At 40.2% G+C, this 113,988-nt stretch carries 91 protein-coding genes and 6 pseudogenes; 43 read left to right on the top strand and 54 right to left on the bottom strand.

Going from position 1 to position 113,988, the window contains the following annotated elements; all coding sequences use genetic code 11:
- The first annotated feature begins 288 nt into the window (after positions 1 to 288).
- A complete protein-coding gene (locus tag V7K84_RS10160) occupies positions 289 to 1,161 on the top strand; it encodes a 6-carboxytetrahydropterin synthase (RefSeq protein ID WP_334837778.1) in 873 nt (290 codons plus the stop codon).
- Between the two features lie 60 nt (positions 1,162 to 1,221).
- Here the strand turns inward: V7K84_RS10160 and V7K84_RS10155 are convergent.
- From V7K84_RS10155 to V7K84_RS10145, 3 genes and pseudogenes are all read right to left on the bottom strand, one after another.
- Positions 1,222 to 1,808 (bottom strand): annotated as a pseudogene (locus tag V7K84_RS10155) (Uma2 family endonuclease).
- A gap of 47 nt (positions 1,809 to 1,855) precedes the next feature.
- Positions 1,856 to 2,851 (bottom strand): PrsW family intramembrane metalloprotease, encoded by a 996-nt coding sequence (locus V7K84_RS10150; RefSeq protein ID WP_334837776.1) that lies wholly within the window; start codon positions 2,849 to 2,851, stop codon positions 1,856 to 1,858.
- Positions 2,844 to 3,767, bottom strand: a complete 924-nt coding sequence (locus tag V7K84_RS10145; RefSeq protein ID WP_334837774.1) for a class I SAM-dependent methyltransferase — start codon at positions 3,765 to 3,767, stop codon at positions 2,844 to 2,846. Before V7K84_RS10145 ends, V7K84_RS10150 begins: the two co-directional genes overlap by 8 nt.
- 324 nt (positions 3,768 to 4,091) lie before the next feature.
- On the opposite strand from V7K84_RS10145, the gene mscL reads away from it, so the two are divergent.
- Positions 4,092 to 4,523, top strand: coding sequence for a large conductance mechanosensitive channel protein MscL (gene mscL / locus V7K84_RS10140; protein ID WP_334837772.1), 432 nt, complete (start codon positions 4,092 to 4,094; stop codon positions 4,521 to 4,523).
- 202 nt (positions 4,524 to 4,725) lie between these two features.
- Here mscL and V7K84_RS10135 read toward each other — a convergent pair whose 3' ends face one another.
- Positions 4,726 to 6,402: a DUF3352 domain-containing protein gene (locus V7K84_RS10135; RefSeq protein WP_334837771.1), complete on the bottom strand. Its 1,677-nt coding sequence runs from the start codon at positions 6,400 to 6,402 to the stop codon at positions 4,726 to 4,728.
- Between the two features lie 1,153 nt (positions 6,403 to 7,555).
- Here V7K84_RS10135 and V7K84_RS10130 point away from each other — a divergent pair.
- The 3 genes from V7K84_RS10130 to V7K84_RS10120 all read left to right on the top strand — a co-directional run bounded on the left by V7K84_RS10130 (position 7,556) and on the right by V7K84_RS10120 (position 12,805).
- A complete protein-coding gene (locus V7K84_RS10130; RefSeq protein WP_334837769.1) occupies positions 7,556 to 10,177 on the top strand; it encodes a M1 family metallopeptidase in 2,622 nt (873 codons plus the stop codon).
- Positions 10,178 to 10,676: 499 nt separating this feature from the next.
- Entirely contained in the window at positions 10,677 to 12,401 is a 1,725-nt protein-coding gene (locus tag V7K84_RS10125; protein ID WP_334837767.1) for an ABC1 kinase family protein, read from the top strand.
- 29 nt (positions 12,402 to 12,430) lie between these two features.
- Complete coding sequence (locus V7K84_RS10120; protein WP_094352162.1) at positions 12,431 to 12,805, top strand: hypothetical protein; 375 nt, start codon at positions 12,431 to 12,433, stop codon at positions 12,803 to 12,805.
- Positions 12,806 to 12,862: 57 nt separating this feature from the next.
- Here V7K84_RS10120 and V7K84_RS10115 read toward each other — a convergent pair whose 3' ends face one another.
- The 8 genes from V7K84_RS10115 to V7K84_RS10080 form a co-directional block, all read right to left on the bottom strand.
- Entirely contained in the window at positions 12,863 to 13,891 is a 1,029-nt protein-coding gene (locus tag V7K84_RS10115) for an Npun_R2821/Npun_R2822 family protein (RefSeq protein ID WP_334837766.1), read from the bottom strand.
- Positions 13,892 to 13,907: 16 nt separating this feature from the next.
- The gene (locus V7K84_RS10110) at positions 13,908 to 14,798 is read right to left on the bottom strand and encodes an Npun_R2821/Npun_R2822 family protein (RefSeq protein WP_334837764.1); all 891 of its coding nucleotides are present in this window, start codon (positions 14,796 to 14,798) and stop codon (positions 13,908 to 13,910) included.
- Between the two features lie 3 nt (positions 14,799 to 14,801).
- Positions 14,802 to 15,782, bottom strand: a complete 981-nt coding sequence (locus tag V7K84_RS10105; RefSeq protein ID WP_334837762.1) for an Npun_R2821/Npun_R2822 family protein — start codon at positions 15,780 to 15,782, stop codon at positions 14,802 to 14,804.
- 3 nt (positions 15,783 to 15,785) lie between these two features.
- On the bottom strand, positions 15,786 to 16,745 hold the full coding sequence (locus tag V7K84_RS10100; RefSeq protein ID WP_334837760.1) for a glycosyltransferase family 10 domain-containing protein: 960 nt from the start codon (positions 16,743 to 16,745) through the stop codon (positions 15,786 to 15,788).
- A 31-nt stretch (positions 16,746 to 16,776) separates the two neighbouring features.
- Positions 16,777 to 17,994, bottom strand: coding sequence for a glycosyltransferase family 4 protein (locus V7K84_RS10095; RefSeq protein WP_334837758.1), 1,218 nt, complete (start codon positions 17,992 to 17,994; stop codon positions 16,777 to 16,779).
- A gap of 68 nt (positions 17,995 to 18,062) precedes the next feature.
- Positions 18,063 to 20,303, bottom strand: a complete 2,241-nt coding sequence (locus V7K84_RS10090) for an ATP-binding cassette domain-containing protein (protein WP_334837757.1) — start codon at positions 20,301 to 20,303, stop codon at positions 18,063 to 18,065.
- A gap of 41 nt (positions 20,304 to 20,344) precedes the next feature.
- Positions 20,345 to 21,508, bottom strand: coding sequence for a glycosyltransferase family 4 protein (locus V7K84_RS10085; protein WP_334837756.1), 1,164 nt, complete (start codon positions 21,506 to 21,508; stop codon positions 20,345 to 20,347).
- A gap of 127 nt (positions 21,509 to 21,635) precedes the next feature.
- Positions 21,636 to 23,000 (bottom strand): glycosyltransferase, encoded by a 1,365-nt coding sequence (locus V7K84_RS10080; RefSeq protein WP_334837754.1) that lies wholly within the window; start codon positions 22,998 to 23,000, stop codon positions 21,636 to 21,638.
- 427 nt (positions 23,001 to 23,427) lie between these two features.
- Here V7K84_RS10080 and gloB point away from each other — a divergent pair, with 427 nt between their 5' ends.
- The 4 genes from gloB to V7K84_RS10060 all read left to right on the top strand — a co-directional run bounded on the left by gloB (position 23,428) and on the right by V7K84_RS10060 (position 27,177).
- Entirely contained in the window at positions 23,428 to 24,201 is a 774-nt protein-coding gene (gloB, locus tag V7K84_RS10075) for a hydroxyacylglutathione hydrolase (protein WP_334837752.1), read from the top strand.
- 440 nt (positions 24,202 to 24,641) lie between these two features.
- A complete protein-coding gene (gene rplI, locus V7K84_RS10070; protein ID WP_094352304.1) occupies positions 24,642 to 25,100 on the top strand; it encodes a 50S ribosomal protein L9 in 459 nt (152 codons plus the stop codon).
- A gap of 172 nt (positions 25,101 to 25,272) precedes the next feature.
- Positions 25,273 to 26,634 (top strand): replicative DNA helicase, encoded by a 1,362-nt coding sequence (gene dnaB / locus V7K84_RS10065; protein ID WP_334837750.1) that lies wholly within the window; start codon positions 25,273 to 25,275, stop codon positions 26,632 to 26,634.
- 24 nt (positions 26,635 to 26,658) lie between these two features.
- Complete coding sequence (locus V7K84_RS10060) at positions 26,659 to 27,177, top strand: alpha-ketoglutarate-dependent dioxygenase AlkB (protein ID WP_334716744.1); 519 nt, start codon at positions 26,659 to 26,661, stop codon at positions 27,175 to 27,177.
- 185 nt (positions 27,178 to 27,362) lie between these two features.
- Here V7K84_RS10060 and V7K84_RS10055 read toward each other — a convergent pair whose 3' ends face one another.
- The 3 genes from V7K84_RS10055 to V7K84_RS10045 all read right to left on the bottom strand — a co-directional run bounded on the left by V7K84_RS10055 (position 27,363) and on the right by V7K84_RS10045 (position 29,037).
- Positions 27,363 to 27,884, bottom strand: a complete 522-nt coding sequence (locus V7K84_RS10055; protein ID WP_334837748.1) for an FKBP-type peptidyl-prolyl cis-trans isomerase — start codon at positions 27,882 to 27,884, stop codon at positions 27,363 to 27,365.
- Between the two features lie 78 nt (positions 27,885 to 27,962).
- Complete coding sequence (locus V7K84_RS10050; protein ID WP_094352173.1) at positions 27,963 to 28,286, bottom strand: phasin family protein; 324 nt, start codon at positions 28,284 to 28,286, stop codon at positions 27,963 to 27,965.
- 340 nt (positions 28,287 to 28,626) lie between these two features.
- Positions 28,627 to 29,037 carry a 2TM domain-containing protein gene (locus V7K84_RS10045; RefSeq protein ID WP_334837746.1) on the bottom strand — a complete coding sequence of 137 codons (411 nt, stop codon included), beginning with the start codon at positions 29,035 to 29,037 and terminating at the stop codon, positions 28,627 to 28,629.
- Positions 29,038 to 29,555: 518 nt separating this feature from the next.
- On the opposite strand from V7K84_RS10045, the gene V7K84_RS10040 reads away from it, so the two are divergent.
- On the top strand, positions 29,556 to 30,440 hold the full coding sequence (locus V7K84_RS10040; protein ID WP_334837744.1) for a ParA family protein: 885 nt from the start codon (positions 29,556 to 29,558) through the stop codon (positions 30,438 to 30,440).
- 432 nt (positions 30,441 to 30,872) lie between these two features.
- Positions 30,873 to 34,256: an amino acid permease gene (locus V7K84_RS10035; protein ID WP_334837743.1), complete on the top strand. Its 3,384-nt coding sequence runs from the start codon at positions 30,873 to 30,875 to the stop codon at positions 34,254 to 34,256.
- Between the two features lie 74 nt (positions 34,257 to 34,330).
- On the opposite strand, the gene V7K84_RS10030 is transcribed toward V7K84_RS10035, so the two are convergent.
- The 3 genes and pseudogenes from V7K84_RS10030 to V7K84_RS10025 form a co-directional block, all read right to left on the bottom strand.
- Positions 34,331 to 35,482 carry a histidine decarboxylase gene (locus V7K84_RS10030; protein WP_334837742.1) on the bottom strand — a complete coding sequence of 384 codons (1,152 nt, stop codon included), beginning with the start codon at positions 35,480 to 35,482 and terminating at the stop codon, positions 34,331 to 34,333.
- An 882-nt stretch (positions 35,483 to 36,364) separates the two neighbouring features.
- A pseudogene (locus tag V7K84_RS34245) lies at positions 36,365 to 36,472 on the bottom strand (IS982 family transposase); the annotation flags it as partial.
- Positions 36,473 to 36,831: 359 nt separating this feature from the next.
- Positions 36,832 to 37,515, bottom strand: coding sequence for a class I SAM-dependent methyltransferase family protein (locus V7K84_RS10025; protein ID WP_334837740.1), 684 nt, complete (start codon positions 37,513 to 37,515; stop codon positions 36,832 to 36,834).
- 520 nt (positions 37,516 to 38,035) lie between these two features.
- Here V7K84_RS10025 and fldA point away from each other — a divergent pair.
- Both fldA and V7K84_RS10015 read left to right on the top strand, forming a co-directional pair.
- The gene (gene fldA / locus V7K84_RS10020) at positions 38,036 to 38,548 is read left to right on the top strand and encodes a flavodoxin FldA (protein WP_094352179.1); all 513 of its coding nucleotides are present in this window, start codon (positions 38,036 to 38,038) and stop codon (positions 38,546 to 38,548) included.
- A gap of 67 nt (positions 38,549 to 38,615) precedes the next feature.
- Positions 38,616 to 39,368 carry an alpha/beta fold hydrolase gene (locus tag V7K84_RS10015; protein ID WP_334837737.1) on the top strand — a complete coding sequence of 251 codons (753 nt, stop codon included), beginning with the start codon at positions 38,616 to 38,618 and terminating at the stop codon, positions 39,366 to 39,368.
- Between the two features lie 73 nt (positions 39,369 to 39,441).
- Here V7K84_RS10015 and V7K84_RS10010 read toward each other — a convergent pair whose 3' ends face one another.
- On the bottom strand, positions 39,442 to 41,313 hold the full coding sequence (locus V7K84_RS10010) for an AAA-like domain-containing protein (RefSeq protein WP_334837736.1): 1,872 nt from the start codon (positions 41,311 to 41,313) through the stop codon (positions 39,442 to 39,444).
- Positions 41,314 to 41,353: 40 nt separating this feature from the next.
- Here V7K84_RS10010 and V7K84_RS10005 point away from each other — a divergent pair, with 40 nt between their 5' ends.
- The gene (locus V7K84_RS10005) at positions 41,354 to 41,797 is read left to right on the top strand and encodes a transposase (RefSeq protein WP_334837735.1); all 444 of its coding nucleotides are present in this window, start codon (positions 41,354 to 41,356) and stop codon (positions 41,795 to 41,797) included.
- A gap of 30 nt (positions 41,798 to 41,827) precedes the next feature.
- Here the strand turns inward: V7K84_RS10005 and V7K84_RS10000 are convergent, their stop codons facing one another.
- Positions 41,828 to 44,449 (bottom strand): AAA-like domain-containing protein, encoded by a 2,622-nt coding sequence (locus V7K84_RS10000; RefSeq protein ID WP_334837734.1) that lies wholly within the window; start codon positions 44,447 to 44,449, stop codon positions 41,828 to 41,830.
- Between the two features lie 30 nt (positions 44,450 to 44,479).
- The gene (locus tag V7K84_RS09995) at positions 44,480 to 44,764 is read right to left on the bottom strand and encodes a hypothetical protein (RefSeq protein WP_334837732.1); all 285 of its coding nucleotides are present in this window, start codon (positions 44,762 to 44,764) and stop codon (positions 44,480 to 44,482) included.
- 143 nt (positions 44,765 to 44,907) lie between these two features.
- On the opposite strand from V7K84_RS09995, the gene V7K84_RS09990 reads away from it, so the two are divergent.
- Together V7K84_RS09990 and cydB are read left to right on the top strand one after the other, a co-directional pair.
- On the top strand, positions 44,908 to 46,350 hold the full coding sequence (locus tag V7K84_RS09990; RefSeq protein WP_334837730.1) for a cytochrome ubiquinol oxidase subunit I: 1,443 nt from the start codon (positions 44,908 to 44,910) through the stop codon (positions 46,348 to 46,350).
- A 272-nt stretch (positions 46,351 to 46,622) separates the two neighbouring features.
- Positions 46,623 to 47,636, top strand: a complete 1,014-nt coding sequence (gene cydB, locus V7K84_RS09985; protein ID WP_334837728.1) for a cytochrome d ubiquinol oxidase subunit II — start codon at positions 46,623 to 46,625, stop codon at positions 47,634 to 47,636.
- Positions 47,637 to 47,679: 43 nt separating this feature from the next.
- Here the strand turns inward: cydB and V7K84_RS09980 are convergent, their stop codons facing one another.
- Entirely contained in the window at positions 47,680 to 48,990 is a 1,311-nt protein-coding gene (locus V7K84_RS09980; RefSeq protein WP_334837726.1) for an ABC transporter ATP-binding protein, read from the bottom strand.
- A 262-nt stretch (positions 48,991 to 49,252) separates the two neighbouring features.
- Here V7K84_RS09980 and V7K84_RS09975 point away from each other — a divergent pair, with 262 nt between their 5' ends.
- Together V7K84_RS09975 and V7K84_RS09970 are read left to right on the top strand one after the other, a co-directional pair.
- Complete coding sequence (locus V7K84_RS09975; protein WP_334837724.1) at positions 49,253 to 50,509, top strand: FAD-dependent oxidoreductase; 1,257 nt, start codon at positions 49,253 to 49,255, stop codon at positions 50,507 to 50,509.
- 295 nt (positions 50,510 to 50,804) lie between these two features.
- Entirely contained in the window at positions 50,805 to 51,350 is a 546-nt protein-coding gene (locus V7K84_RS09970; RefSeq protein WP_334837722.1) for a single-stranded DNA-binding protein, read from the top strand.
- A gap of 219 nt (positions 51,351 to 51,569) precedes the next feature.
- On the opposite strand, the gene V7K84_RS09965 is transcribed toward V7K84_RS09970, so the two are convergent.
- Together V7K84_RS09965 and V7K84_RS09960 are read right to left on the bottom strand one after the other, a co-directional pair.
- Positions 51,570 to 51,851: a type II toxin-antitoxin system RelE/ParE family toxin gene (locus tag V7K84_RS09965; RefSeq protein WP_114085402.1), complete on the bottom strand. Its 282-nt coding sequence runs from the start codon at positions 51,849 to 51,851 to the stop codon at positions 51,570 to 51,572.
- A complete protein-coding gene (locus V7K84_RS09960; RefSeq protein ID WP_334837719.1) occupies positions 51,832 to 52,062 on the bottom strand; it encodes a hypothetical protein in 231 nt (76 codons plus the stop codon). Before V7K84_RS09960 ends, V7K84_RS09965 begins: the two co-directional genes overlap by 20 nt.
- Before the next feature lie 289 nt (positions 52,063 to 52,351).
- On the opposite strand from V7K84_RS09960, the gene V7K84_RS09955 reads away from it, so the two are divergent.
- Positions 52,352 to 54,217 (top strand): ABC transporter ATP-binding protein, encoded by a 1,866-nt coding sequence (locus V7K84_RS09955; protein WP_334837717.1) that lies wholly within the window; start codon positions 52,352 to 52,354, stop codon positions 54,215 to 54,217.
- Positions 54,218 to 54,282: 65 nt separating this feature from the next.
- Here V7K84_RS09955 and ureG read toward each other — a convergent pair whose 3' ends face one another.
- The 3 genes from ureG to ureE are packed head-to-tail and all read right to left on the bottom strand — an operon-like array spanning position 54,283 to position 56,005.
- Complete coding sequence (gene ureG, locus V7K84_RS09950; protein ID WP_334705728.1) at positions 54,283 to 54,879, bottom strand: urease accessory protein UreG; 597 nt, start codon at positions 54,877 to 54,879, stop codon at positions 54,283 to 54,285.
- Between the two features lie 12 nt (positions 54,880 to 54,891).
- Positions 54,892 to 55,569, bottom strand: a complete 678-nt coding sequence (locus V7K84_RS09945) for an urease accessory protein UreF (RefSeq protein WP_442940938.1) — start codon at positions 55,567 to 55,569, stop codon at positions 54,892 to 54,894.
- Positions 55,559 to 56,005, bottom strand: coding sequence for an urease accessory protein UreE (gene ureE / locus V7K84_RS09940; protein ID WP_334837713.1), 447 nt, complete (start codon positions 56,003 to 56,005; stop codon positions 55,559 to 55,561). Before ureE ends, V7K84_RS09945 begins: the two co-directional genes overlap by 11 nt.
- Positions 56,006 to 56,206: 201 nt before the next feature.
- Here ureE and V7K84_RS09935 point away from each other — a divergent pair, with 201 nt between their 5' ends.
- Positions 56,207 to 56,371, top strand: a complete 165-nt coding sequence (locus V7K84_RS09935) for a hypothetical protein (RefSeq protein WP_334837712.1) — start codon at positions 56,207 to 56,209, stop codon at positions 56,369 to 56,371.
- A 3-nt stretch (positions 56,372 to 56,374) separates the two neighbouring features.
- Here the strand turns inward: V7K84_RS09935 and V7K84_RS09930 are convergent, their stop codons facing one another.
- The 3 genes from V7K84_RS09930 to V7K84_RS09920 all read right to left on the bottom strand — a co-directional run bounded on the left by V7K84_RS09930 (position 56,375) and on the right by V7K84_RS09920 (position 60,954).
- Entirely contained in the window at positions 56,375 to 58,138 is a 1,764-nt protein-coding gene (locus tag V7K84_RS09930; RefSeq protein ID WP_334837711.1) for a PAS domain-containing sensor histidine kinase, read from the bottom strand.
- 63 nt (positions 58,139 to 58,201) lie between these two features.
- Positions 58,202 to 60,817, bottom strand: coding sequence for a sensor histidine kinase (locus tag V7K84_RS09925; protein WP_334837710.1), 2,616 nt, complete (start codon positions 60,815 to 60,817; stop codon positions 58,202 to 58,204).
- Positions 60,808 to 60,954, bottom strand: a complete 147-nt coding sequence (locus V7K84_RS09920; RefSeq protein WP_190241006.1) for a hypothetical protein — start codon at positions 60,952 to 60,954, stop codon at positions 60,808 to 60,810. The genes V7K84_RS09925 and V7K84_RS09920 overlap by 10 nt, the downstream gene beginning before the upstream one ends.
- Positions 60,955 to 61,024: 70 nt before the next feature.
- On the opposite strand from V7K84_RS09920, the pseudogene V7K84_RS09915 reads away from it, so the two are divergent.
- The 4 genes and pseudogenes from V7K84_RS09915 to V7K84_RS09900 form a co-directional block, all read left to right on the top strand.
- Positions 61,025 to 61,198: pseudogene (locus V7K84_RS09915) on the top strand (Uma2 family endonuclease); the annotation flags it as partial.
- A 417-nt stretch (positions 61,199 to 61,615) separates the two neighbouring features.
- Positions 61,616 to 62,695, top strand: coding sequence for a bifunctional DNA-binding transcriptional regulator/O6-methylguanine-DNA methyltransferase Ada (gene ada / locus V7K84_RS09910; RefSeq protein ID WP_334837706.1), 1,080 nt, complete (start codon positions 61,616 to 61,618; stop codon positions 62,693 to 62,695).
- Complete coding sequence (locus V7K84_RS09905) at positions 62,679 to 63,317, top strand: DNA-3-methyladenine glycosylase family protein (RefSeq protein ID WP_334837704.1); 639 nt, start codon at positions 62,679 to 62,681, stop codon at positions 63,315 to 63,317. The genes ada and V7K84_RS09905 overlap by 17 nt, the downstream gene beginning before the upstream one ends.
- A 62-nt stretch (positions 63,318 to 63,379) precedes the next feature.
- Complete coding sequence (locus tag V7K84_RS09900) at positions 63,380 to 64,396, top strand: DMT family transporter (protein WP_334837703.1); 1,017 nt, start codon at positions 63,380 to 63,382, stop codon at positions 64,394 to 64,396.
- 169 nt (positions 64,397 to 64,565) lie between these two features.
- Here V7K84_RS09900 and dapF read toward each other — a convergent pair whose 3' ends face one another.
- On the bottom strand, positions 64,566 to 65,405 hold the full coding sequence (gene dapF, locus V7K84_RS09895) for a diaminopimelate epimerase (RefSeq protein WP_334837701.1): 840 nt from the start codon (positions 65,403 to 65,405) through the stop codon (positions 64,566 to 64,568).
- Positions 65,406 to 65,474: 69 nt separating this feature from the next.
- On the opposite strand from dapF, the gene V7K84_RS09890 reads away from it, so the two are divergent.
- Positions 65,475 to 65,693 (top strand): Hfq-related RNA-binding protein, encoded by a 219-nt coding sequence (locus tag V7K84_RS09890; RefSeq protein WP_334837700.1) that lies wholly within the window; start codon positions 65,475 to 65,477, stop codon positions 65,691 to 65,693.
- Between the two features lie 237 nt (positions 65,694 to 65,930).
- Here the strand turns inward: V7K84_RS09890 and V7K84_RS09885 are convergent, their stop codons facing one another.
- From V7K84_RS09885 to V7K84_RS09865, 5 genes are all read right to left on the bottom strand, one after another.
- Complete coding sequence (locus V7K84_RS09885) at positions 65,931 to 67,715, bottom strand: diguanylate cyclase domain-containing protein (protein ID WP_334837698.1); 1,785 nt, start codon at positions 67,713 to 67,715, stop codon at positions 65,931 to 65,933.
- A gap of 511 nt (positions 67,716 to 68,226) precedes the next feature.
- Positions 68,227 to 70,566: a cation:proton antiporter domain-containing protein gene (locus V7K84_RS09880; protein WP_334837696.1), complete on the bottom strand. Its 2,340-nt coding sequence runs from the start codon at positions 70,564 to 70,566 to the stop codon at positions 68,227 to 68,229.
- Positions 70,567 to 70,659: 93 nt separating this feature from the next.
- A complete protein-coding gene (locus V7K84_RS09875; protein ID WP_334837694.1) occupies positions 70,660 to 71,160 on the bottom strand; it encodes a hypothetical protein in 501 nt (166 codons plus the stop codon).
- 57 nt (positions 71,161 to 71,217) lie between these two features.
- Positions 71,218 to 72,195 carry an SDR family NAD(P)-dependent oxidoreductase gene (locus V7K84_RS09870; RefSeq protein ID WP_334837692.1) on the bottom strand — a complete coding sequence of 326 codons (978 nt, stop codon included), beginning with the start codon at positions 72,193 to 72,195 and terminating at the stop codon, positions 71,218 to 71,220.
- A 12-nt stretch (positions 72,196 to 72,207) separates the two neighbouring features.
- Complete coding sequence (locus V7K84_RS09865) at positions 72,208 to 73,101, bottom strand: hypothetical protein (RefSeq protein WP_334837690.1); 894 nt, start codon at positions 73,099 to 73,101, stop codon at positions 72,208 to 72,210.
- A 1,136-nt stretch (positions 73,102 to 74,237) separates the two neighbouring features.
- Here V7K84_RS09865 and V7K84_RS09860 point away from each other — a divergent pair.
- Positions 74,238 to 76,823, top strand: a complete 2,586-nt coding sequence (locus V7K84_RS09860; RefSeq protein WP_334837688.1) for a GAF domain-containing protein — start codon at positions 74,238 to 74,240, stop codon at positions 76,821 to 76,823.
- Positions 76,824 to 77,326: 503 nt separating this feature from the next.
- On the opposite strand, the gene V7K84_RS09855 is transcribed toward V7K84_RS09860, so the two are convergent.
- The 3 genes from V7K84_RS09855 to V7K84_RS09845 form a co-directional block, all read right to left on the bottom strand.
- Positions 77,327 to 78,409, bottom strand: a complete 1,083-nt coding sequence (locus V7K84_RS09855) for a response regulator (protein ID WP_334837685.1) — start codon at positions 78,407 to 78,409, stop codon at positions 77,327 to 77,329.
- A 1,406-nt stretch (positions 78,410 to 79,815) separates the two neighbouring features.
- Positions 79,816 to 80,307, bottom strand: a complete 492-nt coding sequence (locus V7K84_RS09850) for a hypothetical protein (RefSeq protein WP_334837684.1) — start codon at positions 80,305 to 80,307, stop codon at positions 79,816 to 79,818.
- Between the two features lie 218 nt (positions 80,308 to 80,525).
- Positions 80,526 to 80,636 (bottom strand): pentapeptide repeat-containing protein, encoded by a 111-nt coding sequence (locus V7K84_RS09845; protein ID WP_334837682.1) that lies wholly within the window; start codon positions 80,634 to 80,636, stop codon positions 80,526 to 80,528.
- A gap of 1,670 nt (positions 80,637 to 82,306) precedes the next feature.
- Here V7K84_RS09845 and V7K84_RS09840 point away from each other — a divergent pair.
- From V7K84_RS09840 to V7K84_RS09820, 5 genes are all read left to right on the top strand, one after another.
- The gene (locus tag V7K84_RS09840) at positions 82,307 to 83,536 is read left to right on the top strand and encodes a sedoheptulose 7-phosphate cyclase (RefSeq protein WP_334837680.1); all 1,230 of its coding nucleotides are present in this window, start codon (positions 82,307 to 82,309) and stop codon (positions 83,534 to 83,536) included.
- A 4-nt stretch (positions 83,537 to 83,540) separates the two neighbouring features.
- Positions 83,541 to 84,374 (top strand): O-methyltransferase, encoded by an 834-nt coding sequence (locus V7K84_RS09835; protein WP_334837679.1) that lies wholly within the window; start codon positions 83,541 to 83,543, stop codon positions 84,372 to 84,374.
- 158 nt (positions 84,375 to 84,532) lie between these two features.
- On the top strand, positions 84,533 to 85,561 hold the full coding sequence (locus V7K84_RS09830) for a D-alanine--D-alanine ligase family protein (RefSeq protein ID WP_334837678.1): 1,029 nt from the start codon (positions 84,533 to 84,535) through the stop codon (positions 85,559 to 85,561).
- Between the two features lie 131 nt (positions 85,562 to 85,692).
- Entirely contained in the window at positions 85,693 to 87,072 is a 1,380-nt protein-coding gene (locus V7K84_RS09825; RefSeq protein WP_334837677.1) for an ATP-grasp enzyme, read from the top strand.
- Between the two features lie 147 nt (positions 87,073 to 87,219).
- Positions 87,220 to 88,548, top strand: coding sequence for an ATP-grasp domain-containing protein (locus V7K84_RS09820; protein ID WP_334837676.1), 1,329 nt, complete (start codon positions 87,220 to 87,222; stop codon positions 88,546 to 88,548).
- 131 nt (positions 88,549 to 88,679) lie between these two features.
- Here the strand turns inward: V7K84_RS09820 and V7K84_RS09815 are convergent, their stop codons facing one another.
- A complete protein-coding gene (locus tag V7K84_RS09815; RefSeq protein ID WP_334837674.1) occupies positions 88,680 to 89,540 on the bottom strand; it encodes an alpha/beta fold hydrolase in 861 nt (286 codons plus the stop codon).
- A 94-nt stretch (positions 89,541 to 89,634) separates the two neighbouring features.
- Positions 89,635 to 90,450, bottom strand: coding sequence for a molybdate ABC transporter substrate-binding protein (gene modA, locus V7K84_RS09810; protein WP_334837672.1), 816 nt, complete (start codon positions 90,448 to 90,450; stop codon positions 89,635 to 89,637).
- A gap of 271 nt (positions 90,451 to 90,721) precedes the next feature.
- On the opposite strand from modA, the gene V7K84_RS09805 reads away from it, so the two are divergent.
- Both V7K84_RS09805 and V7K84_RS09800 read left to right on the top strand, forming a co-directional pair.
- Positions 90,722 to 92,566, top strand: coding sequence for an iron uptake porin (locus tag V7K84_RS09805; protein ID WP_334837671.1), 1,845 nt, complete (start codon positions 90,722 to 90,724; stop codon positions 92,564 to 92,566).
- Positions 92,567 to 93,111: 545 nt separating this feature from the next.
- Positions 93,112 to 93,321 (top strand): TOBE domain-containing protein, encoded by a 210-nt coding sequence (locus V7K84_RS09800; RefSeq protein WP_179076568.1) that lies wholly within the window; start codon positions 93,112 to 93,114, stop codon positions 93,319 to 93,321.
- Positions 93,322 to 93,520: 199 nt separating this feature from the next.
- On the opposite strand, the pseudogene V7K84_RS09795 reads toward V7K84_RS09800, so the two are convergent.
- Positions 93,521 to 93,670: pseudogene (locus V7K84_RS09795) on the bottom strand (substrate-binding domain-containing protein); the annotation flags it as partial.
- Positions 93,671 to 94,145: 475 nt separating this feature from the next.
- Between V7K84_RS09795 and V7K84_RS09790 the strand changes: the two are divergent.
- Entirely contained in the window at positions 94,146 to 94,904 is a 759-nt protein-coding gene (locus V7K84_RS09790) for a HesA/MoeB/ThiF family protein (protein WP_334837668.1), read from the top strand.
- 65 nt (positions 94,905 to 94,969) lie between these two features.
- Here V7K84_RS09790 and V7K84_RS09785 read toward each other — a convergent pair whose 3' ends face one another.
- The 5 genes from V7K84_RS09785 to V7K84_RS09765 form a co-directional block, all read right to left on the bottom strand.
- A complete protein-coding gene (locus V7K84_RS09785) occupies positions 94,970 to 95,179 on the bottom strand; it encodes a TOBE domain-containing protein (protein WP_334837666.1) in 210 nt (69 codons plus the stop codon).
- 175 nt (positions 95,180 to 95,354) lie between these two features.
- Entirely contained in the window at positions 95,355 to 96,032 is a 678-nt protein-coding gene (locus V7K84_RS09780; protein WP_334837664.1) for a hypothetical protein, read from the bottom strand.
- An 814-nt stretch (positions 96,033 to 96,846) separates the two neighbouring features.
- Positions 96,847 to 97,698, bottom strand: coding sequence for a ModD protein (modD, locus tag V7K84_RS09775; RefSeq protein ID WP_334837662.1), 852 nt, complete (start codon positions 97,696 to 97,698; stop codon positions 96,847 to 96,849).
- 302 nt (positions 97,699 to 98,000) lie between these two features.
- Complete coding sequence (locus V7K84_RS09770; RefSeq protein WP_334837660.1) at positions 98,001 to 98,186, bottom strand: hypothetical protein; 186 nt, start codon at positions 98,184 to 98,186, stop codon at positions 98,001 to 98,003.
- An 84-nt stretch (positions 98,187 to 98,270) separates the two neighbouring features.
- Positions 98,271 to 98,525 (bottom strand): hypothetical protein, encoded by a 255-nt coding sequence (locus V7K84_RS09765; protein ID WP_334837658.1) that lies wholly within the window; start codon positions 98,523 to 98,525, stop codon positions 98,271 to 98,273.
- Positions 98,526 to 99,717: 1,192 nt separating this feature from the next.
- Here V7K84_RS09765 and cas10 point away from each other — a divergent pair.
- The 9 genes from cas10 to V7K84_RS09720 all read left to right on the top strand — a co-directional run bounded on the left by cas10 (position 99,718) and on the right by V7K84_RS09720 (position 108,603).
- Positions 99,718 to 102,021 carry a type III-B CRISPR-associated protein Cas10/Cmr2 gene (gene cas10, locus V7K84_RS09760; protein ID WP_334837656.1) on the top strand — a complete coding sequence of 768 codons (2,304 nt, stop codon included), beginning with the start codon at positions 99,718 to 99,720 and terminating at the stop codon, positions 102,019 to 102,021.
- Complete coding sequence (locus V7K84_RS09755; RefSeq protein ID WP_334837654.1) at positions 102,018 to 102,731, top strand: RAMP superfamily CRISPR-associated protein; 714 nt, start codon at positions 102,018 to 102,020, stop codon at positions 102,729 to 102,731. Before cas10 ends, V7K84_RS09755 begins: the two co-directional genes overlap by 4 nt.
- Positions 102,728 to 104,005 (top strand): type III-D CRISPR-associated RAMP protein Csx10, encoded by a 1,278-nt coding sequence (csx10, locus tag V7K84_RS09750; protein WP_334837653.1) that lies wholly within the window; start codon positions 102,728 to 102,730, stop codon positions 104,003 to 104,005. The genes V7K84_RS09755 and csx10 overlap by 4 nt, the downstream gene beginning before the upstream one ends.
- Positions 104,002 to 104,484: a hypothetical protein gene (locus V7K84_RS09745; RefSeq protein ID WP_334837652.1), complete on the top strand. Its 483-nt coding sequence runs from the start codon at positions 104,002 to 104,004 to the stop codon at positions 104,482 to 104,484. The genes csx10 and V7K84_RS09745 overlap by 4 nt, the downstream gene beginning before the upstream one ends.
- Positions 104,485 to 104,489: 5 nt before the next feature.
- The gene (gene csx7, locus V7K84_RS09740) at positions 104,490 to 105,350 is read left to right on the top strand and encodes a type III CRISPR-associated RAMP protein Csx7 (protein WP_334837650.1); all 861 of its coding nucleotides are present in this window, start codon (positions 104,490 to 104,492) and stop codon (positions 105,348 to 105,350) included.
- An 8-nt stretch (positions 105,351 to 105,358) separates the two neighbouring features.
- Positions 105,359 to 106,336: an RAMP superfamily CRISPR-associated protein gene (locus V7K84_RS09735; RefSeq protein WP_334837648.1), complete on the top strand. Its 978-nt coding sequence runs from the start codon at positions 105,359 to 105,361 to the stop codon at positions 106,334 to 106,336.
- Entirely contained in the window at positions 106,333 to 106,788 is a 456-nt protein-coding gene (locus V7K84_RS09730; RefSeq protein ID WP_334837647.1) for a hypothetical protein, read from the top strand. Before V7K84_RS09735 ends, V7K84_RS09730 begins: the two co-directional genes overlap by 4 nt.
- 22 nt (positions 106,789 to 106,810) lie before the next feature.
- On the top strand, positions 106,811 to 107,887 hold the full coding sequence (locus V7K84_RS09725) for an RAMP superfamily CRISPR-associated protein (protein WP_334837645.1): 1,077 nt from the start codon (positions 106,811 to 106,813) through the stop codon (positions 107,885 to 107,887).
- Between the two features lie 71 nt (positions 107,888 to 107,958).
- Complete coding sequence (locus V7K84_RS09720) at positions 107,959 to 108,603, top strand: hypothetical protein (protein WP_334837643.1); 645 nt, start codon at positions 107,959 to 107,961, stop codon at positions 108,601 to 108,603.
- Positions 108,604 to 108,618: 15 nt separating this feature from the next.
- Here V7K84_RS09720 and V7K84_RS09715 read toward each other — a convergent pair whose 3' ends face one another.
- The 7 genes and pseudogenes from V7K84_RS09715 to V7K84_RS09685 form a co-directional block, all read right to left on the bottom strand.
- Complete coding sequence (locus tag V7K84_RS09715; protein WP_334837642.1) at positions 108,619 to 109,437, bottom strand: hypothetical protein; 819 nt, start codon at positions 109,435 to 109,437, stop codon at positions 108,619 to 108,621.
- 601 nt (positions 109,438 to 110,038) lie between these two features.
- Positions 110,039 to 111,151 carry a CRISPR-associated endoribonuclease Cas6 gene (gene cas6, locus V7K84_RS09710; RefSeq protein WP_334837640.1) on the bottom strand — a complete coding sequence of 371 codons (1,113 nt, stop codon included), beginning with the start codon at positions 111,149 to 111,151 and terminating at the stop codon, positions 110,039 to 110,041.
- A 303-nt stretch (positions 111,152 to 111,454) separates the two neighbouring features.
- The gene (locus V7K84_RS09705) at positions 111,455 to 111,694 is read right to left on the bottom strand and encodes a hypothetical protein (RefSeq protein WP_334837639.1); all 240 of its coding nucleotides are present in this window, start codon (positions 111,692 to 111,694) and stop codon (positions 111,455 to 111,457) included.
- Between the two features lie 136 nt (positions 111,695 to 111,830).
- On the bottom strand, positions 111,831 to 112,136 hold the full coding sequence (locus V7K84_RS09700) for a hypothetical protein (RefSeq protein WP_334837637.1): 306 nt from the start codon (positions 112,134 to 112,136) through the stop codon (positions 111,831 to 111,833).
- 50 nt (positions 112,137 to 112,186) lie between these two features.
- Positions 112,187 to 112,801 (bottom strand): CRISPR-associated endonuclease Cas1, encoded by a 615-nt coding sequence (cas1, locus tag V7K84_RS09695; RefSeq protein WP_334837635.1) that lies wholly within the window; start codon positions 112,799 to 112,801, stop codon positions 112,187 to 112,189.
- Between the two features lie 214 nt (positions 112,802 to 113,015).
- Positions 113,016 to 113,132 (bottom strand): annotated as a pseudogene (locus V7K84_RS09690) (DUF4351 domain-containing protein); the annotation flags it as partial.
- 543 nt (positions 113,133 to 113,675) lie between these two features.
- Positions 113,676 to 113,900, bottom strand: a pseudogene (locus V7K84_RS09685) (transposase); the annotation flags it as partial.
- Positions 113,901 to 113,988 lie beyond the last annotated feature (88 nt).

Genomic DNA, 113,988 nt, shown 5'->3' with positions numbered 1-113,988 from the left:
TTTTTACTTCTGCTTCATCATAATTCCTTTGCCATTTTTATGGGATGTTTGGTTTCACCCTCTTTTAATTCGCCAACAGTCTCATTCTATTCGCCCAATACTTTTAAAACATCCTCTAAGCTAACTTTGAAAAAATGCGTCGTTTTTGCCAGAGAATACCCTGTAAGGCTTTCGGTATCGTTCTAAATTGTCCGAAGTATTGATTCCCATAACCACTGACAAAGAAATTAGTTTATGCTGGAAGCAGAAAAAGATTAAGAAATTTTAAATTCTGCTCATAGTGTACTCATGCAATGCATTGTTAATCGCCGCGCCCAGTTTGCAGCAAGTCATCGTTATTGGTTGCCAGAACTGAGTGAAGCCGAGAATATTGAGAAATTTGGTGCTGGTTCTAGATTTCCAGGACACGGGCATAACTATGTCTTATTTATCTCCCTAGCCGGGGAATTGGATGAATATGGTATGGTGCTGAACTTGTCTGATGTGAAACAGGTAATTAAACGGGAAGTTACCAGTCAATTGGACTTCTCTTATCTCAATGATGTGTGGGCAGAATTTCAACAAACTCTGCCTACCACTGAGAATATTGCACGGATTATCTGGCAGCGGCTAGCACCTCATTTGCCTCTAGTCCGCGTGCAGTTATTTGAACATCCTGAACTTTGGGCAGATTATATGGGAAACGCAATGGAAGCCTACCTCAACATCAGTACTCACTTTAGCGCCGCCCATCGGCTAGCTCATCCTAAACTCAGTAACGAAGAAAACACGCTTGTTTATGGTAAGTGCGCTCGTCCCAACGGTCACGGACACAACTACCATCTAGAAGTCACTGTCAAAGGAAAAATTGACCCGCGTACTGGCATGATTATTGATTTAGGTGCCCTGAATCAAGTGGTAGAAGATTATGTGTTAGAGCCATTCGATCACACATTTTTAAACAAAGATATTCCCTACTTTGCCGAAGTTGTGCCCACTGCTGAAAATATCGCACTTTACATTAGTAATTTACTGCGATCGCCTATTGAGGAATTGGGAGCTAAACTTTACAAGGTAAAACTGATTGAAAGTCCTAATAACTCCTGCGAAATCTACTGTACGGAATCAGAATCGGATTCAGTCAACGCATCCGCGAATCAGCCAGTACTAGCACAAGTTTAGCTAATTGCAAATTAGGCATAGGACATAGGGAATTTAGATCGTCCCCATGCCCATGCCCAGCTAAAAAAGTTTACTTACTAAGCAATTAAAACCAGGTAGCAAAGGACTTGTCAGTTCATCTTGATTGAATAAAGTAGCTGCTAACTTTAATGCAGCCTGTTCGCGTCGATAAATCTCAACTTTCTTTTGTACAGAATCGCAAATCCAATATTCTTGAACCCCTTGCACCGAGTACAGCTTTAGCTTTGTTTCCTTGTCGCGTTTTTCGTTTTTTTCGGCGGGTGATAAAACTTCTATTACTAACTCTGGTGCGCCGTGAGATGTCCAGCCTCATCTAACAAGTGTTTTAACCGTTCATGACTTGCCTATACCACATCAGGGATCGCATTGTCAGAATCTGAAAAAATAATTCCAGGTGCGATGTCTACGACGGGCTACGCCTACGCAGCTTTACCTAGACCAGTTTCATCAGACCAAATCTTTAGAACTGTAGCAATATTGACGCAGCTCGTCTGATGATCCCAGTTAGGCGCTTTAGTCACAAATAGTTCTCCATCAATAATCTCATAGCGATTTCTGCGTTCACGAAGTGTCTCGGAACGAGAATCGCCAGCAAATAGCTCTAGGTCAGCAGTCGTCCAACGCACTGGAGTTGTTTATATAGAAACCCCCTAGCCTTTTCCTAAATCATATTTTAAAAATACCGACGACGGGCGGAATGTCGCAAATAGCGATAAATGCCCCACGCTAAAACTCCAAAAAAGAGATTTAGTAAAAAACGACTAAATATAAACCACAATATATAAGTGTCAAAAAGCTTTGACGGACTCAAAGGACTAACAGTCCTGACTAAGAGAAACAGCCCAAAAATAGCATTTCCACCCAGCACAAGGGCAAACAGCACTAAACTCCTCTGCCAGTAACGGCGCTGGATTGTACGATCTGAAATTAGGGTAATTACAGGTTTACCTTGCACTTTTCGCAGTAATTGTTCCAGCCGCCAAAACATCCACAACAGAAACGGAAATAAACCATAACTCAGGAAACGTAGGGGTAATGAGTAACCCCAAGCACTAGATAGGACATTCACTAGGGCATGACAGATTACAGAATTTAGCCAAGCCCTAAAAATAAACTTTTTGTCTCGATTTAAGCGATTTTTAGAAGAAATATAGATTCCTAATGCATATCCCCAAGGTGCAGAGAACATCGCATGGACTGGCGTGCCGATAGTACGTTCAAAAACTGATGCTGTACCGTGGAAAAAGTAAATCCAGTTCTCTTCAGCAGTGAATCCAAGGGAAACAGCGATCGCGAAGAGGAAAACCGTAGAGTGAAGTAATCGATACTTGCGTTGCAGATAGTAAGTTGGGATAATAACCGCAGCCAACTTGCAGCCTTCTTCAATTGGGCCTATTTCCACAAGCTGCCGCAAGGCTGTACCAAGAAGCGTAGACGCGAAGCGGCTTGTCGCCAGACATCGCTTAATCTGATGGCAGCCTACAAAAGAGTTCGCTACATTTTCAAAATCCCATTCCAGTCTAAGGGCTAAAAAACCAGATATTGCCCCAATGATAAAGAACATCAGTAACTTTAACAGAGGTGGGGCAAATGGTATCCGACAGTAATAGTAGCCTAGCAACAGTAAGGGTGGTATTGCTGCCCACAACAGTAGAGATAAATCAACCACTCACCTGAGCAATTACTGTACGGTGACGGTGGGTATTGTTGGTGATAGTGGGAGTCTGGAAACCCGCTTCAACAATAGCTTGCTCGATGTCCAAAGCAAAATATTCATCTAAATACGGTTCAGTACTTTTGAGCAAAGTCAAAATGTAGGCTGGCATTTTCTTGTAAACTTCAGATTTGGGATTCATATCCATGATGGCCAAGTAGCCACCCGGACGCAACACGCGCCGCATTTCAGCTAAAATCTGTCGGGTTGCTGATTGGGGTAATTCGTGGCACATCAGGAAAATGGAAACTAAATCAAACGAGGCATCAGGTAGCCCGGTAGATTCAGCTTGGGCATGAAGCCAGTTAATTTTAGCTTGACGTTGCCCAGCGCGGTAATTGGCAACGGCTAAAAAGTAGGGAGATAAGTCTAAGCCTGTAATTTTGGTATGAGGATAAATTTCTTGTAGGGTAAAACTACTCAAGCCCACACTACATCCTACATCCAAGATGTCTTGCGGCTCATTAGGAATTTGACTCTTCAGGATATTGTGGTAACTTTGGCGCAGCATCGGATCGCCTTTCGCTTCTTCAGCGCCCTGCCAAATCTTAGCGTGGACAGCGTAAGCAGCAGGTTCTACCTCAAAAGCGGCTTGCCAACTGAGATTTCCGGTTTCGTAAGCATGGAATGAGGTGACGTAGTAATCGGGGTAGGAAAGCTGAGGATTTTGTACTTGAGCGAGATCGTCCTTCCAATCACGCGCTTGTAGTGTTTCGACTTCTTGCGTCCAAGGCACACCAATTCTCTCGGCACGTTTAATCATCATTTGTCTAGCTTGATGCTTGGCTAGGTTAGCTAAAGGCTGAATTGCCAGTATGCCATTTACCAAGCGGGAAGCTAAACCAGGATTAGTGTTTACAGCAGCAGTCATAAATCAGTTTGCATTTAACAGCCTTTTCTACTTATGACATAGTTGCTGGACGGCAGTCTAGAAATGAATTGAATTGTATAACGGCAGTCCGCCTCCTTTGGCTTGCCCCATGCAACAAATATTATAGAAGGTTGACATTTGCAGAGTAGCAAAGTTCTGAGAAGATTTGAATGATGCTGGGTTACATTTTATATTTATCAGAGAATTTTATTGAAGACTGGTAAAATTTTCATACTTAGCAATATTTGTCTCAACAAGAATGGCAAAAAACTGAGTGTCATTTATAAACAAAAGTACAGTAAGTTCAGCTTATTGGAGTCAAATATGGCCAGAGCAAGAAGAAGAGCAAGTGGCTTTTTAAAAGATTTTCAAGAATTTGCCCTTAAAGGCAATGTAGTTGACTTGGCGATCGCTGTGATCGTTGGTGGTGCTTTTGGCAAGATTATCACTTCCTTTGTTGAAGATGTAATCATGCCATTGATTAATCCCTTGGTTAGTTTTGCTGGCAAAGACTGGAGAACAATCGCCATTGGCCCGGGAATCAAGATTGGTCACTTTCTTGGCGCAATAGTTGACTTTGTAATCATTGCCTTAGTTTTATTTGTCGCAATTCGAGCCTTACAAAAATTTAAGAGACAAGAAGAAGTAGCCGATGAACCCTTGCCAGATCCTAACCTTGTAGCCCAAGAAAGATTGACTGGCGCCTTAGATAGGCTGAACCAAAACTTGGAATCTCGGAATAATCAAGTTTTGTGAGTAGGGAGGGGAGATGAAGGATAAATCAATTAAAAATTAAAAATTAAAAATTTTACCTTTACAGGGAAGCAAGCTACGCGCAGCGTCTCGTAGAGAATAAAAAGGCTGAGGGAGATGTAGGTTTAACTTCCCGTAGGGTGGGAGATGAGGAAGTGAGGGAGAAATATTCAATCCCCATACCCCATACTCCATGCCCAATGCCCTACTTTGTACTAGGCTTAAGAGCTAACAACATCTCTAATTCACTGGTGGATTTATCAGGGCTAATAGCGGTAAAACCAACACCGCGAATGGAATTCAAAATGGTGATGGTATCGGCGTTAGATGATACAAAACTATTGATCAGGGGCACAGTTTTAGTTTTATCCATATCGAGGTAGAAATAGCCGCCGTTGGGCTTTTGCAAAGAACCAGTCACGGCTTTGAAAGCGTCGCTAGTGTCGAGAGATGGATTTTTGCGATCGCTAACTGCGTCAGCAATGGGGCCACCAATAGCTACAAATACAGTATCTCGATCTAGCCAACCATGTGCCAATAAAGCTCCTTGTTGGGGAATTTGCCATTCAGTTACGTCTTTACCACCGATATTTCTGTTGGCGACGTTGATTTTTTGGGTTTTGGCAAGGGTATCCAATTTTGTCAAGGTGGCTTCGGCAGTTTTGCGATCGCTAGTATCAAATACTAAAGCACCTCCAAAACCAACACTCGCTAATACTCCTTGATTTGATGGAATCGCACCAAAGGCGAATTCTCCATTCATCCAGCCAAAAATATCTTTATCTAAGTCTAGATTGGCGAATTTCAGTTGTCCTCGCGCTTGTTCCAGAGCTTGCTTCATTTCTGGATAATCTTTTGACTGCTCTACCAGCACTTCCCAACCACGGCTGATGCCATTTCCGCTAATCAGAGCAAAGGTATCAGCAGGAAATTGCCCGACTATATTCCCAGGACTTGATTGATACTGAAATTTATTTAATTGCGGATCTAAATTAGCGATCGCTTTTACCCTCACTCCCGCATCATCAACACCAACACCTGCTACCACAGATTTTATCTGCTTCAGTTGCGTCAGGGTTTGTGGTGGTAACTGCTTTGCCTGCGGATTTCCAGCGGTTAATTGCTGTATCATCCCGGCATAGTCTGGTACGTAAATTTGGGCGAGGCTGTTTTTAACATCCACTCCTTTAAGAATGCTACTAGCACCTTCTTTGCTGGCAAAAGAAGACTGTCCCTTAAAGGTGTCAATTGCTTTTTCTACAGCTTGCTTTTCAGGGGCTAATACCAACTGACTATCATTTAAAACTACGCTATACGTCGGCTTGCCATTTTGTGTAGTTTCGACAATTTTTTGACCTTGATAGTCAGATTCCTGTAATTTTACTCCTTTTTGTGACTTCAATTTGTTAGCAAAATTCAAGGCGCTGAGTTTGTCCTTGATTCCCACCACTATCAGGATATTTGATTCCTGCTGTAAATTTGTTGGTACATTAGATGCCCCAGAGGGTACGTTTAACTGTGCTGGTTTTACAGGGTTTGGTGGCAATACAGCAATCATCACACCACCAGCCCAAGGCTTTATGTCTTTTTCATAAGAAATGTTACTGTCACTGAACATTTGCTTATTAAAATCTTCCAGACCTTTTGCTACTAACTTTTGTGCTTCTGGAGTGCCAAACTGCTTTAATTTTGCCCAGGCTTCAGAGTCATTAGTAATATAAGTTGCCATCAGTGCTGTTGAAGGCACTACTTTAGCATTGCCTAGAGCGTCTGAACTACCTCCTGGTGAGCCTTTAAAGTACGTGTAAGCCGCTATACTTCCTGCGACAACGACGGCAGCACCAACGGCAGGAATGAGAAATTTTGATTTACTTTCAGGCATTTTGTTATCCTCTTTTGCTCAGATTGTCACCGAGATTTATACAAGTGTCACTGTAGAGTTTTCGGATTTATAATAATTTCCGCTAATCCATCGCTAGACTAACCCATGACAAAAGGATTCAGCAGCACGCTCATTGACAAGCTGCACATCTACCTCCTACTTGCAGAAAATTATTGCTTTTGACATCCATTATTAATTGGATATTAATCATAAAGATTCTCACTTAAATCTCATGTCTCAATCAGCAAACATCCAACTTAAAAGTGATTGTTTACTACAAATGGGTTTTTGCAAATTAAATACATAGCAATCCTATCTGATTTGTAAAAATTGCAAGGGTAAGATTCCCGACAACTCTTATGAAGTTGAGAATCTCATTGTTTACGAATGATTTTAGATTGCTATAGCACTTGGATCTCGCAGTCCATCTATGCAGCAAACAAGCTAGCGATGTCTACGACGGTCACTGAGCGCAGCCGTACCACTTCGTGCAAGCAAGCTACGCGCAGCGTCTCTACGCCTACGCCGATTTGTTAAAGAAGTGAAGAGGATTTGACAAGTGCAACGTCAATCTACAAGCATTACCTCGGAGCGACTTTTACAGGCACTCGCCAGTATGGGAGTTTTTACGGAGACAGAAATTTGTTATTGTACTCTCACCCAACTGGTATCCTACATTTAGTTTCAACTCCAGTTGGTATTTACTGATAAAATTAGTAATCCTACAAATTAGCGGTCTAAAATTACTCTCAAAAATACTTCAACCAGATGAGGAGCGAATCTGCAAATGATATGCTGTTCATTTTAAACAAAATAGCGTGTTCAGGAGCAAGCTATCCTAAAGTTATAAAAATAATTAGGAGTATTTGTACTTAATGAGAATCTATCGAGGTGCAAGAGACTCTTGACTCAATGCCAAAAAAGTGCAGAACATCAGCAAAAGTAAATGCAGCAGGTATATGGAAAAAATCCCAGGATCGGTAGCCGATCTTCGGAAGTTCGGATGAGATTAATTTCAATCCCCCAATCCCAAAGGAGAGTTCTCACCTCCATAATGCCCTGTTGATTTGGTAAATACATCAAACACCGCTATTTTACTTAACTACATCCAACCAAGCCAGACTTTTCAGGATTACAAGGTCAGTAAGCATCAATGTCGCAGTCTTATTTTGATACAGATAATAACGGACACAAACCTTTTGAGTTACCGGGAGCAAGACCACACTACAACCCCGATCGCCCCGGACAGGTAGAGCATATTTTTCTCGATCTCAGCTTGGATATTCCCAAGCAAAGCTATCAGGGCAGTTGTAGCATTCGCCTCTTGCCAATCCGTAATGGTATTGATCGTTTGACTTTGGATGCTGTCAACCTAAATATCGAGTCTGTGCAGGTGGACGAAGTGCCACAAAATTTTGACTATGACGGCGAACAGCTTTCCATCCAACTTTCTCAGGCAACCCAGATTGGTAAACGCTTGCTGATTGCGATCGCCTACTCAGTGGCAAAACCGCAACGCGGTATTTATTTTATTCAACCAGATAAGCACTACCCAAACAAGCCTACTCAAGTTTGGACTCAAGGCGAAGACGAAGACTCTCGCTTTTGGTTCCCCTGCTTTGACTATCCAGGACAACTATCTACTTCGGAAATTCGCGTCCGCGTTCCTAACCCTCTTGTAGCAATTTCCAATGGCGAATTAATTGACACCACAGAAGATGGTGATTACAAAGTCTATCATTGGTTACAGCAACAAGTTCATCCTACCTACTTGATGACTTTAGCAGTAGGTGATTTTGCTGAAATTCGAGATGAGTGGAACGGTAAAGCTGTCACCTACTATGTAGAAAAGGGACGGGAGGAAGATGCTAAACGCAGCATGGACAAAACTCCCAGAATGATCGAATTTTTGAGCCAAAAGTATGGTTATCCATACCCTTTTCCGAAATACGCCCAAGTTTGCGTCGATGACTTCATCTTTGGCGGCATGGAAAACACCTCCACAACACTGTTAACAGACAGATGTTTGCTGGATGAACGCGCTGCCTTAGATAACCGCAACACTGAAAGTTTAGTTGTCCACGAACTCGCGCACCAGTGGTTTGGTGATTTGGTGGTGATTAAGCATTGGTCTCATGCTTGGATTAAAGAAGGGATGGCTTCTTACTCTGAGGTGATGTGGACAGAACAGGAATATAGTCTAGAAGAAGCAGCTTACTATCGTTTATTGGAAGCTCGTCGTTACTTAAGTGAAGATAGCAGTCGTTATCGCCGTCCAATGGTAACGCACGTTTACCGAGAAGCTATTGAACTTTACGATCGCCACATCTACGAAAAAGGATCTTGTGTCTATCACATGATTCGGGCCCAATTGGGAGATGAGTTGTTTTGGCAGGCAATTCAAACATTTGTCCGAGATAATGCCCACAAAACTGTAGAAACAGTAGACTTACTCAGGGCGATTGAAAAGGCAACCGGACGCAATCTTTTGTTCCTGTTTGACCAATACGTTTATCGTGGTGGTCATCCCGATTTTAAAGTAGCTTGCTCTTGGGATGGAGATGCTAATTTAGCAAAAATTACAGTCACTCAAACCCAAGCTGATGAAGGTAAAAATGGCACTAAGGATTTGTTTGATTTAAAAATACCTATTGGTTTTGGCTATACGCAACAAGAAGAAGTGAGAAGTAACGGAAAACTCAGCACTTCATTCTCAGCACTCAAAACTTTCACCGTCCGCGTGAATGAACGCGAACAAAGCTTCTACTTTCCCCTAGAAAATAAGCCCCAATTTATTAGCTTTGATGTTGGAAATAATTACCTAAAAACAGTAACTTTAGAATATCCAATTGCGGAGTTAAAAGCACAGTTAGAATTCGATCCCGACCCGATTTCGCGTAGTTATGCAGCAGCAGCTTTGGCGAAAAAAGGTGGGTTAGAAGCAATCATTGCACTGTCTGCATCGCTAAAAAATGACCCGTTGTGGGGTGTGCGTGTGGAAGTGGCGAAACAACTAGCCCAAATCAATTTAGATCAAGCCTTTGATGGCTTAGTTCCTGGGTTAAAAGATAAAAATGCTTATGTGCGACGAGCTGTAGTGGAAGCACTGACTCAATTCAAAACTGCTGAAAGCTATAAAGTTGTCAGAGGGTTAGTGCAAAAAGGCGATCCCAGCTACTACGTGGAAGCAGCAGCTTCTCGTGTAATCGGGGCGATCGCCTCATCAAACTTGGAAGAAAAACCCAAGGAAGACAAGGTATTAAAGCTGCTGAAATCCGTTTTAGAAGAAAAGGCGGGTTGGAATGAAGTTGTGCGGAGTGGTGCGATCGCCGGTTTAGCTGAATTCAAAACCTCAGAAGCAGCTTTAAATCTGCTGCTAGAATACACCAAACTCGGTGTGCCACAACCCCTACGTTTAGCCACAATTCGCGCTTTAGGAAAGATTTCTGTAGGTCAAAGTCCGGTTAATTTGGAACGGATTTTAGAAAAATTAACAGAACTAGCCAAAGAAAGCTTCTTTTTAACGCAAGTCTCGGTAGCAGCAGCATTAGGACAAATGGAAACACCTAAAGCAGTGGGAATTTTGCGATCGCTAGCTGAACAAACAGCTGATGGGCGTGTACGTCGCTCTGCTGAAGAAGAAATTTCCAAGGTGCAAAAGAACATTGGTTCAGAAAAAACCCTACGTCAACTGCGTGAAGATTTCGACCAACTCAAACAACAAAATCAGGAATTGAGAAGCCGTTTAGAAAACTTGGAGGCTAAATCTAAATAGCATTACATGATAATTAAAAGTCGGTAATTGGTAATTGTGGCAAAGCTATTAACAATTACCAAGGTTTTAGTTGATACTGTAATTTTATTGTGGACACATAAAATATTTTATTTTCCACTTAAATCACAGGTATAAATAAACATAGTACCAAGATCCCCGACTTCTAACATAAGTCGGGGATCTTTATGTTGTAAGCAGTTACTGAGTTTCAATTTGCATATATAGATACATATTTATATTTATATAAATTAAAGTTAAGAAAAGATAAAATCATCTAAAAGTTGGATAAGTAGTTGTAGTTTTATAAAGTATAATTAAGAAAAAGATAAACAAATCTAGGCAGTAACAGATGCTAAAATCGCCTCGAACGCTATCCCAAAGGGTAGAGTTCTAGTTGTTTTAGATAAAAAACTACCGCCATCCTGAACTTGCAACTAACTTGTGGGTTAGGAGAAAAACAATCATTGTAAATTTTTCAGTTGAAGAGGCAAAAAAAGGCGTGGGTCAGTATCAACCTGCTCAACTAAAACTCTATAATCCAGATGCGATCGCTCGCTACTATAGTTACCGTCCTTGGCTAGCCTGGGGACGAGTGCTGAGAATTATCTCCTCCTTTGCAGGATTTATATTCAGTCTGAAGTGGGACGAGTGGCAAGATAAAGTTGAGCAAAACAAGGGTAAACGAGCTATCCAGTTGCGAGAACTGCTCACCCGCCTCGGCCCGACTTTTATTAAAGTTGGTCAAGCCCTCTCCACCAGGCCCGACCTGATACGCAAAGATTTCTTAGAAGAACTGATAAAGTTACAAGACCAGTTACCACCTTTCGATAATGCGATCGCTTACCAGATTATCGAAAGTGAACTAGGCCGTCCAATTCACGAAAGTTTTAGCGAACTGTCACCTCACCCAGTCGCAGCTGCTAGCTTGGGTCAAGTGTACCGGGGTCGTTTGATTAGCGGCGAAGAAGTCGCCGTGAAGGTGCAACGCCCCAACTTACACCCGGTAATTACACGCGACCTATATCTAATGCGTTGGGCAGCAGGTTGGCTAGCTCCTTGGTTGCCTTTAAATCTCGGTCACGACCTCACTTTAATTGTGGACGAGTTTGGCACGAAGTTATTTGAGGAAATTGACTATATTAATGAAGGCCGCAACGCCGAGAAATTTGCTAGCAACTTCCACAATGACCCACAAGTAAAAGTTCCAGGCATTTATTGGCGTTATACCAATACCCACGTTTTAACCCTGGAGTGGATTGACGGTTTCAAGCTGACGGATACTCAACGCATCCGCGAAGCAGGTGTAGACCCAGAAGCAATCATCCAAATTGGTGTAACATCGGGATTGCAACAGCTTTTAGAATATGGCTTCTTCCATGCTGACCCTCATCCCGGCAATTTGTTTGCTGTACCAGATGGTCGTATGGCTTATATTGACTTCGGTATGATGGATCAGTTGGAAGAAAGCACCAAAGAAACACTGGTAGATGCGCTAGTGCATTTGGTGAATAAAGACTATACCGACTTAGCCGAAGACTTTGTAAAATTAGGGTTTCTGACTCCAGATACGAATATTTGCCCGATAGTGCCAGCATTAGAAGCAGTGCTAGGAAACGCTATTGGTAAAAATGTCAAGGATTTTAACTTCAAAACTATTACCGATGAATTTTCGGAACTGATGTATGAATATCCTTTCCGAGTTCCGGCAAAGTTTGCTTTGATTATTCGTTCTCTAGTTACCCAAGAAGGTATTGCCCTTAGCCTCAACCCCGATTTCAAAATTGTTGAAGTGGGTTATCCCTATATAGCGCGGCGGTTGCTGACAGGAGAATCGCCGGAATTACGGCGACGATTATTGAATGTGTTGTTCAAAGATGGTAAATTTCAGTGGCAGCGGTTAGAGAATTTGATTGCGATCGCTCGTAGTGATAACAACTTTGATGTATTGCCCACAGCGCAGATGGGGTTCCAATACTTAATGTCGGAAGAAGGCAAGTTTCTTCGGCGACAGTTGGTGCTTGCTCTCACCGAAGATGACCGCCTGCACACAGAAGATGTCCAACGCCTGTGGAACCTAGTTAAAGATGACTTAAAACCGGATCGTTTATTAAATGTAGCGATCGGGATTTTAACAGAGTTATCCAGAGAAGGGGCAGCCGCTATCTTGCCAAAAGCGACATTACTTGGGTCTTTTGCTGAGAACCAGTCAACAAATAAAAAGTAAAAAATCTTTAATATAAATTAGGAGTTTTCATGTATTATTTTCCTGAGCAACCGCCTTACTTTCTCCTACTTGTTGGCTTTTTGATAGCATTAACATCTGGTTTGGCATTATCTGGTACTTTGAAAGTAATTGTGCAGAACTGGCCAAGCGAACGAGCAGAAAATACTCAGCCACGTTCCTCACTGAAACAATTACTTATACCATTTATCGGCATAACAGGCGGTACTTGTCTATTTATGTCTTCAGGTTTAGAGATATTTGGCTTTCCATCATCCTTGGCTTTAGGAGTCGGTCTACCAATTAGTCTGTTTACTTGTTTGCTAGTTTGGTTGCAGTTGGGAAGTATGATGACTTTTATAGAACGCGAAGGGATGCAATCTTTAGATTTAGATTCTTTTTCTTAGAAAAGGTAGGAAATTAATAATTTAAAATTAAAGAGAGTTTAAGACTCTCTTTAATTTTTATTGAGCAATTCTATGCTTGAAGTTGCGATACTTTAGCTTAATATTGTTTATTCTTTGCTGAATAAAGCTACTAGTGGACTTTTGCAGAAGTGTTAGCTTGCTTGGGCGCTTAAAGCTTTGAGGACGTTTTTCAGGTGATTTTAAATAGCGATAATATAAGAAAACATCGCGGTAAGCAATATCAACATCTTCACCCCCACAAAGCCTCGTAAAAGCTGAAGAAGATACACTCATATAGTGTAAGTATGTCAATTTCTGCCCTTGATCGTAAAGAATATTATCTACAACATCAAATTTAGAAGTCCAATGGCAACCAGTCGCTTTACCGTGATAGGCGTAATTGTAGTAAGAAATTCCACTACGTAAAACTAAATAGTTGAGAACTGTTTGATCGGAATCTGCCCATGCCAGTGCATCAGCTTCACCTGCTTCTAAGTTTGCTCGTAAATTTGCTAACTTAGCATCGTCAAAAACACCTTTTTTAGAAGCAAACCAACCAGAACAAAAAATTTGATTCCTAATATCTTCTATAGGAAAAATCTCACCTAGCTTATCTTCTGTCCAGTTGAAAATATAATTTAAATCGGATCTATATTGAAAGTCATTTGTAATCCAATCATATTCATCCAACTTTTGATAAACATCATCGAGTGATTTCATCAACAAGGTATCTCCATCAAAGAAGATATACTTGTCAAATGGGCCATCTAGACAGCAGAGTTTTCGATGTCTTTCTATGCGATAATTATCTGGCAAACCATATTCTCGCCATAGCTTTAACGCCCTTGGGTGAGCTTTCCAAATCCGAGAGCCAAAGTCCTCCCAGTAGGCTATGGAATCAGAATTTTCAAATAAAGTAACATTATCTCTAGATGCAATTTCTGCCTTTACTTTCTCTAGCTGGTCATTATATGGAATTACACAAACAGGAATTTTTCTACCAGCATTAGCTTCTATGCTGTTGAGCAAAGCAACTAGTTGGTCATAGACAACATCATTCGCTAAGGTGTAAATACCATCAATCATGGGGATACTCCTAATATTAAGTACGCGCAGAAACAAAGGGAAATAAACGGCGAGTCAGTTTGGGAATGAAGGCAAATTTACCCTCATGAAGATAGCGATAGTGTTCCCACAATTGCCAATAGGGACTACCAGTTTTCATCCGCGTACCAGCCCAGTGGAGATATTTTAGTCGTTGTCCTCGATCGTAGAGGGCGTAATCTTGCTGTTGAAAATTTTGCGAACCTGCCCAACTACCAGGCCCTCCCCCAGGAATTTTAACGAGATTTCCACGTTTAGAAATTAGTTTGAGAACAAGATAATTTAAAATTGGTTGGTCTGTAACTCCTTCAGAAAAATCGAAATATTCGCGATGTGCTGCACACTCGCGCAAAGCTTCATCCATTTGTTGTTCGGTAATAACTCCTTTTCTCGAAGCCCAAAAACCACTGTTGAAAACATCTTGAAGTTGGGCATCGGAAAAAATGTGCCGTTCTTTCACAAATGGGGAAAAAATATTTCGCAGCTTTTCATTAGCATGATGGTAATCACAGCAGAAGAAATCGACTTCTGAAAGTTTGTCTAAATTGTCAGCAATTTTTTCAAAAACGACAATATCCGTATCAATATAAATAAATTCATCTAAAGGCCCAAACCACGCCACCAATTTACGCATTTTGTTAGGTAAGGCGAGGAAATCTCGGTCAAAAATTTCTCCAATGCGTTTGGTAAATGTTTCAATAAGTTCTAAATCTGGGAAAATTTGGACGTTGTGTAAGGTAGCAAGCTGTTCTGCTACCTTGTGATAATTGTCATTAAAAGGTATGAGATAAATGGTAACTTCTGGGTCATAGTAACGAATGCTATTGAGTAAAGCAATAGCATTATCGATAACGCGGTCATTGGCAACTATATAAATGCCCCTACTCATAAATTATCCTTGGTTAATTAACTTAAGTTTTTGCAAAGCTCTGGTAAGTAAATTTGGTGCTGGAGCGTCATTATAATTTTTCGGAGGATTGTTAAAGACTGGACGCTTTTCTGGTTCGTGTAAGTAACGATAATGGAGAAATAAATCTCGATAGGGAAACTGAATATTTTCTCCAGCACAGACTGCTTGATTGATATTAGGAGGAATCCCAATGTAATGGAGATAAGTTAGTTGATTACCGCGATCGTAAAGAAGATGTTCTCGTTCCTCGAAGTGTTTGGAGCTAGCAGAACATCCTGTTTTTTGATTATCTGGTAGTTGGCGAGCAAAGTTATAAATAGAAAGATTAGACCTCATTACCATGTAGTTGATTAATGGTTGTTCGCCAGCACCGCCATACAAAATTTCTGACTCGCCATTTTGTAAATGTGATATTAGCCAATCTCTTTTTTCTGAGTCAAATAGCCCTTGTTTTGCGCCATAAAATCCTGAGCAAAATATTTCAGAATCAATGCGTTTTTGCTCAAAAACTTTTAGTAATTTGGGAGAATTAACATTATATATTTTACTAACGTCTGTAAATTGGAAATCGTAGACCACAAAATCATAACTATCTAGCTTTTCAAACACTCCTGCGAGTGAGTTCATCACCAAGGTGTCTGCATCTAAATAGATAAACTTATCGAATGGCCCATCAAAAGCGCAAAAACGACGGTGAGCGCCATAAAGACGAGATTTACTCCGATTCAATCGTTCTGGGGCTGCTGCCAGCATAAATTGATCCCAGCGGTCGATTGATTCTCGATCGTCGTAAAGAAACACATTAGGGCGTTTAGCTATTTCGTCAGCAATCCGTTGTGTGCGATCGTCGAAAGGATAGATACAAACGGGAGTTTCTGGCCCTAAGATAACATCAATACTGTTGAGCAAAGCCACCAGTTGATCGAAAACATAATCATTGCCAAGGGTACAAATACCATTCATAATTTATGAGTGTTGATCGACAAAGTTTGATAACCAGTTAAGCAAGTTTAATTTGTGTAAAATGATTTGACGTGCTTCTGCGATCGCATCTTTGGCAGCATACCAAGCATCAGGTGTAGCTGTCACTTCTTGGATGTAAGCAATGCCTTTTTCATCTAAACTGGGCAACCGCAAAAAACTACCCGGTGGCAATAACTTATCAGCAGCCGGACCACCATAGTAAATTGGTAAACACCAAGCAAGTAAACTATCCCAAAGTTTCTCACTCACATACCAATTATTATCAGCATAGTTTTCAATTGCCAAATTGTAATAGTATGGTGCCATGCCATACCATTTGTTACCTAGTTCTCCTGAACTGTTCGCCCATTCTGGTAAGTTACGCCCATACAAATCAAATTTCATCCCACTAGATTGCAAAGATTGTAAAAAATCTAAACGCTGGCGATGGTTGGCTGTGCGGCTAATTCCCGAAGTAATCCAACTACATGGGGCAACTTTTGGGGGCGGTGGCATTTCATTTAAATCTTGAAATGAATTTGAGTGATACCAAATAGCAGGCATATAGTCAGGAATGGGAGCAAAATCATCGGGGCCAGAAACGTAGCCGCAATACTTCTGGGCTTCTTGATAATTATGATTAGTTATTTTTACAACCTCATCTAAAGGCGGTTCTCTGAGCAAATAAATAATTCGCTCTTTGTTGACACCACGCAGTAGAGATTCAACATTTACTACTGGTTTTTGCTGCTGTTTGCGAAAATTATCTAACCAAGATTTTTGCGGCGGTGCTTGGGGAAAATCAAATTGATATAGCAACATAAAATCTGGCTTTTGTGCCATTTTCAACATTTGCATATTCTTCCAAACACCAAAGTAGTGCGGAGTTTGTTGCCATAACCAATCTTTGTTTTTAGCAAGACCTGAATAGCTGCTAATCATGCCAACAGTTTTAATAGTCATAAATCGTATTTATTCGCTTATTTTTGTACCGTTACCCTAAAATTGGTGGACGCCGATCTTCTTCTACATAGCTTAATATTTTGGTAATTCTATTCTCCCAAGAAAATTGCTGGGCAAAATCTATACTAGCTGCATAACCCTCTATTTTTCTCGGATAAGTTTCTAAAGTATGTTGAATAGATTGGGCAAGTTTATGCGGGTTATCTGGTGTACACCAACTGGCAATCAAAGGCGATGTTTTGAATTCCATTAAAGGTGGAATCTCAGTTGCAACTATAGGAGTGCCAGCAGCCATGTACTGAAAAAACTTAACTGGATTCGTGAAATCTGCTGATTTTCCAGCGCAGTGAGGATGAACCAAAATATCAGCTGCTTGAAACAAGCTGACTAATCGTTCTCGTGGAAGTATCCAGCCTAAGAATTTAACGTTTTCGACATTTTTATCTCTGGCTATTTGTTGATATGCTTGTACTTGTGCTTCTGTTCCTCCTGTGATGATAAACTGAATTTCTGGCAATTCTTTAGCAGAATCAATTAAGAGATCGACTCCTTTGAAAGGATACAAAGCGCCTGAATAGACAGCTAAATGCTTACGTCCATTTATAAGCAATTCTTGCCGCCACCTTTCGGCTTCTTGGGGCTGTCTGATTGAAAATGATTGATTGAATCCGTTATGTAGCCAAACTACTTTTTCCGGTGGCATTCCATTTTCTATTAGGCTTTGCCGGATCGGTTCTGACTGAGTTATGGCTATTTTAAAATAGGGACTGTGGATGATGTCTTGCTCAAATTTTCGGTCTTGAAAGTAGTGACGTTCATAGATTGTAGGAACTTTATTTTTGACTGCGGCTTTCACAAAGTTCCAATCTCGCGTATGGACAACTTTAGTATGAGGTAGGATATGAACTGGTAAATAATATTTGGTTACTACTGTACTGGAGTTAGTAAATTTACCACCGATTCGATCGATAGGCCAAGGCATTGGCAATGCTGCAACTTTGAGCTTTTCTTGCACATCGTAAAATTCGATAAATTCTCTTCCAGGTTTTTTGGGTTGATAAGGATAAATTAACGATAGTAGATTAATAGAAGAATTTTTTTTATCTTGATAAATTAAAACTGATGAGTAGCCTAAGTTAGCTGCGGCGTTGGCACAAAGAACATCATGAATTTCGTGGGCTGTATCCGGCTTTAATGATAGCTCTCCTGTGTAAAAAATATATTGATTTTTCTTTGAAGAATTTATCATTTTTTTTGGGGATGATAGGTTTTTAAAGATTGTGGTATAAGTATTTTTGTTCCTGACATTAACTAAAATTAAATTTTATTTTCAAAAAGTTTTAATATATCTAATAGGTAAATAGCAGATTGATAAGATTCTGCAATTAATAGATTTTGTTTTTGGGGTTCGGATTCTAATTTATCGACTAGCAAGTGCAGAGAGCTAATCAGAGGATAGAGACGCGTGCGAAACTCATCTGAGATATGACTAAAGTTTTGATACTGGTTATGTTCATCTTGATTTTGGTCTATATCTGACGATAACTGCCAGTTAATTTTCAGGTTAACTACATCGCTGAAGAGATCGATGGCATTGAGAACTCTTAAAGCTGAGTTGTATGATTGGTCAATTAATTCCTGGCGCTCTTGGGAATTGTCTACTAAATCGTCAACTAATAGTCCTAAAAAACCAATCATTGAATTAAGCCTTGTACGCAGTTCGTGAGAAATGCGGTTAAAGCTAGGATTAGTTTTGGTGGAAACTTCAGTCTGATCGGCAAATTGCATTGAGTAGAGGCGCGAGTAGTAACCACCTTTTTGTAAAAGTGTTTCATGGGTTCCCACTTCTACCACCTGTCCTTGATCTAAAACGGCAATTTGATCGGCTTTTTGGACTGTGGAAAGGCGGTGAGCAATTACCAGGGTTGTGCGATCGCGACTCAGATCGTCGAGTGCAGCTTGTACTAAGCGTTCGGAAACGGTATCTAAAGCGCTGGTGGCTTCATCTAAAATCAAAATTTCTGGATTTTGCAGCAGGGCGCGAGCGATCGCTAATCTTTGCCTTTGTCCACCAGATAACATGACGCCGCGATCGCCAATTTGGCTGTCTAATCCTTGAGGTAATTTATCAATAAATTCATAAGCATTTGCTCGTTTGGCTGCTGAGATAATTTCATCTTCTGTAGCTTCAGGTCTTCCATAAGCAATGTTATTTCGCACCGAGTCATTAAAGAGAAATGTATCTTGACTGACAATTCCCATGTGTGTTCTGAGAGATTTGATATCAAAATCACGCAGGTCTGTGCCATCGATAGAGATACTGCCAGATGTCGGATCGTAAAATCTGGGTAAGAGGTCAGCCAAGGTGGATTTACCAGCACCAGAACCACCTACCAAAGCGAGAGTTGTAGCACGGGGTAAAAATAAACTTACATCTTTCAGTACTAACTTTTCATGACTAGGGTAGGCAAAGGTAAGTGAATTGAAACGTATTCCTTCTTTTAATTCTGTGTATATAATATTACCGTTTTTCATAAACGGCTTGCGATCGCGACTTAAAAAATCACTCACTATTTCTACGCTAGTAGCACTATTGGCAAAGCTACTACGAAGACTATTTAACTGAGAGACCAAAGGCAGCAGTCGCAGTAATACTAATAAATATGTCAGCAATACTGTTGAAATGAAAGAAACCTGGTTGGCAAAAAAAGTTTTACTCAAGAATACAATTAGAAGTAAGGCTACTACTCCCATTACCTCACTTATCGGCCCGATCGCTTGTGAGTTTACCTGAGATTGAAAATCTGCTTTTTCGCGATCGCGAATTAATTTTGTAATCTTTTGATATTCTCTGTCTTCATTAGCAGTTGACTTTACCAAACGAATTCCATTCAATGTTTCTAAAACACTGATGGAATAAGATGTAGACATTTCTGATAGTTGTTGACCAAATTTTTTCGCTCTACTAATTGTGTATTGATTGATTAATGTTATAAAACCCAATAAAATTGTTGCTGCGATTGTTAGCTGCCAAGAAATTGCTAATAATAAACCAACGAAAACTAAAATTGTAATTATTAAAATAATTAAATTGATAATACTCCCGATAGCGCTAGAAGTACGGGCAGTTTCCGAACCAAGGCGATTAATAATATCGCCTACTTTCGTTTTTGAATAATAGTCTATATCAATATCTAGCAATAACTCTAAGCTAGCTTCGCGAATATCCGCATTTAATCTCCGAGTGAAAATACTCGATGTTAAAATACTAAAATAACTAGATAAGTTTTTTAATAAAATTATAAATATAATTGTTCCAGCCATTCCCAAATTCCGATAATTTTCGGGAAGATTATCAAATGGGAACATCACAGCTTTCAGAATCGGAGGAAAACCAGTTAAATCTACTGGTTGTCCAACAATTCTCAAAATTACTGGCACAATCAAAGTCACACCGACACCATTAAATAAAGCACCAGAAAATCCCAACAGCATTGTTAGGACAATTAAACCTGGATAGGGTTTGGCGAATCTTAGTATTAGTTTTCTGGTAGACATTGGGTATTTTTATGCCAATTTAACTTAATTATTAATATTATTCACAACTGAGCAATTACTGACTTGAGCGTAGAAGCCATAGCCTCGATGCTATAGTGTTCTACACATCTTTCTCTTGCCTTGATACCTTTCTGGCTTGCTGACTCTAAATTCTGAAAAATCAATTGAATTTGTTCAGCAATTTGCTCAGGACAACCAGGCTCGACTAAATAACCAGTATCACCTAAAAGTTGAGGAATATCTCCAACACGTGTTGATAATACAGGTTTAGCCATTGCCATCCCATCTGTCAACTTCAAGGGAAATTGAGCGCGAGTTTCTGGAGTATCTCGCTGAGGAACAACTACAATGTGAGCAGCTGCTACCAAGTCAGGCATAACGTCGGCTGGATACTTAGGTAATTTGATAATCCAACGTCCCCACTTTTGTTGAAGTTGTTTATCATAATCATCATAAGGACTACCACCTACAATTACTAGTCTCAAGTCTGGTTGATTAAGTTTATCGAGCGCGATGAGAACATCTTCTAAACCTTTATAAGGTCTTGGCGCACCGGGAAACATTAAAATCCGATATTCAGATAAACCATAACGATTTCTACTGGACTCAGCATCATATTTAGCGGGATCGAATAAGGAAACATCTTTGCCATTCGGAACAAATGTACCACCAAAACGCTGCTGCAAGAATTTAGTATGCACTGTCACAGCATCAGCGTGACTTACCAAATCTTCCATCCATTTCACATATAAAGTATGATGAGGATTTTTGAGTGCGCCCTGTGGTTTCAATAAGTCCCTAGCTAATTCTTTGGGTGTAGGATGATAATGCCAGTTATCACCGCCATGCCAGCTGAGTTCCCAATCATCTATGTCTAAAATTAATGGCTTTCTAGTGAATATTTTCCTTAATAGTCCAACTCCAAAACTTGCTATTTGTGGTTTGATAGCATAAATTATATCGCCATTTATTTTTGGTAAAAATTTTTGAATTTCTCCAAAAAACTCTGGAAAGTCTTTGCCTGGTAAGTTATAAACGTTGAATTCAGATGGTAAATTTAAATAGAAGTTCTTTCCAAATAAAAAACCCATAATTTCAACTTCATATCCTAACTGATTGAGAGCTTTTGCTATCAAGTATGCACGCAGAATCGCTGCACTTGATAAATCTGAAACCAATAAGGATATTTTAGAAAATTTTCTCACTATTTTTATACTTATTTTTATTTAATTTTCCCAGGATTTGTCAGCTGTTGCTAAATCTGCAAATCAAATATTAATTTAATTTGTTTTGTCGGAGTTGAAGCAACTAAAGAAATTAGGTGTCAATCCATCAAGATACAAAATTTTTCTGAGGAATTTTTAAGATTTCATGGTAAAGTGCTAACATCTCTGAGGCAACAGTATCCATTGTACGTACTGGCTGGATACCTTGACGTAATTTAGCTAGTAAATCGGCGTCTTTGGCTAAAGTTGCGATCGCTTCAGCCCATGCTTGGACATCTTTGGCTGGAACCAACCAACCATCAATGCCGTGACGGACTAACTCAGCAATCCCTCCTAAATTTGAACCAAGTACGGGAATGCCCATAGCTTGCGCTTCTAAAGCAACTATGGGGCCAGTTTCTAACCACTGCGACGGTATTGCTAGTATATCGAAACCTGCTAATGCATCTGGTACTGCTTCGCGTGAAAGTGGTTCAGCAATCCGAATCCGGCGATCGCGAGCAGCGATCGCCATAACTTTTTCCCGATTGGCAGCACCGTATTTTCCCGGATGAGTAGCATGAAGAATTAACTCTACAGGTAGATCGTTCGGTAGACTATGTACCGCTTCTACTAAAACTTGTACCCCTTTAGTTTCTTGCCAGCGGCCTAAAAAGCCGATTTTTAATGTAGAGTTTTGTAGTTTATTTGGTATTACTTCACGTTTGAAAGTGTTAGCAACACCTTGTCGAGAGACAGTAAGTTTTTCGGCAGGAACATTGTTTGCAACAAAAGCATTGTATTGCCAATTACTCGTTACAACAATGCGATCGGCTAGTTTTGCTAGTTGCATCAAATTGCGTCTATGTTGAGACACTAGGGTAGGAATACCAAGAGTTTTACCAAGTAGACGCAGCTTGAAACTTTTAGAGGTAAGTAATTTTGTTTCTGCTGCTATGCCAACATCTAAGGGAACTTGACCTAAAGCCTTGAGCATCCAAGGCGATACTTGCTTTGCTACTCCCAAACATTGACTACAATTAACAGAGTCAATCAGCCCATTGCAAGGTTCTTCACCCCAGCGCATCATCGTACCACGCAGACATATAGGCTCAGGTATGTGGACGGTGACTACAGTAGCCATCCCTAACTGGCGGGCGAGAGCCAGATGATGTAAACCGCAGTCAAATCGCCATGAATGTTGATGGTATACATCGGCTCGATTGTTTTCTAGCCAATTAGTAAAAGTTTCAAAGCCGCCGTGGGGTAGCTGCTTGTGTACCTGTATCTTGCTGGGGTTAGGGAAAACAGGATAACGATAAACTGAGATGCCATTGTATTCATAGCTATCTTCTTCTGTACCTTGTTTAGGAGCAGCAACAATACTTTCTAGTCCATGTACTCGTAAGCCATGCAGTAGTGAATCTAAGTATACTTCGGCACCGGCTGATGTATCTGGAAAATACCAGCTAGTTGTATGGATTAGCTTCATTTATGAACCTGCAAAGAAAAAATTGGAAAACTCATCTTTTTTTACCACAATCGATTGCTCTATTTAATCGTTATTAACATCTATCTTTTATAAAGAACCCAAAGTGAATCTATAAGATTCCGTATTATCCGTATTAATAGTTAGTATGTACAAATAAAAAATTTTCGATGACTGATTTGGTGTTTTTGAGTAAAAAAGACAATTTAGGACAAAAAGAACAGAATAAATCTAACTTAGCTTTTACACTTCTTCCCAGAGAAATTTTACTGATATACCCAAATCATAATTTATAGTTACTTATCATATTTTTAAGTATTATTACGGTTGTGTACTATCATAGTATTTATGGACTTTCTCAACCTTTTCTCACTGAGATATTTAAGATTGCTGATAAATTCCAAAGTACTTACTTGAAAGGGAGATATTAATGCAAGTAATCAGGCTTGAGGCACTCTCAGATAATTACATATTTTTGCTAGTAGATCGCCAGCAACAAATTGCTGCGGTTGTCGATCCAGCAGAGGCTGAACCAGTACTAAAGCAACTTGCACAGTTAAAAGTTGAGTTGGTAGCGATTTTCAACACACACCACCACAATGACCATGTAGGTGGCAATCAGCAATTAATAGAACACTTCCCGCAACTAACAGTCTACGGTGGCGTCGAAGATCGCGGGCGAATTCCCGGACAGCAGGTGTTTTTGGAACAAGGCGATCGCGTCCAGTTTGCAGATCGCATAGCTGAAGTTATTTTTGTTCCCGGACATACTCGCGCTCACATCGCTTACTACTTTCCCCCCGAAAAAGCTGGTGAGACAGGCGATTTATTTTGCGGCGATACCTTATTTTCTGGCGGTTGCGGTCGCTTATTTGAAGGAACACCAACTCAAATGGTTGATTCTTTAAGCAAACTGCGCTCTTTACCAGATGATACACGTATCTGGTGTGCCCACGAATACACTTTAGGAAATCTGCAATTTGCCCTTACTGTGGATGGCGACAATGCCGACTTACAAAAACGCTTCAATGAAGTGAAAACTTTTCGTAGTCGAGGAGAAGCTACCATACCCTCATTGCTGGGAATGGAGAAGCGAACCAATCCCTTTTTACGTTGGGATCAGCCATCATTACAATCAACCGTTAAAGGTAGTGATGGAGTGCAAACCTTTGCGCGGATACGGGAAATGAAAAATAACTTTTAGATATTGGGCATTGGGCATTGATTATTCTCCCCTGCTCCCTTGGTCACTGAGCGTAGCCGTACCACTTCGTGGAAGCAAGCTACGCGTAGCGTCTCGTAGAGAAGTGCTGCTCCCCTGCTCCCCTGCTCCCCTGCTCCCCTGCTCCCCTGCTCCTCCAACTTTCTAGCGCTAATAGTTGCGATCGCACCCTTCCTTTCGCTAGGATCTGTAAGCTTTAAGGTATGGGCAAAGCTACTTGGGAAAATATACTCATTTCAGGAGTTCTAAGTTCTGAAAAAACACTCGTTATTCAGGACTCTTTACTCAGCACTAGCTCAACGCCCTGCTACAGCTAACAGCACTGGCTCAACGCCCCGCTACAGCTAACAGCACTGTTTTAGTGAGCTATGCTGCTCAAACCCACCCAAATTAATCAGATTTTACAGGAAAAACGAAAAACGATGGCGAAACGCGTGCAGTTAGTTTTAAATCAGGATATCAGCAAGCTGGGAAAATCTGGCGATTTAGTGGAAGTAGCTCCTGGCTACGCTCGTAACTATCTGATTCCCCAGAAATTGGCAACCAATGCCACTCCTGGTATTCTCAAGCAAGTAGAACGCCGTCGCGAACAAGAGCGTCAACGGCAATTAGAACTCAGACAACAAGCTCTTGAGCAAAAAGAATCTTTAGAAAAAGTTGGCAGCTTGACAATTGCCAAGCCAGTTGGTGAAAACGAAGCAATTTTCGGTACTATCACCACCCAAGATGTTGTAGATGCAATTAAGGCAGCCACCGGTCAGGAAATCGATCGGCGTGGAATTACCATCCCCGATATTAACCACCTTGGTACTTATCAAGCCGAAATTAAGCTGCATTCGGAAGTAGCGGCGCAAGTCGATATTCAAGTAGTCGCTAGCTAACTCAGCAGAGGGACAAAGGGACGTAAAGATGTAGGGGATGAGGATGAGGGAGCAAGGTAAGTAAAAGTGAATAACTCCTAACTCTTGTACAGACGCGATTAATCGCGTCTCTAATCCTACACAGACGCGATTAATCGCGTCTGTAGCAAAATCTTCAAAACTAAAATCGTTTATGGCTGAAGAATTGAGTTTTCAAGGCGATGATAGCGATGCCTATGGCGGTAAGCTACGCCTCCCACCACAAAATATTGAGGCGGAAGAAGCGATTTTGGGGGGTATCTTGCTAGATCCAGAAGCGATTAGTCGAGTTAGCGATCGCCTTCTTCCTGAAGCTTTCTACATTAGCGCTCACAAAGATATTTATCAAGCCGCTGTGAGGCTCCACACCCAAGGTAAAGCCACAGACTTGCTCTCAGTAACAAGTTGGCTGACTGACAATGAAATGCTTGCCCGCATTGGTGGGAGAAATAAATTAGCAACTCTGGTAGACCGCACAGTGTCAGCCGTGAACATCGATGCCTTAGCAGGGTTAGTCATGGACAAATACCTGCGGCGACAGTTAATTAAAGCTGGGAATGAAATTGTACATCTTGGTTACGAGACAGAAACCGAGTTACCACAGGTTTTAGATCGGGCAGAACAGAAAGTATTCGGCGTTACTCAAGAACGTCCCCAATCGGGTTTAGTTCACATTTCTGATACTCTAATTAATAATTTCCAGGATATTGAAGATAGAAACCAAGGCATCGCCTTACCTGGAATTCCCTGCGGATTTTACGATTTAGATGCCATGACCAGCGGCTTTCAGCGTTCTGATTTGATTATTGTTGCTGGCAGGCCATCAATGGGAAAAACGGCCTTTTGCTTAAACCTTGCTCATAATATCGCCGCTTCTTATAAATTACCAGTTGCTTTTTTCAGCTTAGAAATGTCAAAAGAGCAACTGACGCAACGTTTATTAGCTAGTGAAGCGCAAATTGAAAGTAGTTATTTGCGAACTGGTCGCCTGAGTCAAACGCAGTGGGAACCTTTAAGCCGCGCTATTGGTATCCTTTCGGATATGCCAATTTATATTGACGACACGCCGAATATTACAGTTACACAAATGCGTAGTCAGGCAAGAAGACTGCAAGCGGAAGTTGGAACTGAATTAGGATTAATTGTAATAGATTACTTGCAATTGATGGAAGGAGCAGGCGATAATCGCGTACAAGAATTATCAAAAATTACGCGTCAACTCAAAGGTTTAGCGCGGGAATTATCTGTACCAGTTATTGCTTTATCTCAGTTGAGTCGAGGGGTGGAAGCACGTACTAATAAGCGTCCGATGTTGTCAGATTTGAGAGAATCGGGTTCGATTGAACAGGACGCGGATTTAGTAATAATGTTGTACCGTGATGAATATTACTCTCCCGATACTCCCGATCGCGGCATTGCAGAAGTAATTATAGCTAAACATCGCAACGGCCCTACAGGTACTGCAAAACTTTTGTTTAATCCACAATTTACAAAGTTTCAAAATTTAAAAATTTAGTCAGACCAAGTAATTATTTGAGCAATGAATGAGCCTGATTTACTCATTAATGATGTATTTTTGCCAAATAGTCATTCTCTATTTGATAGTCTTATATCCATAATTAACTGGGATGAGCGTATACGGGCACGAAAAACAGCTAGCTTTGGTTCACCATATAATTACTCAAACATTTCTTACGACTCATGCCCGATGCTGAATGAGTTACTTCCTATTATTGATAGGCTTGAAAAAAACTTTGGGTTTCGACCAAACAATTGTTTAGTCAATTACTACACAAATGGTAACTCAACAATGGGATTTCACTCCGACTCAATTGATGAACTAATGGACGATACTGGTATCTCTATTATTTCGTTAGGGGCTGAAAGAATAATTACATTTCAGAATAAACAAGACAAAAGCATTGAACATAGTTACTTACTCAAAAGTGGTTCTCTACTTTTTATGCCTCAAAAGACGCAGCAATACTGGAAGCATGGAATTCTTAAGCAACCAGAAACATTCGGACGTATCAGTTTGACTTTTAGATTGTTGGTATAGTCGCGGCAATCCGATCAAAGTTACAGATACTTTTTCTCATATTTTCTAGCTATACTTCTGCCCCATCTATCCTCTTAAATACCTAATTTATCTGATAGGGCATTGGGCATTCAGAACAGAGAGAATAGAAACTTATTTTAATAATTCCCCCTTGTCCCCAGTACCCAATCCCCAGTCCCTAATCCCTACTTAACTCCCAGCAATTCCACTTCAAAAACTAGAGTTGCATTGGGTGGAATCACGCCACCAGCACCACGAGCGCCATAGCCTAATTCAGATGGGATGATTAACTTACGAAGGCCACCTACTTTCATGGTGCTAAGTCCTTCATCCCAACCTTTGATTACCTGTCCAGCACCGATTTTAAAGCTGAAGGGTTGACCGCGATCGCGCGAACTATCAAACTGAGTACCATCTTCTAGAGTGCCGACATAGTGAACTTCAACCGTTTGTCCCGGTTTAGGAGTCGCCCCAGTCCCCTCTTTTAACTCCACATACTTTAATCCAGAGGGAGTGGTTACGGCATTAGCATCAGACATAGTATTACTCGCAATTAAGATATTGTTTTCAGTTACAGTTGTGGATACTGGCGGCGTTTGGGTTAACTCGGCAGCAATGGCAGTATTCTGTTTACTGCTTACTTGTCCTACAACCAAAAGCACAACACACACCAGCATGAAGGCCACGCTGAGGAAAATTGGTTTCAAAATCAGTTCTCCTTACTTAGGTATCCTGGCAAAAAGATTACCAACAGGACACATTTAGTTTAAATCACAAAGGACATTCTAACGCCAAAGCTTATTTTCTAAATCGCGCAATTGCCGCTCTAAACGGTCAATTCTACCCCTCAACTCGTCCACTTCTGACTGGCGAGCCACCCCCAAATCCTGCATCATATTTCGCATTTGCCGTTGCATTTGCACATCGAAGTTTCCCTGTTCCGACTTTAACTGTTGGGCAATATCATCTATTACCGCCTTGGCTTGCTCAGGATTGAGCTTACCGTCTTTGACTAAATCATCGCTGACTTGCCGCAGTTTTTCTGCGACTATAGACGTTGTACCAAGGCCTACCATCATTAGCTGTTGCAACCAGTTGTTGTTGTCCATACTCTCTTCCTTTTATCTTATTAACCAGCCGACCCTTGCTCCTGAGTTTAGGCAATCAAGCTTCTTAAAGCGTAGTTATTCTAGCCTACAGCTCTATTTTGGCAAATTGGCAAGCACAAGGATAAGGATCGAAGGTCGTGATTATACAACTCCTCAAGTTTAAGGTTGCCCAAATTTACCTAATTTGCGATGTTATAGGCAATTCCCTATAAATTACAAAGCTCACACTCACCCCTGGCAGTGAATGTGAGTAGTTTATGGGAAGATTTTATCTAGAAGGAGGCACAAATTTAGACAACAGCGATCGCTGAATATCTAAGATCGATCGTTAAAGAAGAAGTTAAATTTGTGTACGCCATTTTTGAAAAGCGATTTCGTAATCCTCTGATTTACTCTGATAAACACTCCACCAATGAAAAAATAATCCTAACCCCCATCCTAATATTGGAAAAATAGCCCAAAAATAACTAGGACTAGTGATTAAATTTAAGAGAATGAGGAATAAATTCACTGCTAGGAAAGAAACAAAGTGTGTCCAAAAGGCTCTGCGTCGGAAAGTATTAAATCTGTGTCGTAAACGTTCCTCTTCTTGTTGAGCCAACCACTTTTGTTCAGTTGCTTCCAAAATGTTAGAAGAAATACCTAACTCAGATGCCATTTCTAAAAGCTGTTCTCGTGAAAATTCACCTTTGTCTTTACGACTGAGTGCTTTTTGCAGGATTTGTTCTACATCTTCTGAATCGTAAGTCATTTTAATTACCTTATAAGTTTGTGTGTAAATGCGCCTTTGATTTCACGAAATTATCAATCCGCTTCGTTCAATTCAATTAGCAAATGCATCCACATTTTGCACCCAATACTTAGTGATATTCACAACACTATTATTTTCTCACAATTGATTTAGGGCTACTGTATTTGTCAATACCTCTATAATTGCTTTGATAAGAGCGATCGCTTTACGGCATTAAGCCAAACATTGTCATTATGGAGCAAAGGATTCTGGTAAAACAATTCCAGGTAAAAACCCAACTACATTTTGCTGCCTCAATCGAGTAAACATCGCTGAAATCAATATTTTGAATTTCCAAAAATATTAAATTTAATGGAAGATTTAAGATATCAGCAGGGGTGTACGCTACCTAGTAGTCTGTCAAGTTTGATTTGCTCGGTTCGTAGTTTGTGCTTTAGCGCTAACTACCAACAATCCACACCCTCAATTATTTCTTGACAGACTAGTAGATGGGAATGCGTCAATAGAGGACTCAATCAATGGGATATGTAATTGCTACTGCCAATATGAAAGGTGGTGTAGGTAAAACCACCCTCACGGTCAACTTAGCTACCTGTTTAGCTAAAAATTATGGCAAGCGGGTGCTGGTTCTTGATTTAGACAGCCAAATTAGCGCCACACTCAGTTTGATGTCGCCTTTAGATTTTGCCAAGCTTCGTAAACAAAGTAAGACATTTAGGTATCTGATAGACGAAGTTATCAATCCAGATCCACAAGCAAAATTCACAATTCAGGATATTGTTCAATCCCAGGTTTGTAATCTTCCTGGACTAGATTTATTACCAGGAGATATCGATTTATATGATGAATTTGTTGTTTCAGAAATGCTGCATCAGCAAGCAACTGCTTTAGGCGAACAGGACTTTGAAACTATTTGGAATCGCTTTGAAAGGGTCTTAATTAATAACATCTTAAAACCAGTACGTCAAGAATATGATTTTATCCTTCTCGATTGCGCCCCTGGCTATAATCTCTTGACTCGTAGTGCTTTAGCCGCCAGCGATTTCTACATACTTCCTGCTAAACCCGAACCATTATCTGTAGTGGGTATTCAATTGCTAGAAAGACGGATTGCCCAATTAAAAGACAGTCACGGACATGAAACTAAGATAGATATAAAAATGCTGGGAATTGTATTTAGTATGTCCAGCGCTAACCTGCTCACTGGTAGATACTATAAACAAGTAATGCACCGCGTTGTCGAAGATTTTGGTGTCGATAAAATTTGTAAGGTACAAATACCGGTTGATGTCAATGTTGCTAAAGCTGTTGATAGTTTTATGCCAGCTGTTTTAAATGCTCCTCAATCAGCAGGTTCAAAAGCTTTCTTGCAATTAACTCAGGAGTTGTTGCAAAAGCTATAGCTCCAGTTAATCATTGATGAACAACATGATTTCTGATTTATGAAATTAGAGATATGAATGTCAAGACGTAGCAGTGCTACGTCTTGACAAGGATTTGAGGCAATAAATAATTAATTTCTGGAGCTGTCTATTAAATTAGGTCGGAAATCTGAACCTTTCCATTTTCACAAAGGTCTGAAGAAAGAGAATTTCTATTTACTCCTCAATAAACAAGCTACGTGGAACAAATCTCAAATCCCAAAGTTAAAATTCTTTCTTGAAGAAAAATACTTTAGGTATGGAGTAAATCTAAAATCTAAAATCTAAAATCTAAAATTCCCAATTCAGTGACAAATGAGTTATCCTTTTCTAAAGTTCAGCAGTTATACGGAAGCTATAATCGGTGAGATTCAGCTATTGAGTGAAAAAATCAGTAAATCTCACTAAGAAATAATGGTTAGTAACGATTCTGCACGGGCGGACAACAATCAGCATTTGCTAATGCGCCTACCACGGACTCTAAGTTATCTCGAAACCTGGGGCTTTGGATTAACTGGTCATGTTGGATGGATTGGTACTGCCCCAATCATTCATGCAGCGTTAGGGCCGAAAGCTATCTTAGTTTGGTTTTTTGGCACGATTATTTCCTTTTTGCTTAACTTGCAGGTACAAAGTCTAGGTAGGCATTGGTCAGATGTTGCTGGAGGAACACCAAACTATACCACAAGGCTATTAAAGAACTTCCCTGCCTTAGGGCGTTACGTAGCATTAGGATACTTTTTTAGCTGGGCAGCAGCACCAGCACTGTATGCAATTATTCTCACCAACCTAATTAAAGTCAATTTTGAAACATTAGGTATTTCTTGTCCAGAAACTTTCTTAAAAGTCTTATTTACAGCGATTCCATTTATTTTAGCCTTCAGTGGCACCCGTGCTTTGGCGCTTCTACATTTATTTTTTGTATTCCCAGCGATTTTATTACTGTTATTGTTTTGTGTTCAAGGCGTATTATGGTTAGCCTTCTCATCTCCTAGTTTTCAATTTCTCCCAACTAGCACACATAGCCTGAGCTTTCAAGAATGGGCAAAATGGTTTTTTCTAGCTAGCTATTCAATTTACGCTTGTGAAACCACTTCTTCTTTTGTTGCTGATAGTCGCCATCCATATAAAACTTTAAAGTTTTTAACCGTAGCTGCTTGGTTAATTCCTCCGGTGTTTCTAGGTGGTTCTTGGGTATTAATGTGTTCGGCTCCCAATCCCAGAATAGGTGACGATGCGTTCTTAAATCTAGTAGCAGCTTCTAAGCCTTTTTGGGGTGAATTTGCCCCCTTTCTAGTAACACTTCTAATTACTATATCTTGCCTTCTAAGTTCTGCTACAGCAGTTTCTAACTCTCCTCGGATATTATACCAGCTTGCCTTAGACAGACAGCTTTCTCCTATATTTGCATTAGTTTCCCGTCAAGGTGTCCTTGTACCTGCTATTTTAGTTACCTTTCTACTCAGTTTGCTTTGTCTAAATTTGGGAAATATATCTCAACTTGTCACAGTAGCAGGCACCTGTTATCTCATGTCTATTATGGGTCTACATCTGGGATTATGGATATGTCGTAGCAAAGCATACGTGTTATGGCCTTGGTGGTCACTTAGTTTTTTCTTGGTAGAGACGGTAGTTCTAATAGTGGGAGGTTTAGCTTGGAACTGGAGAGATTTCTTAGTGGGATTATTATTACCCATTATTTTGATGAGTGGAGATTTAGTGCTACGTCGCTTAAGATTTGCGCCATTACACCCAAATTGGTGGACACAGCGTTACGATACTAAGTCTATTAGAAATAATCCAGATTTTGTAGTATTACAAGTGATTGTGTTAGTATCATTGATTTGTATTACTGCCACAATCAGTTGGGTTATTCGCGATTTTTTAGATAGACTTTCTAATCATCCTCAAAATTCTTTCCTAGCGATTTTATTAGTGACGCTTTCTTTTACAGGGGTTGCGATCGCTTGCTGGACAACTTTACCACAAATTATTGCTATTGATGAAGCACGCAAACAAGCAAGAAACCTATTTATCACTACTCTAGATACTGTTCCAGATACTGTTTTAGTATTAGATGAAGACGGAAAAATTTCTCAGACAAATGCCGCTGCTGAAGAATTATTTCAAACAAGTATTCAGGAGTTGCTTGGGCAAAACTTGAATCAACTTCTAATATGCTATTGCGGCAAACCGGAGCAATGGTCTACTAGAAGTGAGCAAAGCTTGAAAATTAACCAAGGTTTGCGAATTGTTGAATCGACGATTTCCCAGCCATTTAATTCTCTGCTACGAGAATATATTGTTATTGTTCGTGACATCACTAAGCGGAAGATAGCAGAAGAAGAATTGGTCCAGTATCGTTATCAACTTGAGCAGTTAGTTTTAGAACGCACTATTGAACTGATTAGAGTTAATCAACAACTTCAACAAGACATTGTTAAACGTCAAGAAGCACAAGAACAATTACTGCACAATAGTCTTCATGATGGGCTAACTGGATTACCTAATCAACAATTATTTATGGAGCGGGTGCAGCAGGCAATAGAACAGTCTAAACAGCAAAATAATTATTTATTTGCTGTACTATTCTTAGACCTAGATCGCTTTAAAGTTGTTAATGACAGCCTGGGACATCTACTAGGAAATCAACTTTTGATTTCAATTTCTCATCGGCTCAAGTCAGTTCTGCGAGGCAGAGATATAGTAGCTCGTTTTGGTGGAGATGAGTTCACAATTTTAATTGAGGAAATTGAGGATATCAATACCGCAATACAGGTAGCCGAACGAATTAAAAAGGTGCTAGCTTTACCATTTCAATTAAATGAGCATCGGGTGTTTACTAATGTTAGTATTGGCATTGCTTTAAGTAGAGCAGATTATGAACAAGCAGCGCAGATTTTACGCGATGCTGATGTGGCAATGTATTGTGCCAAATCACTTGGTAAGGCACGTTATGAGGTTTTTGATCCAAAAATGCACAAGGGTGCAGCTTTGCTCTTAGAGTTAGAAACTGCTCTGCGAAATGCACTGCTCAAGCAAGAAGAATTTCGTCTTGATTACCAGCCAATTGTTTCACTAACAACTGGCAAAATTATTGGATTTGAGGCACTGATACGTTGGTATCATCCAGAACGAGGACTTATTTCCCCTCAAGATTTTATTCCTTTGGCTGAGGAAACTGGAATGATTATTAGTATTGGTCAATGGGTGCTTTATGAAGCCTGTCACCAAATGCAAAAATGGCATAAACAATTTCCTACCTCACAACCTCTGACGATTAGCGTAAATTTTTCTGGTAAACAAATTACGCAACCTGATGTGTTTAAACAGGTTAAACATATTTTGCAGCAAACTGGACTGGAGCCATGCTGTTTGAAATTGGAGATTACTGAAAGCTTGTTGATGGATAATTTTGAATTAGCTACCACTGTGCTTTCTCAGTTAACAGCACTGAATGTTGAAATGCACATGGATGATTTTGGAACTGGCTATTCATCCTTGAGTTATCTACATCGCCTACCAATCAAAACCATTAAGATTGACCGCTCTTTTGTCACCAGTATAGGTAGTCGAGGAGAAAACTTAGAAATTATTCGAGCGATTGTGACATTAGCCCATAATTTAAATATGTCTGTAACAGCAGAAGGCATAGAAACTGTAGACCAATTAGCACAATTGAAGGCTTTACAATGTGATTATGGGCAAGGGTATTTTTTCTTACCACCTATGGAACAGGCAGAAGTGGAAATACTACTTGCTGCTAATTTGTGCGGAAAAAACTTTTTAAAAAGATAAAATCTTGGGAGCAAATTCTGTTTAGAGAAACACTTTGTCAAACTGGGCAATAAATTTCACTTGACAATCTATTCTTAGTGTCGCGCTGATTGTAGTTGGAAATTGTCTACGTTACCCTGCAACCCTTCTTCTAACAAAAGTTCGTTAACAAAAGTATCAATTTTTTGCCGATCGATATTTTGCATGACTACAATGTGTACCCAATTTTCATAAATCGCTAACTGCCACTTTTTAATTAACCTTTGAGAAGGTTTTTGAAACACTACGGTATTAGAAAATTTATTGAGCATACATGGATATTCTCTGATTTTAAGTTGTTGGAAAAGATATTGGGCATTAGCTATACAAGTCTTTGCTTCTTTGGCTAATCCATCATAACCTCTTGTTTTCATTGCATACCAGAGAATCAGAGGGGTATGACCGTTTCTAGATCCGAGAATTGTTGTATCTGACGATCCAATATATTCAATTTCTGTTTCAACTTTTTCTACCCATTTTTTCTTGGTTAAAACTACACCGCAAGGCAAGGGTGAACCAATGAATTTAGCAGAAATAGCTATACTATCTATGGGTTTTTGAAAGTTAACTTGTGGAGCGCCATCTAGAAAGGGTAATATTAATCCTGAAAGGGCGGCATCACAATGAATGTAGTAATCTTTAATCTGATTGCGTTCTAAGATTTTGAGAACTTTGTCTAAGTTATCAATTGCGCCTTTGACAGTAGTCCCAATATTCAAATTGACGATCGCAGGATAATTGCGATTTTCGCTAATGAGTTGTTCAAAATGTTCATAATTCATCTCTCCATTAATTTGTGAGTTAACAACATTATGTTGAATGCGGAATAGTTTTGCTGCTTTTGGTATGGAGTAATGAGAGTCTTGTGATGAGTAAAGAATACCATCGGGATAGATTTCTCTTGCTAAGAATATTCCATATAAATTACCTTCAGTTCCGCCAGCAGTAACATAACCCCAAAACTCATTTTCTGGAATTTTATAGAGTTGGGCAAAAAAAGATAATACTTCTTGCTCAAACTTACGAGAATGGAGACCAAAATCTGGTTCAATATATGGATCTCCAGCATTATTTAACAGAAGATTGAAAAATTTAGCGATCGCACTGTAATCACAACTTAAATTATATGGATAGCCTGCATGAAGCTGCGATCGCTGTTCTATTTGCAGCAGAAAATCAGCCAATTCCTTAGCGACTTTATTTGACATATCTTTGTATCTCTTAAATTTTGATTGAGTTAATGGATGTTTTAAACGACATTCTACGTATTAATCCATACCTTTAGATTTTCTTAATAATCTATTGTTTTGGCTCTTTAATTGAATATAATACAGTGAAAATACTGATAAATATTCAGTGATAATACCCAATTTTTTTCTATAAAAGTATATTACACTTAGAACTTCTGCATAATACGAAAGAACCATAATGCGTATTACTTAAAATATTTTTCAGTCGCTGACTGCAACCTGATTTAATCACATATTTAACTTTGTGCCAGTCGCGTAATTTCTGGGAATGACTAGGCTATACAAGCGAAGTCCGCATAAGCGGACTTCATCAAGCTAAAAAGACATTTACAGAAATTAAATATGCGTTATACAGAACCCTAATAGAGACTTAGCACTCCTCGTCTCTATATTCTTTTTCACTTTAAGGTTGATACAAATAGAGCAGCAAGAGAGCAGGCTTGCCGTGACTTGTGCCGTGCATCTCGACTTACTTCGACTACGCCCTTCTCTGCGAGAGGCTGCGCCCTTCGGTTACGCCCTTCGGTTACGCTCAGGACAAGCTCAGGACAAGCTCAGTACAAGTCGCTCGATGGAACCGGAGCCGAGGTAGCATAGCCGAACAGGGGCAGGGAGAAAGAGTTAGAGATAAATTATTTGTATTAAGCATTTCGTGAAATGGTATTACATCTGTTTTCAAGTAAATAAGGTACAAAATACAGGATTCGCCCATCAAAGATAAAAAGTTTCTACTTCTTTGTTCCTGCCTCAAAACCTGTAGCTTTGTACTTCATATAAAACAAAACTGCTGTAAGGGACTTCTAAATAAAAAAATACTCAACTACTTAACCTGAGTTCGGGTTAAAAATAAGTAAGTAAAAGCCACTCTAGTTGAAGACTAGGTTTATTAGGTTGATGACAATAAGCGATTAATCCACAAAGAACGTTAACGCAAAAATTAACGGGACTAAACAAAGCATCTAAACTAAACATAGGACAGGTTACTGAATTTATTGTTATTTTCAGCTTACTACCTGTCCTTTTCCTTATCTCGAACTCAGGTTACTGAATTTCTTTAATTACGAACTATGAATTAACAATTATGAATTATATTGAGGGGGGTTCCAAATTATCATTGAGAACATTCTGCTAAATTTTTCTTAGCGTAATTACAATCAAAATAAATTAAAGCTTCTCTACTGGTGAGGATATCGTAAGACGCGATTTATCGCGTCTCTACAAGCGTCATCGATCGCACTATTTATCAATTTTCTTGATTAAATAGCTGAAAACTGCTGTCAGCAAATTCTTCTAGAAAAGAGTCTGATTCATTCTCCAGAGGTTTGAAAAACTGGCTGTGCTGCTCTATTTGGGGTGCCGGAAAACACGAATAACTGTTGATTCTCTGGTAAAGCTGAACCTTCACCGAGATAACGATGAAGTCCTACTGCCATATCTCCTGTAGGAGTGAGTTTAAAACTAACTTCTTCAAATTCAGCTTCACGCAAAAGTTTGCGGACAGTATCAGAATGGCGAATACCCTTAGTGTCTCCACGAGTCCAAACGATTGAGGAACCTTTTTTACTTAATAAACTTAGGTTCCGAAGTAAGCGATTGAGTTCAGCTTCGTCAGCTAGATTGCCGAATATACCACACACAATCACAATGTCTGCTGGCACTGCTCCTGCATAGTTGGAGGAATTTGTTGCATCGCCATTAATATACTCAATTTGCTTTGCCAAACCAGCTGATTCTATAGCTAGTTTTCCACGTTCAACTAACTTCGGGTCTAGTTCAACGAGTCGTGCGTACACATCTTTTGCACGGGAGTGCTTTGATAGCGTTCTCAATAAATCCCTCCCATCACCCGCGCAAACACTGACTACACGAATGATTCCCGGTAAAGATACATCCAAACTATGAGAAATATATTCCCGAACAATTTGCAATCGCTGCTGCAATTTCGGTTCACTATTGTAGAGATCGTGCCATTCAAACCAGTCTTTTGGCATAAGGGGCAATTTCCGTTTAATTTAAACTATCCTCTTGCAGAGTGCGTTGTTCACTCTTAATATAAAAATACGGTAATTTGACGTATTTACCGTATTTTTATCAGCCAAAAGACATTATCACATAATTCTTCCAAGTTCAAGTCTCGGTTTATTCCGGGGGCTTTACGCATCACGACTCGTAAGTGCGAGGTTTCTGACCAATTAAGGTACGAAAATTCTTGCTGCCTCCTCTAGTTTTCGGTTTTTTTGCTGAAATACTTAACAAAACTTTACTGGTATAAATGAAAAAGACTCTCAATAAGTCTGGTACTATATCTTCAGAGCTATTGAGACTAATACTCATTAAGTAAGCCATGTATTTCAGCTATTTGCAAACTTTCTGAAAAGATAAGGCTTTTGACTTGCGTGGCTGTTCAAACACTGGAGTCGATGCCTTGATGGGCAGGGAACGCTGGATTAACCAACCTCTCAGGGCGACTTTTGAGTAGAGCACACAACTATTTATTTATCAGGTGTCAATATGTCAAAAAAAATTGGTTTGTTTTACGGTACTCAAACTGGCAACACTGAATCTGATGCTGAAAAAATTCGGGATGAGTTTGGTGATGATATTGTGACATTACATCCCATTTACGAGGCGGATAGTAGCACTTTTGATGAGTATGACTTGCTGATTATTGGCTCTCCTACTTGGGATATTGGTCAACTTCAGAGCGATTGGGAAGGCTTTTTCTCCGATCTAGATGAAATAGATTTTAGTGGTAAGCTGGTTGCCTATTTTGGTGATGGAGACCAATATGGCTATGCCGATAACTTCCAAGATGCAATGGGAATTCTGGAAGAAAAAATTTCCCAACGAGGCGGTAAAACTGTTGGCTACTGGCCAACTGAGGGATATGACTTTGAGAATTCTAGAGCTTTGAAAAATGGCAAGTTTGTTGGATTAGCACTTGATGAAGGTAGTCAATCCGATTTAACAGATGAGCGAATTAAAACTTGGGTTGCTCAGTTGAAGACAGAATTTGGTTTGTAGAGATTTGGGGCGCACAGCTAGCTGTGCGCCTTTATTGAAGTTGATAATTTAGAAGTTATAGGTATTTATGTCTGATTCATTTGATATTTTATGGTTAAGTGCCAGTCCTGTTTTGCAGCGTTTTGATAAACCATTACTTGAATATTTATCTAGGTATATAAATGTCGCCCAGTGGGAATACCAGCAAACCAAAGATGAAGCCAGTTCCATAGATCAAGCTGTGGAGTTGCTATATGAGTTTTTAGAATGGCGCGATCGCCCCGTGCATTTAGCCGGTCATGGGATGGGTGGTGCGATCGCTTTAACCTTTGCGCGGCGATTTCCCCAAAAAGTGCGATCGCTCACCTTACTGGCTGTAGCAGCTCAACCTGCAAACAATTGGCAAGCTCACTATTACTTTCAACGACAACTTTTTAGCATCAGCCGTGAGCTAGTTTTGGCAAGCAGCGTTCGCAGTCTTTTTGGAAATCAACCACCTCATACTACTAAAAAGTTAGTAGCTGCCTTAGATAAAGATTTAGAACAATCTCCCACGTCACACTCTTTATTTAAGTTGGTTTATTTACCCAAGGGTGGAGTTTCTATGCCAATGATGGTATGTGGTAGCAAGAGCGATCCGGTAGTCAACTCAACTGTATTGCATGATTGGTTAAATTGGTTGAAGCCAGAAGATAAGCTCTGGGAATGCCCAGAAGGATATCATTTTTTTCACTACTTCTATCCTCAACAGGTTGGCGAACAGATTTTGAGTTTTTGGCAACACCACCATCCGCATCTGCTGGAAGCATCTGCACTATCTTTTAGTACTTCTACAAATTAGTAACTTTGAGAGTGCGATCGCTAATCATTTTACCACTCATTATTGATGGTTCATCCTCTCAAGCTGGGTGTAATCATTCGGATAGGCGTTCTCGAAAATAAAGGCGATATAAATTACAAAGGCATTGAACTTTATTTTCTTTAAATTCAATTAAGCCCAGGCTGCGTAATCTAAAACTTTGTGCAGAGTCTAATTTAACAGGAATATCACTCTCAATCACTTTTTTCATCGCTGTTTTTAACAATTTGTCTTCTTCCAGCAATGAAAGATAGGGATGTAAAAAGCCTCTAAATAATCCCTCGTCAGTCGGAGCAACTTTCAAGAACTGTTCTAAAGTTAAATTACCTGTGGCAATTTGATATAGAGCAGTCCTTAATAAATAAGGATGACCATCAATCATTCCCCTTAATTCTCCGATTTCTGTATCTGACCAATTTAATTTATGTCGTTGGACTAATTCTTTTATTTGTGTGGCGTTGAATTCTCCTATTTCAACAGATAAACCCACATTAAAAGGCGATTGATTGACATTTAGAGAAACATATACTTCTTGAGAATGTGCAATTACTAAACGCAACTTTTGCCAGATTTCTTCGTTTTTACCGTTTTCATGCCAAGCTCGGAGCAAAGCAAAAAATTCTTGAGCAATTTCGGGATAAGGAAAAATTTTATCAATATCATCTAAGCCTAACACTAGAGGAGTATTAATATTTTTTAATAAATAGTCTTTTAAATAGTTAGTACAGTTAACTTGGCTGCTTAAGCGTTTTTTCCAATATTTATCTATTTGTTCTTCTAGCCCTAATTCATCACTCAGAGTTGCACAGAATGCCTGTAAAAAATTACTGAGATCGGTAAGATTTTCTTTACTCCATAAATTAAGAGAAACTGTGCGATAACCTTTTTGTTTACTATAGTCAAGAATGCGACTCATTAAAGAAGTTTTACCCATCTTTTGCGGCGCTTTGATGCGGATTAACGCCCCTGGTTGCAGGATGGATTCATAACATTTAATTTCCACCTCTGGACGCTCGATATAAAAGGGGGAATTAAGAGGAACTTGACCATCAGGATTTTCATAAGTCACTGAGGAGTTGTTCTCTTTTACCTTTGATGTTGATTGTTCAATAATGCCTAGATTAATTAGCAATTGTTGCTTAATAAACTGACTCACTCCCTTGTAGACTAAATTATCTGTTGATTTTGGCTTGGTGATAGAAAGATGGTCGTCATCTGTAGCGGTAGGTTGGACATCTTTAATGCCTGGATTAGCGCTATCTGGGTCTACAACTAAAAAACCTTGAGTAGACTTGGTTTCAAAATAAACTTTTGTAGTAATTTCCAATGAATCAACATTTTGCCGATACCACTCGTTAAGTTGACGCAGTTGGGGAATATGTGCTTTCAATTCATTAACACTAACAGTGGTTCGTGCCAAAATACCAATTTTATCGACTAAGTTGGCGAGATGGGAACCAGTGTGAGGAGTGGATAGAAATACAATGCCTTTTGTCTGTTGAATAACTACTTTTTTTTGAAATGTCTGAGCATTACGCAGCATTTCTTTAATTAATAATCCACCCATACTATGAGCAATAAAAATTATTGGGTATTTTCCAATATCATAAACTTCTAAATATTCTTGTAAGTTACTAGCTCTATCAAAGAGTGGCATTGTTGAACCTCTCCACTCAAAGGGTTCAGCTTTGTAGCCAAAAGACCAAATACCTAAATCTGGTCTTTCTTGTGCAAGCCACGTTAACCAGAAATTATCATCGTTGCGTAGTTCTTGTGGATGCCAAGTTCCTCGTGCGTGACCACCTAACCCGTGAACAAAAATCACATCTCCGCACCGCTTAGGGTTGTCACATCCCGATATTTTAATTAAACCAGTCATCTCTGCGGGTTCAGGTTTTGGGGGTTTAGAAAAAATGTTAAAGGGCATAGATATTATGGAGAGAATTAGAGTATGGCAAATTCTTCTTATGCCACGGCCACAGCGCGACTTAAAACTAGGATACAGCTATCACGTCACTACTCGGTGCAATAACCGCGAGTTTAAATTAACGCGTCACGAATGCCGTCAGGTGTTTCTCTATGCTCTCAAAAAGGCATTGGCTAAGTTTCAATTTAAACTTTATGCCCTATGTATTATGTCTAACCATGTCCACTACCTTCTAGAGCCAGCACAACCGAACGATTTACCCAAAATCATGCACTGGATAAATTGGTATACGGCAATGTGTTTTAACCGAATGTTGAACCGTACAGGACATTTTTGGGAAAAACGTTATCACAGCACAGGATTTGACAAAAGTGACTATCAACGGGCATTGAATACGCTGCGATACATTCACGCCACATTGCCTAGTGCCAGGTATCGAATCTCCCAAAGCCTTATTACTGCGTGGAAAATATCCCATAAATAAATCTTTACAATTCCCTGAAAGCCTTATCTGCTACAATTTACAAGTCTTTGCAAGAAGAAAGAAGTACAAACGCGGCACTTCACCAGCAAACGGGAGTTCACCCGACCGGAGTTCCCCCCAAAACGGGAGTTCACCCCTCATAGATACAAATCTATCTGCACCCCTCAGGTTCATGGGTAATTCTTCATATCTTCTCCACTCCCCATCCTGTCCTCTCCATCCCACATTTTTTGTAAAATTATTATACCCTTTCTCGTTCCAATTTTTCCGTTTTCCCTTCTCCCAATCAAAATCGAGAGAATTGCCAGTAGCCAAATATATTTTTTTCTGGACACTATAACCAAAATACCCCTTAGAGTTATTTACCCAAAGTGTATCTAGTTGTTTTAAATCCTTACAATTAAAGTTTGTGACATCAATAATATCTAAATAGGGTTGTTCTTCCTTTCCTGCCGAATAGAGAATAAACTGCAAATTTTTTAAATCTGCTTCCCTCCATCTTTGTTGATTCATTAAATAGTCTAATTCATTTAATAAATGTTCCTTTAAAGATTTAGCATAAACTGGATTTGAACTATCCAGTTTTTTAAGTTTCCGATAAAGCGAAGCTACAATATCAGCATTGCCATTGTAGAGAATATTTAAATCTAAAGTAAATAAATCAAGATGAGACTTAAACTGAGATTTAAAACTACTGATAGAATCAAATGCTTTCTTATAATCTGCTAGAGCCTTAGATTGATTTGAGCGTTCCTCTAATTTTCCTTTAACGTAGTTAATATAAATTAAAGTAGCTAAATTATCGGGAGTTTTATTAATTTGATTTTCTATTATTGGTAATTGTTCCAGGCTTTTAGTAAAATTTATTTCAGCCTTTTCTAAATCTAAATCTTTTTTGGGATTTTGATCGCTTTCAGCATCAGCTAGATATTGATGCCCTAAAACCAGCGAACTATTTAATAAAGCCTCTTTTAGCTGAAAATTATTAATTTTCTTCTGCAAAACTAAACCTGCAATATTCAAAAACTGATTGGCTTCGTTTGTTTTTCCCTTTTGTTGCAGTTGAGAAGCCACTGCTGATAATTTTCTAATTTTATCAATAGATTGGTTGAGTTCATTTGTATTTTTGTGAGCAGTTTGCAACTGGATAAATGCACCTATACCTAACAAACCTGTAATCCCTAAAGTCACAGATAAAACCACCACTCCAAAACGCATTCTTTTCCTAGCAGTTACCAATTGCCTTTCTGCTTCTTGTTTTGCTTCCGCTTCAACTTGTCTAGCTCTTTCTGCGGCTTCCTTTTCTTTCTTTTCTCTTTCTAATTCTGCCTGTCTTACTGTTTCTGCTAGTTCTTCTTTTTGCTGTAGTGTGCGACTAGCGGCTAAAAATTCTCCATCTTGAAAACTTAAACTTTTACCTTTTGCCCAATTTTCTGCTTCTACTAAAGCTTGACCTCGCAATAAACGAGACTCATCCTCTTTTTTTGATAATATCCACTGACGATAATTCTCTGCATAAGGACGCAAACTGGCTAAAGTTTTCTCAATCCATAAGCTGTCAAAAATGGTTTGATAAATCCTATTGTAAACTTTTAATTTTTCCCCCTTGTTAACAACGATTCCCGCTAACTGTAAATCACTCTGTTCAATACTACTATCAATATCAATTCCGTCTGAGTGCCATACTTGTTGATATAAATCTAATAAGTATGCTGCTTTCTGTTCATCCCTTTTTAAAATTCTATCCCGAATCGTTCTAAAGTGTTCCGGTTCATCTTGAGATTCCCAATTCTGAATCACTCTATCTCTGACTAAATTTTCTACAAAAGGAGCTTCTTCACCTGGGGGAATTACAGTTGCAGATTTACGGACAAATTCACAGACTTTCTGAGTCAAAAATGGCTGTCCTCCAGTCAAGTCTAAAATTGCTTTTAGTACGGCTTTTGGGTTGCTAGTTTGTCCAGAGAATCCATTGATTAAAGGTAAAGCTTCTGCAAATTCAAATCCGGTTAATTCAATTCCTTTGCCAATATTAAAAGGAGTGCGTTTTTTATCTTGAATTAACTCAGAAGGGGTGGCGACTCCCAAAAGCACAAAAGTAATGCGTTGATATTCAGGATTATCAACTCTTTGATTAAACAAAGCTCGAATTAAAGCAAAAAAATCATCAACCGGAAATTTTAAACTGAGAATACTATCAATTTCATCTATAAAAATAACAATCTGTGTGGAAACTAATTTGAGTAATTTGTCAATAAATTTACCAAAAATCTGCACATCAGAAAATCGGGAATTTTCTTCCCATAACTCATCTATATCAAACTGCTCACCTAACTTTAAACTTTTAGAACCAGCAATAGTATCAATAATCCCAGAATACCATTGTTCAGACTTTAGCCCAGATGTGCCAATTGCGGTTAAATCAATAGATACACAAGCAATTCCTTCACGCTGTAACCTTTGCATTGTGCGGACACGCAAACTAGATTTACCCATTTGTCGAGAGTTCAAAACAAAACAAAACTCTCCAGCTTTCACAGCCTGATACAAATCTGCATCAGCTTGGCGTGTGACGTAGGTAGGTGCATTAGCAGGAAGACTACCACCAAATTGATATTGATAATCTTCAGGATCAGGCGAATTTGTAGTCATACTTTATATGGCTAATAGTTTAAATTATACCTAGAAATCGTGTTGAGGTACTCCAAAGTCGTGTTGAGGTACTCCAAAGTCGTGTTGAGGTACTCCAAAGTCGTTTTGAAGTACTCCAAAGTCGTTTTGAAGTACTTCAAAGTCGTTTTGAGGTACTCCAAAGTCGTTTTGAGGTACTTCAAAGTCGTTTTGAGGTACTCCAAAGTCGTTTTGAGGTACTCCAAAGTCGTTTTGAGGTACTTCAAAGTCGTGTTGAGGTACTCCAAAGTCGTTTTGAGGTACTTCAAACTTTGTCGCACCGCGATCGAGTACCACAAAATGCTCGTGTAGGCAGACTCAGTTACAACGGACAAAATTTTCGTACTCCTCTTGTGTTCCCAGTGGTATCTTTAATGCATTCGGCTATAACCCAAAGATGCTGTGCAAGTAAAGATTTAAACGAATTCAGAGGTTAGTTCATGGATTTTCTCTCGGACACCGTTGCCCTCTCACGGATGCAGTTTGCACTGACGGCGATCTTTCACATGCTATGGCCTGTTCTCACCACTGGGATGGGGATTTATTTAGTCATTGTCGAAGGAATGTGGCTCAAAACACGCAATCCCGATTACTACCACCATGCTCGTTTCTGGGCAAAACTATATGTGTTGAATTTCGGCATTGGTGTAGCATCCGGTTTGCCGATGGAGTTTCAATTTGGCACAAACTGGGCACCGTTTTCTGAAGCCGTGGGTGACTTTTTTGGCAGCATTTTAGGCTTTGAGGCTTCGATGGCATTCATGCTAGAAGCCGGATTTTTGGGGATTATGCTGTTTGGCTGGGAACGGGTAAACCCAGTTATTCACTATTTTGCCACGATTATGGTTGCCTTTGGCGCAAACCTATCTACCTTCTGGATTTTAGCAGCAAACTCTTGGTTACAGACCCCAGCAGGTGGGGAAATGGTGAACGGGAAGTTTGTTGTCGATGATTACTTTCAGGCAATCTTAAATCCCTTCATGCTCAACAGCGTCTCGCATATGTTTTTGGCGACGCTGGAAACTTCTCTGTTTGTGATTGGGGGAATTAGCGCCTGGTATATTCTCAACAACCGTCATCAGGCTTTTTTTGCGCGATCGCTCAAAATTGTCTTAGCAACTGCGATCGCAGTCACCCCATTACAAATCTATATCGGACACCTCAGCGCCGAGCAAGTGGCTGATTATCAGCCTACCAAACTCGCCGCGATGGAAGCCAAGTGGGAAACTAGTCCAGCCGGTCAACCCGCACCCTGGAGTGTGGTGGCATTACCCAATAATCAGACTGAGAAAAATGATTGGGAAATCTCAATTCCCAACGGCTTAGGCTACATTTTGGAATTCAAACAGAACCTCTCTAAACCCGTTCTCGGACTGAAACATTGGAAGCCTGAAGATCGCCCCCGGATGGTGGGTTTGATTTATTATTCCTTCCGTATTATGAGCGGCATTGGCTTCTTCTTAGCTGGATTGATGGGACTCAGTGTGATTCAGTGGTTGCGGGGCAAACTCTCAGCAGAAGCGATCGCTCAACAGAAATGGCTACTGCGAATCTGGATTTTGGCGGCTCCACTGGCCTACATTGCTGTCGAATCAGGCTGGATTGTGCGTTGTGTTGGGCGGCAACCTTGGGTACTTTATGGGCAAATTCGCACGGCAGATGGAGTTTCCCACCTACCTGCTAGTGAGGTTTTAACATCTCTGGTGATTTTTGCTGGAGTTTATACAGCCCTGTTTATTTGTGCTTTATTCTTTGGTAGTCGAATCATTCGTCAAGGCCCCAATCTGGAACTTCCGGTTCCAGGCATTGACACCGAACCTGCCGCAGAAACTACTCCAGCTGAATTTGTTCCAGATCAACGTCCTGTCGAAGCAGAGCAATAGATAAGAAGGCAGGAGGCAGGAGGCAGGAGGCAGGAGGCAGGAGGCAGGAGGCAGAAGGTAGAAGGTAAACCCCATAAATAAATTTCGGGGTTTGAAACAAGAATACCTTTTTTATTACACTGAGTGTCTTGAAAAAAATCTGCTGTCACTCTCTTCATAAATAAATTTAGGGGCTTTAAAAGAAAGTGGCAGAGGGCAAAAAATATATTTTCTTCCTCCTGCCTCCTGCCTCCTGCCCTCTGCCTTTCTTGGGTAAATCAATAGGTAACTATATGGAGAATCTAGAACACTTTTTAGCACAAGTTTGGTTTGTTATCTTGGCTCTGTTTTTATTTCTCTACGTCATGTTAGACGGGTTTGATCTAGGCGTAGGTATCCTATCGCTAACCAGTTCCAATGACGACCGACGCGACATCTTAATGACGAGTTTGGGTAATATTTGGGATGCCAATGAAACCTGGTTGGTGTTGATGGGGGGTGCATTGTTTGGGGCATTTCCTCTTGCTTATGGCACCATTTTGAATGCGCTCTACATTCCCATTTTTGGCATGATCTTTGGCTTGATTTTTCGGGCTGTGGCCTTTGAATTTCGAGAGCATTCTACAAACAAAGTGTTTTGGAATGTGGCGTTTGGAGTCGGTAGTTTCATGGCGGCGCTATTTCAAGGATTCGCCTTGGGCACCATTTTAGAAGGCATTAAGGTGGATGAAGCGGGTCACTTTATCGGCAGTATGTGGGATTGGCTCGATTGGCGATCGCTCTTAGTTGCCTTGACATTGATCCAGGGTTATGTATTGATTGGCTCTACCTATCTCATCTTAAAAACTGAGGGAGAACTGCAAACATCCCATTACCGCACAGCAAAAATCGCTGCCTGGACAACGCTTTTAGGTGCAATCTTAATCACGATCGCCACTCCTGTTGTGTATGAAAATGCCAGGGCAAAGTTATTTCATCAGCCAGAAGTGTATCTATTTTCAATCATTCCCGTGTTAGGTGTGCTGCTGATTTGGTTATTGATTCAAAGCCTAAACCGTAAAGCAGAAACTACTCCCCTCGTTTGGACAGTGTTGCTTTTTCTACTTACCTTTGTGGGCTTAGGATTAGTTGTTTTTCCCTATATTATTCCCCCAGGTATCACCATTTATCAGGCAGCCGCAGCACCTAGTGCATTAGTGTTCATGATTATCTTCATTGGATTTCTGATTCCCATTATGTTGTTCTACAACATCTACAATTACATTGTGTTTCGAGGGAAAGTGGCAGGCACACATTATGGGGAATAAATGACACAATTTTGGATTTTAGATTTTAGATTTTAGATTGATTCTAGGGAAATATCGCTAACTCAGTTTCCGGGTCAAAAAAGTGAATTTTTTCTGGAGTTAGCGATAACCAAAGTTGCTCGCCAGGTTGTACAAATCGGTCTGGTGGTATTCGCACTTGTAGGTAATTGGCTGTAGTATTAGGTTGAGATCCTGGTTCGGCAATCTTAACGGCGAGAAAGGAATCGTTACCGAGATTCTCTACCAAATCTACTTGTACTGGTAAATTTTTAGTAGCAGGCATACTCAAGTTTAAGTGTTCTGGACGAATGCCTAAAATTAGAGTTTTCCCATCATATTTTTGTAAAGCTTTTCCCCAAACTTCTGGTAGGGTGAAACGCAACTGGGAATGAGTAATCAATAGAGGGGCATGAAATTCTACAGGAATAAAATTCATCGGTGGGGAACCAATGAATTCTGCTACAAAAAGGTTGGCAGGACGGTTGTAAAGTTCTAGGGGAGAAGCAACTTGCTGAATTTTACCCTCAGACATAATTGCAATGCGATCGCCCATTGTCATCGCTTCGGTTTGATCGTGGGTAACGTAAATCGTCGTTGTCCCCAGTTGGCGCTGCAATTTGACAATTTGAGCGCGGGTTTCCGCCCGCAGTTTGGCATCTAAGTTAGAAAGTGGTTCATCCATTAAGAATACTTGGGGGTCACGGGCGATCGCTCGTCCCAATGCAACCCGTTGTCTTTGTCCCCCAGATAGCTGTTTGGGTAAGCGATTCAGCAATGTTTCGATTTGCAACAATTGAGCAACACTACGCACCTGCTGATCCACCGCCCGTTCTTTGTCTGAAATGTAGCGCAATCCTTTAGGTAACTTTCTGGTTGCCCCCACAAAAAGATTTTCCGCCCACCCCCGAAAATAAGGAGACGAGGGAGTAATTTCTCCTCTGCTCCTCTGCTCCTCTGCTCCCCTGCTTCCGCGGCGGCGTAACCCAAAGGCGATGTTGTCATACACCGTCATGTGCGGATAGAGGGCGTAATTTTGAAACACCATTGCGATGTCGCGTTCCTTGGGTGGTAGGTCATTGATCAAGCGATCGCCTATCCAGATATTACCGCCAGTCATTACTTCCAACCCGGCGATTAACCGCAGCAGAGTGCTTTTACCACAACCAGAAGGGCCCACCAGCACCATAAACTCGCCATCTGCGATCGTCAGGTTAATCCGCCGCAAGACGTTGACACTTCCCGACTGCTCTTGCGCTGCATCAGTTGTGAGAGGAGATTGGGTTTGTGAGTTAACACTTTCCCCTTTACGCGAGGAAAAACTTTTATAAACGTTTTCTAAAATAACTTGGGACACAACTGTTAATTATTGTCATGGGGTATTGGGCATTGGGGAGCCAGTGCGTTGCGGAGGTTCCCGACGCTCGAGTACTCGCTAACGCTGCGCTATCCGTTGAAGCAACTGGCGTCATTGGACAATATGACTAATGACTAATGACCAATGACAGTTTAGCGCCCATCATAATACACGTTCTATGTAAATACGAAAAGTTAAAAAAACAGTTTTTACCATAAAAAGCAAACTATTCTAAATTTTAGGGCTGTCAGGAGGTGTTGTGATGACTACCGATGTACCTAAAAATCTTTCCCAAGATCCAAGCGTTAACCCTATCCATGACATTGTAGACGCACAAACCACAGATTGTTGCATTGTGGGTGGGGGGCCAGCAGGAGCAGTATTAGCGCTGTTGTTAGCGCGTCAAGGCATTTCTGTGATGCTGCTGGAAGCACACAAAGACTTCGATCGCGACTTTCGCGGCGATACGATTCATCCATCGGTGATGGAAATTATGGAGGAATTGGGACTTAGCGATCGCTTGTTACAACTTCCCCATACCAAAATGCGCCAAATTAGTATTCAAACTGCTCAAGATACTGTCACATTCGCAGATTTTAGTCATCTAAAAACCCACTACCCCTACATTACAATGCTTCCCCAGGTGAAATTTCTAGAGTTCATCACCCAAGAAGCACAAAAATATCCTAGTTTCCATCTGGTGATGGGTGCGAATGTACAGGAATTAATTACCGAAAATGGCGTAATTCAAGGTGTACGCTATCGAGGAGGCGGTGGCTGGCATGAAATTCGGGCAATACTGACAGTTGGTGCAGACGGTCGCCACTCACGTTTACGCCACTTGGGTGAGTTTGAGTCCATCGAAACCTCGCCACCAATGGATGTCCTCTGGTTTCGCCTACCGCGCCAGCCAGAAGACCCAGAGGGGGGAATGGGGCGCTTTGGTCAAGGTAATATCATTGCCATGCTTGACCGTGGTGATGAGTGGCAACTTGCTTATGTCATCCCTAAAGGAGGCTATCAACAACTGCGGGCTGCGGGTTTGGAGGAATTAAAAAAATCTTTTGTGGAAGTAGTGCCAGAATTCCAGCAACGCATTCAAAATTTACATGATTGGTCACAAGTAGCTTTTCTCTCAGTGGAGTCCAGCCTTGTCAAACGCTGGTATCGTCCAGGGCTGCTACTCATCGGTGATGCCGCTCATATAATGTCCCCCGTTGGTGGAGTTGGGATTAACTACGCGATTCAAGATGCTGTCGTCGCGGCGAATTTACTTAGCAAACCGCTCAAAAACCGAGAAGTACAACTTAGCGACTTAGCAAAAGTACAGCGTCAACGCGAGTTGCCTATACGTATCATTCAGGCGTTTCAAACTTTTATCCAAAAGCGGGTATTTGTCCCGGTTCTCACCTCAAATCGTACCTTTGTACCACCTGCGTTTTTGCGCTTACCCATCTTGCGCGATCTTCCCGCTAGGTTGATCGCCTTGGGTGTTTTTCCGGTTCACCTCAAGACTTAATTTTTGCCAATAATTTTTTCTATTTCTTAAATGGGTGGTACAATTATACTACTCATGCAGAATTGAATGCTCAATTTAGTCAAGCGAAGGTGGCGAACGGTATACTCAATGCTGTTCAAAGCGATCGCTTGGCTTTTATGCTAGAAATAACTAAAAACTCAGAGTGGATGTAGAAAATTTGTTCAAATATTATTAAAAAATGCAAACAATTAAACCTATCTAGATATTAATTGGCACTACATAGAAAAACCCCCTCTTTTTCAATCAGTACTTTTTGCAGTCAGGAGTAATTTTAATGAACAGCTGCGTTTTGATGGCGGAAATTATTAACGAGCCGCAACTCCGCTATACAGCGGATAATCTGGGAGTCACGGAAATGCTGGTGCAGTTTCCCAATTCTCAGAAACCAGAAGATCCGCCAGCCACGCTGAAAGTTGTTGGCTGGGGGAATTTAGCGACAGAAATTCAGCAAAACTACCACCAAGGCGATCGCGTCATCTTGGTAGGACGTTTAACTATGAATACTGTTGCGATGGAAGGTTTTAAAGAAAAACGTGCTGAATTGACAGTGCAACAAATTCAATCTGTTGGAGGTAGTTTTGATACCGATCCATTGCCCTCAGCAACTGCAACTCCATCATTCACTGAAACTGCTCCACGACAAACACCTTCAGCACCTCGTCCTCCACAGAAGGATGTTCCCACTTACGAGTCAGCAGCACGTCCAGCACCTACCCCAGCGCCAAGTTACGAACCCGTACCCCAACCCACAAATTATGAGCGAACCACTTATCCAGCGGTGAAAGAGCAAGAACCAGATCCAGATGACATTCCGTTCTAAAGTTGTTAGTTGAGCGTGTATTCAATTTGCTCATATACTTGGCAAAAAGCATTAGGATTAAATAATTTCTACAAATAGCCATCCTTGAGGATGTGCTATTTTTTTATCTGCGTTGACGCTTTGCGTCTTGTCGTGAGATATCGCTTAGTTTAGCTATCGAGCAGTTAGGGATAGAGAATTTTCTATCTAAATCCCAAGCTTCAGCCTTTATTTTACAATTTAATAAACTTCATCATGACTACCAATATCAATCAATAAAATAACCATTTCTAGCAACTTCTCATCCTCAGAGAAATTAAAGATAATTCTACAATCATAAGCAACAGAACAAGACCACAAACCCGCTAAATTTCCTGTTAACTTATGAGATTTCAAAGACGGTGTAAATGGATCATCTGCCAAAAGCCTTAATACATTAACAATTTGATTCTTTAATTGCGGGTTTTTCTTTGTAATCTTCCTAAAAGAGCGCTTAAATCCACTACTCCAGACAACTTCCATCATCATCTCCGAGTAAATCAGCGATCAAATCATCAACGCTTCCTCTCTTGGCTGTCCCATCCTTAAAAGCCTGCATTACTTCCTGAGCATTAGCCAAAATTTCAACCCGCCGATTCTCAATTCGTTGCTGGCGAAGAAACTCAAATAAATACTCTCTATCTTCTGTGGGCAAACTTTCAATAGAATTAATAATTTCTTGTAAAGTCATCATAGAACTTCCTAATCAAGTAAATTCTACCTTTGCTAACTCTATTTTAATCTCTATTTCCATTGCCTCAGCTTCTTACATTTGACCAATTTCGGCAAAAATATGATAGGATACCAAGCTCAGTGGCGGCAAATGTTTCTGGAAGGTAGAAGCAGGGATTAGCGTAGGCGTAGCCCGCCGCAAGCATGGCTAGGGCATTAACCAGAGTGTAAAAACCAAATTTACTTACATATATATCAAAACTATTGTTAAAATCCAAATAATTTTAAGTTAGAATTCCTACCCAACTCCTATGAGAGAAACTGTCCTAGAGGTTCGCAATTTACAAGTTGAATTTCCCGGTGATGGCAACATTAACAGAGCTTTGGATGGTATTTCCTTTAGCCTACATCGAGGTGAAACTCTAGGAATAGTAGGAGAATCGGGGAGTGGTAAATCGGTGACAGCCCTAGCTGTGATGGGCTTGTTACAAACTCCCGGTATAGTTACTGGCGGTGAAATCTGGTTTCGTCCGCAGGAGAATGGCAAAGCAATCGATTTGGTAAAATTGCCTTCTGAGCAAATGCAGTTACACCGGGGTGGCGACATTGCCATGATTTTTCAAGAACCGATGAGTTCGCTCAATCCAGTTTATGACATTGGGTTTCAGCTCACAGAAGCGATTGTGCGACATCAAAATGTGTCAGCAGCCCAAGCAAGACAAATTGCGATCGCAGGTCTACAAGAAGTAAAACTCCTACCTAGCGATGAGGAGATCCAACAGCAGTATACCGAAACTTCATCGAAACTAGAACCATCAAAGTTGTCACAGTTGGTTAAAGAACACAAAGAAGCCATGCTAGAACGCTACCCTCATGAACTTTCTGGGGGTCAGTTGCAACGGGTGATGATTGCAATGGCAATTTCTTGTAACCCGTTAATCCTAATTGCTGATGAACCAACTACAGCCTTAGATGTGACGGTGCAAGCCACAATTTTGGACTTGTTGCGAGAATTGCAGCAAAGCCGTGATATGGCAATGATTTTCATCACCCACGACTTGGGGCTAATTTCGGAAATTGCTGACGAAGTAGCAGTGATGTATAGAGGCAAAGTTGTCGAATCCGGTACTTCTCGGCAAATTTTTAGCAGTCCCCAGCATCCATATACTAAAGGTTTGATCGCTTGTCGCCCCACGCTCAACCGCCGTCCCCAAAAATTACTCACTGTTTCTGACTACATGAGTGCAGAAAAGACAGCAACGGGACAAGTAGTAATTCAAGCGAAAGAACCCGCACAACCCATAGAAGTCACCACCGAAGAGATTGCCGCGAGATTGGCAAACTTTAATGAATTGGAACCCCTGCTGCAAATCCGCAACCTGAAAGTTGGTTTTCCAGTGCGCGGGGTGTTTGGTGGGACAAAACGCTACAATATGGCAGTTAATGGCGTTTCCTTTGATGTCAAACCAGGGGAAACACTAGGTTTGGTGGGAGAATCTGGTTGCGGCAAAACCACCCTTGGCAGAACTTTGCTGCGATTAATTGAGCCGATGAGTGGTCAGATTATCTTTGAGAAACAAGATATTACCAGTCTCAAAGGAGAACCGTTGCAAAAACTGCGGCGAGAAATGCAAATAGTTTTCCAAAATCCTTTTAGTTCCCTCGATCCCCGGATGAAGGTTGGCGATGCGGTGATGGAACCTTTGGTAATTCACGCCGTTGGGAAAAGCAAGCAACAACGACGCCAGCGAGTAGTAGAACTTTTAGAACGGGTGGGGTTGAGTGCAGATGCGATTAACCGCTATCCGCATCAGTTTTCTGGCGGTCAACGCCAACGGATTTGCATAGCCCGTTCTTTGGCGTTAAATCCTAAGTTTATCATCTGCGATGAATCAGTTTCAGCGCTGGATGTTTCAGTACAGGCGCAGGTATTAAATCTTCTCAAAGAATTACAGTCAGACTTTCAGCTTACTTATATCTTTATTTCTCACGATTTAAGTGTAGTGAAATTTATGAGCGATCGCATTTTAGTCATGAATCGCGGTCAAATTGTTGAAGAAGGCACAGCCGAAAGCATCTACCAAGAACCCAAAGAAGAATACACGCAAAAATTAATTGCTGCGATTCCTACTGGTAGTGCTGAACGCGTGCGAAGTCGGCATCTGAGGGCTTTATAGAAAGGGCGGTTAGAAACCCTGTCTACACGAGACTTTACCCACCTCCGTGGGTTATAAAATTATTTTTAACAGATATTTGTGCAAACAAAGTTAATTACATCTGCAAGTCCAGACTGAGTTTTCAAATTAGTAAAAATAAAGGGTTTATCACCACGCATTTTTTTAGCATCTCGTTCCATCACATTTAAATCTGCACCAACATAAGGCGCAAGGTCAGTTTTGTTAATCACCAACAAGTCAGATTTAGTAATACCGGGGCCACCCTTGCGGGGAATTTTATCACCTGCTGCAACGTCAATGACGTAAATCGTTAAATCCACTAATTCTGGACTAAAAGTAGCAGCCAAATTATCACCGCCACTTTCCAAAAACACCAAATCCAAATTGAGAAAACGTTCTTCTAACTGTTCAATTGCCGCCAAATTCATCGAAGCATCTTCGCGGATAGCAGTGTGAGGACAACCACCAGTCTCTACACCCAAAATGCGATCGCTAGCCAAAGCCTGAGAACGCACTAAAAACTGAGCATCCTCCTGAGTATAAATGTCATTTGTCACTACCGCAATCTGATACTGCTCGCGCAACCCCTTACACAAACCATCCACCAAAGCCGTCTTTCCCGAACCCACCGGGCCAGCAACTCCCACTCGAAATGCATTCATTATTCCTAACTCCTAACTCCTAAACAACCTTGTATATTGCGTTTCATGCTGCATACTTGCCAGCGACAAACCCCAACTACAACAGGCGAGTTGATCGTCCTCTAACCCTAGAATTTCTAATGCCGCAGCACTGAGTAATGGTTGCAAATCTAGCAATAACCGTTGTCCTGCTGTTTGTCCAAGGGGGATAAGTTTTACACCAGCAGTAATCAAATTACTTGCCCAACTGTGCAGATATCCCAGTAATGCGGCTTTGATATTAATTTCCCAATGGGCAACGGCAATACCAAAAGCGATCGCATAATTGCAAGGATTACCAACAGCATTGGCAATAGGTACAATCTGCGGTTCTAGTTTACCAAGTAATTGGATGAGCGATCGCCCCATCTGCCAACTAGAGGCGCGTAATTCTTCAGTTTCCCTAGCTGCGGATAGCCACAGATTCCAACGGCATAGGGACTCAACATCAGCAATTTTTGCGGCTTGCTGCGATCGTACCATCACCGCCGCCTCTAACCGAATTGCCCCGTAGAGCAACTCAGCTTCTAGCCAATGTTTGAGATGTGTGTGGTTAGCGATCGTACCATTTTCTACCAGCATTTCCAAACCTTCAGAATAACTATATGCTCCCACAGGTAAAGCGGGGCTAGCCAACTGTAAAATACTCAAAAGATGACTATCAGTGAGCATGATGCTGTTGTCCATAAGCTCCTAATTCTGGCTGAAATGGTAAAACTTCTTCTTTAACTTCTAACCCCAATTGTTCCAACATCGCACGTAAAACCGAATCTGAAGACAAGCGTAAATAAGTCGGAGTAATTTCTACAGGTACATGGCGATTTCCCAGATGGTATGCTGCCCGTAATAATAAAAGTGGTGTTTGGGCAAAAGCAGTTAACACTAGTTCGGGTTTGGCAGTAATTCTAATTAAATTACTATGGGTTTCTTCTTGCAAAATGTCGCCATCATGTAAAACAGTTCCTCTAGGTAAATGTAAAAACACAACCTTACCATCTTCAGTTTCAAAACGATGACGACTGCGGGTGCGTTCTTCTGCTGTCAGTGCCAGAGTAAAAGTAACCGCAGCATCGCCATTAGGTGGTTTAAGTTGGGTAAATGTCAGCATACAGAGTCTCGCCCGATCTTCCGCTTTTCGTTATGGTTCTAATTTAAACACCATAGCTTTACCCGGATATGATATAAAACTGGGTTTGGAGCTTGATTCTCTAACATGATGGCTAAAATCATCTCTTTGAAATGAAAGTCTTTTATAGCAAGAATTATTGTTTTATTCTCTGGTGATAGTGATTAAAGAGCGATAAGTTAATTGTTGCAGGTCGATGCAATAAAGGTGCAGGTCGATGCAATAAAGGTGCAGGTCAATGCAACAAAGGTGCAGGTCAATGTAATAAAGGTGCAAGTCAATGCAATAAATGTGCAGGTCAATGCAACAAAGGTGCAGGTCAATGCAACAAAGGTGCAGGTTGACTAATAGTTAGTTAATAGGTAATGTAAACCAGAAAGTTGCCCCTGCATTCAATGCACTGTTTACGCCAATTTCACCACCGTGAGCATGGATGATTTGCTTACACAGATACAAACCTAATCCCAAACTTACAGAATTGCCGATACTTGCACCCCGAAAGTAAAGGTCAAAAAGCCGATCGCTTTGTTGTTGACTAATTCCTACGCCATTATCAGTAACAGTACAATAAATCATGTCATCCTGACAGGTAGCATTGATTGTCAAAAGCAATTCCGGTGGATTATGTTTCAGAGCATTGACGATTAAGTTAGAAAAAACTCGCCATAGTTGCATGGGATTTGCACTCACTAATGGCAAATCTGCGGATACCAAATTTGTGAGCTTGGCTTTATTTTGTGCTAATAATGGCTCTAAATCTGCGATCGCAGCTTCGACAACTGCCAGTAATTGTACGGGTTGGCGTTGTAAAACTACACCTTGCACCTCGCTGATATGAGTTTCCATCAACGAATTAATTAAGTTCAGTTGGCGATCGCTACTTTGAATCATCCGCTCTAAAATTGAGCGGGAAATCGAAATATTATCTTCTGGACGTGCCAGCAAATTCTTCAGCACCATTAAAGTTCCCAATACTGGGTTGCGTAAGTCGTGAGAAACTGCATGGAAAAATACTCGTAGTTCTTCTTCAGTTTGCTTGCGCTGGGTAATGTCTTCAATCAAACCTTCGTAGTAAAGCAGTTTTCCCTGTTCGTCACGGACTGCGTAGGCTTTTTCGGAAATCCAGACAATACTCCCGTCTTGGCGATAAATTTGAGACTCGAACTCGGAAACGCTGCCGTACTTTTCCATCAAGCGCACAAATTCTGCCCGACGGTTCGGGTCAACGTACAATTGTTCAATAGCAGTAAAATTTGCTGTCACCTCCTGCGCTAAGGAGTAGCCATAAATCCTGGCTAAAGCAGGATTTGCCGTAATGTAACGTCCATTGGGACTGCTTTGAAAAATCCCTTCAACAGCGTTTTCAAAAATGCTGCGATATTTAGCTTCGGCAACCTTGAGTTTTTGGTAGGCAGATTCTAGTTCTTGGCGAGCGAAAAATTCAGAACGTTGCAGGCGATCGTACAGATAAACACCGATATCACATATAGTACAAAACCAAAAAATGTATAAAACGAACGTTACATTATATATTTCTGGATGGTCGGGGATTGGTGTTTTTAGTCCAAGTGCGGTATTCACACCAAAGTAGTAAATCAGCACACTCACTTGAGTCAGCAAGTGAAGAATCCAGCAGACGGGCATCAACACAGCTTGGCTTAAGAACAACAGCGACCAGCCGATGGTATCGGGTAGTGCAAAACCTCTGATGGTTGCAAACAACTGCGACGCTAAACTAAGTGACCAAGAAGACCCTAAAAATAATAAATCTGGACGATGACGACCTAATTTAGTTTTATGTAAAGCAAAGCAAATAATTATACTTGCAAGCATTGCAACATTAATTACTAGGCGTTGAGTTCTAAGTACTTCTGGCAGCGGTTGCAACTCTGCAAAAGGAAAAAACAGTCCGTAAATGTCTCGCAAAGTAAAAGACAACAGACAGATCAGCGCCAGCCATAACCATAAACGTAATCTCTGCCACAAAAAACGGTTACGCCAAGCTCTGTAAAGAGTAGTGATTTCATCTGTTGTTGGTGCAGAAAAACCTTTTCTGCACCAGCTTTGCACTGTTGTAAATGGAGTAGCCATTAGCATCCGAGCAACTTTGCCCATACCTTGAGGGTGTTTCCTTTACTCAACATTGCCATAAATAACACCCTCTCATTTTTTGGTGATTTATGGGCGATTTGTTGCGGATGAAGTTGCCAAAGGTAGTGTAAACCAGAAAGTTAACCCACGTTTGCGGTTACTCATAACCCCGATTTCGCCGCCATGCGCCTTAATAACTTTCCGACAAAGATACATTTTTAAGCCAATGCTTGTAGAGCAGCAATCTTGAGGATCGCGGACATGGAGATCGAAAAGGCGATCGCACTCTACTTTACTCATTCCCACACCGTCATCTTGAATCTGAGTGCGAATCATTCCCCCCTCAACGGTGGCACTCAGGGTAAAATTTAATCCTGGTGGATTATTGTGCAAGCTATGTGCGATCAAATTTACCAAAACTTTCTGCAATCGAGTCCCATCTGCCATTACTAACGGCAAATCTGCGGGAACCAAGTTCTTCAGAGTCGCTTGATTTTGTATCAGCATGGGTTCCAACTGGGAAAATGTGCCTCCCAGTAGGGTGCTAAATTGCACAGGTTCGATTTTGATCTCAAGACCCTGTTTTTCACAAGAATTAATTTCTAGCAATGAGTTAATCATTGTTAGTTGGCGATCGTTACCCTGAATCATCCGCTCAATGATTGAGCGAGATATTGGAATTGAAGATTGGGCATGGGAAAGAGGCAGAGGGGCAGAGGGGATGGAGGGCAGAGGAGAAAGACTTGCTGTAATTTCCCTCCTGCTCCCCTGCTCCCCTGCTCCCTGATTTAACAAATTCTTTAACACCATCAAGTTACCCATCACGGAAGTTCGTAAATCGTGGGCAACTGTATGTAAAACAACATCTTTGACGCGATGCAATTTTTCAACTTCTTGCATTTTCTGCTGCAACTGTGCTGTTCGTTCTTGAACTTGGTATTCTAAATTAGTGTTGAGTTCTGCTAGCTTTTGGCATATCTGGCTTTGTTGAATCGCGATCGCTACCTGTTCTGACATCTGCTGTAACAAATCAATTTCTATTGGCTGCCAATGACGCGCCCCTGAGCATTGATTGGCAATTAACGCGCCAAATAATTCGTTATTTAGCATAATTGGTACAGCTAAAGTAGCCTTCGTTTGGAATTTTCGATAGTGTGCTTTTACTTTGGGAGATGCTTCTATTTGGGTTATGTCTTCAACGACACGCACAAGATTATCTTTTAGTAAATTTCGTAATTCTTGTAAATAAGCTTCATCATTAATAGACCAACCTGAGACTGATGGATATTTGGGATCTACTGATTCGGCAATAGTTTTTATTCCTAAATTGGCATTATTTAAACCAATGAAAACTCGATCTGCTTGGAGAAATTGCCTAACTTCTGTCACGGTGGTTTGAAGAATTTGCTCTAAATTAAGCGAAGATCGAATTCTTACTAGGGTTTCTGCCAACAAGCGATCGCGTTGGGCACAAAAGCGTAATTGTGCTTCTACTTGTTTGCGTTCTGTAATGTCGTGATGCACTCCTAAAATGGCAGGAATACCATTTAAATCAATGACTTCGGCTGACAGCAGCGTTGTAATTATCTCGCCAGACTTTTGCCGAAATTCAATTTCTAAGTTACGAGCAACTCCCGTGCTTTGCAACTCTTGCACTAAGTTTAGGCGATCGCGATCGTGTACCCAAAGATTTAACTCAAAAGAAGTTTTACCAATTACCTCATCTCGCCCATAACCGGAAAGATTCACAAAACTGTCGTTAACTTCGATAAAGCGTCCTTCTTGCAGCGTGCTAATGGTAATTGAATCGGGGCTGCAACTAAAAGCTTTAGCAAATTTTTGGGCAAGATTTTGTAAGGCGACTTCTCCTTGTTTGCGATCTGTGATATCTCGGACAATTGCTAGTACCTCATCTGTACCACTAACTACCAATCGCGCCTCATAATCTCTGATTCCCAAAGATGTTGGTAGTTGATATTCACAAGTTTGCAAAATTCCAGAATCTAAAGTTTTAGCGATCGCTACTTGGCTAATGGCTGCAACATCACTCGGCAATAACTCTTGCAGATTTTTTCCCACTATTTCTTCTCTCGAAAGAGTGATATTTGCGCCCTCACTTTTCAAATCTAGATACTCGCCATCGCGGCTGATGCGAAACATCAAATCGGGGATAGCATCCAAAATTGCTTTATACCGTGCTTCACTCTCTTGCAATTTTTCTTGGGCTTGTTTTCGGTCTGTAATATCCATAATCAAGCCATGCCAAAGAAAATCGCCATCTTCTTGTAATTCGGGTTGCGAAGTACCTTGAATCCATTTCAGTTTGCCACTAGGCGTAACAATCCGACCTTCCCAATGCCAAGGTGTAACAGTATTGCGACAAACAGCAATAGATTCTGTAAAAGCTTGTATATCCTGTGGATGAATCAGTTTACATAACACCTGAAAGTCTGCCTGTACAGCTTCTGGTTCTAATTCATACAAATATTTACAACCAGAACTAATATAAGGGATAAATACAGAACCATCCTGCCGTTGCAGAATTTGGAAAATCATCCCCGGTAAATTGGCAGCAACTGTTTCCAACAGAGGGATCTTCTCTGGTAGAAAATCTGGTTTATGCCCTGATTTTACAATTTCATCCACTCTTAGACCCTTTGATATATAAGCAATTGGCATAATATTCAAGGTAATCATAGCCATTGTAAAAGTTTTTTAGCTGTCGGCGCGTAGGCGTAGCCCGTCGTAGACATCGCTAACAGCAGAAAAAGTGGCTCTACTTTCAGAGTAGTTCTGGATGCTGCGATCGCATTCACCCAATCGGGTGAACCATTTGTCAAATAGCGAATCAGTTCAGGAGTGCTGAGTCACTTTGAGGCAAAGAAAGGTTTCAATCCTTTTTTGAACACTAAGTACAGGGAATACATCAAGAATGGCGCAAGATTAGGCTGGTTAATTAATAGAGGACAGCAGCAGGTAGAAATTTATCGTCCTAATCGAGAAGTTGAGATTTTACAAAGTCCTAAAACTCTATTGGGAGAAGATGTTTTGCCAGTATTTGTTTTAGATTTAGCAGAAATTTGATAAGTAATTGCCTACCCGGAATCATTCGTAATCAACAAGATCCCCAACAAACTTTATGAAATCGGGGATATGTGGGTTGCAATTCTCACAAATCAAATAGGATTGCTATACTACAAAATTATGATAATTTAATTTCACTAATAGCCCAGCTAAGTACTTCCAAAAACTGCTTGAAAACTATTTCGTCATTCAGAGCAGAAAAGGGAATATACCAACAATAAGGATTAATAGAGATCGAGTAATGAACACCCGTTCAGCGAGTTGGTACATTAAAAAACTGAGATAATCAACTTTGAACGCAACAATCAGATAGAAAGTAGTTGCTCGATACATTTAATCTAGGTTTACCTAAAAGCAAAAACTAATAATGGGCACTCGAAAGTGGGAATGCTTTGCAATAAATTCAAGGAGACATGAATGCAATTACAACAAACACAAATTTTAGAAGAAACACTCTGGGAAGCAGTTCTCAATCGAGACTCCGCTTTTGAAGGTAAGTTTTTCTATGGTGTTCGCTCTACAGGCATTTATTGCCGACTTATTTGCCCTAGTCGCAGACCGAATCGGAATCAAGTTTGTTTCTTCCAGTGGGTACAAGATGCTGAAATTGCAGGTTTTCGACCTTGTAAGCGCTGTCAGCCCCAATCTGAAATAGTTCCAAATACAGCCAAAATCTTAGCAGTATGTCGATATATTGAAGCACAAGTTGATCGCATACCAACCCTCTCAGAATTATCTTCTCAGGTGGAAATGAGTCCGAGTTACCTACAAAGAATATTCAAGCAGATAATTGGCGTATCGCCTTTTCAATATGCAGATGCGCTGCGTAGCCAACGATTGAAGCAGCGTTTACAGTCGGGGGAAGAAATTGCTGATGCAGTTTACGACACGGGGTATGGTTCAAGTAGTCAACTGTATGAGAAAGCACCTAAACAATTAGGAATGACACCAAAAGTTTACCAACAAGCTGGAAAGACAATTAGCATTATTTATGCGATCGCTCCATGTTCACTAGGATATTTGCTTGTGGCAACAACAGAGAAGGGTATCTGCGCCGTAAAATTAGGTGATGAAGCAGACAAGCTTGAACACATTTTGAAGCAGGAATTTCACCAAGCGCACATTATACGTGACGATCGCACACACAAAGACTGGATACAAGCAATCCTCGACTTCATTGCGGGAGGCAAGGCACATCTTGATTTACCACTTGATGTCCGTGGGACAGCATTTCAGAAACAGGTTTGGCAAGCATTACAAAAAATTCCTTATGGCGAAACCCGCACCTATGCCGATATCGCCCGTAATCTTGCCAAACCCCAAGCAGTCCGCGCCGTGGGTAATGCTTGTGGCGCTAATCCGATCGCGCTGATTGTACCGTGTCATCGGGTGCTGCGTAGTGATGGCAGTCTTGGTGGTTATCACTGGGGAATTGAGCGCAAACAAAAACTGCTTACACAAGAATCGAAATTTCTCAAAGATGACTCAAACTCCTGAACTAGAATCGCTGACTGAAGAAAGTCTTACCCGTGGTTTAATGGTGCTTGCCCAACTTGATAGCGATTTGGCTCGGATTTTAGAGACACTGGGGCCTCCACCTATATGGTCAAGAGAAGCGGGTTTTGCAACGCTGTTGTGTATAATTCTGGAACAGCAAGTTTCTGTAGCGGCTGCAAGGGCAGTATTTACAAGACTCTGTGGGGTTGTTGTAACTCTGACGCCAGAAAATTTTTTGTTATTGGATGATGTTCAATTAAGAGCGATTGGATTCAGTCGGCAAAAGATTTTATACTGTCGTGGGTTGGCGAATGCTATTGCAACTGGTCAGCTTGACCTAACCAAGCTCCAAACAATGGACGAAACTACGATCAGAACTGAGTTAAAGCGCCTCAAAGGCATCGGAGACTGGACAGTTGATATTTACTTGCTCATGGCGCTACAACGTCCTGATGTCTTTCCTAAAGGAGATTTAGCGATCGCGATCGCCTTACAAAAACTCAAAAACTTGGCAACGCGTCCAACACCAGTGCAACTAGAAGAAATGACACAGCACTGGCGACCGTGGCGCGCAGTTGCGGCAAGACTTCTATGGCATTATTACCTGAGTAATCCCAAATAATTGCTACTTCTCCCTTGGCGCACTTGGCGCACTTGGCGGTTCGTATAATAAATATAAACTAAATGGCAGAAAATCAATTAAGCCTAACACCAGAAAACTCTGATAAAACTTCAAAAATCCTGCCGATAATCATAGTAATAATTGCATTATTAGCTTTATCTTCAACAGCAATATTTATTAAAGTCGCTGTTAGAGAAATGAGCGCTGTTGCTACATTATTTAATCGCTTATGGATAGCGACTATTATCTTTGGATTATGGAGTGGAATTAACCAAGTACGGACTCAAATTACAGAAGATAAACCTGTCTTACCACAGCAGCCTTATCCAATCAAAGAGATAGCGCTTTTAATCGCAGTGGGTTTAGTTCATGTATTAGGTCGATTATCTTGGACTTGGTCGCTAACTCAGACTGGTGCTGCTAATGCTAATGCGTTAGGTAGCCTCAATCCGCTATTTACTACTTTAGGAGGATGGCTATTTTTTAATCAAATTTTTGGGCGCAAATTTATCATCGGTTTGATCTTAGCCGTAATCGGTGCGATCGCTGTTGTATTTGAAGATTTGTTGCGTTCTAATCATAATTTTACAGGTGATGCTGTTGCCCTCATATCATCGATATTTTATGCAGCAAACTTTTTACTTATTGAGCAGATCGGCAATAAGTTTTCAATGATCGCTATCCTCCTGTGGCGCTGTGCGATCGCAACTTCATTGATGATACCAGTAGTGCTAATCTTGGAAAAACAAGTTTTGCCAGTTACTTTGTCGGGGTGGTTAGTAGTATTTGCGCTAGCTGCTATTTGCGAAGCCTTGGGTCATGGGCTAATTGTATACAGCCTCAAAAATTTTTCATCAGGATTTATCTCTTTACTCTTACTACTCAATCCCGTGATTGTTGCGATTCTTGCTTGGATACTTTTCTCGGAAAACTTGAGTATTTTTAACTTGTTAGGGTTAACTCTAATTTTAGGGGGTATATATCTCGCAATTTCTAATAAAGAATCTGTGCAATCTAAAATTAATCCCCAGATTCAATCTCCACCAGAAATAGATTCATCCGCCAGTTCCCCAAAATAATGCAACAAATAGACCATATTGTAGAGACGCGATTCATCGCGTCTTTACCCAAGGACGTGTTGCAATCATTAATTGAATTGGTATAAGAAACGGGTTCGACTCGATCGCACAGCCCGCCACTAGACTTACTATTGGCACTACTACTTGAGTAATGCCAATAGTAAATCGGTTACAGTCTACCAGTGAATACCTTTTCAGCCGGGCCTGTCATATAAACTCGTTGGTCGATTTCTGACCATTCAATTTCCAAAGGGCCACCTGGTAATTCTACAGTCGCAGTGCGATCGCATTTTCCAGTTAGCACACCAGCTACTAAAGAAGCACAAGCACCAGTACCGCAAGCTAATGTAATTCCAGCACCCCGTTCCCACACCCGCATTTTCAAATAGTCACGGCGTACCACTTGAATAAATTCAGTATTTATGCGTTGGGGGAAAACTGGGTGATGCTCAAATTTTGGGCCGATGGTTTCTAACTCAATTGCTGCGACATCTTCCACAAAGGTAATGCAGTGAGGATTTCCCATATTTACACAGGTGACATCCCAAGTTTTCCCCGCCACCTCTAACGGCTGAGAAATTACTTTTTCTTCATTGGGTGCAAGATTAGTCGGAATTTCGCTAGCGAGTAACCTGGGTAAACCCATGTCTACTTTAACTTGACCATCAGATAAGAGTTGGGGAGTCATTACACCACCCAAAGTATGAATGCGATATGAGTCTTGATTTCGGGATTCGCCTTCTAAGTCTGCCAAAAAGCCAGCTAAACAGCGAATGCCATTGCCACACATTTCTGGTTCTGAACCATCAGAATTAAAAATCCGCATGGTGTAGTCAGTGCCGTTTTCTCCAGGGAGGGCAAAAATTACACCATCTGCACCGATACCAAAATGGCGATCGCACAACTTAATGGCTTGCTCTGGAGTCACTACAGGCAAAGATGACGAGCGATTGTCAATCAAAATAAAGTCGTTGCCTAGACCATGATACTTAGTAAATTCGATTGCCATTTCTTCAAGGATGAATTATCAAGGATTAGTTACTCTTTATTTTGCCTTGTAGGTTCATCTTTACTAAAAATGCTTACCGAATTTGACACCACTTTACCCAGTATTAGACAAGTCCAAAACCTGATTAAACAAACAACCCCAGTAGAATTAAAGCTGGTGACTCAGGATGTACTCACAGGAAAGGTTGTATGGCAAGATCCACAGTGTATCTGTATTGCGGATGAAAACAGTCAGCAAACCACCGTTTGGAAACAAGCGATCGCCTACATCAAGCCGCAAGTGAGTTAGGAGTGAGGCAGAAACATCACAACCGATCGCTTTATCACTTGCTTCACTCGAATTAAAAATTCAAAATTCAAGCCCACGGCTTAAACTGTGGGCTTGGAATAAAGATGCCTTGTGCATCGCCGCATCTGGGAGCAATTCTTTATTTACTGGGGGATACAAGCCCACAACTCGAGTTGTCTATTTAAATTTTCATTTTGAATTTTGAATTTTATATTTTTAATTGTTTTGTCACTGGACTTAGAATTTTGCAGCACAAACCCACCGATTGCGTCCTTGTTCTTTAGCTTTATACAAAGCTTTGTCAGCTGCATTAATTAATTCTTGAGGTGAATTTTTATCTGTTGGCCTTTGAATTGCAACACCTAAACTGACTGTCACAAAATATTGAAAATTATCTTTCTTTTTATGGGAAATCTTTAATTCTTGAATAGATTTTTGAATCAACTTAGTTACTTTAATCGCACCTGATTCGTTCGTATTTGGCAAAATTACAATAAATTCTTCACCACCATAACGAGCTAGTAGATCGGTAGGACGCTTTAATACAGATTGTGCTGCATGAGCAACTTGTATTAAGCATTCATCCCCAGCTAAATGTCCATAAGAATCGTTATAATCCTTGAAATAGTCAATATCAAATATAATTAAAGATAAAGAATTTTCACTTAGTTTTAGTCGATTCCATTCCTGCTCTAAAAACTGATCGAAACAATGACGGTTGGCGATTTGGGTTAGAGCATCTAGCTTACTAAGTTTTTCTAGCTGAGAATTTGCTAGTTCTAAAGCATTGTTTGCTTGAGCAAGTTGATTAGCTTGAGAGCGGAATTGCTCTAATAACTCAGAATGTTCTAAAGCGACATTAAACTGAGCAGCTAACTGGTGGATAAATTGAATTTCCGACTTTTTCCACTCGCGCGAACAATGGCACTGATGAACGCATAGTAATCCCCATAAAGTTTTTCCTTTCATTAGAGGTGCAACAATTTGTGCCTTGATTTGAAATTGCTCTAACAGTTGAATGTGGCAATCTTTTAGACCAGATTGATAAATATCTGATAATACCTGTATACGCCCTTGGTGATAAGCAACTGCATATTTTCTACCAAAACAATCATCTTTCACTTTGATTGCGAGTGTAGAATCGTAGTCAGGCAATACATTCTCAGAGACAAATTCCCCAGAGGTATAGTTAGATTCCGGGTCAAATCGAAAGATACTGACGCGATCGCTACGGAGAGCCTTACGAATTTCGCGTACAGTAGTCTTAAACAAGGTGTCTAGATTCAGAGATTCACGAATTTCAGCAACTAAATGAAACAGAATCTCCTGCTGCTGATTTGCTTTATAGAGTTCTGCTGCTTTTTGTTCTGCTTGAGCTAAAAATTCTGCTTGTTTAACTGCAAATCCTAACTGCGTTGCAATCTGAGACAGAAACTGAATTTCTAATTGTTTCCATTCATGTGGCTGTGAATGCTGATAAGCTGCAAGCACTCCCCACAGGTTTTTTCCCACAAATATTGGTGCAGTTGCATAAGCTCGAATATGGAACTGTTCTAAAATTTCTAAATGGCATTGAGACAAGCCTGCTGCGTAGACATCTGAAACAATTAAAGTTTCATTCTTACGATACCGTCCACCTTGATTTTCTTGTAGATAAGAGTCATTCCAAACTGTATTTTTTCCTAATGTATCTACATCATCCCATCCAGTCTCTGCAAACTCAAAGTCGCTAACAAATTCTCCACCCCAGTTTTCATAGAAACGATAAACGGCAATCCTCTCAACACGGAGTAACTTGCAAGTTTCTTTAGTAGCTGTACGAAAAATTGTTTCTAATTCAAGAGAAGCTCTAATTTTGCTAATAACTCGGTAAAGCGCCCTTTCTTGCTCTTCTAGCTGCTGAATTTGAACTTGTTTATCGTGGAGTTGAGTTTCTAAATTACTAACACTAGGCTGTCTTAAAAGCTTACAGAGTAAATTAGCAGATACTCTAGTAATAATACGTAAACTTGTGTACAACATTATAAGTAGAATTTCAGTAATATTTTAAAGATGAAAAGAGACAGCTACAACGATGTAAAAACGTAGTTTTTCTTAGTTTATAACTATTATCGCGTAAGAAAGTTTTGTAAAAAGTAAAGCTCAATTCTTAGATCAATTCAGTTATCAAACAAGGTAATCAAATTCAGTAGACCGAAAACTTCTGCGATTGATAAAGATCCAGCAGATGACCCCATGAAATACTTTTATACAAAAGAGAATCAAAATTTAGAGTAGTCAAAGGCAAAAAATCGCCAGTCTTCAAGCTTGATTTATCGCCTTATCCTGCAACCACTTTTCAAACATCCTCTTAAGCTCTTACGGATGGACTGTTACCAAAACTGAGCTGCAAATTACTCAATCCCTGATGATGTCCGCATCAGAGATAACATCTTGGATCTGGGTATTATCCTAAAAGAATATGAAAAAGCACCCCAAATAGCCAAGTCACTACCAGCTATATTGAGCCACTTAGCTTGCGGAGTATTAAAGTTCAATCAGTCACACTATCGGCAGGTAGAAAGTCTTTGAGCGCTTCTGCTTCACCAGCTTTCACCACTGGGATCGAAAGGGGTACTGAACTAGCGATCGCAAATAACTGTTGTAGTTGACTCAAACCTGTCAAGCCACCACATAACAATACTTGGTCGCCGACTCGCAAATCCATGCCGCCATCAGGATAGCGAATAAATTTACCATCTCGCCGGATTGCCTGTACCTGTACTCCAAATTGCTTGGCGATATCTAAATCTGCAAGGGTTTTACCTAGTGTTGGCGCGTCTGCATTGACTGTAACCCACTGACAAGCACTATTTTCTCCGGGAACAGCCGCTTGTCCCTTAGCGAATTCTGCCAAAGCTGCCAGTTCTTCATCAGCTCCCACCACCAATAAGCGATCGCCTTCTGCCAATTTGGTTTGATTATTGGGATAATCGATTTCATCGCCGTTAGCGCGGCGAATTGCCATCAAACTCGCTCCTGTTAAATAGCGCATATCCGCTTCTTCTATGCTCATGCCAATTAAGGGCGAATCAGCTGGTAAAGGATACCAACGCTGATTTAAATCGCGGGTGGCTTGGCGCAAATCACGAGCCACTTCAGTTGCAGAGCGCTCTGGCCGCAAATCTAAATAATGATCGTTGCGGATTTGCTGCATTTCTCGTTGGACGACAGCTGGCGACAACAAGCCTAAGCCAGTTAATAAATAGGTTGCCATTTCTAAACTGGCTTCAAACTCTGGCTGCACAACTTCCCTGGCTCCCAATTGATACAGCACCTCAATATTTTTATCCTGGGTAGCACGGACAACCAAATCTAATTCTGGGCGCAATTCCAAAGCGCGTTTCAAGCAAAGACGAGTACTTATGGGGTCTGGGAGTGCGATCGCCATTCCTTTGGCATGATTCACCCCGGCAGTTTCCAAAACGTGTAAACTAACGCAATTGCCATATACATAAGACACCCCAGCCTCGCGCAACTGCTGAATTCTACTCTCCGATTGGTCGATTACTACCACAGGTAGGTCGTGTTGCTGCAACAATTTCACCAAATTCTTGCCGACTCGCCCATAGCCACAAACTACTACATGGTCTTTGAAAGGCAAATCTTCCGATACATCCCGCGCCTCATCTTCTTCTAAATATGGTTTCAACCAAGGCATTGATTCGGCAAAGTTAAATAAAAATGGCACTAACCGCAGTACAAAAGGAGTCAGCATCAGAGTAACTGCGGTAGTTCCCAAAATTAATAAGTATATTTGTCGGGACACCAGCCCCAAAGACTGCCCTTCACTAGCGAGAACAAAGGAAAATTCCCCAATTTGCGCCAGTCCCAAACCGGCGATTATGGCTGTTTTCAAAGGATAGCGGAACAGTTTCACTAAGGGCGTGATAATCAAAAATTTACCTACGAAAACTATTGCCACCAATCCCAAAATTAATTCCAGGTTGTTCCACAAAAACACTGGGTCAATTAACATCCCAATGGCGGCAAAAAACAAACTGGCAAAGATATCTCGCAGTGGTTCGACATAAGTCAGGGTTTGGTCGGCATACTCTACCTCAGAAATCATCAAACCCGCGACAAATGCCCCCATTTCAATCGACAGTCCCAAATGCTCTGTCAACAGGGCAATGCCCAAACACAGGGCTACAACTCCTAATAAAAATAGTTCTTTGCTTTCAGTACGGGCTAGCAGTTGCAACAAAGGCGGTATCAGCCAAATCCCCGCAGCTACCGCACCAGCCGCAAATAAAGCAATCGAACCTAGGGCTGTTAAGACGGCGATGCCAATTGTTTCTGCTGGTTGGTTGAGGGCTGGTAAGACTGCTAACATTAGTCCCAGTGCTAAGTCCTGAACTACCAAAATCCCTAGCATCACTTGCCCGTGGGGAGTTTCTGTTTCGTTGCGCTCCATCAAGCATTTGAGAACAACCGCTGTGGAAGACAGCGACAGAATACACCCCAAAAACATTCCCTTCGCAGGTAAGGCTCCCCAGGCTCCACTTAACCCGCATACTAAAACCGTGACCAAAATCGTCAAAGCAATCTGGAGTCCACCTCCACCAAGAGCGATCGCTTTTACCTTCTTGAGTTCCGCAAAGGAAAATTCTACACCCAAGGCGAATAACAAAAAGGCGACCCCGAACTGTGCCAAAGTCTCTACTTGAATCAGTTCTTTAATCAATCCCAGTCCCGTTGGCCCAATAACTATCCCGCCAATGAGATACCCCAGCAGCACTGGTTGTTGCAAAAGTGCCGCTAATAGTCCGCCACAGGCTGCAACGCCTAGAACTAAAACTAAATCAACAATTAACCGAAAATCTTCTTGCACCAGTTTTAAAAGAACTATTAAGACCTATTAATTCAGGATACAAAGTTTTACGATCTCAAACAGCTTGTTTGCTAAAGGGGTGACAAAATTTGCTTATTTTGAAGGGGGCGGGCAGTAGGTGAGCAGGAAGGATACATCAAGGTTTTTGAAGGTATTTTGATTCACAAGTATCAAAGGTGGATTCATCCAGTTCAAAGACTCGTCAACGGAGCTAAAAGGTGGATTCATCCAGTTCAAAGACTCGTCAACGGAGTTCAAAGGTGGATTCATCCAGTTCAAATACTCGTTAACGGAGTTCAAAGGTGGATTCATCCAGTTCAAATACTCGTCAACGGAGATAAAAGGTGGATTCATCCAGTTCAAATACTCGTCAACGGAGTTCAAAGGTGGATTCATCCAGTTCAAATACTCGTCAACGGAGATAAAAGGTGGATTCATCCAGTTCAAATACTCGTCAACGGAGATAAAAGGTGGATTCATCCAGTTCCAATACTCGTTAACGGAGATAAAAGGTGGATTCATCCAGTTCCAATACTCGTCAACGGAGATAAAAGGTGGATTCATCCAGTTCAAATACTCGTCAACGGAGTTCAAAGACTTATTATTGCATTATTTAAGACGCATCTCTTCTGGCTCCATGCCCGATGCCCATTAAATTTTAGGCGAACTGAGGGCATTCAATAATAGCAGCGACCACGGCAGTTTAATATCAGGTATGAGCCATGAGTACTTTCTCAGTACAGGCAATGCAGCTGGTAGTACAAAACGTAGAGAGCGTAGGGATGCAGGCCGATCGCCATTTTCATCTACAAGATTATATTTCTGAGCTAGTTCGGCAACAATCTGCACGCGTCCTGTATGGCGGATTATATTTGGCTCACTAGCAAGTGCAGCGATCGCTCGTCCAGTTAATAAGGGAGTTTCCCAGTTGTAGCGATCGCTTAAAAATGAGAAATTATTTTCAGTAACATTGGTTTGATTCATTTCCGAAGCAAAACGGGAAAAAAGCTCAGTACCAACAATACCCGGCCAAATTGAAACAGAAGTGACGTTATGGGGCTTTAACTCAACAGCCATATTAGCAGCTAGGCGATCGCAAGCTGCTTTGCCAACACCATAAACTGTATTAAATAGATAAAACATACTACCCCACGAGGAAATAGTGCAAATTAGTCCAGAGTTACGCTTAGTCATCATTCGAGCCGCAAAAACACTCGCAACATAGTGACTCCGAAGGCCAACGTTGTTGCTAGCATCCCAAAGACTAGGTTCAGAATCCCAAAAGGGTTGTCCCTGAGCGTCTTTTAATGCCTGAACTCCTGAGTAAGCATTATTTACCAGTAAATCGAGTTGGCCATTTTGCTCATCTTGAATGCGATCGAAAAGCAAACGCACCTGCTCATCCTCGCTGTGGTCTACTTGGACGGGAATGCATACACCACCGACTTCCTCAATGGCTGATTTCGTTTCACTAAGACTCCCTGAAACCCCATCACTGGAGGAGTTGTTGAGGCTGCGACCCGTGATGTATACAGTTGCACCTGCTTCACCAAGGCCAATGGCAATTCCCCTACCAATTCCCCGCGTAGCACCTGTTACTAAAGCCACTTTACCTTCAAGATGTTTCATGAGCGCTCATTTCTAATCTTTTAGCGTTAAATATTGATTATTACAATATTCTTTCGTAGCTGTGACTGAAGCAACTTCTACTTCTATCGGTTTTTCTTTAGTTCCATCGATCAGAAACTCACTAGCTCCTTCACGAGGTTTTTTCGGATTTCCCCAATCATAGGTGTAACCTAAACCCGTCCAAGGATAATGTTCTTGATTAGCAACGGCATAAGAAGTTGTGTATATCTCTTGCAAAATCGGATAACTAGCAGGAATCGGTATATTAAAAACATTACAACTAGAATCATTAATTTCTGGATCGACACATGGTCTACTTAAATCTTCAGCTTTCACCCACATTTCGACAAAATGCGTCTTATTTGAATTTCTATTTAAAATTAAGCCTAAATACTGCTGTAACCTCAGAGAAAGCATAATATTACCGGGAATATTTATACCGATCCCCTTACAATTTTGACAAAATTCTTTAACTTGAGGAACGGCTGTTAACCAATTTCGTGCTTCTATGCTTTTTTTTGTACCTACTTTCCAATCCTCAGTTGGGTTTTTGACATATTTCCAACTTGCCATCAGATATTCAATTTTGCCGTTATTTTCTCTCCACTTTGTTTGAGGATTAGTTTTTGATAATAACCAAAGATTTTTTACTACTTTATCTTCACTCGGTCTTTTTGCATCCTCAATCGCTGCATCTAACTGCCTTTTCAGAGCGTTATAACTTTCTGGTTTATTTTTCTCCAAATATTCATTGACATTTGGATTATTTTCTAATTGCGCTAATAAATCCTTTCTGAGGTTTGATGTACTCTGTATGGGAATTTCTCTAGCTAGCAAACTGGAATATCCGACTGCCAAAAATGCACTTGTCAAGCCTAAAAATACTTTAGTCTTTAATTTTTTCATTAAAATAATCCTGTTGGATTTACAACAATCGGGTGAATGTTTCAGCCCATGTAATATATGGGTTAAATTCAAAGATTAAATCTGATTTTATATTTATGTTTGGCTGAGATAATATTGTGCTTAATATTTTTAATTAACTCTATCTGTAGAAAAATGAATAGAGCTAGTACCGCAAGGCAAAATTCAAAATGACGCTCTCTACGAGACGCTAAAAGCGTAGCTTGCTTCCCCGTAGGGGTACGCAGACTCGCTCTAAGCGTTCGCGGTAGCGTCTCGTAGAGAAGCCATGCCGTTGGCGTTCGCGTTAGCGTCTCTGAAAGAGAAGCCTCTCGAAGAGAAGGCTTTACGTTGCGCTAACAAAATTCAAAATTAATACAGCGTAAGCATTTCATGGTTTTGAATGGATGGTTTATTTACGCCGTACTGTACTAGTAGTCTGTCACAGGCATCACAACAGATTAATAGAACTCATAATCAGCAGGGGCTAATATTAGACAAAATTCGCCCTCATCCCCCAACCCCTTCTCCCAAAATTGGGAGAAGGGGAGCGAATTTAAAAGTCCCTCTCCCAAGCTTGGGAGAGGGATTTAGGGTGAGGGCTTTGACTTACGTCAAATTCTCCCCTCCCGAAGAGCGGGGAGGGCTTGGGGGTGGGGTGTTAGGGGACTTTTGCAAGAGGTCTATTGTTTACTCAGCACTTTCTTGTTCCGGCTGACATATCTGCGACAGGAAGCGATCGCAGTGAAGCTATAAAGTTACGTGTAATTACTTACACGCAACAGCCATTTTCAAATAAATTGACTATACTCTACGGATACAGCAATGCTCATTAGTGTTACCTTGCAAAATCTTACAACGCAACACTAACAATAAATCCCCTGCGGAAAACATTGTTTTCTCGTTTATCTGAGGGGTCTAACCCTCTATTTATCATCTGTATTCACCACTGGGAAGGGGTTTTGGTCAAGCCATGCTTGTTGGTAATCAGCTTGAGCGTTTATTCACAGGATGACGCTGGCTAAACAAGCGATTAAACTATGGATAATGTCGAGCAATTGTTGCTTTTAACACCACTTACATAAATTTAATCTCATTGTTAAATCTAAAACCTCATCCTGTTATATAAAATACCAGTTATGTCAGCGTATCAAGGAAGTTGTGGGGAGACCACTGATGTGATTATTAGTGTTCACAACCAAGAAAACCTCGAATTACCAGCAAAATCTGCTCCTGTGGGTGCTCTTGCCACAAGACAAGGAACTTTTTCTACGTTTCTTGCTCCCTTGACTCAGGATACTTTTAAACAGGTGGTTCAGGATGTCGAGCAAAAATTACAGATTGTTCATCAAACCCTATCAATGCTTGATTCTCATGGGTTTGAAACCATTCTGCAAGAAATGTTGCATTCCATTACCTTAAAAACCGGGGAATTACTGGGGGCAGACCGGACGACGATATTTTTATTGGATGAAGAAAAACAAGAACTTTGGTCAATTTTAGCTGAAGGTGAGGGCGGTCGCTCTTTAGAAATTCGCATCCCCGCTAATAAAGGCATTGGTGGTGAAGTTGCCACTTTTAAAGAAGTTATCAATATTCCCTTTGATTTTTATAACGATCCGCGATCGCATTTTGCCCAAGAACAAGAAAAGAGAACTGGCTATCGCACCTACACTATGTTAGCTTTGCCACTCTTAAATGAACATGGGCAATTAGTTGCAGTAGTGCAATTACTGAATAAATTAAAATCTGTAAATAATCATGATGCTCCACTTGCAGAGCGCATTGATACTAGAGGTTTTAGCCGTGCTGACGAACAATTATTTCAAGAATTTGCCCCTTCGATTTGTCTGATTTTAGAATCCTCGCGCTCTTTTTATGTAGCCACCCAAAAACAAAGAGCAGTGGCGGCGCTGATGAAGGCAATCAAGTCTCTCTCTCAAAGCAGTCTCGACTTAGAAGACACCCTGAAGCGGGTGATGGATGAAGCCAAAGAATTGATGAATGCCGATCGCAGTACACTATGGTTAATAGACCGCGATCGCGATGAATTGTGGACGAAAATCACTCAGGATGATGGTTCAACCAAAGAGTTACGAGTCCCCCTTGGTAAAGGCTTTGCTGGGATAGTAGCGGTTTCTGGCAAGAAACTGAATATTGCCTTTGACTTGTACGATCATCCTGACTCGGAGCTATCTCAAGCAAATGACCGGCAAAATGGCTATCGCACCTGTAGCTTACTTTGTATGCCAGTGTTTAACGGCGATGAACAACTCATTGGCGTTACCCAACTATTAAATAAAAAGAAATCTGGTGATTTTCCGCCCTATAATCCAGCTTATTCGCTTAAAGCTCCCGACTGCTTCCAAGCTAGTTTTGACCGCAACGATGAAGAGTTCATGGAAGCTTTTAATATTCAAGCGGGAGTAGCGCTGCAAAATGCCCAGTTGTTTGCCACAGTCAAGCAACAAGAACAAATGCAACGGGATATTTTGCGTAGTCTTTCCAATGGAGTGATTTCCACTGATAAAACTGGGTTAATTATCGCCGCCAATGAAAGCGCCCAACGTTTACTAGGATTGGGAGTAGATGACCGTTTAGAAGGTAAATTAGTTAATGATGTCATTGGCATCAAAGAAGGTGACTTTAGCAAGTGGTATCAGGATGCTTTAAATGCAGTTGACTTAAAAGGTCGTCAGCAATATTACCCCGATCGCACACTTCTTAGCACTGGTACAGAACAGCATAGTATTAATTTATCGATTAACACAATTGCCGATGCTATCGACCAAGAGCAAGTCCGTGGGGCGCTGGTGGTGATGGAAGACATCAGTGATGAAAAGCGGCTCAAGAGTACGATGTACCGCTACATGACCCAGGAATTAGCCGAAGAATTGCTGAAATTAGATGACGCTAAACTAGGAGGCGATCGCAAAGAAGTTTCGATTTTATTTTCGGATATTCGCGGCTACACCACATTAACAGAAAACTTAGAAGCAGAAGAAGTGGTGAGTATGCTCAATGAATATTTTGAATCAATGGTGGAGGCAGTCTTTAAACATAAAGGCACTCTTGACAAATATATCGGTGACGCCATTATGGCTGTGTTTGGTTCTCCTCTACCATTAGAAGAACACGCTTGGATGGCAGTACAAACATCCTTAGAAATGCGCCATCGCCTACACGAATTTAATCAACGTCGCCATACAGATGATAAGCCCAGAATTAAAATTGGCATTGGCATCAACTCAGATACCGTGATTAGTGGGAATATTGGCTCTAGTAAACGGATGGAATTTACCGCCATTGGCGATGGCGTTAATCTTGGCTCCCGATTAGAAAGTGTCAGTAAACAGTATGGTTGCGATATTATTATTAGCCATAACACTTTTAAACCTTGCCAAGATAATATTTGGGCTAGAGAACTAGATTACATTCGTGTCAAGGGTAGAAACGAACCAGTAGCCATATACGAATTACTGGGTTTGCGTTCCAATCCGATTGAAAGCGAAAAATTGCAAGTGATTGAGCACTATCATAAAGGGCGTGAGTATTACCTCAAGCGGCAGTTTTCTCGTGCCAGAGCTGAATTTGCTAATGTTTTGGCAGCAGACAGCCAGGACAAAGCTGCTATGTTGCATCTGTTGCGTTGTCAACATTGGTTACAATCACCCCCAACAGAATCAGATTGGGATGAAGGAGTCTGGACATTTCAGGAAAAATAACCCTACCGACTTTTCGGTTAGGGCTTGTAACTAATACCAAATTCGGGTGATTACTTATAATAAAACTTATCAATGTCGGTTGGGTTGTAGCAAGATCCCCGTAAGGGTACGGCAGTGAAACCCAACATGAACCTGACTTTTGATGTTATGTGGAAAAGTCCACCAAAAACCTAACCCCCTAACCCCCTTCCCGATGCGGGAAGGGGGAAAATTCAAAGTCTCTCTCCTTTTAGGAGAGAGATTTAGAGAGAGGTTTTCCAAATGCCGTGAAAAGTCAGAACATGAACAAGGATCAAGCGTTGGGTTTCGTTCCTCAACCCAACCTACAGATGTTATAAGTATTTAACCGAAGCTGTATTAATCTGGCTCTATAAGAGAATGATTAATTTTAACTCACTCAGACAATATTCTATAACTATAATGATAGTGAAGCAGATAATATTCAACCTTAAATATCTAAAATAATAGGCTGTTTAAATAGATTAGCTTGCTATATTAGGAAATTAAACAATATGTTGAAAAATGACTTTTAGTAAATCTCCTTGTTTAAAAGGCTTAGTTAAATAGCCTGACGCTCTCACCATCTTAGCTTTAGCTCTATCTAGAAATCCTATTTTTTCTGACACCATAATCACAGGTGTATTTTTAAAATATGAGTGTTTACGCAGCAAAGAGCAGAGTTCATATCCATCGAGATTAGGCATTGATATATCCAACAAAATTATGTCGGGTTTTATACGGATAATCTGCATTAAAGCTTTTAAAGAATCAGTGACTCCGATAACGGAAAAGGTTTGCTCATCTAAATAACTTTTAATAGCATTCAATACCGTAGGACTGTCATCAATACACAAGATTGTGTAAATTTTTCTGTCAGCAGGCGGTTGGATGATTTGCTGACCTCTGTGTTCATTAGTATTAATCGAGTAGGCTGCTGGTTTAGAGCCGTGTATTTTAGGCAACTTTGGCGTAGTTTTGGCTTTAGATTGTAGCTCATTTATTTGGAAAAATTGTGAGGTATGTGATTGATAACTTGGTGATGTTTGACGATAAACCGCTTCATTTTGGGGCGTTAAACATAGTTCAACTAATAAACGAACATTTAGATGACAAAACTTTGGCATATCATCCAGAAAACTCTCAGGAATAAATTCATAACTTCCCTCCTCTAAATTCAGAAATGACTCTAGAACTTCTAGCGCCAATTGCTCTATCAGCATTGCGGCTTGAGAAGAACTGATATATTTCTGATTGACTAACCAACAAATAGCCAGATAATCTGGGTTCGGTATTGCCTGATTTTCAATACCAGTTTCAAATATCGCCCGCAACTGATCTTTGATTCCGTCAGGGAGAGTAGAAATTTGCTCGCTCAAACGTTGCAAATTTCTGTAAAGCGGCTCAAACATTTTCTCTGAGTAGCTGGCATAAATTAGTTTCCCCTCATCTACATATATTGACCAAGAGCCTGATGTGCTAAACACTTGTAAACAACCAGTAACCGACTTCCCAGTGATTTTTTTCAACAAAGGTAGGGGCTGGAGCTTTTGGAAAAATCTGTATCTACTAATCGGAAGTGTCTTCATTGCGATCGCTCTGGAATAAAATTAACATTTGCAGGCAAAATTAGTGAATTACCTTTTCGGAATTCACCGTGACTTTGTTGGAAGCACTTTTCAGATAAATATAGCGGTCATATTTGAGTTAGTACAGAGATTCCACACCCCCCAACTCTTAATTCACCAATCTCTGTTAAGCTATAATCCACAACTTACAACTAAACCAATTAATGCTACTGACCAATAGCAAAATTGCCCGACTAGTTGCCAGGATATAGTATTTCAAAAATTAGATTGGTTTTCTGTATCTTTAGCTAATCTAGCCAATCTAACAGTAACTCAAGTGCCACACAAAGACCATTGGCTCTCGCCCATCAGTCACAAAAGTATCATTGTTATCCGTATTTTGTAGCTTAAAATTATAGATACTTTAGTTCTCTTGCAAAAGCTTTTTGTCTCTAATCCTGAATTCTGGAGCGACCAAAATCTACTTTAATGTAAATGTAAATGTGTCTCCATCAAGGTTTATAGGCATTAAGTCCGCGCTGAGGAAGTATGTTTTTATATCCGTGACAAAAGTCGTCGGGACTTTTTCAAGAAGTTTATTCTTGAGGGTAACTTCACAAGAGAAAAAGTATTATTCAAAACTAAGCATTCCAAAAGTTCAATATCTTACTTAAGTTTGTGATTGTAGAGCAACTCTTAGTCTTGGGATTCGGCAAAATGATCGCTTGCACAACAATAATGGTAAACCTCCGGCCAAGAATGAGTTTGCTGATAATTGCCGCCATGATGGTTTGTGGTGAGATGCACAGGCGACCAAATCAGCAGAAGGGAATCTCTTCATAAGTACTGGAAACGGGTTCTAATGTTGTGTAGACCTAAATAGTCATCCTGCACAAATTGGAGTGACAAATTCAAGAACTTACAGGAAAATTCTTGATTAGTAGTAGATACCTTGCAAAATAGCTGTTTTCAGCTAGATGGTAGATAACAAGTAACATACTCACTAAAACTTAGATTACTATAATTTTCAAAAAAAATTAGCAGAAATATATAAACTTCATGATAAATCAGTAAAGTAAACATGAAAACTAATTAATATCATCTTCCAGAAAATTGTTATAAATATTTATTTGTTTAGATGTCCGGGAAAGCTGAAAATGTATAGTAAAAGATAATTATATGTCTGCTGATTGAATCACACTTATCAAAAACCGAATCATTTTATGGTAGCAATTTACCCGAAAAATCCCAAGTTTGAAAAGTCACCAATATAAATACAAAATTGTACGCGTAGGCATAACCTGTTATAAATATCGCATTCATTAACCCATAAGATATATGTAGCAAAAAGACGCAAAGAAATTCTTTGCGTCTTTGGCGTGAGATTTATAAGTGGACATTCTCACCGTTATACTTTCTCCATCTACTTAAAATTGCTCCCGCCAGCACCAGCTTAAAAGTGTACCACCAGCTATCAGCTTGACTACTTCCAGCAGCCAATAACTACCGTGTAATAAATTCATTGTCGATGGAATAGCAGCAGCAGCTTCAAATAGGTTGAGTTGAACTCCTATAGCGCACATCTGCGGAGTTAAGAAATAGGTGTCAAGCACAGCGATAGTCAACAGCAGCACAGATAAAACAATACTGCCAATACTCCAGTGATATCGGGTTTTGCTCAAAGCTAGTGCGCCAGTCAGCACTACAGCAGCTGATAACAATTCCATCCGATTGAAGTTCCAAAAAATCGTATAGCCTGCTATCGTAAAACCAGCTTGACTCATCATCCCAGAAAGATAAAGGCTAGGCATAATTACCCAGTCTAAAACTAGACTAGCACTGAGCCAAAAGCCCAAGGTCAATACGATCGCGGTTTGCCAAATTGGTCGTTTGAATTCAAGGTTAGAAATAGCAGTCATAAAATAATTGCGTGTGTTGTATTTCTTTAGTTTGTAACTTCACCAGCAATTTGACAACTAATATCAACTAACCTTTACAAAGCGATCGCTCTTATATTCTGAAGTCAATACCAAGATTTTTTAAACTAAGTTAAGAAATCTTAAGTTTTTATAAAAAGTAATTTAAATAGATTTTGTCTATTAGAAATACTCAATTTTTTTCTATCGAAATTAACTTGTCAAGCAATGAAACTAGTCAGGCTCAATTTGGCATAACTGAGATTAGCTCCACTTAAATTAGCATCACTCAAATTAGCTGCCAATAGATTAGCTTGACTCAGGTTAGCCATTTTACAAAGATATGCCCACAACGGGTAAGCAGACTTATAAGTACTTTTTATATTGTAAAGTAACTAAGCGATCGCACTCACAGATTCTCCGCTTTTACAGCTATCTAGCACAACAGTAACGTTGTAATTTTTTAACGCAGATATGATCTAAAAACAGCGTGTGTTCCATGATGTCTTAGACTACACCAGTTGCGATCGCATCTAGTGGCAATATTTCGCTATCTATAAGAATTTGTGTACTCGCGATCTTTTACCCGTGAACCATGCACGTAAAAGTGAAACATTAGACTTTTTGCAGAAGTGGGGAAAAGGATAAGGGGTAAAAGGTAAAGGTATGGAATTTTCCCTTACCCTTTCCCCAACACCTTGTAAAAGTAACTTTTGCAAGATGTCTATTGTATGTACGTGCATCTAGAACCGACAAAGCGACGGATTTCGGGCAACGCAACGCATAATTAAATTCACCAGATATCTCTTAAATATAGCTACTGCGTAAAATATATTGTTGTATAAAGTATCTATCTTTAGACATATTTTTTTGCAGATATTTAGTTATTCAGTACACCTCGCATGGTGGATTGACCTAAATATATTTACAAATGTTATGATTTATATTATTGTAATGTTATGATTTGTGTTGGACTTTCAGTAACCTACTAGTAAAGTATTTGCTGGTTTAGCCTGAAAAGCGTTAATTTAGGACTAACAAAGCAATTTAAGCAAACTTAGAAACCTCTAACATACACAACTGTTCCTTAAAAAACTTAAATTTTTGTTACCAATAACTCAGGTATTTAAATTCTGAATTTTCAAGGGTTGCTGAAGTATGTATATAAAATACTGAGCATTAAATTGACTAACAAGGGAGGTGTTGTACTGGTATTATGAACAGAATGCAGTTAGTCATCTTTGTTTTGAGCCATTTTATGGTTTGAGACTAATGCAAAAAACAGCGAGATGAGGATTAATCATGCCTGTAATATCAAATGTCAGCCTGGAGATAGACAATAATAAATAATATCAGTAGTTTACTTAGGTATGAGTTTTGCAAGGTCTAACGAGCAGAAAGTTGCTAGAGACAAATATAGTGGAGTTAATAAAAATTCAGATAAACTTCCTAAAAGTCCACTGTTATTCTGAAGCAAAGAGAGTGTAGCGAGTTTAGTAATATAAGGTTTGAGACTAATGCTCATAAACAGCGAACTAACGATTAATCAGGGTTCTAATCTAAAATTGAAGCTGGGAGATAAACGATACAATCAGTTATCTCGGTTAGAATTTTTGCGGAATCGTACAGTTGGAAAGCCACTATATTTAGATATAGTGGAATCAATCTGAATTCATTCAGATGAGTTTCCCAAAATTAAAGTCAATAATCCACAGAAGAAGCAGGCAAGTATTATTCCAATATATTGCTAGTGGTCTACTTGACTTGTTTGAGGTTATGCCGAATTAAAGGTTAACCCATCTACAGAATTTACTCAAATGAATGGTGTTGTTTAAAAACATTGCCAGTCAGTAATAAGCGTTAGCTTTTGATTGAAAGCTAATTTTGTCCTGTCTTTTATCTGAAAGGGTAAAGAGCATGGTTGATTGCTGGCATTCATTCGGGTAAATCGCAATTATTACCGAAATCTCACAATCTTTATAATTGGAATAAGGGCAACACAATGAATAAGGTTCAAGCATCATTTGAAGCTACCGAAGCTGCATTTCACGTGCAAGGTTACGAAAAAATCGATTTCAGTCTTGTCTATGTGAATGGTGCATTTGATATTGAAAACAGAGAAATAGCAGATAGCTATGCGAAATTTGGTCGGTGTCTGACTGTAATTGATGCAAATGTCTATGAACTTTATGGCAAGCAGATCAAGTCATATTTTAGACACTATGACATCGATCTCACAGTATTTCCCATCATCATTACAGAGCCAGATAAAACTCTTGCAAGCTTTGAGAAAATTATTGACGCTTTTTCGGACTTTGGCTTAGTTCGTAAGGAACCAGTCTTAGTCGTCGGTGGTGGTTTAATTACTGATGTGGCTGGGTTTGCTTGCGCTGCTTACCGTCGCAAGAGTAATTTCATCCGCATTCCTACCACATTGATTGGTTTAATCGATGCAGGTGTAGCGATTAAAGTAGCAGTTAATCATCGCAAGTTGAAAAATCGCTTGGGAGCATATCATGCACCCTTGAAAGTGATCCTCGATTTCTCATTTTTGAAAACCTTGCCAACGGCTCAAGTTCGTAATGGGATGGCAGAGTTAGTGAAAATCGCTGTAGTTTCTAACTCTGAAGTATTTGAACTGCTATACGAATATGGCGAAGAACTGCTTTCCACTCACTTTGGACACGTGAATGGGACACCGGAACTTAAAGAGATTGCCCATAAACTCAACTACGAGGCAATCAAAACCATGTTGGAGTTAGAGACTCCTAACTTGCATGAAATAGACCTAGATCGCGTCATTGCCTACGGTCATACTTGGAGTCCTACCCTAGAATTAGCACCTCAGATACCCCTATATCATGGTCATGCGGTCAATATAGATATGGCTTTGTCTGCAACCATTGCAGCACAACGAGGCTATATTCCCACAGGAGAGCGCGATCGCATCCTAGACTTGATGAGTCGTATCGGTTTATCACTCGATCATCCTTTACTAGATGGGGATTTACTCTGGGATGCTACCCAATCTATAAGCTTGACACGAGATGGCAAACAACGCGCAGCCATGCCTCGTCCAATTGGTGAGTGCTTCTTTGCCAACGATCTAACTCGTGAAGAACTTGATGCTGCCCTAGCTGAACACAAACGTCTTTGTGCTAAATACCCTCGTGGCGGCAAAGGTGTTGACGCATACATTGAAAATCAAGAAGCCAAGCTAGTAGGGGTGTGAAAATATGACGAGTGTTTTAGGACGAGAAACAGCTAGACCGATAACGCCACACAGCATCTTAGTAGCCCAGCTACAGCAAACTCTCAAATTGGCAGAAGAGAACAACATTCCCGTAGAGATATTAGATTCTTTACGGCAGGGTGTTCAATTAGCGGCGGGTTTAGATCCCTACTTGGATGATTACACCACCCCCGAATCAAGCGCATTGACGGCATTAGCGCAAAAAACTAGCAAAGAAGACTGGAGCAAACGCTTCAGCGATGGTGAAACAGTGCGCCAACTAGAGCAGGAGATGCTCTCAGGACATCTGGAAGGACAGACATTGAAAATGTTTGTTCATATCACCAAAGCAAAGCGCATTCTAGAAGTAGGAATGTTCACAGGGTATTCAGCCTTGGCAATGGCAGAAGCATTACCAAGTGATGGACAACTTATCGGTTGCGAAGTAGATTCCTATGTTGCTGAATTTGCTCAAGCTTGCTTTAGTGAGTCTCCCCACGGCGACAAAATCGTTGTGGAAGTAGCACCTGCCCTAGAAACACTCCAGAAGCTGGCAGCCAGAAATGAAGTATTCGATCTGATCTTCATTGATGCGGATAAAAAAGAGTATGTAGAGTATTTCCAGATCGTGTTGGATAGTAACTTACTGACTCCCGACGGTTTAATCTGTGTGGATAACACTTTGTTGCAGGGACAAGTTTACCTACCACTCGAACAACGCACCGCCAACGGTGAAGCGATCGCTCAGTTCAACCGTGTTGTCGCTGCCGATCCTCGTGTAGAGCAAGTTCTCTTACCAATCCGAGATGGTATAACCCTGATTAGACGCGTTGTCTAATCGAGAGATCAGCAGAGAAGTCTGAGCCTTGGCTTAAATTTCATAGAGATGAAGAAGATAAGAAGGAATAATTTCCGCTTGCTTCCTCATCTCTTCTTAAGCAATTTTTGCAATTGTAGTTGTTATACAAAATACAACGGTATTTAGGAAGATGAATCATGCCAGTACTTCGCATCCTTCATTTAGTTGGATCTGCATACAATCATTTTTATTGTGAGTTGTCACGCAATTACGCCGAAAGCTGTCTGGTCGCTACAGCAAATCCATCGCTCTATGACTTTCTGATTGCATACATCACACTTGATGGGCAGTGGCGATTTCCTTCCTCTCTCAGTCCAGAAGATATTGCTGTCGCTAAACCGATGCCTCTATCAGATGCCATACAGTTTATAACAGCGCAAAACATTGACCTGATGTTGCCACAAATGTTTTGTCTGCCTGGAATGACTGACTACCGGGCACTATTCGACTTGCTAAAGATCCCTTATATAGGCAATACTCCAGATGTGATGGCAATCACGGCCCACAAAGCCAGAACCAAAGCAATTGTCGCAGCAGCCGGGGTAAAAGTGCCTTCTGGAGAATTGCTCCGCCAAGGAGACGTTCCGACAATTACACCTCCAGTAGTTATCAAACCCGCAAATGCCGACAACTCTTTAGGAGTATCCTTAGTCAAAGAGGCGAGTGAGTATGACGCTGCCTTGAAGAAAGCATTTGAATTTGCTTCGGAGGTAATCGTAGAAACATTCATTGAAGCCGGTCGAGAAGTCAGATGCGGCGCTATTGTCAAAGATGGGCAGCTAATCGGTTTACCCCTTGAAGAGTATCAGATAGACCCGCAAACTAGACCCATCCGCAGCTATACTGATAAATTCAAAATACCAATCGAGGGCGACTTAGCTTCAACAGCTAAAAATTATGTCCCAGGTTGGATTGTAGATATTAATGACCCGATAACCCAAAAGGTTCAGCAAGAAGTTAAGAAGTGTCATTTGGCTTTGGGTTGTCGCCATTATAGTTTATTTGACTTCCGCATCGACCCACAGGGACAACCTTGGTTCTTAGAAGCCGGGTTGTTTTGTATTTTTGACCACAACGCGGTGATTGCCTGTACGGCGAACGCAGCGGGAATTCCTTTAAATGAGTTATTTACAACGGCAATCAATGAAGCGTTGAGCGCAACCTAATGTCCAGCCAATCACCTTTTTAGCTTTTTTCTGACTTGGAATAGCACAAGGTCTTCACTAGCGACAAGTAATAGAACTCGAATGTAGATTATTTGAGTCAACCAAGCATATATCATGTCACAATTACAACTATGAGGGAGAAGATTTTTGCAATATTCCAAAACTTGGGCACTCTTGCATTACTAGCGATCGCATTTCCCTTTAACTGCACTGTCGTACTCGCATCGCTGCTGTGGAATTTTTTCAGCCGAAGCTATGCCAAGCAAGTGGTTTTAAACGAAAATCCTAAAAATATCTTGATCGGTGGTGGTAAAATGACCAAAACCCTTCAGCTTGCGCGATCGTTTCACGCGGCAGGGCATCGAGTCATTTTATTCGATCTCAATAAATACTGGTTCAGTGGTTATCGATTTTCTAACTCTGTGGCTGGGTTTTACACAGTTCCTGACTCACACGAAGACAAAGACGGCTATACTCAAGCCGTGCGGGCGATCGCTAAAAAGGAAAACATAGACTTTTTTGTCCCGGTAGGCATTTTTGCTGCCAGCTACTTTGACTCGGAACGCAAGCCAGTGTTAGCAGGCTATTGTGAGAATTTCCACTTCGATGCTGATACGATGAGTATGCTCGATAACAAGTTTACCTTTGCAGAAATTGCCCGCTCACTGTCGCTATCTGTTGCAAAAACCTTCTTAATTACAGATCCCGAACAAGTTATTAAATTCGACTTTACCAACGAAAAGCGCAAGTACATTCTCAAAAGTATTGTCTATGACTCTGTTTTACGCTTGGATCTAACTAAGCTACCAATGGATTCTCCCGAAAAAATGGCGCTTCATGTCAAAAGCAAGCCAATTAGTAAAGATAAGCCTTGGGTATTGCAAGAGTTTATTCCTGGAACAGAATACTGTACTCACAGCACAGTGAGAAATGGTGAATTAACGGTACACTGCTGCTGCAAATCATCTGCTTTTCAAGTCAATTACGAAAACGTCGATTGCCCAGAAATTAAACAGTGGGTGAGTCATTTTGTCAAAGAACTACAACTGACTGGACAAATTTCTTTTGACTTCATTCAGGCGGAAGATGGAACGATTTATGCGATCGAGTGCAACGCCCGTACTCACTCTGCAATTACAATGTATTATAACCATCCAGGTTTAGCGGCTGCCTATCTTAGTAAAGAGCCTCCAGCTGAACCTCTGCAACCTTTGAGGAATAGTAAGCCTATTTATTGGCTTTATCACGAACTTTGGCGACTTAATGAAATTAGATCGTTTAAGCAGTTGCAAAAGTGGTTTAAAAATATTTGGCGAGGAAAGGATGCAATCTTTGAAGTTAACGACCCACTACCGTTCTTAATGGTACATCACTGGTACATTCCTTTACTATTACTCGATAGTTTGCGCTCCTTAAGAACTTGGGTGAGGATTGATTTTTGCATCGGGAAACTCATACAGTTTGGAGAAGACGTAAAATATAAAACCTCTATCTCTGCAACCTCTAAGTGATAGTAAGGCCATTATTGGCTTGCTCATGAACTTTGGAGACTTAATGAATTAAATCGTTAAAAAAAGAAAGCAAGAGCAGGATCGCATTTCCTTAACTTCTTCCTATGCACCAAGCACTGATTCCACTATCATCTCAAAATTCTAACTATGAAAAAGTATATTTTTGTAGTGTTCCAAAACTTGGGCACTCTTGTATTACTGGCGCTGGCATTTCCCTTAAACTGTATCGTTGTCTTAACATCACTACTGTGGAACTTTGTTAAGCAACCATTCGGTAAGTCAGTTGTTGTCAACCCCAATTCCAAAAATATCTTGATTGCTGGCGCGAGAATGACTAAAACTCTTCAGCTAGCGCGTTCATTTCATGCTGCTGGACATCGGGTTATTATAATTGACATTGAGAAATTCTGGTCAAGTGGTAATAAATATTCCAACTCTGTTGCAGGCTTTTATACCGTTCCCGATCCCAGCAAAGACTTAGAAGGCTATGTTGAAAGCCTACACGCGATCGCCAAAACAGAAAAGATCGACTTTTTTATCCCGGTAGCCATTTTTTCCGTTATTCACTACGATCGAGGCCAGCCACCATTACCAGACTTTTGTGAATTTTTCCACTTCGATGCTGATGTTACAAAGCTCCTGGATGATAAGTTTGCCTTTTCTGAAACAGCGCGATCGTTCGGTTTATCTGTCCCCAAATCCTTCAAAATTACCGATCCCGCACAAGTCCTCAACTTTGACTTTTCTCAGGAAAAGCGCAAATACATTCTTAAAAGCATCCCCTACGATCAAATACGTCGCTTGAATCTCACCAAGCTACCTTGCGATACCCAAGCAGAAACAGCAGCATTTGTCAATAGTCTGCCCATTAGTGAGAAAAACCCCTGGATTATGCAGGAATTTATCCCTGGAAAGGAATACTGCACTCACACTACCGCACGAGATGGAGAGTCAAGGATGTACTGCTGCTGTGAGTCATCCGCCTTTCAAGTCAACTACGAAAACGTCGATTGCCCAGAAATTATGCAATGGGCGAGTCATTTTACCAAAGAACTGGGAAAAACTGGGCAACTTTCCTTTGACTTCATCCAGGCAGAAGACGGAACTGTTTACGCGATTGAGTGTAACCCCCGGACTCACTCCGCCATTACTATGTTTTACAATCATCCAGGAGTCGCGGATGCCTATCTTGGTAAAGAACCCCTGGCTGAATCTTTACAACCTCTTGCTGATAGTAAGCCAACCTATTGGCTGTACCACGAAGTTTGGCGGCTAAATGAGATTAGATCGTTTAAGCAACTGCAAACCTGGCTAAGAAACATCAGACGGGGGAAAGAAGCAATGTTTGAGATGAGCGATCCTTTACCATTCCTGATGGTACATCACTGGCAGATTCCCTTACTCATTCTCGACAACTTACGAAAACTCAAAGGTTGGATAAGAATAGATTTTAATATGGGCGAGCTGATAGAGTAATACCAATCCGCATTCTACAGCGTAATATTTGACATTCAAATTGCACAAGTAGAGATTAAAAAACGGTGGTTTAGTTTCCAAGACTCCAAGCGATGTCTACGACGGGCTACGCCTACGCTTAACTATTTAATCTAACGTTTGTAAACCAAGAAACCCGCGATCGCATCCAAAAGTGCTTCAGGCTCATCTGCGCGGATTAAATGACTGCTATTCTCAAAAATTCTCAAATCTGCATTAGGAATTGCCTGGGCAATTTCTTCAGAAAATTCTGGGGCGCAAATCCAGTCATGCCGACCTGCAATAACTAAAGTAGGTGCGGTAATTTTGTGTAACTGGTCAAGAATATTGTAGTTGCGGAGGAAACCGCCAAAAGCAACATTAATCGCATCAACTGAGAGAATATTTCGCTGCCAAGCAATGCCTGATGTGGTGGGATTATATTTTAGCGAATACATCGATCCCAACACTTGAAAATACTGTCTTAGCTGTTCCTCATTTTCAAAGTTTCCATCCCAAAGCCTTTGAGCGCTTGCTTTTTGTTCTTCAGTTCCCTTTGATGCGAGGATTTCCTTGGCCCGTTCTAAAAAGCCACTATGGGCTGCCGTGGCAATCACAATCAGATGAGAGACATTCTGAGGATAGCGGACTGCATAAGTTAGAGCCACCATACCACCGTAAGAACCACCAATCACAACGATTTTGTCCAGACCAAGGTGTTGGCGCAACGCTTCCATATCTTCAACATTATTGTCTAGAGTATAGGTTTCTTTCGGCCCACGAGCAGACCTTCCTTGACCGCGATGGTCAAAATAGACTAGTTGAAGTTTTTGGCTTAAAGTCGAGAAGGTTGGTTTGAAGGAAGTATGATCCGCACCAGGCCCCCCGTGAATTAGAAAGGCGACAGGTTTAGAGCAGATGCTCGCGCCATCCACTACTAATGCAGAACCTTCCACATCAAAGAAAATCTCTGTATCTCTTATTTTCGCTCGCATTTTCGGGATTTTATAAAATTACATGACTTACGCCTAATTATGAATGAGGTTAGCGCAGCAAGACGTAGTCCATTATGAATTAGTAATTATTTGGTTAACTACCAGCTACCGTAAATCCCTGTTTTTCAAACACACTTTTGGCTTGATTGCCCGATAAAAATTGCACAAAATCCTTAGCGGCATCGACATTTTTACTGCTTTTAAGAACTGCGATCGGATAAACGATGGGAGAATGGGTTTTTTCAGATGCAGTTGCTACAATTTTGACTTTTGGCGTACTTTTGGCATCTGAGAGGTAGACGATCCCAGCGTCAGCATTGCCTGATTCTACGTAATTGAGAGCTTGACGAACGTCTTTGGCATAGACGGCTTTGCTTTTAACGGCATCAAGAATTTTTAATGAAGTTAAGACTTGTTGAGCATATTGTCCAGCGGGGACACTTTTGGGTTCACCTAGAGCAATTTTCTTAATGCGTGGTGAAGCTAAGTCTTTAAAATCAGCCACAGTTGTGGAATTTTGGGGTACTATCAACACCAATTGATTTTTCAGTAAGTCCTTGCGAGTCCCATCAACTAACAAACCTTTTTTCTGTAAAGCATCTATCTGTTTAGTTGCGGCTGAGATAAAAACGTCAACTCCTGCACCCTGTTCAATTTGTTGTTGCAAAGCGCCCGATGAACCAAAGTTGTAGCTCAGAGTAACACTTGGCTTCTCTTTAGTGTAGAGAGGTTTGATTTCGTCCATTGCATCTCTGAGGCTAGCAGCTGCTGATATCGTCAAATTTGCTGTTTGGGCTGCTGGGCTAGGAGTTGAGGATGAGTTAGGTGTAGTCGTTTGACTACAGCCGACGATTAGTAAAAATGAGATAAATACCCAACTGACAAAAGTCAGCATTCGTTTATTATTCATTTGCAGTCTCTCAAGCATTTTTTCTTAATTAATTCATAATTTACCAATCTAGCGGACTAGTAACCAAAAAAACTGGTAAAAAATCACAGATTACCACTTATAACTGACTGTTATCAATAACTGTACCGATACTGACTAAAATTTTGCCAGCTTTTTACCATATAAGTTGGTAAAAAGCTGGAAATCTGGTAATAATAATGCATCGGGTGTTTTTTACTACCAACTATTTCAGGAATCAAGTTGGTCTAATAGTATTTGAGGTGTGAGGTTAATGTCTGGTTTTTTACATAATTCATTGTTGATTGCTCCGATCTTATTAGTAGTTAGTCTGGTGAATGCTCAAGGTGCATCAGCTATTCCAGCAGATATGCAGACTACTCAGTCTCCCGCAAAAGAAGGTGTGGTTGCTCAAACAGATAATCAAGCTGTTTTGACTGCACCTATCGGCGTTACTTCATCTGACCAGAGCCAGCAGTTCAACGATCGCAGCAGCAAAAATCCGAACTCAGTCATGAGTCAGGTTACTTCAGTCTCTCAACTATCTGATGTGCAACCTACAGATTGGGCATTCCAGGCTTTACAATCTTTAGTTGAGCGCTACGGTTGTATAGCTGGATATCCTAATGGCAGCTTCCAAGGAAATCGGGCAATGACTCGTTATGAGTTTGCCGCAGGTCTTAACGCTTGTCTGAATCGGGTTAATGAATTGATTGCTACTAGTACAGCAGAGTTAGTCACAAAAGAAGACTTAGAAACTTTGCGAAAATTGCAAGAAGAATTCGCTGATGGACTAGTTGAAATACGGGGACGGATAGATGGGTTGGAAGCTCGTAATGCAAACCTGGAAAATCAACAATTTTCAACTACTACCAAGTTAAATGCAGAAATAATTTTCTCTGTTGGGAGTGTGTTTGGTGGGGATAGAGCGCTAGATTCCGATCGCTGGAGAAGAATTGAAGCAGCTCCTGCGGGTACAGCTAGAGAGGCTGCAAGAGCTAACGAGTATACAGCATCAGGTGGACGAAGGCTTCAGGACAACGCGATTTTTAGCGATCGCATCCGCTTGAATCTAATTAGTAGCTTCACTGGCAAAGACCAGTTGTTTACCCGTTTAGAAGCGAATAACACCACAGCCTTTAGTGGGGCAGTCACAGGCACAAACATGACCCGTGTATCGTGGGACGGGAACAACGACAACACGATTGTACTGGGCAAATTATATTATCGCTTCCCGGTAGGTGACAAAATCAATGTCATTGTTGATGCTATTGGTGGGGAGTTCTACGACAACTTCAATACTGTTAACCCTTTGCTGTCCTCAACTCCGATTGGATCTCTTTCGCGGTTTGGTCGATTCTCCCCTATTTACCGCGCCAGTAATACGGGTTCTGCTAGTAATACAGGTTCAGGGGTCAGCGCCATCTTTAAATTGAGCGACGCGATTACTTTATCTGGGGGTTATCTTGCTAGAAGAGCTAACGATCCTAGTGCTGGTGCAGGGCTATTTGACGGTAGTTATGGTGCTTTAGCTCAATTAGCATTCCAGCCCAACCAAAACTTAACTTTTGCTTTGAGCTATGCACACTCTTACTTTACTGGTAGTAATAATGATGTTTCCGTTTCGGGGGCTTATGGTAGCGCTTTCGCTAATACCCCATTTGGTGCTGGTGTTGCCACTTCAGCCAATCATTATGGGATAGAAACCAGCTATCGTTTCAACCCCCAATTAGTACTTTCTGGTTGGGTTGGGTATAGTCAAGCGATCGCAGAGGTTAGTTCTGGTGCAAATGTTAATAGAGGTGATAAGGCAGACATCTGGAACTGGGCGGTCACTTTAGCTCTCCCTGATTTAGGCAAAAAGGGTAACTTGGGAGGTTTAATCTTTGGTCAACCACCCAAGGTGACGAGTAATGACTTTGGCCCTGCTGTTCTTACTGCTACTAGTAATCTTCGTGAAGATAGCGATACATCTTTCCATTTAGAAGGACTATATCGCTACCAAGTGAATAACAATATCTCAATTACACCAGGCTTGATTGTGATATTTAACCCAGAGCAGAACAGCAATAATGACACTATCTATACAGGAGTTGTTCGTACTACATTCCGATTCTAGATAAATTTGCATTAAAAAGACGGCAGTCGTTATAACAGGGAGACAGTCTGCTAGGTGGCTTTGCCGACTTGTTAATAGAATGCCTTTCCGAATTGTGGAGACTGCCGTTGCAGAAGGAAATATGAATTTTTACCCAAATATTGTTCTGAAATGTAGCAAGATCCTGTACCACTTCCCTACCGGACGCTACGCAAACGTGAAAGCTATGCGTAGCGTCTCCGACAGGAGAAGGATACCCGATGGAATGATCTAATTGGAGTACGAAGACCTAAAAAAGGATGAACTTGCACCGAAAACTTATCTTGCATCTGTCAAATAACAGTCTGAAAAGTGGTTAGTTTAATTAACTACTTTGTATTCCTTTTATTACCAAATAACTTGGTTTAAAAAGATGTAAATACCAAACAAATTATTTAGTAAATTATTCACGGATATTTTCTATATTAATAGTAAAAATTCATATATTTTCTATTTGTAGTCATACAGATTTATTTAATTACTTGTTAATATTTACGTGTAAAGAAAAAACCAGTAGGGGTCATCAAATGCAAGTTAGCGCTCGTAATGCTCTCAAAGGAACTGTAAAAAACATCGTCGTTGGCTCTGTAAATACTGAAGTAACGATAGAAGTAGCACCAGGGGTAGAGGTGACTGCAATTATTACCAAATCATCAGCAGAAAATCTCAAACTTACTGAAGGTAAAGAAGTCCACGCCATAATTAAATCATCAGACGTAATGATTGCCGTAGGCTAAAGTAATTGTTGAGATTCTATTAAGGGGGGGGCAGTTTGATTGCCCCCTGTAAAGCGATGTCTACGACGGGTTACGCCTACGGGTAGGGAACTCGTTACTACAACTTTCCTATCAATAATATGTAGATAAGCTAAACCAAAGATATTTAGTCTATTAGCCACATCAGCAAATGTCTGCATAGGATTGCGATCGCAGGCTTCCGATGTCCCAAGATAGTGATAAACTGCTGTACTAGTAATTGTTCCAAGTATTCTTTGAGAATTACCAAGTCATATCGCGCACTATGAAAGGGGATAAATCTCAACCCAAAGGCAGCAGTTATAGATGCCGTACTGATTCTTGCATCAGCCCTGACTGTATATCCCACTAGAAAATAATAATACCTAAAAAACCCCACAGCCTTGCTGCGAGGTTTATTTCATTGGGCATTCAACCCAGGACAAAGAGCAAACTGGCAGTACATCGGTGCTGGTCAAAGAGCAGGGATGATCGAATAAAGGGCTATCACGACATCTCCGCAGAGAGAGCAGCACCACATTTGCGACACCGAATAGCCCGCACAACTCTTGGAGACGCTCCGCGTAGCTTGCTTAAGAGGAGGGGTACGATCAAGCTACTTCTCTGCGAGAGGCTGCGCCAACGGTTGCGCTCAGTACAAGTTAGTGACCATCATAGACATCGCTATATTTGCACATAGCTCCCTTAATAGTGCTTGGAACAAATACCAACTTTACAGGTAGAAAATCAGGAAAATGTATAGACAAGTACAATACTTGCTACCAACTAGGTGGTAAATTTTACGACTGATAAAGAATTAAAAAGCGATGAACTTAACACCCAGTGAGTTAGAACGCTATCACCGCCAAATGATGCTTCCCAATTTTGGAGAAGCAGGACAAAAGCGCTTGAAGTCTGCAACGGTTTTGGTTACAGGTGTAGGGGGATTAGGCGGTACATCAGCGCTATATTTGGCAGTAGCGGGTGTTGGTCGGCTAATCCTAGTTCGGGGTGGTGACTTACGGCTGGATGATCTGAATCGTCAGGTTCTGATGACAAATGATTGGGTAAGTAAGCCAAGAGTATTCAAAGCCAGAGAAACTCTGCAAGCTATTAATCCTGATATTCGGGTGGAAGCAGTTCATGATTACGTTACAAAAGAGAATGTAGACTCTTTAGTGCAATCTGCTGATATAGCTGTTGATTGTGCCCACAACTTCACAGAGCGGAACTTGCTCAATGAGGCTTGCGTGCGCTGGCAAAAACCAATGGTGGAAGCTGCAATGGACGGAATGGAAGCTTACCTGACAACCATTATTCCTGGTGTAACTCCTTGTCTATCATGTTTGTTTCCAGAAAAGCCAGATTGGGATCGGCGTGGGTTCGCGGTTCTCGGTGCTGTTTCTGGTACACTAGCTTGTCTTAGTGCATTAGAGGTAATAAAGCTGATTACTAAGTTTAGTGAACCCCCATTGTCACAACTGCTGACAATCGACTTAATGCGAATGGAATTTGCCAAACGACATTCTTATCGCGATCCTTTTTGTCTGGTGTGTGGTAGCAGTTCTTGCTCGGAAAATTCGTAAATAGTTGGATAATCGTAGCGATCCGCTTATAGAGCGATCGCTACAACTTATATACTCATTTCGAGCTATTCTGTAGCAATTATGACATCTGACGCTTTAATCACAGCGATCGCTTGTTTTCCCTCTTGAAGTTGGAGATGCTCTACCGACTCCTTGGTAATAATTGCAGTTACTTCCACCCCAGTCACAATTTCTAATGTGACCTCAGAGTTGACTGCTCCTTGGTGAATTTTCTTAATAGTTCCTTTTAAGGAATTACGAGCGCTAACTTCCATATTTTGATTCTCCCTACTTATAAGATAATTCTGAACTGAGTAATACTAACAACTATGAGATTGTTGGATTCTCCTCATTTAGTGAGATATCTTCAGCCTTACAGAAGAACTTAGATATCATACTGGTATTAGAAGATGAACTCTTCGTTGTAGGCATCTTTAATCAGACGGGTTTTCAGAAATATTTTGGTTTCAAAGGAGAAGGAGGGGCAGATAATATAACGATATTTCTCACATTAGTAACGTAACGACCTCCAGCTTTGTCACCTGGAACTACTAAACGAGCAAATCCTTCGTCTGTTAAAGGCACGATTTTACCATCATTACCTTTTTTTGCAAATGCAACTAGGACTGTTTTCCCTTCAAAGTTAGGTTGAATTTCACCAATAGCTACAACTGCACCATAGCAATCTGTGGCGTCAACTAGAACATATTGCCTCAGAAAAGAGTTTTTACTATTCACCCCAGAATTCCCAGGTTTTAGACCACCTCCGGCTTTCGGATTATTAATCAGTTCCCATAGGGGAACTCCATAGTATGTTTCTGTTCGCGGCCCTGAGCCGGTTTGAAAGCTGACAGTGATTTCAGTAACTAATGCTGGATTTTGTTTTTTTAAAGCATCTCGTAAATTTTGCAGTTTTTGCAAGTTATAAGTGGCTGGATTATTGAGTTCTCCACCCAAGCGAAAACTTTGCGAAGAACCTCCAAGACACTTATTTTTATCCCAGACAGAAGGTGTTTTTTCTTCTTTTTGCGAGGGAAGACCACTTCTTGAGTCAGCTAAAATAGGCTGCCATAAAACCAGTATCGATAGCATTAAAGACGCAATGGGTATCGTGCGGGTAAAACGCATAAAACATTTCTCCGTTTACTATTGAATATTGAAAAAACTAGATCGTTTTGCTGAAAGCTTTTTGCTCACCAAAAATTAGTATAGTTATCGCCAAAATTGAGCAATTTGACAATATATTCTGTTAGACAAAAATAAAAACGGTTCTATCGTTAAACTTTCAACTCCTTACCAAACGCTACTAAATAGCTAGTTTTTAATATGAGTTATTAAAAACTAATAAATCCTGATGCCAAAGTTAGCCGCAAACCTCTTGTTAGATTTGCGTTTTTCCAATTGGATTAAGTGTATCTGTGTAATCTAATGAAGATAATACCAACTTATTGAGTAAAATACCAACTAATATAGTAAAATACCAACTAATATAGTAATCAAACACGAACAAAATTAATTTTTATTTCTTTTTAAAATAGTTCAGCTTAATATTGTATAGAAACGAAGATGTCGTTATTTACCTTATAAATAGGTAACTATCAAGTTAATAAACTCTTGATAAGTGAGACTCACCTGTAAATTGGAAAACTGTCCGAGTTATGGGGAAGGGTTGTAGTTGTCCCGACACTATAGTTGAAGCAAAACCATACAGCGACTAGACTACTCCGTGTATACAACCAATAGACCAAATAAACGCTACAATTCATGGTGCAGTGAATAGAGCGATAGATGGCTAATCGCTCTATTTCATCAACTGCTTAAGAGCTTCGCAAAACGCCAATTTACTTCCGTTCTAAGTGTTGCATAAGCGCTGTTATTTCTGGCTCAACTCCTGTGTTTTAACAACTGCAATCTTAAGTATCAAACTAAATATCAAAATGCACTACTGTGCCATCGTCATTTTGACTGCAATATCGCATGGTTTACCAAAGTACGGTGAACTTGTTACTAAAATATTTACACCAGTACTAGCATAATCCTTTATATTTTCAGAGGTAATACCACCAGCTGCTGCTAGTTTTAAGTTTGGATACTGCTGCTTCAACTTCAAAACTAGAGGCTCAAGGTCTGGTAGGGGAATTTTATCAAACTGAATTAAATCTACACCTGCTTGAGCAGCCATCCAAGCATCTTTTGGTGTATCTACTTCAACGCAAATATGTTGTTCTGGAAACTGTCGTCGCAGTTCATTCATCCGCTCAATTAGCCCAACTATACCTCCCAGGAATATCAGGTGTTGATTAAAGATCAAAACTGTTTCAGATAATCCTAAGCGATGAAAAAATCCCCCGCCAGCTAGAACTGCTTTGATGGAAAGCGCTCTAGTACCTGGAAAACATTTACGAGTAGTCACAATAGAAACTGACTGATTTACTGTTTTGGCAGTATCTACTAATACTCTTGTACGCGAAGCAATGCCGGAGGTGTATTCCATCAAATTTAAAGCAACTCTCCAGCCACTGTGCAAAGCTTGAGCAGTGCCACTAGCTTGAAGAATTAATTGCTTCTCTTGGCAGACTGTACCACTTTCGACTTGATAATGAACTTCGGCACCACAATATTTTAATACTCTGGCTGCTTCTTCAGTAGCGCAAATGGTCATCGGATGACGGGTAGAAAACTCGATTTCACCAGGTTGCTTGCCAATGCCAAGTCCGTAGGTTGTCAAATCTAGGTAGGGAACATCTTCCTGAATTAACCTAGCGATCGCCTCATCTGAGAAGAAAACACTCATTTTAGTTTTATGATCGGCTGACAAATAAATAGCTCAATCAAGATTCCCACTAAACCTAATCTCATTCAGTTGTAGGAATTGTAATAATTACTACTATTCTCCCAAATAGTTGGTAACAAAATAACTTTGTTAATAAAGAATATATACCTCAGTCGCCAGAATTAGTTAAATGCTGAAATCGTTTCAAAGAGATTCATTGGACATAGAAAGGTATTGTGTCAAGAAAGATGTCCTCCAGTTAGTGCCTAGAGCCAGTGTCTTAGCCTCAAAATTCGCGCTCCAAGAACGATTTATGGAACATATTAGCAAGCAACTTTTAGAACTGGAGCATTTGAATGTTGCACAGCTACAGGGTTTCTTACCTCACAAGCACTAACCATAAAAGAACTGATGGGAGTTGGCAATACAAACAGCGATCGCACTTTGCAGTTATCCTCTAAGATTTCTTCATTCTGCTTAGGCGCTAGCCCATCGTAGACATCGCACATAACATACACAAAATAATTTACAAACTAAAAAAATGACTCCTAGCAGGGAGTCATCAATTGTTGACTTGCACGAAGTAACAGTGCCTATTGCACCACAATAGGTCTGTTCAAAATGCTCATGACTTCACCAGGATTAAGACTGGGTAGTAAAGGACTCCAATCCCCAACATCTGCATAACCAATAACCTGCAAGTAGTGGATTGTGCTAGTTACAGCTTTAGAAGAACCAATCAACAGATGTTTGAGTGGTTTTTTACCTTGCACAGTCTGAAACTCGCTTGGACTATTGACTGCTGCATTTGATTCTTCGACGCTGGATAAAAAGCTTTGAGTAATCATAATTCACCTAACCAGTGCTAAGAGAGCGATCGCTATTCACTCAATAAAACCTTTTCCCGAGTTACAGCAGGCCAACTGGCAGTTTTCTTTTCATTCTCATGAGGGGAAGTAGATTGAAAACAAACCTAAGCCTTCCATTATATTTTCCTGATAATTTGTATTAATCCCCATAAGGGTATTAAAAATTATAACAAGGCGAGTAGCCACCACAATTAGTAAAACAAGTATTAAGCTTTACGAATACTCTTTAGTCCCCTTGCGGGGAAGTATTGAAACTAATTCAAATGCTCACAATACACGAGAGCGTGTGAGTTTCAATTCCCTTGCGAGAAAGTAGTTTTAATTTAATTATATCTTATGGTATCACATATTTCTATTTTTGTCTTTCTGTGGTATCAAGCAAAATATTGCTTTCCAAAATGTATACAAAATAAAAATTGAACGCAACACAAGATAAATATGGATTATGGTATTATAATTTTGAGTACTGATGATCTACAGCAATCTAAATAGCTTAGGCAAAGAATTTATTCTATAGCAGTTATGAAGACTGGTGTAACTTATTAGTAATAACTTTTTTGGAGAATATTATGAAAGCAAGTAAGGGCAGAGATCCACCAGGTTCTATTAACTAGTTCAAATGACCACAGATACAAGACAATGTGAATTTAATCTTTAAAGGTAAGACAAATGACATACAACTTTCACAGTAGAATAAGAGTAATAAATTACTCTAACTATTTTCCGTATTTACCGATACATAACAGCGTGTTGCAGCTAGATAGTGAAAAGCAACAAAAATTTGCGACGATACCATTTATAGCGGAATTGCAATCACAACCGCATAATATAATATCTGTAACACAACTAAATATCTATCACAATGTGATTCATCAAAACCAGGTAGTGTCAGAAGATAAAGCTAACAAAGCTAACAGTCTTAGTAAGTTTTTTACTCAAATACAGCCAGTAGCCCAAGTGGCATTATTTTTTGTTTCGTTGTTCATGAGACTACGATAAGTTTTACCAATACTATCTCGATAAAATTGGAAGTAAATCTACACTTCGCTTTAATTTGCAAAGTTAGATGTGAATAAATCTTCCAAAGACTATTAAAGCTAGTCTGATTTGATAGTATGTAACCGTCAAAAAGGACACCTCTAGAGGGTGTCCTTCATTTTCAAAAGTCATCATGAACGAATATATACGCACAATTACTGCACTAGCCTGGTGTCTTGCCTGGGGCAAAAAGCACAATCTCAATCATGATGAACTCAGTACGTTACATCAAATGCGACAGGGATTGCAACAAGGGCAGGATGTGCCAGAAAGTATAAAATCTGTTGTTCAACAGGCACAGCATCTCTACGAGATTCCTAAAGACTGCATCCCTAAAACACTCAATGAGTTAAAGGAAAAAGAGGATTACTTAAAACTTTGGGAAGATAAGACACCTATTGGTTTGGTTTATGGCGGTGCAACAAAAATTAAACAATATATTTTTGAAGAATTTAAATTACCGGATATTCGTGGTGCTTCAGCACTCCTTGATCGGATAAATTTGGTTGATTTACCTGCATTTTTTGGTGAGGGAAAACGGTCATTATCAATTGAAGAATGGTTAGATAATAATTTTCCAGATTTAAGAAAAGCTTTAATTCCTGAACTAATTATTTATTATGCAGGTGGTAGCATTCTTGCATTTTGTCCGGCGGCATTTGTTGATGATTTAGCGAATGCTATTGAAAAGCGCTATACCGATGAAACTTTAACAGCTAATTCCTGTGCAGTTGGCGATACTTTTAAGTTATTAGAATTTCGATTTGGCTTGTTGCAAGACAAGATAGAAGATACTTTTTGGTTTGATAAGTATGAGAAGAACCAAGAAAATCCCATAATCAAAGCTTATTTTGACCAGTCAGAAGTTAGCGATCCTTTTGAAAGGTTCAAACATCGGAAGAATTTTAATGAACTGGTGGGGAAATTAGCAAACCACTTCACACAAAGACGCAATGGTCATAATATATCTAACACAAAACGTCCCAGTCGCTGCTATCCACCTATGTTTGAAACTCATCCATATGTGCAACGGGATGAAAGCGATCGCCGTTCTGCGATCATGAGTGTAGAGTTAGCAGATAGCCGTTTTTTATCGGAACCTCTAGCACGCAAACGTTTGGTGGGAGAGATAGCTAAACGCGAAAGTTCTCGCACATGGTATGACAAAGCTAATTTGGAATGGAAACCCTTTGACATTTGGATTCCTAGCTGGGTAAATAAGTTTGAGAAATTTCTCAAGGAAGAGGATAATCAACAATTAGCTAGTAAATATTATGGTGATATTAATAAAAAAGCAGTAGAAGAAGCAGCATCTCTTGGAGAGATTGCATCAGCCAGCAATCCATCAGGATTTGTGGCTTATATCTATGCTGATGGTAACAATATGGGTAGCTATATTCGTCAGAAAATTAAAACACCACAAGACTATCGGCTTTTTAGTAAAGATATTTCTAATGCTACAGAGAAATCTGTTTACAAAGCTTTAGCTAAATATTTGCATCCTTATCAATATACACCTGATGCTAAATCTAGCAGAATTAATAAAGAACCTGTTTGGATTCATCCTTTTGAAATTCTTACTATTGGTGGTGATGATGTATTGCTAATCGTCCCAGCAGATAAATCTTTAGAAATTGCTAAAACTATTGGTGATGAGTTTGAAGAATATTTGTCGAGAACTGGCCGATATTCATTAGAGCAAACAGCACCTAATTTATTCGCACATCGCTACACTACAGGTAATGTACCGCCAGTTTATAAATGTCTGTTGAGTATGTCAACAGGGGTGTTAATCACAGCACAGGATACGCCAATTTATTATGCAGACAAGCTGGTAAATCAACTACTAAAATCGGCTAAAAAATATGCTAAGGAATTAAAGAAAGACCACAAATATTATGGTGGAACAGTTGATTTTTTGGTGATGAAAGCTGTAACGATGATTTCCTCGAATATTAAGGAGTTTCGAGAACAGGGATTAATCAAAAATAAAGATGGACAATCCAAGTTAAAGCTTTATGCTTCTCCTTATACATTATATGAATTAGGTGGACTGTTAGAAACTACTAAAGCTTTTAAAAAAGCCGAATTTCCGCGATCGCAACTTTACCAAATTCGCAGCTTATTAGAAAGAGGAAAGCGTACAGCTATTCTGAACTATCGCTATTTTCGGATTCGTTTGACGAATGAAGCAGCTAAACAAGAGTTAAAAAAACAATTTGAATCAGCTTGGTGTCAACCAAAAGAATTATCTAATAATGGAAATTTAGCACCTTGGATGTCTTTACAAGAAACTGATTCACAAGATGCAAATAATTCCAAAATGACTTATGAGACAATTTGGCGAGAATTAGTTGATTTGTATCCGTTTATTGCTGAAGAAGCAGATAATACCGATGAATCTATACAATCAACTGCACCCAAGGTAAGGCAATGATTTATTTAGATAACCTTTCTTCTGTTGAAACTGATACTATCCGACTTAAAGCTGTAATTGACACTGGTTTGTGTGTGGGTGCTGGTGGTTCCTCTGGTTCATTGGCAGATAAACCCATCGTCCGCAATGCACAAGGACAACTACTCATACCCGCTTCGCAACTTAAAGGAAGATTGCGTCATGAATGCGAAAAGCTAGCGCGTAGTTTAGGATGGCAAATATTTTCTGCACCTTCAGCGCAGTTACTTTGTCCGACTGAAGAACAAGTATCGAGTCAGTTTAGAAACGATTATCAAATTGAAGGCTACCGAGGATATCACTGTTTTGTTTCTAAAATATTTGGCGATCCCATTTTACCTTCACGGGTGATTGTTGATGATTTGATTTGCTCTTTAGCAGCAGGAGATTTAGAAGAAGTTTTGCGTCCTGGTGTGACAATTAACCGCAAAAGACGTACCGCAGAGGAGAAGAAATTGTATTTATTAGAAACTTCTCCAGTCAATACTCAATTAATTTTTGAGGGAGATATTCATCTGTTACCAAATTGTCCAAATTATGCCAAAGCTTTGATAGTTGCAGCTTTACATCATATTCACGCCTTGGGTGGTAGCAAATCTGCGGGGTTAGGATGGTTGCATTGGGAGGGACTACCAACAATTTCTAGTGATGATGAAGTTTGGTCAAGTTTATTACCAAAGGCGGAATCATGACACGACTGGAATTAACTATCACAGCTTTATCTCCCCTTGCGCCAGGACGACAAAAACCCGGTGGTTCGGTTAGTGAGGTGGAAAATTATATTTCTGGTTCGGTGTTGCGGGGTGCGATCGCTTCCCAAATTTTACAACTATCTGGTCAGCAGTCAGCAAATTTGGCAGAGAATGGTGGTAATTTTCAAACTCTATTTTTAGGGGAAAATCCGGCGATTTTTGGCAATGCTTACCCCGCAGTTACGAAGATAGGCAATGAATCCATAGTTGTAAATCAGCAAATCAAGGTTTTACCTGCAACTGCTGTTAGTTCTAAAACCAATCCAGGCTTTACTTCCAGTGGTGGGGGACATGGAGTTTTTGATACTCTCATCGATGCCTTTTGTGCAGCAGCCTATAATCAACCTTACGACCCCAGCGACCCAAAAGCGATCGCACAAGGAACAAACCCCCAGGTCGAAACTTACAATAGTTTTTACAGCAAAGTAAAAGATAAATATTACAGCCACGATGCAACTAGCCGCTTTTTGACACGAGTGGGAATTAATCGTCGTCGCGCTACCGCAGAAGAAGAAATCCTTTACAGTGTGCAAGTTTTGAATGAGTCTTTTTTGAAAAATACTAAGACTGATGAATGGGATAACTTTGTTTTTCGTAGTTTTGTTGTTGTTCCTGATGAAACTTTGGTTGAAGCGTTGCAAAGATTCATCGAGAATAATTCTTGCAACTTCCGTATTGGTGGTTCGGCTTCTAGAGGTTTAGGTAAGGTCAAAATAGCAGTTAACGAAGGACAATCACCAGCTAAAAGCATTAAATCTCGGATTGAGGAGTTTAACAAAGCATTAAAAAATAGGTGGGGACTTTGGTCTGTTTTTGGTCAATCTCAAGGTGATTTGTTGGCAGATAGAACTTATTTCACCCTCGATTTGCAATCTGATGCTATTTTTACCGAAAATTGGCAACGCACAACAGTAATTTCAGCTGCTATGCTTAAAGATTTTGCCAAAGTTAATTCATCGCTGTTCATGCACGTTGCTTATAGCAGCTATGAATATCGTTCTGGCTGGAATTCTGCTTGGGGATTAATGAAAGATGTAGAACTTGTGACTAATAAAGGTTCTGTGTATTTGTTCAGCACAACCGAACCAGAGAAATGGTATGGAGCATTAGAAATTATAGAGGAACAAGGAATAGGCGATCGCACCTGTGAAGGTTTTGGACAGGTGGAAATTTGCAATGAATTTCATCAAGTTTTTCGAGAGGATGCAAAATGACTCAGATATTAGACCCCAAGGTAGCGCTAAAAGTACAAAAAGCAATTCGCCAAGCCGAAGATGATTTAGTAATTGCGATTGAAACCGCTTTAGATAATTGTGAATATAATAAAGAGGATAAAAAATTGGAAGAATCGCAGTTTAATAATTTACTGCGAGTCGCTGACACAACTGATAGTCCAGAAGTAATTAAAAATTTTATTTGTTATCAAGTTGGTAGAGATGAAAAATGGGGAAGAGGTAAAAATTCTCTTGCTGCTCAAATTATTCAAGATATCAACATTTCTTTAAAAATAAGAGCTAATGAAATTTTTTCAGCTAATCCAGGCGCAGATTTAAAATATATATGGATACAACTTATTCGCCGCTATCTTGGTTACGGCTCACGTTATTTATTGTATCTTAATAAAATCAGAAAAGAGCAAAATTTATCCGTTATTGAGCCTCGAAAACCTGAAGTAATTAGAGATGAAAAATAAAAATTATGTTTGATATTTTTAAAAATCGTTTGGAAATTACAGGAAAACTCTCTACAGTCACTGCATTACGGATTAGTGCTGGTCGTTCTACTGAGCCAATTGGGGCTGATTTACCTGTAATTAAAGACGCATTAGAACAACCATTGATTCCTGGTTCTAGCTTCAAAGGAGCATTGCGATCGCGTCTCGAAAGCTTCTTACGAGGAATTGATATCAGTCTTGCTGAAGATCCTGCTAGTTTTACGAGTCCAACTCGTAATCAAATTATCAAAAAACTTAAAGAAGATTATCAAGATGATGCTATTTTAACTGATAAATTACTCAATCAAACAGATTTAATTTCGCGTCTTTTTGGTTCACCTTGGATTGCTAGCAAATTTCAAGTGCGAGATTTAACAGTAGATGTTGATACATGGTTTGGACAATATCAAGAACGTGATGGTGTTGCAATTGACCGCGATACAGAAACAGCAGCAGAAGGAAAACTTTATAATTTTCAAGTAGTTCCATCTGGTACCAATTTTCATTTAAAAATAGTCGTCGAGAATGCAGAAAACTGGGAGCTAGGTTTACTGATGATTGGATTACATCAATTTGAAAGCGAACAAATACCACTAGGAGGCGGACGTTCTCGTGGTTTAGGGGTAGTGAGTTTAAAAATTGATCAAATCCAATGGTTTGAGACTGAAGGCGATTCCAGAAAGCTTTTGACATATCTGCAAAATCAAGTCTTAAAGAACATGAATGACTATCAATATTGTGAAGAAGAAATGGAAATACTCAAACAAGACTGGACAGAAGCTTTAATTCTTCACTTGAGAAACTTCATATCAAGTAATTCTACAATCTCAGCTAAGACTGAGTAAATTTAGCCATGCACAAGCGATTAGTTAACCACTGTACAATTGATTTCAGTATCATTCCCGTTGGGCCAATTTTAATTAAATCAGGAAAAGAAGGTGCAGACCCAACGAAACCAAACATGGAATTTGTGGAGACTTACCACGCGGGTGGACGTTCAGTTTACCTTCCTGGAAGTTCTCTTAAGGGTGCGATTCGCGCTCATGCTGAACGTATTGTACGCACTGTAGGAAGCGATAAACGTCCCACTTTAGACCCCAAATCAGATAAATTTGAACTTTGGGCTGATGACCCTTTAAAAAATGAAAATTACGAATATTTAAAGAAATTAGCACCTGCTGAAATCTACAAACAATCTTCTTTTACTGACCAAATATTTGGTAATACTAATATTGCTAGTCGTCTCCGCATTCAAGATGCTTATCCTGATACAACTAAACCTCTGAGAATTGAAGAGCGTAATGGAGTCGCAATTGACCGCGTTTTTGGTTCTGCTGTGCGAGGTGCATTATTTAACTACGAAGTTTGTACATTCGGAGATTTTCGCACAAAAATTCATCTGAAGAATTTCTCTTTAGCACAGTTAGGTTTAATCGGTTTGGTATTGCGCGATTTAAATGACGGTTGGTTTGGTCTTGGTTTTGCCAAATCTCGCGGTATGGGTACAGTCGAATTACAATACCACTCGGCTGTAGTGCAATATCCTGGCTGTGAATTACGAGATGATAAAATCTACGCTATTGGTAAAGAGTTAAATTGGCCAAATACTTACTTACTAGGCGCAGGAGTGTTTTTGCAAGGGAAAGAAGCAAACCCTTATAAATTTCCTGTTGATGATAAACAAGATACCATAATCACTGCCGAAGAAATGTCTTATGGTTTTGGGGTACAGTTAACTTGGAAAGGAGAAGATGAGAGGGGTGTTCCAGATTTATTTGAACGCGCTGTTCGTGAATGGCGTGAGTTATTACCAAAAGGAGTTGGTGCATGAGTTTTGTAGGATATAAGCACGTTTTACCTTCAAAAAATGAAACGTCTTCTGAAGAATTACGAAAACTACTTCAAGATTATTATCAGCAGCCTAGTTATTATTTTCTGCGTTGGACGCATCAAGTCAGTGGTATTTTAGCTGATTTAACATCAGACTTTCCTAGTCCAGAAGGACAAATGTTTAACTCAGAATTAGAGCTTCGGTGGAAGCAAAATAATGGCGCATATCAAGTGTTATTGCTCAGTCAAACTCAGCCAAAAACAGAATTAGAATTTACCCCTATTGGTAAGAATTGGAAAACTTGCGATCGCAATGCCTATTTATATGGTCTAGATGAGACTAAATTCCCTAAAGGATTCATCTACCCTGAAAAACTTTCTTTAGGTCAACGCTATTTTCAAGATACGGAAACATCGACTATACATTTTGTTGCTTTAACTATAAAAACATAGAACTCTAATATTTCAGATATATATGCCTAGAAATTATAACTTTATCTCTCTCCCACAACAGAAACCTGACAGATTAAACATTTTAGGAAATGAAGGAAAGGATAAATTTGGACACGATAAATATCAACTCAATAATCAACGTTTTAGCGGTAAATTATTTTTAAATTTAATAGTTGTTTCACCTGTATCTGTCAATTCAGGTATCACCGTTATGGGTAGCGATTTAGCACAACAAACTTTAGATGCTACCTCAGCCAAATATGTTGCAACAATTAGTCTGATTCAATCTTCTGTACAACAAAATCAGCGACTTATCATTCCTGGCAGTTCTCTCAAAGGGGTTGTACGTTCAATATATGAAGCCATAACAAGAAGCTGTTTGTGTAAAACTAATGCTAAGGTTCCTGATGGCTACAGCGAGTGTAAAGATATCTCACAGCTTTGTCCGGCTTGTGTAACATTTGGTGCAATGAGTTGGTTGGGACTGGTACATTTTCATGATGCCAAATATGACCCTGATAACGATAAGCCAGGGTTCCAAACAGGATTGATTACTCCTTTGTTTTCTCCTAAACCTGAAGCTGTTGATTTAGAAACTGGTGAAAAGGTTTATTATGATAATAACAATCACATTCGCGGTCGTAAATTTTATCCCCATTCTTATGAGGAAGAAGTAAAACCAACCATTCGTATCCAACAGGCAGAATTGGGGAAAAAGTTTACAACTTATGTGAGTTATGCGAATTTAACAAAAGCGCAATTAGGAACATTATTAATTGCTTTAGGTCAAGACCCAGAAAACCGACTAGGATTAAAAATAGGTAGCGGTAAAGCTGTGGGAATGGGAACCATGAAGATAGATGTAGTTAAAATCGAGCAATTAAACATTAATCGCTACTTATCTTTTAATTCAAACTCCTCAGCTTTAGAAGGTGATAAATTACAGACATTTATTTTAGACGTTATCAAATCTGCCAAACCTCAACCCGAACCTAAGCAATCGACAAATCAACCTAAAAAACCAATAAAGAAGTCTGCTAATCAAGCATTAGTACAGCTAAAACAATTACAGGAATTAAAAGAAATATTAAATATATAAATATCCCCAATTGCTTACTTAAATAAGTCAAGGATTTGAGACTCACATAAATAGCTTGAGGATAACAACCAGTGCAAATTAAAGAATCTTTGTCAGAAGATCAAATGTGGAATACTGCTCATGATATTGCAAATAAGCTTGTTCAAGAACAACAGCAAATTGAACCCACTAAAGATGGTATTCGCTCTGAGTTAAATAAAATTATTGCCTATCTTCGTACTACGATTAGTCAAAATCACAATAATATAGGTGAGAATTTTTTCAAATATTTAAAAGCACTTGTTGATAACAGTAAAAGCCTAAAACGTAGTGATAAAACTCCAGATTATTATCGTAGCATTCAGAAAATTTGCACTCAACATCTGACAGCGATACAGTCAAATCCTGAAGCCATGCTAGAAGTCTTGGGGTGGTCATCTCGTCTATTCATAGCCGCTACGTTAGAAAATTTTGGCGAATCTGCCCAAACAAATCGGCAAATGGAAATCCAAACGGCTGCTAAATCTCAAAACTTGCAAGAAGGCGATGAAATAGAAGCCAACATAACAAAAATTAGTGGCAATAAAGTTACTTATCAATTATTAAATATTTTTTCTAAAACAGTAAAAGAGCCAAAATATTATACATCATTACAAATTGGGCAGACAGTTATAGTTGAAATCACTGAAATAGAAAATGGAGTTCCAAAAAAAATTAGATATATTAGACCTAAATAAATAATAAAACAAAACCTACAAATTATGTTGACCCTCTGCTACATAAGCTGAATCTGCAACAATCCCTATCAAAGTTACAGAAGTATTTGCAGGAACATAATAGTAATCAACTCGCGTTGCTAAATTCTTCACTTCTTCAGAAAATCCATCAATATAGATAACTAAAACAGTTGCCTTATCTAACCAGTTTAATACTAAGTCAATCTGAGTTTTCACTTTATCTTCTCGTTTGTTTCTAGCATCATCTTTTGATAATCCAGCAAAATCTTGTCCTTCAAGTAGCTTAGAATTAATCAAATCTAAGACAAAAATATCTCCAACTGGCTTCTTGGGTTTTCTCTTTTGATGCCAAAATCTAACTTTGGCAAAACCTCTAGTTCGCAACAGCTTACAATCATCTGGTTCTGTTATATCATCACTAGGTAAGTAATAATCTACAGTTGTTGAACCGATTACCCTTTCGCGCTGCAAAGAACGCTTGACGCTTTCAACTTCAGACTGAACTAAATCTGAAATTTTGTTCTCTACTTCTCGGTTAATTAATTGACTAGCGACTTTCTTCGCATCATCTAAATTTTTACCAACAGCAAAAGCTAAAAATCCACCTAAAAAGGCAAAAACTACTAAGGTAAATTGCATCGCTGCAACAAACCTGTTAAAGCTTTCACCTAGTTGACCGTTTGTAGCTTTGAGAAATTCTAACTGGCTTTTTAATAATTCAATGTCATTGAAGTTTTTCGTCGGCGCTGATAGCGGTGTAGGGATAGGAGTTGGAGTTTGGGAAATCACCAAATCCCACAGGTGAGGTAAATCAATTGAGGGTAGCCAATCCATAGATATTTTGTTTATAGCAATTATTTATTTAATCATGCGCGATCGATCGCATCACTCTACAAATCCAACTCTAACTAAAAGCGATCGCACAATCCACTCCAACTTTAACTAAATCCCGAATGTATTTCCATCCCCGTGAGGGGTAATGATTTGAAAACGGAAAAATTCTTCGTGTTACCTGCAATGGTGGCGCGCTGTTTCCATCCCCGTGAGGGGTAATGATTTGAAAACACTATGGTAGAAAAATTTCTGTCGGTCAAGCATTGCAATTAGTTTCCATCCCCGTGAGGGGTAATGATTTGAAAACCCTACCTTTCTAGAACACTTGCTACGACTGGGTTTGAAAGTGCCATTTTCGCGGGGGGTCTGATTTTACTGTCAATAAGCATACTTTACTGACACTCGCCCCCACTATAGGCATCTCAAAGTCTTACTCAGTAAGCGATTCACGGGGGTCAACGAAATCATAAGGGTTTCAAGCATTAGCATACCCCCGCGAAAAATTTACGTGTATGGGGTAAAAACCAACACTTTAACTTTCACCAAGAAACGCAATATTAATTTTTCAAGGTTCCGCTTGATTAAACAAGAGTATACCAAACTACTCACTCTTCAAAGCGCGTCGTGCCAACTTGACATAAGTCTTCACCGTTTCATAAGGCATCTCTAAATCTTCTGCCACCACCTGCAATGACTCGCCCATTTCTCGCCGTGCTAAAATTGTGGCCCATTTTGAGGCTATTTCATCCGCGCGATCGCCACCCGTCCGCTTGCGTCGTGCTTTAAAAATCTGTGTTAAATCTTCAATGCGTTTCGCCAAGACAGTTTGCACATCAGGTATGTCTTGGATAACTTGAGATGACCAACCCAAACGTGTTTGTCCCAAGCCAAAGGTAGTTTTGTGACCAGTACCGCAGTAGGGTGCAAGTTTTCCTAAAGCAGAAAATAACTGCCCAAATTCTGGCTGTTTGGCTGCATCTTTAGCTAAACTCAACTCAATCGCCCCAGTGAATCCTGTGACTGCGCCTTTCTTACCCGCCAATACCTTCGCGGTTGTTAGTTGGCAACGAGTAATCAATATATAATCATCTACCCAAGCCAGAAAATCATCCTGGTCAACAGACATCCCCGAAAAGTCATTCCAGCGCCGCAGATAGCTATGAAAGACATTCACTGGTACTGGTAAGGGGAAGTGATGACCTTTGCGGCGAAAACTTGTAGGACTGAGAAATTTCAGAGCGATAGTCTCATTAGGCTCAGATTCTAGCAGTTGGATATAAGTCGTAGGAGGATGGGCAATTTTGACAGAACGAATCTGCAAAGGGGCATTTTTTAATTCCAGCACCTCTGGCAAATTTTCTACCCATTGCGCCATCCACTGTTGCACTCGATGAGATAAAGCTGTGACATACCAACGATAGGAGGTGTTTGCAGATAATTGTATTTGTCTGCCGCTACTGGTAATCTCTCCATTTAAAGCTGAGATAGTAAACGGTTTCTCTGACTCTCCATCATGGAGGTAAGCAGAAAGTTCAGAGTTTGTGGAACGCACTTGCTGGAGAAACCAGGCGTGTAGTCCAATAGTGTACTGAGGGAAGAGGTAACAATCTTTTGCAGGGACTAACTCAAATTCTAAGCCGATTAACTCTGTGTCCGGCGGCCATGTAAGCGGAGATGAAGGGATATTTGGCTTTTTTTGAGAGCGTCGAGGCATAGTATCATTTGAGCCACAGTTTCTATATTTTATCTTGTTTTCATCCCCAGGAGGGGATAAAGCTGTGAGTCGTGCTGCTGCAAGATAGGGTCAAATCAGAGACAAAATAAAAATCCCCAGCAAACTGTTTGAGCGATCGCTGGGGATGATTAATGTTATTGTCATACCAGCTAACCAAGTCTTGCTTGATAACAATTACCCTCGACTGTCCCGATCAAAGGACTTTGGAGAATATAATTTTTAGCAAGAATCAGGATAACTAATATTAACAAAGACGCAGATGTTTAGATAAAGTCAATCAACTCAAAGCTTCATATCGGGTAAATTTTGCACTCCTTGCACATCAAAAATAATCAATAATTTGATATTTTTGATTGATTGTTGCAACACTTGTAAGTAAGCAACTGCATCATTACGGCGGCGAAACCGTGCAACAACATTAGACTGTTGAACACCAGAATTCACGCCAGCATTATCCAACAGTTGTTCGTTAGATAAAACGCGAATAATGCACCACGGATGCAGTTGCTGAAAATAGGTCATAATAACCACCTTACAAATGCTGTAAAATACCCAAAAACTCAGCTTTGAAATGACTATCATTACCGTAGGCTATGAGTATTTGCTAAGACAGAGCAAGATGCTATTGACAAATTACTTAAGTTGTGAATTTTCTCGGCTATGATTCAAGATGGTTAAGGTGCAACCAGTCCAAAACCTGTTCGGGAATCTCCTCGAAATGTTCGAGAAAAAAATCCATCAAAGCCAGATGGAGTAAATCATTATGGGTGGGATAGCGTCGATTAGAGCCATTTCTAAACCAGCCTCGAACTGTTGAATCCGAACGGGAACATATTAAGGCAATTAGTTCATAACTTACAGCCCATCTAGCATAAAATTGTGTTGGTGTCATGCTAAATTCCCAATTGCTATAGAGTAAAATCAGATGTCGTTCGCGTGTGGTGATTCGACGAATATTAGACATGATAAACCAAGTTAAAATTTGCCAGACAAAAGACACTTAAAACAGCAATTTCAATGAATTGTCAATTGATGCAGCAGTTGATTTCCCAGGTTTATTAGTTGGCTAATGCGCTTTGCAGTTGTACGCGGACATTCGTTGTAGAAGGTGAGTAGAGAAGCGAGGGCGCAGTAATAAATATTATCAGCTTCTTCGCTGTATTCGTGCAGTTCGTCAATTCCTGGTGCTATTGGTAAGTTGTCCATCAACAGCGTCAGGTAATTTAATGCGCGTTGAGTTGTGTGATTAGCGTGGTGGCGAGTCCAGCTTTGCAGAAAAGTATGCTGATTGTGCAATTTTGCCCAGATAATACTTTCTGCTGTAGCACGGTTAAATTCAGTATCACGTGCGCGTCTACGTTGGGAGGTGAGATATTTTGCTTGTAGTTGAGATGGATTTTCTAGTCGTCCTAAATATTCACCAGTTTGGGTTAGATATAAGACGGGAATCTGATGTGAATGAACGATTTGAATGACTTGTTTTGGTAAACTGATATTACCAAAGATGATGAACTGACTGAGATTACGAATAGGAATACAGATACGTTGATTTTGTTGATGAAACACCTTTAAATAATGGTGTTGAATTTTGAATGATACGTCCTGTTCGGTGATGTAAATGGTAGACATAAATTGAAGCCAACTAGGTTTAGTTGTAGGTGAGAAAGTTTTCTTTCTTTACCTATATTTCAATTTTCTCAGGTTGATATATGAGTTCGTATTTGCGTAAATGCTATTTTTATATGACTTCGTATATGGGTTATATGAGTTACTAAAAAGGCATAAAAAAAAGCCGGAGGTACTACCCCCGACTTAGCCATAGTTTAATTATTCAAGCAATTATCTATACTTCTTGTTGGTTTAACCAAGCTTCGAGTTCACCAACTTCTGAAAAATCTAACAACGCTTCTCCCAAAGTTTCCAGCTGTTCAATCGATAATCCTCTAACTCGTTCAATTACTTACTTGGGAAAAAGAGTTTCCATCCCCGTGAGGGGTAAGAGATTTAAAACCCGATCAATCTTCCCAAATGACTTTGTAAATGAAATGAAGTTTCCATCCCCGTGAGGGGTAAGAGATTTAAAACCCTACTGTTACAGAAAGCTTACCAAATAAGGCTTACAGAACTGCAAAACTGATGGGGGTCTATTTTACATGTCAACAGAGCATAGTTATTGAGAATAGCTCTAGTCTCCAGGTAACTCAAACGCTTATACAGTAAGTCATCTGAGGGGGTCTACGAAACAATAAGCCTTTGGGCTTTTGTACGACCCCCTCAGTTTACATTTCTTAACAAAATGGCTTTAGGAAACTAACCATTAAGTTATACGTAAAAAATATGTACTTATTAAATTTTCAAGGTGCATATGTTGGTATAAACAATACCATAGCGACCGACTAAATGCAATCTCTCTATTAAGGTTTCCAAATCATTGGTCGATACATCTTAACCTCTCCCATCAGACCAGGGTTAGCGCGTCTCAAACCCTATTGACAGTGGGATTCTAGGAGAGGATTGAATTTGAGAGAGATGCGGCTAACACAGAAAGCATATACTGATCATTCATAGCGGCTCGCCGTGACTTTTGGCGAATACTGCGGCGGAAAGATGATTCTCGCTCTAAGGCATTAAGAGCAATGCGACGTAGCAAAGAAAAATTCTGTGGACTATGCAGAGAACGAATTCGACATTCATCCTCACCGAAGGTGACATCCAATGTCCAATAGACCTCTTGCAAAAGTCGGTCAGGAAGATTTGATTTTGGGAAGAGAAAGCTCGTAATTGTAGAGAGCAGCAATCAGATTAAACCGCAAACT

Source organism: Nostoc sp. (assembly GCF_036917315.1).
Taxonomy (GTDB): Bacteria; Cyanobacteriota; Cyanobacteriia; order Cyanobacteriales; family Nostocaceae; genus Nostoc.
Note: the sequence above shows the minus strand (reverse complement) of the source record. Positions and strands in the feature narration are given on the sequence as shown.

What these genes read in the sequence shown, in the direction of transcription:
- V7K84_RS09990 (WP_334837730.1), top strand. Translation starts at nt 44,908, where the DNA reads ATGGATTTTCTCTCGGACACCGTTGCCCTCTCACGGATGCAGTTTGCA.
- V7K84_RS09735 (WP_334837648.1), top strand. Translation starts at nt 105,359, where the DNA reads ATGCACAAGCGATTAGTTAACCACTGTACAATTGATTTCAGTATCATT.
- V7K84_RS09965 (WP_114085402.1), bottom strand. Translation starts at nt 51,851, where the DNA reads ATGGAAGTTGTCTGGAGTAGTGGATTTAAGCGCTCTTTTAGGAAGATT.
- gloB (WP_334837752.1), top strand. Translation starts at nt 23,428, where the DNA reads ATGCAAGTAATCAGGCTTGAGGCACTCTCAGATAATTACATATTTTTG.
- V7K84_RS09970 (WP_334837722.1), top strand. Translation starts at nt 50,805, where the DNA reads ATGAACAGCTGCGTTTTGATGGCGGAAATTATTAACGAGCCGCAACTC.
- fldA (WP_094352179.1), top strand. Translation starts at nt 38,036, where the DNA reads ATGTCAAAAAAAATTGGTTTGTTTTACGGTACTCAAACTGGCAACACT.
- V7K84_RS09730 (WP_334837647.1), top strand. Translation starts at nt 106,333, where the DNA reads ATGAGTTTTGTAGGATATAAGCACGTTTTACCTTCAAAAAATGAAACG.
- ureG (WP_334705728.1), bottom strand. Translation starts at nt 54,879, where the DNA reads ATGAATGCATTTCGAGTGGGAGTTGCTGGCCCGGTGGGTTCGGGAAAG.
- V7K84_RS10115 (WP_334837766.1), bottom strand. Translation starts at nt 13,891, where the DNA reads ATGATTGATGGTATTTACACCTTAGCGAATGATGTTGTCTATGACCAA.
- V7K84_RS09960 (WP_334837719.1), bottom strand. Translation starts at nt 52,062, where the DNA reads ATGATGACTTTACAAGAAATTATTAATTCTATTGAAAGTTTGCCCACA.
- ureE (WP_334837713.1), bottom strand. Translation starts at nt 56,005, where the DNA reads ATGCTGACATTTACCCAACTTAAACCACCTAATGGCGATGCTGCGGTT.
- V7K84_RS09805 (WP_334837671.1), top strand. Translation starts at nt 90,722, where the DNA reads ATGTCTGGTTTTTTACATAATTCATTGTTGATTGCTCCGATCTTATTA.
- V7K84_RS10120 (WP_094352162.1), top strand. Translation starts at nt 12,431, where the DNA reads ATGTATTATTTTCCTGAGCAACCGCCTTACTTTCTCCTACTTGTTGGC.
- V7K84_RS09865 (WP_334837690.1), bottom strand. Translation starts at nt 73,101, where the DNA reads ATGAAAAAATTAAAGACTAAAGTATTTTTAGGCTTGACAAGTGCATTT.
- V7K84_RS09825 (WP_334837677.1), top strand. Translation starts at nt 85,693, where the DNA reads ATGAGGGAGAAGATTTTTGCAATATTCCAAAACTTGGGCACTCTTGCA.
- V7K84_RS09765 (WP_334837658.1), bottom strand. Translation starts at nt 98,525, where the DNA reads ATGATTACTCAAAGCTTTTTATCCAGCGTCGAAGAATCAAATGCAGCA.
- V7K84_RS09930 (WP_334837711.1), bottom strand. Translation starts at nt 58,138, where the DNA reads ATGGGCAAAGTTGCTCGGATGCTAATGGCTACTCCATTTACAACAGTG.
- modA (WP_334837672.1), bottom strand. Translation starts at nt 90,450, where the DNA reads ATGAATAATAAACGAATGCTGACTTTTGTCAGTTGGGTATTTATCTCA.
- V7K84_RS10110 (WP_334837764.1), bottom strand. Translation starts at nt 14,798, where the DNA reads ATGAGTAGGGGCATTTATATAGTTGCCAATGACCGCGTTATCGATAAT.
- V7K84_RS10135 (WP_334837771.1), bottom strand. Translation starts at nt 6,402, where the DNA reads ATGCCTGAAAGTAAATCAAAATTTCTCATTCCTGCCGTTGGTGCTGCC.
- V7K84_RS10040 (WP_334837744.1), top strand. Translation starts at nt 29,556, where the DNA reads ATGGGATATGTAATTGCTACTGCCAATATGAAAGGTGGTGTAGGTAAA.
- modD (WP_334837662.1), bottom strand. Translation starts at nt 97,698, where the DNA reads ATGAGTGTTTTCTTCTCAGATGAGGCGATCGCTAGGTTAATTCAGGAA.
- V7K84_RS09830 (WP_334837678.1), top strand. Translation starts at nt 84,533, where the DNA reads ATGCCAGTACTTCGCATCCTTCATTTAGTTGGATCTGCATACAATCAT.
- V7K84_RS09705 (WP_334837639.1), bottom strand. Translation starts at nt 111,694, where the DNA reads ATGACCTATTTTCAGCAACTGCATCCGTGGTGCATTATTCGCGTTTTA.
- V7K84_RS09715 (WP_334837642.1), bottom strand. Translation starts at nt 109,437, where the DNA reads ATGGATTGGCTACCCTCAATTGATTTACCTCACCTGTGGGATTTGGTG.
- V7K84_RS09785 (WP_334837666.1), bottom strand. Translation starts at nt 95,179, where the DNA reads ATGGAAGTTAGCGCTCGTAATTCCTTAAAAGGAACTATTAAGAAAATT.
- V7K84_RS10105 (WP_334837762.1), bottom strand. Translation starts at nt 15,782, where the DNA reads ATGAATGGTATTTGTACCCTTGGCAATGATTATGTTTTCGATCAACTG.
- V7K84_RS10100 (WP_334837760.1), bottom strand. Translation starts at nt 16,745, where the DNA reads ATGACTATTAAAACTGTTGGCATGATTAGCAGCTATTCAGGTCTTGCT.
- V7K84_RS09780 (WP_334837664.1), bottom strand. Translation starts at nt 96,032, where the DNA reads ATGCGTTTTACCCGCACGATACCCATTGCGTCTTTAATGCTATCGATA.
- V7K84_RS10015 (WP_334837737.1), top strand. Translation starts at nt 38,616, where the DNA reads ATGTCTGATTCATTTGATATTTTATGGTTAAGTGCCAGTCCTGTTTTG.
- csx10 (WP_334837653.1), top strand. Translation starts at nt 102,728, where the DNA reads ATGACACGACTGGAATTAACTATCACAGCTTTATCTCCCCTTGCGCCA.
- V7K84_RS09790 (WP_334837668.1), top strand. Translation starts at nt 94,146, where the DNA reads ATGAACTTAACACCCAGTGAGTTAGAACGCTATCACCGCCAAATGATG.
- V7K84_RS09835 (WP_334837679.1), top strand. Translation starts at nt 83,541, where the DNA reads ATGACGAGTGTTTTAGGACGAGAAACAGCTAGACCGATAACGCCACAC.
- V7K84_RS09850 (WP_334837684.1), bottom strand. Translation starts at nt 80,307, where the DNA reads ATGACTGCTATTTCTAACCTTGAATTCAAACGACCAATTTGGCAAACC.
- V7K84_RS09755 (WP_334837654.1), top strand. Translation starts at nt 102,018, where the DNA reads ATGATTTATTTAGATAACCTTTCTTCTGTTGAAACTGATACTATCCGA.
- V7K84_RS10145 (WP_334837774.1), bottom strand. Translation starts at nt 3,767, where the DNA reads ATGACTGCTGCTGTAAACACTAATCCTGGTTTAGCTTCCCGCTTGGTA.
- V7K84_RS10050 (WP_094352173.1), bottom strand. Translation starts at nt 28,286, where the DNA reads ATGGACAACAACAACTGGTTGCAACAGCTAATGATGGTAGGCCTTGGT.
- V7K84_RS09885 (WP_334837698.1), bottom strand. Translation starts at nt 67,715, where the DNA reads ATGTTGTACACAAGTTTACGTATTATTACTAGAGTATCTGCTAATTTA.
- V7K84_RS10130 (WP_334837769.1), top strand. Translation starts at nt 7,556, where the DNA reads ATGTCGCAGTCTTATTTTGATACAGATAATAACGGACACAAACCTTTT.
- V7K84_RS10160 (WP_334837778.1), top strand. Translation starts at nt 289, where the DNA reads ATGCAATGCATTGTTAATCGCCGCGCCCAGTTTGCAGCAAGTCATCGT.
- V7K84_RS09855 (WP_334837685.1), bottom strand. Translation starts at nt 78,409, where the DNA reads ATGAAGACACTTCCGATTAGTAGATACAGATTTTTCCAAAAGCTCCAG.
- V7K84_RS10045 (WP_334837746.1), bottom strand. Translation starts at nt 29,037, where the DNA reads ATGACTTACGATTCAGAAGATGTAGAACAAATCCTGCAAAAAGCACTC.
- V7K84_RS09725 (WP_334837645.1), top strand. Translation starts at nt 106,811, where the DNA reads ATGCCTAGAAATTATAACTTTATCTCTCTCCCACAACAGAAACCTGAC.
- V7K84_RS09840 (WP_334837680.1), top strand. Translation starts at nt 82,307, where the DNA reads ATGAATAAGGTTCAAGCATCATTTGAAGCTACCGAAGCTGCATTTCAC.
- V7K84_RS09945 (WP_442940938.1), bottom strand. Translation starts at nt 55,569, where the DNA reads ATGCTCACTGATAGTCATCTTTTGAGTATTTTACAGTTGGCTAGCCCC.
- V7K84_RS10025 (WP_334837740.1), bottom strand. Translation starts at nt 37,515, where the DNA reads ATGCCAAAAGACTGGTTTGAATGGCACGATCTCTACAATAGTGAACCG.
- V7K84_RS09925 (WP_334837710.1), bottom strand. Translation starts at nt 60,817, where the DNA reads ATGGCTATGATTACCTTGAATATTATGCCAATTGCTTATATATCAAAG.
- V7K84_RS09700 (WP_334837637.1), bottom strand. Translation starts at nt 112,136, where the DNA reads ATGTCTAATATTCGTCGAATCACCACACGCGAACGACATCTGATTTTA.
- V7K84_RS09890 (WP_334837700.1), top strand. Translation starts at nt 65,475, where the DNA reads ATGCTTACCGAATTTGACACCACTTTACCCAGTATTAGACAAGTCCAA.
- V7K84_RS10010 (WP_334837736.1), bottom strand. Translation starts at nt 41,313, where the DNA reads ATGCCCTTTAACATTTTTTCTAAACCCCCAAAACCTGAACCCGCAGAG.
- V7K84_RS09770 (WP_334837660.1), bottom strand. Translation starts at nt 98,186, where the DNA reads ATGTGCGATGTCTACGATGGGCTAGCGCCTAAGCAGAATGAAGAAATC.
- cydB (WP_334837728.1), top strand. Translation starts at nt 46,623, where the DNA reads ATGGAGAATCTAGAACACTTTTTAGCACAAGTTTGGTTTGTTATCTTG.
- rplI (WP_094352304.1), top strand. Translation starts at nt 24,642, where the DNA reads ATGGCGAAACGCGTGCAGTTAGTTTTAAATCAGGATATCAGCAAGCTG.
- V7K84_RS09860 (WP_334837688.1), top strand. Translation starts at nt 74,238, where the DNA reads ATGTCAGCGTATCAAGGAAGTTGTGGGGAGACCACTGATGTGATTATT.
- V7K84_RS09905 (WP_334837704.1), top strand. Translation starts at nt 62,679, where the DNA reads ATGACTCAAACTCCTGAACTAGAATCGCTGACTGAAGAAAGTCTTACC.
- V7K84_RS09870 (WP_334837692.1), bottom strand. Translation starts at nt 72,195, where the DNA reads ATGAAACATCTTGAAGGTAAAGTGGCTTTAGTAACAGGTGCTACGCGG.
- V7K84_RS10080 (WP_334837754.1), bottom strand. Translation starts at nt 23,000, where the DNA reads ATGAAGCTAATCCATACAACTAGCTGGTATTTTCCAGATACATCAGCC.
- V7K84_RS10095 (WP_334837758.1), bottom strand. Translation starts at nt 17,994, where the DNA reads ATGATAAATTCTTCAAAGAAAAATCAATATATTTTTTACACAGGAGAG.
- V7K84_RS10030 (WP_334837742.1), bottom strand. Translation starts at nt 35,482, where the DNA reads ATGTCAAATAAAGTCGCTAAGGAATTGGCTGATTTTCTGCTGCAAATA.
- dapF (WP_334837701.1), bottom strand. Translation starts at nt 65,405, where the DNA reads ATGGCAATCGAATTTACTAAGTATCATGGTCTAGGCAACGACTTTATT.
- dnaB (WP_334837750.1), top strand. Translation starts at nt 25,273, where the DNA reads ATGGCTGAAGAATTGAGTTTTCAAGGCGATGATAGCGATGCCTATGGC.
- V7K84_RS10005 (WP_334837735.1), top strand. Translation starts at nt 41,354, where the DNA reads ATGCCACGGCCACAGCGCGACTTAAAACTAGGATACAGCTATCACGTC.
- V7K84_RS09745 (WP_334837652.1), top strand. Translation starts at nt 104,002, where the DNA reads ATGACTCAGATATTAGACCCCAAGGTAGCGCTAAAAGTACAAAAAGCA.
- V7K84_RS09820 (WP_334837676.1), top strand. Translation starts at nt 87,220, where the DNA reads ATGAAAAAGTATATTTTTGTAGTGTTCCAAAACTTGGGCACTCTTGTA.
- V7K84_RS09975 (WP_334837724.1), top strand. Translation starts at nt 49,253, where the DNA reads ATGACTACCGATGTACCTAAAAATCTTTCCCAAGATCCAAGCGTTAAC.
- V7K84_RS10060 (WP_334716744.1), top strand. Translation starts at nt 26,659, where the DNA reads ATGAATGAGCCTGATTTACTCATTAATGATGTATTTTTGCCAAATAGT.
- mscL (WP_334837772.1), top strand. Translation starts at nt 4,092, where the DNA reads ATGGCCAGAGCAAGAAGAAGAGCAAGTGGCTTTTTAAAAGATTTTCAA.
- V7K84_RS10035 (WP_334837743.1), top strand. Translation starts at nt 30,873, where the DNA reads ATGGTTAGTAACGATTCTGCACGGGCGGACAACAATCAGCATTTGCTA.
- V7K84_RS09900 (WP_334837703.1), top strand. Translation starts at nt 63,380, where the DNA reads ATGGCAGAAAATCAATTAAGCCTAACACCAGAAAACTCTGATAAAACT.
- V7K84_RS10090 (WP_334837757.1), bottom strand. Translation starts at nt 20,303, where the DNA reads ATGTCTACCAGAAAACTAATACTAAGATTCGCCAAACCCTATCCAGGT.
- V7K84_RS09955 (WP_334837717.1), top strand. Translation starts at nt 52,352, where the DNA reads ATGAGAGAAACTGTCCTAGAGGTTCGCAATTTACAAGTTGAATTTCCC.
- ada (WP_334837706.1), top strand. Translation starts at nt 61,616, where the DNA reads ATGCAATTACAACAAACACAAATTTTAGAAGAAACACTCTGGGAAGCA.
- V7K84_RS09815 (WP_334837674.1), bottom strand. Translation starts at nt 89,540, where the DNA reads ATGCGAGCGAAAATAAGAGATACAGAGATTTTCTTTGATGTGGAAGGT.
- V7K84_RS09845 (WP_334837682.1), bottom strand. Translation starts at nt 80,636, where the DNA reads ATGGCTAACCTGAGTCAAGCTAATCTATTGGCAGCTAATTTGAGTGAT.
- cas1 (WP_334837635.1), bottom strand. Translation starts at nt 112,801, where the DNA reads ATGTCTACCATTTACATCACCGAACAGGACGTATCATTCAAAATTCAA.
- cas10 (WP_334837656.1), top strand. Translation starts at nt 99,718, where the DNA reads ATGAACGAATATATACGCACAATTACTGCACTAGCCTGGTGTCTTGCC.
- V7K84_RS09800 (WP_179076568.1), top strand. Translation starts at nt 93,112, where the DNA reads ATGCAAGTTAGCGCTCGTAATGCTCTCAAAGGAACTGTAAAAAACATC.
- V7K84_RS10000 (WP_334837734.1), bottom strand. Translation starts at nt 44,449, where the DNA reads ATGACTACAAATTCGCCTGATCCTGAAGATTATCAATATCAATTTGGT.
- csx7 (WP_334837650.1), top strand. Translation starts at nt 104,490, where the DNA reads ATGTTTGATATTTTTAAAAATCGTTTGGAAATTACAGGAAAACTCTCT.
- cas6 (WP_334837640.1), bottom strand. Translation starts at nt 111,151, where the DNA reads ATGCCTCGACGCTCTCAAAAAAAGCCAAATATCCCTTCATCTCCGCTT.